Source organism: Pseudomonas sp. GW821-FHT05H12, assembly GCF_059419385.1.
Genome location: NZ_JBWKRS010000014.1, coordinates 8,238 through 123,230, shown reverse-complemented (window position 1 = coordinate 123,230; position 114,993 = coordinate 8,238). Strand labels below are relative to the sequence as shown.

Here is a 114,993-nt window from a genome sequence, read left to right as displayed (position 1 = left end):
GGTTGACGATGGGCCAGAGCAAGTCGTCGACCACCACCAGCGCCGCCGAATGCACCGGCCCCGCTTCACCGCCCCGCGCCTGCCCGGTGTGCAGGGCGGCCAGCAGGCGATCCGCGAGAGGGCCGGCAGCGTTTTCGAACGCGCGTACCATGGCGTCAATCACCTCAGGGCCCGCCAGCATGTTGCCCGCCGCCACACACTGCTCGCCGCTGACCGCGCCATGAATGCCAAGGGTCTGGGCGCCACTGAAATGCTCGGTGCGGCCCTGGCTGTCGATCACCGTCACCTGGCGGTATTCGCTGTGGGCCTGCTCGGCCATGGCCGCCAGCGCTTCACCAGGTGTTGCGCCCTGCTCCAGCAGGTCCAGCACCTGGGGCCCGAGGCTGGGCAACGTGATGTTCTGCGACGCCACTGCGCCCACGCCGGGCCGCAGCCACGGGCAACGGGCGCCCACGGCAATGCTCGACGAACTGATGGCAATGCCCAACTGGCCGGTTTCGGTGCAGCGGGCGACAACGGAAAACGTCATGGGGAGGCTCCTCAGTCGAGCACGGAAGGGTCAGCGTCGATCATCAACTGCTTCATTTCTTCAAAGTGCTGGCGCGAAAAATCCGCGATGCCTTCCCAGCCCCGTGCGGTTTTTTCTGCGACGTCATCCGACAGCACCCGCAGCGGTTGCCCGGTGGACCACGCCGTCACGAGGATCTGGCAGGCACGCTCCAGGGTCCAGATGTCGTCGAAGGCTTCGCCGATGGACGCCGCGGTCACCATCACGCCGTGGTTGCCCATCAGCAGGCGGCGCTTGCCGTCGAGCAGCCCGGCCAGGCGTGCGCCTTCGGCCTCGGTATCGGCCATGCCGCCGTACAGCTCGTCCACGGCCACGCGGTTGAAGTAACGCGCGGTGTTCTGGTCGATCGGCGGTACGTGGGGTTTGGCCAGGCACGCCACCGCCGTGGTGTAGACCGGGTGCAGGTGCAGCACCGCGCGGGTGTGCGGCAACAGGCGGTGGATCTGCCCGTGGATCGACCAGGCGGTGGCGTCCACGTTCGGGTTATCAGCGCAGGCGGCGTCATCGGCATTGAGCAACAACAGGTCGCTGGCACGGATGCGCGAGAAGTGCTTCCACTTGGGGTTGAGCAAAAACTCTTTGCCATCGGCCGACACGGCGGCGCTGAAGTGGTTGGCCACCGCTTCGTGCATGCCCAGGTGCGCGATGATGCGAAAGGTCGCAGCCAGGTCGATGCGCGTCTGTTCTTCGAGGGATAACGCCATGAATCGGACTCCGCAGGGCGCGGCCGCACACGAATGCGGCACGCGCGGGTAGTTTTACTGCGGCATCAGCGCCGCGATGTCGGCCTCGGTGGGTGCCTGGAAGTTGTACTTCTTCAGCAAGGCCGCGTATTCAGGCGTGGCGCGGTATTTTTCGAGGCCATCGAGCAGGGCTTTTTTCACCGTGTCATTGCCCTTCTTCACGCCGAAGCCGTTGAGCACCGGGTAGATCAGGGTGTCGGAAGAAATCAGCACACGGTTGCCCAGCTTGTCGATCACGCCACGGGCCACGGCGGCGTCGGTGATCTGGGCTTCAACCGCGTGAGCCAGCAAGGCCTGGGTGGTTTGCGGGTCGGTGCTGTATTCGCTGATCTGGATCGGCTTCAAGCCCTTGGCCACGCAATATTCCGCCGACAGTTTGTTCATCTGCGCCAGCCACGAGGTGGCGCCCATGGAGCCGATCTTGTGGCCGCAGAATTCTTCCGGGGTCTTGGGCTGGAAGGCGCTGTCCTTGAGGGTGAGGATCGACTCGCCGCTCTTGAGGTAAGGGATCATGTCGATGACCTTGACCCGCTCGGCCGTGATGTACATCGACGAGTTGGTCAAGTCGAAACGCCCGGCCTGCAGGCCGGTGATCAGGTTGGGAAAACGCGTGTCGAGGGTCTCGACCTTGCGCCCCATGACCTTGCCCAGGCCGTCCATGAACTCGATGTCAAAACCTGCCGGCTTGTTGTTATCCATGTACTCATAGGGGAAGAACGTCACATCGGAACCGGCGATGATCTTGCCGTCCTGCTGGAACGCTGAAGCCGCCAACGAAGTCATCGCAACCGCGGCGCCCAACAGGCATGCGGCAAGGGGACGAACACTCATACGAAACGCTGTCATGGTTTTTACCTGCAAGGGTTTGAGTTGGGTTAGGCAGTGGTTGAATCTTGTCCGGCCTGTTGCACGAAGAACGAGGCGCCACGGGGTTTCTGCGGCAAGCGCAGGTGGTTGTCCGTGGAACGCACCAAGCCGCTCTCTTCACCGGCCACCAGCAGGCCGGCGTGTGCACTGGGCAAGGGGTTTTCGCCGAATGGCAGCGCGTCTTCAGCGGCGTAGACGCTGATGAACAGGGTGCGCGGAAGTTCGGTCTCGTTAGGGCTGGAAGCATGCAAAAGCCGTGTGTGCATGAAGCACACGGAGCCGGCCGGGCCGTAGCAGGCCACCGGCTTTTGGCAGTGCTCCTCGACCACCGCGTCGTCCACCGAACCGGTGAAACGCTGGTGCTGCCAGTGCGACCACAGCGGGCCTTTATGGCTGCCGGGGATCACGTTCAGCGGGCCGTTTTGCGGGGTCACTTCGCTGACCATCAGCAAAGCGGTGACGATGTCATCGTTGCTGTGGGGTGTGAACAGAAAGTCCTGGTGCCACTTCACCTGAGTCGCGGTGTGGGGCAGTTTGGAGTTGATCTTGCTGTGGTGAAAACGCGTGCCCTGGGCGCCGATCAACTGCGCGGAAATCGCTGCCATGCGTGAGTGCAACGCCACACGCTCATAGGCCGGGGAGATCTCGGTGGGCGAGCTGACCCGGCGCAACGACGGGTGATCGGCGCGGTGATCGCCTTCCAGGTCAAAGCGTTCGCGGCCATCGACGGTCGCGCCCCAGCCTTTCTGGTGGCTTCGGCTTTCCTCTACCCATTGATCGAAGTCGTGTTGCAGTGCGGCCACTTCGTCCTGCGACAACACGTCTTCGACCACCAGGAAACCGTCACGCTGGAACTGTTCGATTTGCGCTTGCTCGATCATTGTATTTTTTCCTGAACGTTGAGGGGGTCACGCCAGCGAGACGTCCTTGAGGAACGCCTCCACGCGTGGGTTGTGGCCGCTGCGCAGGGCGCCCGGCGTGTCGTCACAGACCACGCGGCCCTTCTCCATGAACACGATGCGGTCGGACACCTTGAAGGCGAAGTTCATCTCGTGGGTGACGATCACCATGGTGATGCCCTCCTCGGCCAAGGCCTCGATGACCTGCAGCACTTCGTTGACTTTTTCCGGGTCGAGCGCCGAGGTGGGCTCGTCGAACAGCATGATCTGCGGGCGCATCATCAAGGCGCGGGCGATGGCTACCCGTTGTTGCTGGCCGCCCGACAGTTGATGCGGGAATTTCCAGGCGTGGTCGAGCATGCCCACCTTGTGCAGCAGCGCGTAGGCCTGTTGCTTGAGGTCGGCCAGGCGCCCCAGGCGGTGGTATTTGGGCGCCATCAGCAGGTTGTCGAGCACGCTCAAATGCGGGAACAGGTTGAAGCTCTGGAACACCATGCCGATGTTCAGGCGGTGCTCGGCGTGTTCGACAAATTGCGGCTTCTGCGCGCCGACCTTGTTGAGGTGAATGAAGGGCTGGCCGTTGATCCGGATCTCGCCGTTGTCCAGTTGTTCCAGGCCGTTGAGCAAACGAATCAGCGTGGTTTTACCGGAACCGGACGGGCCGATCACCGACACCACTTCGCCGGGCTGGATCTGCAAGTTCACCGAGCCGAGCACTTCAACGTTGTTGTAGGCCTTGTGCAGCCGCGCCGCCAGCAACGCCGGTTCGCCGTTGCTGGCTGGGCGCACCAACGCCGTGCGCTGCTGGGTGGCCAACGCCAGCACTTCAGCGTCCGGCACACGGGACACGTTGCGTTGGTTGACGTCGAGAAAGCGCTCCAGGCGTTTAAGCAGAAAGTCGAACACGGTGACGATGAACACGTAGAAAAACGCCACCGCCGCCATGGTTTCGATCACCAGGAAGTTCTGCGAATACAGGCGCTGGCCGACCATCAGGATCTCCGTGAGAGAGATCACCGACACCAGGGAAGTGAGCTTGACGATGGAGATGTATTCGTTGGCCAGCGAGGGCAGCGCCACCCGCAAGGCTTGGGGGATCACCACGCGCCACTGGGTACCCAGGAACCGCAGGCCCAACGCCCGTGCTGCTTCGCCCTGCCCCTTGTGAATCGAGAGCAAGCCGCCGCGATGGATCTCGGCAACGTAGGCGCTTTCACAGATCACCAGGGCCAGCAGGCCGGACCAGAACGGGTCCGCCAAAATCGCCGAGGTGCCGGGCAATGCCTGGGGCAGGTTGTAGATAAAGATCAGCAGTACCAGCAGCGGCAGACTGCGGAACAACCAGATATAACCACGGGCCGGCACGCTGAGCAGGCCGTGCCTGGATTGCTTGGCCAGCGCCAGCACAAACCCGAAGACGATGCTTAACAACCAGGTCAGGGTGCTGAGCTTGATCACCGTCCACGTCGCGCGCCAGAACTCGGCGTCGCCGAGCAAACCAAACATGTAGTGCCAGTCGAATGTCATCGTCGTGGTGCCCTGAATAAGTTGATCTACATCGATGGGTTGAGAGTCGTGGCGGGAGGTGGTCAGGGTCAATTCGTAAAAGCCGGGGCACTGGGTAGGCAGAACCTATGCAGCCATTTGAGAGCACTGATAACTCATGTGGGAGCTGGCTTGCCTGCGATGGCGGTGGCTCAGTCGACCCCTCATTTCCAGATAGACCGCTATCGCTGGCAAGCCAGCGCCTACCGGGGAGCTGTGTTGCGCCTGGCCAGAATGGTGCACGGGCAAAACCGCATGACCGCCCACGCCACCTATTGGTGCAAAATCAGCTCACGCCACTCATCACCCGCACCGCATGCGGGTCGAAAAAGCTCGGCGGTGCCATGCCGGGGATGTATTGGTCGGAGACAAACATGCGGCAACGCTCGGCAAACGCCGACACCACCCGCGACAACTGGGTGTTGCTGGCCGTGGCGTAGCCCAGGCGCATCGGGCGATGGGAGCCGGCCAGGCGCAGGCGGATCACGCGCTTGCCGTCCTGGGACACATTGGATTTGGGCCGCGCATTCGCGAAGGAATAGCCGATGCCGTTGCCGACCATGGCACGCACCGTTTCGAGGTTGGTGGAACGCATGATGATGTTTGGCGTGGTGCCCGCCTGGATGAACAGGCTGAGGAAATAGTCGCGGCTCCAGGGCGTGTCGAGCAGCACCACCGGGTAGGCTTCGAGGTCTTGCATGCTCACCGCCGGCAAGTTCGCCAACGGGTGGTATTCGCCTACCATCACATAGGGCGGCAGTTGGGCCAGGGGCTGGAAGTCGATGTCCGGGCTGGTCACCAGGTCGTAGGTCAGGGCGATGTCTAGCTCGCCGCTGCGCAGTTTCTCCAGCAGTTCCTCATGGTTGCCTTCGGCCTGGGTCAGCCGCACGCCGGGGAACGCACGGCCAAAACCGAACACCAGTTCCGGCGTGATCATCGGCGCCAGCGATTCCAGGCAGCCCACTCGCAACGGCCCGCGCACGGTGTTCAACGACTCCGAGGCGATGGTGTAGAGGTTGGTCATCTGCTCCAGGATCAGCTTGGCCTCCTGCATCACCTGGCGCCCGACGGCCGTGAGGGAAATGCCCTGGGCGTGGTGCCGCACAAACAGCTGGATGCCCAGCTCTGCTTCCATATGGGTGATCGCCGCCGAGATCGACGGCGACGACACATGGATGCGTTCAGCCGCAGCACTGATGCTGCCCGCCTCGCCGGACGCGACAAAATATTCCAGTTGGCGCTGAGTAATTCGACTGAGCATCACGCCTCCACAACAACAATGGGTGTACGTGATCGATAGTGCAGGGTTCGTGCCGGGTCACCGCGCCAGCCGATGAGGGGCATGGGCTTCGGTTTTTCCTAAGCACTACCGCGCACAAATGCTGGTTTCGCCGGAACCTTGGCGATGTGAAGCTGCGGTCATCCCGTTTCCAACGAGCTAACCGCGATGCCCACCCACACTCGAATTCGTATGTTCAACACCCGGGAAACCTACCCCAACCAAAGCCTGGACAACGACCTGTCCCAGGCCGTGCGCGCCGGCAACACCATTTATGTGCGCGGCCAGATCGGCACCGATTTCGACGGCAACCTGGTGGGTCTCGGCGACCCGCGTGCCCAGGCCGAACAGGCGATGAAAAACGTCAAGCAACTGCTGGAAGAGGCGGGCTCCGACCTGTCGCACATCGTCAAGACCACCACCTACCTGATCGACCCACGCTACCGCGAGCCGGTGTACCAGGAGGTGGGCAAATGGCTCAAGGGGGTGTTCCCGATTTCCACCGGGCTGGTGATCTCAGGCCTGGGCCAGCCGGAATGGTTGATGGAAATCGATGTGATCGCCGTGGTGCCGGATGGCTGGCAGCCTGAATGAATTGGAGTACGCCATGAGCCACCGTGTGATGTTCCTCAACGGGCCGAACGCCAACCTGTATGGGCTGGATAAAAACGGCACCTACGGCAGCGAGAGCTTTGCCAGCATCGAAGCGCGCTGCCAACGCCACGCCGCTGAATTGGGCCTGACCCTGGACTTTCGCCAGAGCAACCACGAGGGCGTGCTGGTGGACTGGGTTCAGGAAGCGCGGTTGAACAGCGACGCCATCGTGATCAATGCGGCCGGGCTGACCTACAGCTCGGTGCCGATTCTCGATGCGCTGCTGGCGTTCGACGGGCCGATCATCGAAGCGCACATGAGCAATATCTGGAAGCGTGAGAGCTTCCGGCACCACTCCTTTATATCCAAGGCCGCCACCGGCGTGATCGCCGGGTTGGGGGCGCTGGGTTACGAACTGGCCCTCAGCGCTGTGGCCCAGCTGCTCCACGAACGCCAAACCACCACCGAGCCCCTGTAGGAGCCGGCTTGCCGGCGATGGCGTTGGGTCAGCCAGCCCATCCATTAACTGGGAGACCGCTATCGCCGGCAAGCCGGCTCCTACAGTGACATTCGGGGCTGCAGACAAACCTTTACCTTTCGGGAAACGCCTATGTCCGTCGAAACAATCAACACCCTGGTGGTCGGCGCAGGCCAGGCCGGGGTTGCCATGAGTGAGCACCTGTCCCTGATGGGCGTGCCGCACATCGTGCTGGAACGCCACCGCATCGCCGAACGCTGGCGCTCGGAGCGCTGGGACTCGTTGGTCGCCAACGGCCCGGCCTGGCACGACCGCTTTCCCGGGTTGACATTCGAGGGCATTTCCCCCGAAGCCTTTCCCCCCAAAGAGCGCATGGCCGACTACTTCGAAGCCTACGTCGACAAACTGCAGGCGCCGGTGCGCACCGGTGTCGAGGTGCAGCAAGTGGAGCGTCATGTGGGTCGCCCTGGCTTCAAGGTCACGACCTCGGCCGGTGTCATCGAAGCCACCAACGTAGTCGCGGCCACTGGCCCGTTTCAGCGCCCGTCTATCCCCGCCCTCGTCCCGGCGTCGGCACCGCTGTATCAATTGCACTCCTCTTCCTACAAGAACCCTGCACAATTGCCCGAGGGCGCGGTGCTTGTGGTGGGGGCCGGCGCCTCCGGCTCACAGATCGCCGAAGAACTGCAAAAAGCCGGCAAGACCGTGTACCTCTCGGTGGGCGAACATTACCGCCCTCCCCGCGCCTACCGTGGCCGAGACTACTGCTGGTGGCTGGGTGCGCTGGGCTTGTGGGACGAGGTCAAGATCCAGCCGAAAAAGAAGCACGTCGCTTTTGCCGTCAGCGGCTATGAAGGTGGCAAGACCGTGGACTTCCGTCGGCTGGCCCATCAAGGCATTCACTTGGTCGGCGTCACCCAAGGCTGGGACGCAGGCGTGATGACCTTTGCCCCAGGCCTGGCCGATAACGTGGCCGAAGGGGACCGTGCGTATTTCGAAGTGCTGCGCGACGCTGACGCGTACATCGAGGCCAACGGCTTGCCCTTTCCCCTGGAGCCCGAAGCCTGGGACCTGCTGCCCGATCCGCCATGCCTGCTCAATCCGATCCTGAGCCTGGATTTGGCCGAGGCCGGCGTGACCACGATCCTGTGGGCCACCGGCTTCACGTTCGATTTCGGCTGGTTGAAAGTCGATGCCTTCGACGAAAAAGGCGAGCCGTTCCATAAGCGCGGGATCTCGGCCCAGAGCGGGATTTATTTCCTGGGCCTGCCGAACCTGGTGAACCGTGCCTCATCATTTATCTATGGGGTGTGGCACGACGCGAAGTACGTGGCCGACCATATCGTCTTGCAGAATGAATACAGGGCATACCGCCAGTCCTGAACGGGACTGGCGGTCTACCGCACCGACTCAAGCACGCTTAGGCAGTTTCCAGTTCGGACGTATGAAGTGGCAGGTATAGCCGTTGGGGATGCGTTCCAGGTAATCCTGGTGCTCCGGCTCCGCTTCCCAGAACGGCCCGGCCGGTTCAATTTCAGTGACCACGCGGCCTGGCCACAGTTTGGAGGCATCGACGTCTGCCGCAGTGTCTTCGGCGATGTCGCGCTGCTGTTCGCTGAGGTAATAAATCGCGGAGCGGTAGCTGGGCCCCAGGTCATTGCCCTGGCGGTTCGGCGTGCTGGGGTCGTGTATCTGGAAGAAGAATTCCAGGATCTGCCGGTAGGTAATAACGGCCGGGTCAAACACGATCTCGATCGCTTCCGCATGGTTGCCATGGTTGCGGTAGGTGGCATTTGCCACATCGCCGCCGGTGTAGCCGACACGTGTGTGCAGCACGCCGGGGTAGCGCCGCAACAGGTCCTGCATGCCCCAGAAGCAGCCGCCGGCAAGAATGGCGGTTTCGGTTGTGTTGGTCATGGTCTGTCACCTCGATGGATACAGGTGTAGTTATGGGGCTGTGTGGGCCAAACCCAAGCCCCGGGCGTCGGTTTCACGCAGACCGGCCGGCCTTGATAGCTACTACATTCTTTCGCGGCGGGGCGCCGAACAGCCGTTTGTATTCGCGACCAAACTGGTTGGCACTTTCATAACCGACCGTTAAAGCGGCCTGGATCACATCATAGTGTTCCACCAGCATCAGGCGCTGGGCTTCATCCAGGCGTAGACGTTTTTGATATTGCAGCGGGCTGAGGGTCGTGACTTCTTTGAAATGCTTATAAAGCGTTGAAGGCGCCATATTCAACCGCGCAGCCAACTGATCCACCTGCAGTGTTTCCCGATAATGTTCACGCAGCCAGATAACCGCCTGATCAATCTTATTGCTTTGAGAACCCAGCGTATTAAGAAGGCGAAGTTGATGACCAAAGGGGGTCATCAGCAGTCGGTAGTGAATTTCTCGATGGATCAATTCGCCCAGCGCCTTCGCCTGATCGGGTTTATCCAGCAATTCAAGCAACCGCAAAAAAGCATCGAGCAACTCCGGGTTGAGCCCTTGCACCGCTGCGCCGACAGCGCTGTCGGCGCCGTACTCCAGGGGCGGTGGAAGTTTGGCAGCCAACTCAGCCATCAAGCCTCGATCAAGCGCCAGCGACATCGACAGGTAGGGTTGCTGTGGGGTCGCCTCCACCAGGCAGCTGGTGACGGGCATGTTCACCCCGGCGATGAAGCAGGTGTGCTCACCGAAAGAAAGGTCCTGGATGCCGATACGCACCCACTTCTTCCCTTGTACCGCGACGATGAGGATCGGGTCGTAGAAATGCGGTGTGGCCGTATCGGAGTGGTCATAGCGGTGGAGGGTAAATCCGTCTATCGACGTTGGGAAACGGCCTGCCTCCGGGAGCAGTTCGAGCAGCGTTTCCCTGAGCGCTCTGCAGCCCTCTCCAAATGTATAACGAGCGTACTTCACCAACGATGACCTCCGACGCAGGAATGCGGGAATCATGCGCCGTCGTTATAGGGCACTCAATGTTTTTAGGGTGTATAGAGAATCAGGCAGCAACCCTGGAGAAACGTGACTATTGCAACGCTCCAGCTCATGGAAACATAGGCAATTGCAACGACACTCCCTACTCAAGCCCTCCCCCACTTCGGTAATTATCATGCCAAGCAATGTCATTGAACGTAAAACCTACGCAGCCCTTCCGCCCGCTGTCGGGCCTTATTCCCACGCAGTGAAACATGGCAACACGCTCTACCTGTCCGGCTTCACCGCCTTCGGCACCGAAGCCCAAGGCCAGAGCCTGGAAAAACAGGCCAACGCCATCCTGGAACAGATCAAAGCGGTGGCCGCCGACGAAGGCACCGACATGTCCTCACTGCTGAAGGTCACCCTGTTCATCACCGACTTCAGCCAGGTGGGCGACCTGCGCAAGGTGCTGGCACATCACTACGCAGGAAACCTGCCGGCCAGTTCCTTGGTTGAGGTCTCCAAGCTGTTTTCCCCAGAGTTGAACATCGAGATCGAGGCCATTTTCGGGGTGTAAGGGCCACGAGACTCGCGTGCCAAACTCACGCGGGTCCTCTACCCAAGCAGATCGCTTCCCTGCATGATGCGCCAACAAAAAATCAAGGATGATTAACAACAATGAAAAACCCCCTTATCGCCCTGCTTCTGCTGTGCGTGACCGCCCCCGCACTTGCGCAGGAAAGCCCCATCGGTTTTCGCACCGCCACCCTGCCTGACGCGCAACACAACCGCCCCGTCGACATGGTGGTCTGGTACCCCGCCGCGACCCAAAGCCAGCCCGAGCCGATCGCCGATGACGCAGTCTTTATCGGTGCCCTTGCCGTACCCGACGCACCACCGGCCAGCGGTAAACATCCTCTGGTGGTGCTCTCTCACGGTTACGGCGGCAATTGGCGCAACCAGCTGTGGCTGGCCAGCGCCCTGGCGCATCAAGGTTATATCGTGGCGGCGGTCAACCACCCCGGCACTACCAGCAAAGACCGCAGCCCCGCTGCCGCCGCGCAGTTGTGGCAGCGGCCTGCCGACCTGAGCCGCGCCATCGACGCGGTGCTGGCCCAACCCAAGCAATTTGGCGAGGTCAAAAAACAGCAGATTGCCGTGGTAGGCCATTCCCTCGGCGGCTGGACTGCACTGGAAATTGCCGGCGCCCGTTTCGACCCGGACCTCTTCACCCGCGATTGCAGCGTCCACACGAAACTAAGCCCTTGCACGGTCTACACACAGATGAACCCTGCCGGCACGCCAGAGGGCAAGGCCAAACTGGCGGCAGACTTGAGCGACAAGCGTGTGACCGCCATTGTGTCCCTGGACCTGGGCCTGTCTCGCGGCATGACCGACGCAAGCCTGGCGGCGCTGCACGTGCCGGTATTGGTGCTGGCCGCAGGCGTGCCATCAGACGAACTTCCCGCCCAGTTGGAATCGGCCAACCTGGCCAAACGCCTGCCCAAGGCCTCGACCCAGTACGTCGAAATCAGTGATGCCACCCACTTCAGCTTCATGGCGATATGCAAGCCGACGGCCGTGGCGTTGATCGAGGAAAGCTCGCCAGGCGACGGCATCATTTGCGGCGATGGCGAAGGCGCTCGCCCACGGGCAGTGATCCAGCAACAAGTCACTACCCTGATCAGCGGGTTTCTCACGCAGTCTTTTCGCCATTAACCGCCCGTTCAGGCGTATTGCTTTAAGCCTCGGCGTAGGGATTACTGTAGGTCGACTCTACTGCCGAGGTGACATGCGATGTTCGAACTGGCCCCCATGCTCACGTATATAGCCGTAGTCATCGGCCTGTTCCTGATCCCGGGCCCTGCGGTGCTGCTGGTCATCACCCGCACGCTGCAGGGCGGGCGCAAGGCCGGTATCGCCACCGGGCTTGGCATTGCCACCGGCGACCTGATCCATACGCTGTGTGCTGCCCTGGGCCTCTCGGCGATCCTGATGACCTCGGCCACGGCGTTCAACGTGGTCAAAACGGTGGGCGCCTGCTACCTGATTTACCTGGGCGTGCGGGCGTTCCTCGCCCGGCCCGGCGCAACCTCACAGAAGCACCTGCCCAGCGTGACCTCTGGCCAGGCGTTCTTGCAGGCCGTGGGCGCAGAAGTCCTGAACCCGAAAACCGCCCTCTTCTTCCTGGCCTTCCTGCCGCAGTTCGTTCACCCGGAATCAGGCTCCTCCCTGACGCAGTTCGCCGTGCTGGGCCTGATTTTTTCGGCGCTCAGCGCGGTGTACACCAGCCTGATTTCCATCGCCATCCGCCCACTGAGCCAATGCTTTGCCAGCCTGTCCAAACTGCGTCGGTGGGAAGGCAAGATCATCGGTACGCTGTTCATGGGGCTGGGGTTGAAGATTGCTTTTCAGCAACGCTAGACCTATGGCTTCCACCCCAAAGAAACGCCTATGCAAAGAGAAACGCATCACATACGATGCATTTAGAGATATTCTCATTAAATGCATTGCATAGGATGCATATTTAAATGGATGACTTAGGTCCCTTGATCAAACGCCTGCGCCAAGCCGCCGGGCTCACGCAAAGCCAACTCGCGGAGCGACACGGTATGAGCCGCGCGACCATTTCCGGGATCGAGAACAATACGGTCCCTGAAATCGGGATTCGCAAGGTCGCCGCCATCCTGGAAGGCTTGGGGTACGAATTGACCGCTGTGCCAAATCGTCGACGCAAAACGCTCGATGAACTCAAGGCAGGAAACGTGCATGAGTAAGCCACGTGATCGGCTGTACATCGGCGCAGGGGAAGCAGCGGCGGGAATACTGGGGCGCAGTGCGCAAAACAGCCGCGACGCTGTGTTCTCGTATAACCCGGGCGTTGCCGAAAAAGACGCGGTGTCCCTGACCATGCCGGTGCGCCTGGAGAGCTACAACTGGGAATACGGCATCCATCCGCTGTTTGAAATGCACATCCCCGAGGGGCATCTCAAAGAAGCGCTCGTGCGACGGTTCAGCAAGTCTGTGCGCGGTTTTGACGACTTTGCGCTACTGGGAATTGTCGGGCCGCACCAGTTAGGTCGCATCAGCGTGACCCACGCCAGCGGCGACGAATCACTGCCCCAGATCGTGCTCTCCGACTTGCTGATCCATGACGGCGCGAAAGATCTGTTCGACGAGCTGGTAAACACGTATGCCGCCTACTCTGGGGTTTCCGGCGTTCAACCGAAGGTCCTTGTACGCAGCGCTGAAGCACTGGGCAACGATGTTGAGCGATTCACCCACCGGGGCGCCACGCACCTGGTGAAAGCGTTCAACGAAACCGACTTTCCGCAGTTGGCGGCCAATGAGTTCTTCTGCATGCGCGCGGCCTTTCACACGGGCCTTGAAGTACCGGAGTGCCAACTAAGCCAGCACGGTAAATTGCTGGCGGTGAAACGCTTCGACATTGGCGAAAACGCTTACCTCGGGTTTGAAGACATGTGCGTGCTTTCCGGTTGGGGCACCATCAAGAAGTACGACGGCACTTACCAAGGGTGCGCGAAGCTGATCAAGTCTTACGTCTCCCCCCACCGCGTCACTCAGGCACTGGAAGATTTCTTCATGATGGTGGCGCTGTCGGCCGGCATCCAGAACGGTGACGGCCACCTGAAGAATTTCGGCCTGCTCTACGAGGATTGTGCCGAAGAGGCCGATATCTGGCTCGCCCCCGCTTACGACCTGGTGACCACCACTGTGTATCAGACCAACGACATCATGGGACTGCTGCTGGGCGGGTCAAAAGCCTGGCCGAAACGCAAGATGCTGGTCCAGTTCGGGCGCAGCTCGTGCAACCTGACCGAAGCGCGCTGCAACGCGTTGCTGGGCAGGGTGAGCCACGGCATGCATCGCGCGCTGGCTGAGCTTTCCGAGTATCGAATCTCTCATCCTGAATTCGATGACGTAGGGGAAAAGATGACCGCTGCCTGGACGGCAGGGCTGGAGAAAAGTATTGAGCCCCCTGATGTTCAAGGGTAGCGGGAGACCCGGCCACCTTTCGGCGCCGGGTCTTCCCACTGACGATCAGAACGGCTTGGTCGGCAGGTACTTGCCATCCAGGGTGATCACTGCACGGGAACCGCCTTCCGGGTCATCGACTTTCTTGATGTCGAGCTTGAAGTTGATCGCGCTGATGATGCCGTCGCCAAACTTCTCGTGCACCAGGGCCTTCAGCGTAGTGCCGTAGACCTGCAGCATTTCGTAGAAGCGGTAGAGGATCGGGTCGGTCGGCACGCCGTTGCCGAGGCTGCCGCGCAATGGGATGGTTTGCAACAGGGCCACCGCGTCGGCGTCCAGGCCCAGGATGTCGGCGACGGCCTGAGCAGCATCGGCCGGCAGCGGGTGCTGGCCCAGCAAGGCGGCGGTGACGAAGGCTTCGGACAGGCCGGTGCCCTCGGCGATCTGGGCGAACGACAGGTCTTTGCGGGCCTTGGCCAACAGGATCACGTCGGTCAGGGCAAGGCGGCTGTTCTGGCTGATTTGTGACTGGATCATGGCGTTATCTCCTGGGGTAAAAATCGTCTTGGGGTTAATGCGAAACGGCGCGTACATCCGGGTTTTCGGCCAGGGACACAAACGTGCCGGTGCTGCCGTCAAAGGCCTGGATGCAGCCGCTTTCGATGTCGTAGACCCAGCCGTGCAGCGCCACACGCTTCTCTTCAAGGGCAAGGCGCACCGAAGGGTGGGTCTGGAGATTGGCCAGCTGCGCGATCACGTTCTCACGCACCATTGAAGCCACTTTGGCCTGCGGGTCTTGATGCTTGCGCGCTTCGTTCACCACCCGGCCCGAGTCGGCATAGCGTAGCCAACTGGCCACGGCGGGCATGTGATCCAGGCACGTGCAGCTGGCGATGGCGGTCATGGCGCCGCAATCGGAATGCCCGCAGATCACAATGTCGCGCACTTGCAGGGCCGCCACGGCGTACTCCACCGAGGCCGACACACCGCCTGGCTCCGGGCCGTAGGACGGCACGATATTGCCGGCATTGCGGATGACAAACAGGTCGCCTGGCTCGCGTTGCGTGACCAGCTCCGGCACCAGCCGGCTGTCCGAGCAGGAGATGAACAGCGCACGCGGGCTCTGTTGCGTGGCCAGGTCCTTGAACAGCGTGGCGCGCTCGGGGAACGCGTCACGCTGGAACCTGAGAAAACCGTCGATGATGTCTTTCATGGGGTAACTCCCTTGGATCGCGATGCGATGAAGCAGAGGTTACGCAGCCCATGAAATAAGGTAAAAGTCTGATATATGATCAACCGCATCAGATAATCTTATGAGTTGAAACATGCTGGCACGACACATTCACTACTTCCTCGCCGTGGCCCAGTACGAAGGTTTCACCAAAGCGGCGGCGGCCCTGCATGTGTCGCAGCCTGCGCTGTCGCAGCAAGTGCGGCAGCTGGAAGAAAGCCTGGGCGCGCAGTTGTTCGACCGTTCAGGGCGCAAGACACGCCTGACCGACGCCGGCGAGGTTTACCTGCGCTATGCGCTGCGGGCCGCGCAGAAACTGCAGGAGGGCCAGCGCGCGATCCATGACGTGGGCGACCTCAGCCGAGGGGCGCTGCGGGTGGCGGTCACGCCCACCTTCACCAGCTACCTGGTGGGGCCGCTGGTGGAAGCGTTTCACCGGCGCTATCCGAACATCACGTTGAACGTGCGTGAAGTGGCCCAGGACGCCATGGAACAGCAACTGCTGGCCGATGAACTGGACGTGGGCATCGCCTTCGATGAAGCACACGCCCCGGATATCGACGCCGCGCCCCTGCTGGTGGAAACCCTCGCCCTGGTGGTCGGCCGCCAACACCCCCTGGCCACCGAGCGCGCCATCGGGCTGGACGCGCTGAATGCCGAATCACTGATCCTGCTCAGCGCCGAGTTCGCCACACGCGAACAGATCGACCGCTATTGTCGCCAGCACGGCATTCGCCCGCGCGTGGTGATGGAGGCCAATGTCATTGGCGCGCTGATCGAGGTGGTGCGCAGGACCACGTTGTCGACCGTACTGCCGGCCACGATTGCGCGGGCGCACCCGGACCTGGTCGCGATAGAGCTGGGGCCGCAGCAACTGCAGCGCACGGCGGTGCTGATGCAGCGCAGAGGGGGGTATCAGTCGGCGGCAGCGCGGGCGTTTATGGCGGTCGCGAATGAAGTAGCGACGGGGCTGGAAGCGTAAACCGTACCTGTCAGGGCTGGCGATCGCTTGCAGCCTGGGCCAGCAGCCACTCCCGAAACGCCTTCACCTTGGCAAGGTCAGCCACTTCGGGCCGGTGCACAATGTAGTAAGCGAACGCCAGCGGCCGGCTGGCCTCACCAAAAGGCCGGACCAACCGCCCCGCTCGCAGGTCATCGCGCAGCATCACGCTGCGCCCCAGCGCCAGCCCCTGGCCGTCAATCGCCGCTTGAAGCACCGCCGCCGAGTTGTTGATGCGCAGGCCGTGCTCGGCATTGACCCCGGGGAACCCCGAGGCGTCGAGCCAGGTGCGCCACGTCGGGTATTGGGGGTCGCCTGCCATCGACAGGTCGTGGATCAACGTTGCCTCGGCGAGTCTTTCCAGTGGTAAACGGCCCTGCTCCAGCAGCGGATAGGTGGGCGCACACACCGGGTACAGGTCCTCGTCCATCAATGGGGTGGCGACCAGCCCAGGCCAGTGGCCGGCGCCATAGCGCACACCGATGTCCATGCCTTCGGCGATGAAATCCACCGGTCGCAGGTTGGTGTCCAGCAGCACATCGGTCTGCGGATGGGCACGCTGGAAATGTTCGATACGCGGCAACAACCACTTGGCCGCGAACGCCGGGCTGACCGTTACCGTAAGCCCTGTGCCGAGAGCGCCCTCCTTCAACCGCGCCACCCCCAGGCGCAAGCGATCAAACCCCTCGCGGATATCCGGCAATGCCTGGCGCGCCACCTCGGTGAGCACCAGGCGCGCAGCGCCGCTGGACGCACGCGTGAACAACGGCACGCCAAGCCAGGATTCCAGGGTTCGTACCTGCTGCCCCACCGCCGCCGAGGTCACGTGCAATTCTGCTGCGGCCGCTGAAAAGCTCAAGTGCCGGGCAGCCGCTTCAAAGGCTCTGAGTGCATTGAGGTAGGCAGGCGTATTCATCGTTAAAGTTTTTCTTTAGTAGGCGGCAATGAATTCTGGTTTGTGAGCAGTGTTGCCCGGGGCGAAGAATAGCAGCCATGGACACAGTAGATCAGCTTCGAAAGCGATGAACCGTTCAGGCACTTTTTCTTTGACACCCCACAGGACACTCTCAACATGAAAAGATTTTCTTCCAAGGTTGCCATTATCACCGGCGGCGGTTCGGGTATCGGCAAAGAAGTCGCACAACGCCTGGTCGCCGAAGGCGCCAGCGTGGTGATCAGCGGCCGCGATGGGGACAAACTTGAAAAAGCCGCCGCGCAGATCGACCCCAGCGGCCAGTACGTTCGTACCCTGGCGGCAGACATCGCCAAGCCCGCGACCGCCAAAGCGCTGGTGGAACTGGCCACCAGCGCGTTCGGCGGCGTGGACATCCTGATCAACAACGCGGGCGTCTTTAACCCAAAACCCTTCCTGGAGCTGGACGAACACGCGTACGACGGCTTCGTCGATATCATCCTCAAGGGCAAATTCTTCATGGCCCAGGCGGCGGCCCAAGCCATGTTGAAACGCGGCGGTGGCGCCATCGTGCAAACCGGCTCGCTCTGGGCGTTGCAAGCCATTGGCGCCACACCGTCGGCGGCCTATTCAGCAGCCAACGCGGGTGTGCACGCCCTGACCCGTAACCTGGCGATTGAACTTTCGTCCTCGAACATTCGCATCAACACCGTGGCGCCGGCTGTGGTGGAAACGCCGGTGTACAACACGTTCATGGACAGCGAGCAGGTCAAGGCCGTGCTGCCCACCTTCAATGCCTTCCACCCGCTGGGGCGCAATGGCCAGCCAGCCGACGTTGCCGAAGCCATCCTGTTTTTGGCCTCGGAACAAGCGGCGTGGATCACCGGCACCGTGCTGCCAGTGGACGGCGGCGTCACAGCGGGCCGCATCTGATCATCGCTCCCCCGGGAACACCCGCCACCGCCAAACAGGTGCGTTCGGCGATGCCTTGCGCGATACTCGCCCGCCCCCACACCGAGGCGGCGCGAGTGATCATGGACAGGCCCTCAACTACCCCTTTCGCCTACCAGGCGGTGTACCGCTACCTCGTCGAGTTGATCGCGGCCAGCCCGTCACACTCTGAACATAAGCTGCCATCGCTGCGCCAACTGGCCCAGCGCCTGGGCGTGTCGGTCTCGACTACCAAATACGCGTACGCCTTGCTCGAAGACGAAGGGCGGATCATCGCCCGGCCCAAGTTCGGTTACTTCATCAAGGCAGCACCCTCCCCGCTCCCGCAAGACGATACCCCCAGCCTGCTCGACCAGGCATTCGCCCAGGCGCGCATGCCTGGGATGATGGCCTTGAGCAGCGATGCACCGGCAATGCTGTTGTCACTGGACAACCCCTTGCTGATGATCGAGCGCGAGCTGGCGCGGCAATACACGCGGGCGCCCTCGCCGCCTTACCTGCCGTTCGGCGAGCCCGAATTACGCGGGGCATTGGCCGAGCGCTACACCCAGTCGGCCGAGCGTTATTGGCAGGCCGACCAGGTGTATATCGGCTCGGACCTGCACAGTGTGCTGAACCTGGCACTCAACGCCCTCGAGCTGGCCGGCACGGTGGCGCTGGTGGAGTCGCCCTGTTCGTGGGCAGTGCTGCGGCAGTTGGAGGCGGCGGATATCCGTGTGATCGAAATGCCGTTGGGCGCTGATGGGCGCTTCGATTTAGTCGCCTTCAATGAACGGGTCAAGGATGAGCCGATTCGCCTGGCCGTGCTGTCATCCACGGTGAACATGCCCCACGGCAGCCGGATGCCCGGCGAGGACAAGCAGCAGATCTGCCACTGGCTGGCGGAACGCTCAATCTGGCTGTTTGAAAACGACACCTACGGCGAGCTGTATTTCGACGCCCCCCCACCCCGTTATCGCGACTTCGCCGACCCGCAGAGGCTGTTGGTGTTCTCAACCTTTGAGAAGGTGATCGGCGCAGAAGCGCCCTTCGGTTACCTGTTATGCCGCGAACACGGCGCACGGTTGCGCGAGTTATTCCTGGCGCGGGGGTTTCGCCTCTCGCCGATTCGCCAAAAGGCTATCGCCCGGCTGTTCACCACCCAGCGCATCGACGCGCATCTGAAAGCACTGCGGGCCCAGTTGATTGCACGCATGAATGAGATGAACACCTTGCTGCACGCGCAGGGCAAAGGCCTATGGGAGGTGATGGCACCACAGGGCGGCGCGACCTTCTGGCTCAAGGCAACACGCCCGGTGGACATGCGCCGGGTATTCGACCAACTGTTGGCCCGGCACATCGTCATCGCCCCCGGCGAACTCTTCAGCCGGCAAGGGCATTGGCCGTACCACCTGCGCCTGAGCTACACCCTCGACTGGAGCAAGGATGTCGCCCAGGCCATCAGGCAACTGGCCGACGCGATCCGTCACAGCCCGTAGCAATGCCGCGCTTCAGGAAAACGACCTTGGCGCACCTCGTCGGCAAACCGCTCACAGGCGTCACGAATCACCGCACCGACGTCGGCGTACTGTTTGACGAAACGCGGCACGTGATCGCCGCCCAGGCCCAGTACATCCTCAGTCACCAGCACCTGACCGTCGCAGGCCGGTGACGCCCCAATGCCAATGGTGGGCATGGCCGAATCCAGGGTGATCTGCCGGGCCAGGCCTTCCGCCACGCCTTCGAGTACCACGCTGAAGGCGCCCGCCGCCAGGTTGGCCCGCACGTCTTCGGCAATCACCGCGCCGGTGTGTGCCGTGAGGCCCTGGGCCTTGAAACCGCCCATCACGTTGACGAACTGCGGCATCAGCCCCACATGGGCCATCACCGGAATACCCCGTGCCACCAAAAACTCGACGGCGCCTGCCAACGCCTGGTTGACCTCCAGCTTCACCGCATCACAACCGGTGCGTGCCAACACCTGGGCACAGTTGCGAAAGGCTTGCTCACAGGACTCCTGATAACTGCCAAACGGCATGTCGGCCACCACACACGCCAGGCGCGTGCTGTCGACCACCGCCCGAGTGTGGCCGATGATTTCTTCCAGTTGCATGCTCAAGGTCGACGCCCGGCCGTAGCCGACCATGGCCGTGGAATCGCCCACCAGGATGAAATCCACCAGCGGGTCGATCAGCCTGGCAATCGGGCTGGAATACGCGGTGAGGGAGACGATTTTCTGCTGGCCCTTCATGGCGACCAATTGAGGGACGGTCATGCGTTTGGTGCGGGTATGGGTGCTCATTGAAGTCTTCCGTTTACGCGGGTTGATCAAGGCTTACCCGGCCTGATTATTGGCCAAACGCAGCGTGATTCAATGCACAGATCGGCGCTAAAAAGCGACCCAGGCAGATAGGCCCCGGTGCGGGGCGCCAACTGATATCATCGCGCCCATTACCCGCCGGATAGATCACCATGAACCGCCAGAAAAAACTCCAGCAGCTCTTCAAGGCCAAGGCCAAGAAGGCCAGCGCCAAATTGGCGCCGAAAAGCAAGGACCGCTACATCAGCAAGGCCGACCGCGCGAAGCTGGCGGCCGAAGCCGATCAAGCACCCACGACCGCCTCTGACGCGAACGACTGAACGGCACGCAGGATTCGCCCCCGCTCGCGTGCCCCCTCCCCTTACTTCGCGAACAGCTGGCTCATGTCCTTGAACGCCTTGAACTCCAGGGCGTTGCCACAGGGGTCGAACAGGAACATGGTGGCCTGCTCGCCGACCTGGCCCTTGAACCGCACGTAGGGTTCGATGACGAATTGAGTCTCACGTGCCCGCAACCGATCGGCCAGCGCTTCCCATTGTTCCCAGTGCAGGATGATGCCGAAATGCGGGACCGGCACATCGTGGCCATCCACCGGGTTGGAGTGCACCGACTCCTGGGAGTGGGTCTTGGGGTGTTCGTGGATCACCAATTGATGGCCGTAGAAATCGAAGTCGACCCATTGCGCGCTGGAGCGGCCTTCGGAGAGGCCGAAGACGTCGCCGTAGAAGTGACGCGCGGCGGCCAGGTCATACACGGGAATCGCTAGGTGGAAAGGAGAAAGGCTCACGGTTGCTACCTGCTGGTTCGGTTATTCAGAACTCGATTCTTCACCAGAAAGACCGGGGGATAAAGCGCATATCCTTGGTCCTGAGCCTCAAGAATTTTGATGCTCGCCCCCTATTGGGGCGCCTCCAGCACACTGATGACGCACGAACGGAATAAGTCGAAGAGTGGCAGTTGGCGCTGGGTGTACTTGGTCAGCAACACGATTTCGCGGAAAAACGTCAGTTTGTCCAATCGCAAAACCCGCACGTCGCTGCCATGTTCCAGCCACAACCCGGCCATGGGCACCAGGGACACGCCGAGGCCGCTGCGCACCATCTTGACGATGGCGTCCAGCTCATCCAGTTCCAGCGCCAGTTGGGTCTGGATCTTTTGCTCCTTGAGGAACTGCGTCACCTGGCGCCCGCCGAACGAGCCCCGGTCGTAGCGCACAAAGGGTTGCTCGCGCAGGATCTGCAACGGGTCATCGCCCGGCACGTCGTTGGCGGTAATCAGCACAAACGGCTCGCGGGCGATGACTTCAATGTTGAGGTCTTTGGGCAGGTTAAACGGCGGGTTGATCATGATCGCCAGGTCCAGGTCACCGGCATCGACCTGGCTGAGCAGGTTCAACGAAACGCCGGGCACCAGGCTGACTTCGATAAACGGCGCACGCTGCTTCAGGGCTACCAGCGCCTCTGGCAAGAGGCCGGTCTGCACGCTGCCGATGGCGCCGATGCGCAACGAACCCTGGAAGTTGTTGGCACTGTCGGGGGTGCCCATGCGCGAGAAGATATCGAGGATCTCTTCCGCCAGTAGCACCGCCCGCTGCCCCGCCGCGTTGAGGGTGGCGGAGCGTCCGGTGCGGTCGAACAGCTTGACCCCCAGGGCGTCTTCAAGGTGCTTGATCTGCGCGCTGACCGCCGATTGCGTCAGCCCCACTTGCTGGCCAGCGGCCGCAAAGGTGCCTTTGCGCGCCGCGCATACGAAGGTCCGCAGTTCTCGAATCATCCAGGCACCCTGTGGTTGAAGGTTCAGCAGCCGCTTAAGGCGACCTGCGGCCGCTCGCCGGCAAAAAAGAACGGGCGCAGGCGCACGCCCACGCTGTTGCCGATGAACGCGGCCACCAGCCACACCCAGCCATGCAGGCTGCCCGAGGCGATGCCGCTGAAGTACGCGCCGATGTTGCAACCATACGCCAGGCGCGAGCCATAGCCGAGCAGCAGGCCACCGATCACCGCCGCCACCAGCGAGCGTGCGGGGATTTTCAGGCTCGGCGCAAAACGCCCGGCCAGGCCCGCCGCCAGCAGCGCGCCGAGCACGATGCCGATGTCCATGACGCTGGTGATGTCTTCCCACACCGGCGCGGCCAGGGCCTTGGCATTGCCCGGCATTTGCCAGAACGCCCAACTGGCCACGTCGACGCCCAGGCCACTCGCCACCTTGGCGCCCCACAGCGCGAACGCCGAGGTGATGCCCCATGGGCGACCGGCCAGGGCCAGGGTCGCGTAGTTGAGCAGTGCCAGGCCAATGGCGCCCCACACCAACGGCCACGGGCCGCGCAGGAAGCGGCGCAGACCGATGTGTTCACTGGTGACGCCTGCTTCCAGTTGGCCGTGACGGGCTTTTTCCAGACGTACCGTGATCACCGCGATCAGGGCAAACACGGTGAGGCTCAGGCCCATGGCCGGCGCCACGCCGAAGCTCTTGACGATGGAAATCGCCGGGAACGCCGGCAACGAGAACCACCAGTCCACGTGGTGGGTGGCGATCAACGAACCGCAAATAAAGAACAACAGCGTCACCAGCATGCGCGCATTGCCGCCGCCCACCGTAAACAGGGTGCCCGACGCGCAACCGCCGCCCAACTGCATGCCGATGCCGAAGATAAACGCGCCAAACACCACCGACACCCCGGCCGGTGCCACCAACCCGACCACCGGCTGGCCGAACAAAGTGCCGGCGCCCAGTGCCGGGAAGAACAGCAGCACCGCCACCGCCAGCATCACCATTTGGGCGCGCAAGCCGGCGCCGCGCCGATCATTGATGAACACCCGCCACGCCGAGGTGAAGCCGAAGGCCGCGTGGTAAAGGGTCAAGCCCAGCGCCGCACCGACCACCAGCAACAACACCTGGTGCGCGCCAACGCTGGTTTGCAGGAACACGGCGCCAAGCACCAGGAAGATAAAGGCCACCAACGGCGCGACGGGCTTGCGCGCGGGGGCGATGGGAAGAGAGGTGCTCATGGGGTTCTCGGTTCGTGTGAATGGGTGGGTTGCGAGGGGGCAAGTATAAACCGCGAGGTGGCGCCAGCCTTGGTTTATTGGCCCCGGATGACGTGCCAGGGTTTATGAAGAAAATTTAATACAGCCAAACTGTACAGTTTTCCTGCGCGGGTGCTACGGTTCAGGCATGACCGACTCTTCTGTAACCTCCGCCCCCGACTCTGCCGCCCTGGCCGCAGCACTGCGCATTTCCCTGGGCAAACTCAGCCGCCGCCTGCGCGAACAGACCCATCCCAACGATTTCACGTCGGCGCAAAAGTCCGTGTTGCTGCGCCTGGACCGCGACGGCCCGGCCACTGTGTCCGCCCTCGCCCGCGCCGAAAGCGTGCGCCCGCAATCGATGCGCATCACCGTGGCGGGGCTTGAGGCCATGCAGGCCGTCAGCGGCCAGCCAGACCCCAGCGATGGCCGACAAACCCTGATCACCCTGACGCCCGCCTTGCGCAAACACCTGACCGAAAGCCGCGCCGCCAAAGACGACTGGCTGCTGCGCGCCCTGCACGAACAACTGTCGCCCCAGGAACAAGATGAACTCGCCGCTGCGGTGAAACTGCTGGAGCGTCTCGCCGATTTTTGACCGACCTGCTTTAAGAGGTGCCTGACCATGCAATGGCTTGACCTGCTGTCCTACTTTTTTGGTGGCGTGTTCCTGGCGAATGCCGTGCCGCATTGCGTCAGTGGCGTGAGGGGCGAAGCGTTCCAGACGCCCTTTGCGCAGCCCCGTGGTGAAGGCTTGTCGTCGTCGACGGTGAATGTGCTGTGGGGCTTTTTCAACCTGCTGGTCGCCTACCTGTTGCTTAGCCGCGTCGGTGAGTTCGACCTCAAGCACACCAGCCACCTGCTCGCGCTCGGGCTCGGCGCGCTGTTGATGAGCCTGTTCATGGCGCGGCACTTTGGCCGTTTCCACGGTGGCAACACGCCGCAGCCGTCATGAGTTTCCTTGGTACCTTCCGCTCCCTGCGCAGCGTCAACTACCGCATCTGGGCCGCTGGCGCGCTGGTGTCGAATATCGGCACCTGGATGCAGCGCACGGCCCAGGACTGGCTGGTCCTCACCCAACTGACGCCGCACAACGCATCGGCCGTGGGCATCGTCATGGCCTTGCAGTTCGGGCCGCAACTGCTGTTGCTGCCCTGGACCGGTTTTGCCGCGGACCACTACGACCAGCGCAAAATGCTGATCGTGACCCAGGCGGTCATGGGCCTGCTGGCACTGACGTTGGGCGTGCTGACTGTCACCGGCCTGGTGCAGTTGTGGCAGGTGTATGTGTTCGCGTTTTTGTCCGGCTGCGCGTCGGCATTCGATGCGCCGGTGCGGCAGATCTTCGTCGCCGAACTGGTGGCCGAGAAGGATTTGTCCAACGCCATCGCGCTCAACTCCACCTCGTTCAACATGGCGCGCATGATCGGCCCGGCCGTGGCCGGCGTGACGATTGCGTCGGTGGGCACCGGCTGGGCATTCCTGCTCAATGGTTCGAGTTTCTTTGCGGTGCTGGTGTCGCTGTTTTTCCTGCGGGTCTCGGGCCAGGCCACTAAAGTGCGGGCGCTGCGCACCAAGGGCAGCCTCACCGAAGGCATTCGCTACGTGTGGGCACGGCCGGACCTGAAGGCGATCCTGTTGATGCTGTTCCTGATCGGCACCTTCGGCATGAACTTCCCAATCTTCATCTCGACCATGGCCGTCAGCGTGTTCCACGCCGATGCACGCGGCTATGGCTTGCTCACCTCGACCTTGGCCATCGGTACCATCGCCGGCGCCCTGCTCGCTGCCGGGCGCGAGCGGCCGCAGTTCAAATCGCTGCTCAGTGGCGCGGCCGTGTTCGGCGTCGGCTGCACCCTGGCGGCACTGGCGCCCAACTACTGGACCTTCGCAATTGCGCTGGTGATCATCGGCGTCGGTGCGATGACCTTCAGCAACACCACCAACAGCTTGATGCAGCTCACCACCGAACCGCACATGCGCGGCCGGGTGATCGCCTTGCGGGTCGCCGTCGCCCTCGGCGGCACCCCCATCGGCGCGCCCATCGTCGGCTGGGTCGCCGACCACCTGGGCCCGCGATGGGCGCTGGCCGTCGGCGCGGTGTCAGGTATCCTTGCGGCGGCGGTGGCGATCTATACCTTAAGACGCCAGTTGGACCGGCCAGCTTCTGCGATCGAAGCAGTCACAAAATGAGAGGCGCAGTAACCCCTTGGCCAAAGACATCGAAAACCCGTGCATTTCCATCTGCCAGCTCAGCGGCGACCTCTGCGTCAGTTGCGGGCGCAGCAAGGACGACATCCGCAAATGGAAACGCATGAAACGCCCCGAGAAGATGGCCGCCGTACAACGGGCGACCCAACGTCTGAAGGCGTTGAAAAAGTCCAAATAACGGTCAGGTACGCCCGACCGATCCCGACACCGGAAGGTTGCCGAGCAACTTGAGCCCGGTGCTCTTCACAAACGTCTCGTAATCCATCGGCTTTTGAATGCGCGTCTCGGCGTTGGGCAACACATAGGCCCAGGCGCGTTTGCTTGAAGCGTCATACACCAGCTTGAACAGGCGCGTCGGCACCCAGACCTGATTGTCGCCGATGGTGCCGTAGCCGGCATCGAACAGTGGCCCGGTAAACACATACACGTCGCCGCCGGCACGCACGGCGAACTTGCGCACGTCGGCCTCGACCTTGCTCCAGATCTTGCGGTTGTTGGTCGGGTCCTGGGGCACCATGTTCGACAGCGCAAAGGACTGGGCCATGGCGTTGGCATTCGGTGCATCAGCGGCCGGGGACTGGTGGCCACGGTCCATGTGCTGGGCGCGGTAGTCGCTCAACTCGGCGCGGCCGCCCTTGGGGATACGCGGGTCGGCATAAAACTGGTTGGTGCGCTCTTCGCCCTTGGCGTCTTTCAACTTGGCGGCGTTCAGGCGTTCGACCACCACCAGCGGTGTCTTGCTGGTTTGCGAATAGAGCACGGCGAAGTGATCGGAACACAACGCCAGCGGTTTCATGCTGGCCGGTACGGTGGCGGTGTTGATGGGGTTGGCGGCGGGAAATAGGTCGGCGCAAGCGTCGAACGACAGGCGTTTTTCCTGCGGGGAATACAGGTCGGGCAGGCTGCGGGCGCTGACCCCGGTGGAGAGCAAAACAAGGGCGGACAGCCCAACGGCAATTTTGCGGAGGTGCATGCATTAATTCTTCGAAGGGGAATGAAGCGGCAGGCTCCGCGGTGCGGAGCCAAGTGGATGATATTGCGGGAATTATTGACAAGGCATTGTACGATTAGTGCCCGAGAGCTGTAGGTTTTCCTACCGCTCGCGCACCCGGCTTGAACCCATGGCTGCGCGCGCCCCAGGCAATCGCAAACGACACACCGATCAACAGCAGCATCGCCCACGGAAACGACGCGACGCCCCAGGTATCCAGCAACACCCCGCCCACCACACCGCTGCCAGCGATGGCGCTGTTCCACGCCACCACGTTCAACGACAACGCCACATCCGCGCCGTCGCCCGCCGCGTCGGCCAGGGCGGTTTGCAGCAGGGTCGCGGCACCGCCGAAGCTCAGGCCCCACACGGCGATCCCGAGGTAAATCACCTGGGGCACGTTGCCCAGCAAGCCGAACAACACACTCACCGCCGCAAAGGTCGCCAGGCTCACCAGCACGGTGTTACGCAGCAACGGTTCGACCAGCCTGGCGGTCAGCCAGATCCCGGCCAGCGCGGCGATACCGAACACCAGCAGCACCAGGTCGACCCGCTCCGCCAACCCTGCAGGCGCCACGAACGGCGCGATGTAGGTGTACAGAATGTTGTGCGCCAGCATCCAACTGATCACCACCGCCAGCACCGGCCGCACGCCAGGCGTGGTCAGTACTTTGCCCAGGGACAAGCGCTGGTGCGCAGCCTGTGGCGGATAGTCCGGCACCTTCACCAGCACCCAGAAGATCAGCCCCAACGTCAGCGCCGACATCAGGCCAAAGGTGGTGCGCCAGCCCACCAGACCACCGAGCCAGGTGCCCAACGGCACGCCCAGCGACAGCGCTATCGGCGTGCCGACCATCGCCAGCGCCAACGCCTTGCCCTGTTGATGGGGCGCGACCATGCGCCGGGCATAACCGGCCAGCAGGCTCCACGCCAGCCCCGCCGCTACACCGGCAAAGAACCGCGCCACCAGCGTCACGCCGTAATGGGACGACAGCGCCGTGATGGAGTTGAACAGCAGAAACCCGACGATGGTCAGCAGCAACACATTGCGCCGGCGCCAGCCACGGGTGGCGATGGTCATGGGGATCACCGCCAGCACCGAGCCCAGGGCGTAGGCGGTGACCATCTGCCCGGCCATGGACGGCGAAATCGCCAGGCCATCGCTGATCAACGGCAACAGGCCCGCAGGCAGGGTTTCGGTGACGATGCAGATGAAACCGGTCATCGCCAGGGCAAGCAAGGCGCCAATGGGCAAGCGATCGGACGAAGCCGACAAGGTGATTGAGGGGGTCACGGTAAGCTCCTAAGGCAGACTTAAATACTGATCGATACAAATGTTGCAGGCGCACACGGCGCGTTGTCAACGACTTATGTATCGACTAGTATTTATCTCGTTTTCCACCGGAGATCGGTAATGGCAACCATGGGCCGCCCCCGCAATTTCGACCGTGACCAGGCCGTCGACCAGGCCTTGCACCTGTTCTGGCAACACGGATACGACGCCACGTCCCTCGCTCAACTCAAGGCCGGCCTGGGTGGCGGCATTTCCGCGCCAAGCTTTTACGCCGCGTTCGGCTCCAAGGAGGCGCTGTTCGATGAATGCGTGCAGCGCTACCTGGCGACCTACGCCCAAGTCACCGAATGCCTGTGGGACGAAACCCTGGCACCGCGCCAGGCCGTTGAAACCGCGCTGCGCCAGTCGGCCCGCATGCAGTGTGAAGATGGGCACCCAAAAGGCTGCATGGTGGCCTTGGGTGTGATGAGCGCCCCGAGCCCGGAGAATGCTCGGGTGGCCGATGCGTTGACCCAATCACGGGCACGAACGCGTGCGGGCATCGTGGCGTGCATCGAACGGGCAGTGAACGCGGGGCAATTGCCGGACACGCTCAACGTAGCGGCGATGGCGACGGTGTTTGACAGCTTTTTGCAGGGCGTTTCGATTCTGGCGCGGGACAACGTGCCACACGCAACCATCAATGCGGCGATCAGTCAGCTCCTGCTGACATGGGACATTGCCGCCTCTACGGCGCCGCCCACTCGTCACGACACGCCATCAGAAAATCCACAAACGCCCGCACCCGATGGGGCACATAGCGCCCATGGGGATACAGCAAGGTAAACGGTCGCGAGCGGCCGCCAAAGGGTTTCAACACCTCCACCAGGCTGCCGTCCGCCAGTTCCTGCTCGACGATGAACTTGTAGGTCTGAAACAACCCGGCGCCATGCTTGGCCAGGGTTACGCCGCCCAGCACATCGTCGGAGCAACTGTAGCCCGCCTCCCCCGCGTACTCCCGATCCTTGCCGTCCACCTGGAACAGCCACGGAATGCGCCGGCCATTGCTCGGCAATTCGTATTGGATGCATTCGAACCCTGGCAGATCCTCCAGCGTCTGCGGGACGCCGGCGCGTTGCAGGTACGCCGGTGCAGCGACCACCACCAGCTCGGCGTCTTCCAGCAGGCGCGCAATCAACGATGAATCCGGCTGGGCCCGCACGCGCACCGCCAGGTCATAGCCCTCGGCGACAAAGTCGATGTTGCGGTTGCTGATGTGGATGTCCACGCTGACGTGCGGGTACAGCGCGCGGAATGTTGGCAGCAAAGGCAGCAAGCGGTGGTGCGCATAGGTGGTGGGAATGCTGATGCGCAACAGGCCGGACGGCACGGACTGCGCGCCCATCACTTCCTGTTGTGCCTCCACCAGTTGGCCCAGGGCCTGGCGGCATTGTTCGAAGAACGTACGGCCGCTGTCGGTGAGACGGATGCTGCGCGTGGTGCGCACAAACAGGCGCGAGCCCAGGCGCTCTTCCAATCGCGAGACGCTGCGGCTCACTGCTGCCGGCGTGACACCCGCCACCTGCGCGGCGGCGGTGAAACTGCTGGCTTCGGCGGCGAGGCAGAACAACTCGATGCTGCCCAGCTGCAAGTCTTCGAAATGGCGCTTCATGAGTGACACCGGCTACACGACGATTGAGGCGCTGATGATCCTGCCCAACGGCCCTTCACCACAAGGGCCTGAATCAGTTTGTAGTGAGCGGGCTTGCCCCGCGCTGCGGTGTGTCAGGTACCTCATGTGTATCTGACACACCGCGGCGCGGGGCAAGCCCGCTCACTACAGCCGTCAATAGCGCGGCGCTCAGGGCGTGGGGGTCACCGTTGAACAGCACGCCCAGTGGATCACTGCTTTCCAGGTGTCGATACAGGGCGCTGCGTTCGGTAAAGCTGCCCGCCATCCGCGCCGCCGCCTCCACATAGTCTTCATGGGTGCGGGCAATGCTCCACTGCGGCAACCCCACCCGGCGAAACAGGCCTTCGTCGATATGTTCGAACACCTGCGGCCCGGTCTTGCACACGCCCGGCAGGCCCACGGTGAAGGCGTCGATGATGCCGTTGGTGTTGCCGAACGGGAACGGGCTGAGAAACATATCGCAGCCATTGAGCGTGGCCATGTAGTCGGCGTAAGGCTGGTGCGGGTACACCGTGGCGTCGCCGACGTAGCGCTCGATCAACCGCACCAGTTGCGGGAACAGCAAGCCCTGGGCCTGCCCCACCAAAAAATGAAAACGCACGCGCTTGCCGCTGCTGTGCAAGGTGCGCACGGCAATCGCCTGGCAGGCGCGCAGGAAGGTCGGGTTGAGTTTCATGGTGGTGGCGGCGACGGCGATGTTGACCCAGGGCGTGTCTTCGCGCACGGCAGCCGGCAAGTCGACCGCGATGGCGGAGGGCCGATAGGGCTGCCCATTGGCGGGCAGTTGCAGCAGGCGCTCGGTGAAGCACGCCGGGTCGCCGACAAAATCCGACTCGACGCTGATGCAGTCGATGTGCCGTGACGCGGTCGTGGCCGGATGCCCCAGCGCCGCCACCTGCAAAGGCGCAAAGCGCAGGTTGCTGGCAAACATCGTGATCTGGAACATGCCGACGCTGGGCATGTAGAACACGTCGGGCTGGCGTGCGGCAGCGAGGCTGGTGAGTTGCCGCAGGCAGGCAAACAGGTCGTCGGGCTCGCGCAATTCGATGAATTCATCAAACACGGCGCGGCCCAGGGCATCCACATTGGCAGCGTACCCCACCGCCACCACGTGAAAATCTCGCCGTGCCGCTTCCAGCGTCAACGAGTGGGTGCGATAGATCGAATGCCCACCGGAGAACCATTCCAGCAACACCAGCATCAACGGTTTTTCACGTGCTGGCGCAACGCCCATAGGCACGCTGCGAATGCCCACGCTGTCGAGCTTGCGTTCGATCAGCGTGTTGATCGACGCCTTGATGCGGTGGCGTTGTGGCAAGTCGGCGTAGCTGCAATGCATGTACACGTCGTGCAGCACGTTCAGCGGCAAGGTATCCAGGCTATCCAGTTGCTCCAGGCGCCCAGGCAACCAGGCCAGCAGCGCCTCGCGCTTGGAATGCGCAGCCGGTGTGCCGAGAAAACGCGGCGACATCAACGCCATGAACAGCGCGGCTGCGAGCGTTGGGTTTTGTGCCCACAGCAGTTCCACATCCAGCGGCAATTGCGACTCCGGCGAATACAGCAGACAGAACTTCACCAGGTCCTGTTCGGCGATGCGGTAGCCGTTGCCCCCTGGCCCGAGCAAATTCAGCGAGCGCAGGATGTGGTCGGCGTTGATAAAGGCGCTGGCGGCAAACAACGAAGACAGCCAGCGCTGCAGGTTGATCAACTGGCCGAACCCACCCGGGCTGATGCTGAAGCCCGGGTCGGAAAACAATGCGGTAATCGCGCAAGTCAGCCGCGTGAGCACATGGCTTTCCAGCTCGCCGGGCGTGAGCGCGGGCGACACGCTGAGGGAGAATTGCTCCGACAGCTTGCCGTAGTTGCGGTCGATCAATTGCAGCAGGCGCACCAGTTCACGGGCGCCGCCCTCGTGGTCGCGGCTGTAGCACAGGTACTCGAAGGCTTCGAGGGAAAACACCGGTTCGTTCATGGTGCGGTGCCCTGGGCCACGTCGATGTTCACCTGGTCCGCAGCGCTGCCCAGCGGCGTGAGGTGATAGTCGCCGGTCAGCGGTTGGCGCCAGGTGTCGCCGACCATCTGGCTCTGGTGATACTGGCGCGTCGGTTCGGAGGAGGTGTCCAGCAGGCTGTTGTGGATCAGCCCGCCACGGCTGATCAGCACCGCGCCACTGCCGGTGGCCAGGATCGAGGACGTGCCGTTGCCCTGATTGAGGTAATTGCCCGACGGCGTGTCGAGGTCCAGGCGCAGGGTACCGTCCACCACTTGCAGGGTGTTGGTGCCATTGTCGAAGCTCAACGCCGCACCGCTGGCACTGCGCGCGGTGACGGTGAGGTCGCCGCCGCCAGCGGTCATTACGTTGTTAAAGCCGCGGGCGTTGGTGGCGGTGAATTGCAGCCCCGCCCCCGAGCCCAGCGCAGTGCCTTGCAGGCGGATATCGCCACTGCCCGACAGGATATTCACCCCATTGCCCGCCCCCGACGCGCCGCTGCGAATACTCAAGCCCGGCGCAGCAGAAGCCGCGCCTGCCGTTCCGCTCAACGACAGGTTGCCGTCCAGGGTCGTCAGGTTGATCACCGAGCCGGTGCCCGTGGAATTGACCACGGTGCCGGAGTCGCCGGCGCTGCGGCCATCAACCACAATATCGCCCCCCACACCCGCGCTGAGTGTCACCGCGCCGGTGGTGGAGGCCGCCAGGAATACGCCACGGCCCGACGCCGCAGCGCCCTGGACCGTCAAGGTGCCGCTGCCCACGCTCAGGGTTTGGGTCGATGACGCCGCCGTCGAACACACCAGCACACCACTGCCCGACACCGCACTGCCACGCAGGGTGACATTGCCACTGCCGGTGGCCGCGATGGTGTTGCTGGTGCTGAAGATCCGCGTGCCGTTGCCGCTGCCCAGGTTGGTGCTGTCCACCGTGATGGAGCCCACACCCGAGGTCACGATAGTGCTGCCACCGGTCAGCACAAAGGCATCGCCGCTGCCCGTGCTGCTGGCCTGCACGGCGGTGATGCTGATGTTACCGCCACCCGCGTCCAGGGCGCTTCGGCTGATGTTAATCGCCGTGGCGGTAGAACCGGCAGCCAGGCTGGCGGACGTGGCGCCGCGCAAGGTGATGTCGCCGCCGCTGGTGCTGATGCGCGTGCCGTTGGTCAACGAAATGCCCACGCCATTGCTGACGTTGGTGCTGGCCCAGGACGTCGCCGGGTCTACCGCGCCGCTGATGGTGAGGTTACCGCCGTTGGTGCTGATGCTCGCGTTGCTCAGGGCCACCGAGCCGTTGCCGCTGTTGTTGAAGTTGGAGACCAATGACACGTTAAGCGTCTTGCCGGCGCCATTGCTGATGCTGGTGTTGGTCATCACGATATTGCGGTGCGCCTGCAGGGTCAGGGTCGCGTTGCCCACGCCCTTGACGTTGTCCAGCACGTTGATATCGCCGGACGTGCCCGCCCCTGAAGAGGTGGTCACGAGGATGTTCGCGCCTTCCGACAACGAAGCATTCAGGGTCGCCGAACTCAGGTTGGAGCTGGCCCCCGCGTTCGGCGTGAAAGGCGTGCTGCTGGACGTGCCGGTGCTGGCGGTGCGGGTGATGTTGATGTTGAACGGGTCGATCAGCCACGTGCCGCCCTGCCCCGACACCGCGCTGAGATCGACCACGCCCATCACATCCAGCGCGTGCCCGGAGGTTTCCACCAGCCCGCCACGCCCCTGGCTGCCGGCACCGCGCACGCTGATGCCGCCATAAAATTGCGTGCTGTCCCTGGACCAGAGGATCACTTTGCCGCCGTCACCCTGGCTCAACGCATTGGCGCTGATGCGTGCATCGCTGCCCATGAAGGTGCTGTCAGCCTGGTGCAGGTTACCGCTGCCCTGGTAGTCGCCGCCCATCAACACCGTGCCGCCGCCGATGTCGCCATCGGCATCGATACGGCCGCTGTCGAACAGGCCCACGTATTGGCCGGTCATGGTCACATTGCCGCCGCGCTCGCCGGCGTTTTTGCCCGACACATCGAGCACGCCGCTGTTGACCACCACGCCGCTGTCACCGCCATCGAGAATGATGCGGCCATTGCGCTGTTGCAGGCTGCGGGCTTCGATCACGCCTTCGTTGTTCACCACATTGCTGAGCATGGCCTGGGAGTCGCGGGCGGTCATGGCCACGGCGCCGCCGTTGGCACTGAGCAGCCCGCGGTTGATCACGCTGGCGCCGATGGCCGGGTCGTTGACCTCGACGTTGATCAGGCCGTCACCGGTGAAGTCCAGGGTGATCTTTTCCCCGCCGCCCAACACCACCGAACCGAGCTTGGCGACCACCGTGCCTTCGTTGCGCACCTGGCTGCCCAGCAGCGCGACGCTGCCGCCATCCCGCGCACTGATCGTGCCCTGGTTGATCACCGCGCCACCGCTGGGCCCGGAAAACACGTACTTGCCGGCCATGAAGTCGCTGTTGGAAATGTTCAGCGAACTGGCCACCAGCCCGCCCACATCCACCATCGACCCCGCGCCAAACAGCACGCCCTGGGGGTTGATGAGGAACACCTGGCCATTGGCATTCAGGTGCCCAAGGATTTGCGAACCGTCGCTGCCGGTGACCCGGTTGAGCGCTACCGACGACGCCCCCGGCTGCAGGAAATTCACCTGGGCGGCGCTGCCGATATTGAACGTGTCCCAGGTGGTGATCAGGCGGTCGCTGCCCTGGTGCACGGTCATTACATTGCCGTTGCTGCTGATGGTGCCGCTGCCAGCGACCACTTGGCCATTGGTGGGCAACGCGTTGCTGTCCAGCGCCAGCGCGGGCAGTGGCGTCAAACTGTAGAGCGCGCAGAGCACGGCAAAACTCAGGGGTTTGAGAACAGGCAGCGCGGTTTGGGATTGTGGTTTGCTCACAGCCTTCTCCTCAGAACGAATAGTTGATGCCAGTGCCGACGGCGCTGATGGTGGTGCCCGCGCCGGGCGAATAACCGCTGGCCGCCGTGACGCCGGTAAGGGCGAAGTTGTAGTTGGCCAGGGAGTTGTTCTTCAGCAGCACGTACTGGGTGAACAGGTCGATGCGCTTGGTCAGCTTGTAGTTGGCGCCGATGGCGTACTGGGTGGCGCCCATGCCGTGGGTGTCGCACTCCACCGGGGTGGCGCGGATCATCTCGCATTTGCCGGGCAAGGCCTTGCCGTAGCTGGCCTTCAGGGTCCAGGGGCCGATCTTGTGGGATGCGCCCAGCAGGTAGGCCCGACGGCGATACTTGGAAAGGTCGCTGGTGGTGGTGCTGGTGTTGATCACGCCGTCTTCGGAATAGGACAGGTCATCGGCGATCAGCGACAGCTTGGTCGCGCCAAAGTCGTAGGCCAGCCCGTAGCGGAAACTGAAATCATCCGACGAGGTGCCATCGGTGACGTGGGTACTGCTGCCAAGCCCGCGCGCGTTGCGCCCAAGATCCGCAATGCCGAAGTAGTTGATGTGCCGTTCGGTGGCGAACACCGCCGTGAAGCCGCCGTTGTTGTAGGTCAGGCTGCTGCCGTAGACATAGCCTTTGTCCACATCACTGGCGGCGCTCATGCCGTTGTTCGAATAGGCCAGTTTGAGTTGCAGGCCGTTCCACTCCGGCGTCCAGTATTCCACCACGCCGGCCTGGCGGCGGTTGAACGCCGCGTCGCCATTCACCGCTGTGTCGTTGTAGCTCTGCGGGCCGTTGACGTTGGTCGACAGGCCGGCGCTGAAGCCCGGCGAGCCGATGATGTTGAAGTACGCCGCACTGGTCTTGCCGTTGAACGGGTCCAGGGTGGTGGTGGACTCCTTCATCGGCATGTCCCACACGCCATACAGCAACGTGCCGTAGTCGGTGTTATTGAACGCCGCACCGGTGTTGCGCAGTTTGGTGCTCGGCGACGCCGACGGGTTCACCGACTTGTCGTTGCTCGCGGTGTAGTTCATCGAGATGCCGTATTCCAGTTGCCACAGCAGCTTCCAGTCATCGGTGAGGCCATAACCACCGTGCACGCCGAGGGCGGACACGTTGTCGCGGGCGCGCCAGAAGCTCGCCATGTTGCGCCCGTTCGGCGTGGCCAGGCGGCTCTGGTCAGCCGGTGCTGCCGGGGTGGAGCCGTGGCGATCGACGTATTCTGGGACGATGCCGAAGTTGCCGTAGATGACGGTGTCGGTCTCGGCCACTTCGAAGTCTTCACCCTTGGAGCCGATGTCGCTGGCCAGCCCGGCGAACGCCTGGGGCGAACCGGAAATCGAGAACCACAAGCGCTTGGCCGCACGGTCATCGCTGGTGGGGTCGGCTCCCGGGGAGAACGCCAGGCTGGTGTTCATCACCAGGTCGCGGTGATAGAGGTTCAGGCCCACGCCGTAGCCGTAGCGCGTGAGGGTGTTTTCACTGGCGTCCCACGGGTTCTTGTTGACCGTGACCTTGCCCGCATCGGCAAACAACGTGCCCTCGGCGATGGCGCCGTTGAAGCGCCCGAGGTATTTGCGCAGTTCCAGGCGGCCGAGCACGCCTTCATCGCCGGCCACTTCACCGACAGGATAGGCGCGCACACCGTTCGGCCCGCCGAGGCTGAGTTTTTCCGAGGAGTCGAGGTTCTTGTCGGCCCACTGCCCGGTCACCGAGCCAAACAGCGAGTAGCCATTGCCCAGGTATTGCAGGCGGCTGAAGCTCAGGTTGGCCTTCTTGTAGTGCCCGGCAGCGTTGGCGGTGAGCGCATCCAACGCGGCGTCGGCAGGCGTTTTCTTGTCCAGGTCACCAATGCCGTAGGCCAGGCTCCAGGTGTTGCTGCCTTGCCAGTCATCGCGCCAGTTGCCGTACAGCGTGGCGCTGCGAAACACCGCCGACTTGTTCACGGTAAAACCACCGGCGGAGTCTTCGAAGCGCCGGTGATCTTCGGCCAGGTTGAAGCTGATATTGCTGTCACGCGAACGCAGCAGCGAGCTGTTGATGAACACCGAAGACACCTGCGCGGTGCCGTCGGCATCCAGGCCCTTGAGGTTCTTGCCGATGCTGTATTCCAGCTCGGCGTAGTTGGCGCCCACCGAGATCCCGGTGGCGCCCAGCGGTTGCTGGTAACCGATGCCCTTGATGTTCAGGCCTTCGAAGGAGTTCTGCGAAGTGGCGGTAAAACTGTCGCCAAGGCCCAGGGCGTCGTTGAGGCTGACGCTGGAAGTCAGGCGGTTGCTGCCGGTGTAGTAGTTGCCGTAGTTATCGATGGCGGCGCGGGCGGTCCAGGCGGTCATTTCGCTGAGCTTGAGCACGATGTCGGCGGCGCCGGGCTGCTGCGACGGCCGCAGGATCGCGTGCACGGCCACGCCGGTGATGTCCGACAGGCGCAGCAGCACGCGCTCCAGGTCCTGCTCACGGATGATGGTGCCGGAGGGCAGCGCATGGATGAACTGCTGCTGCACTTCGGGGCGCAGACGCACATTGGCGTCCGGCAATGCGCTGACCTGGCCGATCACGCCCTCGGAGACACCGATGGTTACCTGGCCATGTTGAATGTCCTGGGCTGGCAGATAGGCCCGCGCCACCAGGTACCCCCGCGCCCGGTACAGCGCGGTGACCTGCGCGGCGGCGTCACGCAGGCCATCCAGGTTGAGGGTCTTGCCGGCGTAGGGCAGCAGCACCGGTTGCAACTGGGCATCGCTGAGTTCGCGGTTGCCGGTGACCACGAAGCGCTTGACCTGCACTTGCACCGTCGAGTTGCCCGCTTTGGGCACTGGCGTGTCGTCCTGGCTTTCGATGCGCACACTGCCGGGAGCGGCCGGCTGGGCATTGTCGGTGGGGCGCAGCACCGAGCGGCTGTTATCGAACAGAGTGCCCGACGACGGCAGCGTGTCAGCCTGGGCCTGGGCAGCGATCAGGGCGGCGGCCAGCAGCGACAATGCGCCAGGCCCCCAGGCGCGTGGCACCCGGGCAGTGGGGAGAGTTGGGCTCATACAGTTCTCTTATTGTTTTTATCGAGACGCAGCGTTGGGCAAACAGCGTGGAGCTCAGGGAAACAGCATTCGCGCCACCGCCTTGTCACCCAAGAGGCGCGCCGCGTTGTGGCCGATACCGGGAATCGTGTGCTGGGGATGGCGCAAGGGGATCTGCCATTGGTTCGACAAGAACTGCTCGTAGCTGACGAAATTCAATTGCCGATCAAGCCGGGTGTCGCCCTGGTAATTGGCCCCGCAGGAGCTGTCGAGCACACGGCTGGTGGGGTTGTTGTCCTGGGCACCGACCAGGTAGGTGATATCGCGCGCGGCATAGCGGGCAAACACTTGGCGGTTCGTCAGGTGCTGGTTCTGCAGGTAGGCGGGCGCATTGTCGAGGCCATAGCGATAGCGGCTGTAGCTGGGGCACATGATGCTCACCACCGGCTTGAACACGCCGTCCTGCAAACGGTTTTCGTCGAAGTACACGTAGCTCGAGGGGCTGGCGACCACGTAGCGGATCGTCAGGCCGTGGGCCTTGAGGCTGGCGTCGAGGTCATTCATCACCGCGTAGCGTTGCATCAGTTGCGCGCCGGCCGAATGGCTGACCATCACGATTTCCTTGAGCGCCGGGTATCGCTGGCGATCGGACAGGTAGCCGACCACATCGTCGAGCACCTGGAAGGCTGGAATGCCTTTGCGCCCGAACTGCGATTCGATGCCGTGCATCCACTTGTCCCGTGGCCACAGCGGCATGTCATTGCTCACGCCTGAATCGGTGGGGGTGAGGAAATTCGGCGCCAGCAACAAGGTGGTGGTGCTCGGCAGACGGGCGTTGCCCAGCAGCTTGCGACCGGTGTTGAAGTACTGGTCGGCGTCACGCTGCACGCCGTGCAAAATCACCACCGCACGCTCCAGGGTCTTGGGCGGGTTGTAGAGGTCGGCGTTGGCGTAGATCGGGAACGGGTAGGCGCTGTCATCGTGGCCCAGGCGCAGGACCTGGCGGGCATCGGCTTCAGGCTTGTCGACGCCTTCGCTGTGCACGTCGACCTTGGCGCAACTGCTCAGGGTGCCCATCAGGGCGAGGGACGCCAAAACGGCGGTGAAGGGTTTCAGGGCGGTGGGCAGGCTTATGAACATGACCGGGCACTTCTCTTGTTTTTTTAAGAGCCTATCAGTGCTGTCCACCTATTAAAAATATCTAAATAACGGGGTTTGGATACTTAAAAAATATGCCTATCAGGCGCCCAGCACACGCCCTACCCGCTCGCGGATCAGCCCCCAGGCTTCGGGGTTCAGCAGATGGGGCGGGCGCTCGCCACGCAGCAACGCCGCGATCTGCGCCGCCGATGAACGCGCCACATTGCGCCGCCCACCGTGGGTGACGCCTGCCGTGTGAAACGTCGCGACCACATTGGGCAAGGTCATCAGCGGTGCATCCCGGGGCGGGGGTTCGCAGGCCCACACATCCAGCCCGGCGCCGCTCAAATGGCCGTTCTTGAGGGCCACGTACAACGCCGCTTCATCATGGATGCCACCCCGGGCAGTCGAGAGGAATACCGCCCCCCGCTTCATCGCGGCGAACTGCTCGGCGCCCATCAAGTGGCGAGTGCTGGCATCCAGCGGGCAATGCAGGGACACAACATCACTGCGCCGCAACAGCTCGGCCAAGGTCACCGGCTGCGCGCCATGGGCCTGCATCTGCTCATCGCGCAGGTGGGGGTCGTAGGCCAGCACTTCCAGGCCAAAACCGCGAGCGATGGTCGCCACGCGCCGACCGATTTCCCCCAAGCCGATCAGGCCGAGGGTGCGCCCATGGATCTCTTCGCCCATCAGGTCTTCGCGACTGAAACCCGTGGCGTGGCGCAGGGTGTTGTGGGACTCGACGATGCGCTTGACCACCGCCAGCAGCAGGCCAAAGGTGTGCTCGGCCACCGAGTGGGCATTGGCACCCGCCTGGTTCATCACGGCAATGCCCGCACGGCTGCAGGCGGCCACATCCACTGTGTCGAACCCCGCGCCGCCCGACGACACGCAGAGCAGTGCCGGGCACTGCTCGATCAACGCCGGGCCGGCAAACCAGTGCCTGGGCAACTCGTCCTTGGCGGCCGAGACATGGTAGGCGTGGGCCTGGCGCAAGGCGGCCAGGGTGCGTTCATCGTCGCCCTGGCGCGGCAGCACCTGCAGCGCCAGTTGGGGGGTGGCCTGGATCATTTCGTCAAAGACGGGGTTGATCCAGAAATCTAGGCGACACACCTGCATCACTCGGTTCATCCGGGCTCCTAGGATTGTGGGTTGGCAGCAGTTGAAGGGCGTGGTTCGACCATGGTGAGCACGATGGCGAAGGTGATCAGCGAGCTCACGCCGAGAAAACCAAACACGTAGTCCCAATTGAAATGATCGAGCAACAAGCCGACCACGAACGGCGTGAAGGCACCGCCCAGGGAACCGCCGGTATTGACGATGGACGCGGCAAACGGCACACGCTCCTTGGTGGCCAGGCCCATGGGGTACACCAGGAACGTGGAGTAGCCGATGTTGAGCAGGATGCCCGCCAGCAGGAACACCGCCGACAACAGCACGGGGTCGCTGGGCGCGTTGAGCAGCACGACCATCATCAGCACCGTGGCCAGCGAACCGATCAGCATCGCCGGTTTGCGCCGACGGTCGAACACCCGGTCCGAGAGCCAGCCGCCCAGCAGGTTGCCGATGATCGCGCCAACCCACGGCGCGGAGGCCACCATGCCCATCTTCAGCACCGAGTACTGTTTGACGGTGATCAGGTAAGTGGGCACCCAGGTCATGATCGAATAGGTAATGCCCACCATCAGGAAGTAGCCCATGGCACAGGCCCACACGTTCCATGAGGCGAGGATGCTTTTGTTGTCGGCCAGCAGCGGCACCTGGCGGGTGCGGATCAGCCGGTCGAACCACGCCGGGATACGCACCATCGGCTGGACCGAGGCCGCGCCCTGGGCTTGGCTGCCCTGGATATGCTGCAACTCGCTGGCCGAACAGTGCGGGCTGTCGGCCGGATCGTCCTTGACCAGCCACCACCACAACAGGGCCACGAAGAACCCCGGGATAGCGAAGAAAAAGAACACTTCGCGCCAGCCGTACAGGTGCACGATGTAGGCACACAGCGGCGGCACGATGGCCGGCGCCACCTTGATCGACGACATGAAGATGCCCGTGGCCAGGCCCTTTTCGCTCGGCGGAAACCAGCGGTTGATGATCGACACGATGCCGATGTTGATCGGCCCTTCCGCCGCCCCCAGCAACGCCCGCGCCAGCTTGAGCTGCAGCACGCTGGAGGTGAAGCCGATGAGCAAGGTGGCCAGGGAGGTCAGGACCAGCGAACCGGTCAGCAGCTGGCGGATGCCGTAGCGGCCGAACAGGTAGCCGGCGGGGATCTGCACGATGGCGTAGGTCAGGTAGAACAGGCTCGCCAGGGCGCCGATGTCGGTGTTGCTCAGGTGGTATTCCTGCTTGATGAAGGGCACCACCACGCCGATGTTGGCACGGTCGGCACCGGCCACCATGTAGGCCAGGAAAAACAGCGCCGCCACGACCCAGCGGAAACGGCTGGTGGATTTGGAGTCAGCTTTCATTTCTTCACCGATCTTTCTTGGAGTTATGGTCGGTACGCCGTGAAGAAACCCTCACGCCAGTAGGCCGTGAGCGGGATAGTGCCGAGGAAATTTAAGTAGACATAGAGATATTCCGTGAACTAAAAACATTCCAAAACCAGATGGAATTCATCCTGTGCCTACCTTCAAACAGCTGGAAGCGCTGATTGCCGTGGTCGACCACGGCACCTTCGACGGTGCGGCCAATCGCCTGGGCCAGGTGCAGTCGGCCATTTCCCGGCAGATCCAGGAACTGGAGCACTGGCTGGGGTTTGCGCTGTTCGACCGCAGCGGCCGTGGCGCCCGGCTCACCGCGCTGGCCGCACCGGTGGTGGCCCAGGCCCGCGACGTGCTGTTGCAGCGCGACATCGTCAACAGTTGCCTGATCAGCCCGCAGGTGCTCAGCCGTAGGTTGCGCATCGGCATCACCGAACTCAGCGCCCTGACCTGGCTGCCGCGCTTGATCAAGGCGGTTTCCAGCCATTACCCCAAGGTGCGCATCGAGCCGGAGGTCGACCTCAGCGTGCGCCTGCATGGGTTGCTGATGGCCGGCCAGGTCGATGTGATCGTGGTGCCGGATGCGTTCAGCAGCAATGGCCTGATCAAGGTGGCACTCGATGAGGTGCGCAACAACTGGTTCTGCGCGCCGGGCGTACTCGATCACCAGCAGCCCCTGAGCCTGGAAGATTTGAGCCATTGCACCCTGCTCGCCCAGGGCCGGCTGTCGGGCTCCGGCCTGCTGGTGGACAGCTGGCTCGCCACGCACCAGGCCAGCCCCAGCGCGCACATCCCGTGCAGCAGCCTGGCGGCCCTGATCGGCCTGACCGTGTCCGGCCTGGGCGTGACCTACCTGCCCGACATCACCGCCGCGCCCTACTTGCTCAATGGGCAGTTGGTGAAGCTCGACGTGAGGCCGCCGCTGCCCACCACACCCTATGTGGCGCTGGCGCGGGCCGACAGCTACAGCCCGTTTCACCGGCATGTGATGGAACTGCTCGGCGAGCACTGCGACCTGCAACAAGCTTATGGGCGCCCGGCATGATCAACATCAAGCAGATCGAAACCTTTTACTGGACCCTCAAGCTCGGCACCTTGCAGCGGGCCGCCACGCGCCTGTTCATCACCCAGTCTGCCGCCACCAAGCGCCTGCAGGAACTGGAAAAACAAGCTTGCCTGCCGCTGTTCGAACTCGGCAGCCACAAGGTGCAACTGAGCCCCAAGGGTGCCGAATTGCTGGAGGCCAGCGAAGGCCTGATCGCCAGCCTGGCCCAGCTGGACGCCTTGCGCGGCGCCGCCCACCAGGTACCGCGCGCCGTGCGCATGGGGTTGACGGAGCTGGTAACCATCACCTGGTTCACCGACTTCGTTGCGCGCACCAAGGCCCAGCTGCCGGACATCACCCTGCACCCGGACGTGGACCTGTCCGCACGCCTGCAACGCAAGCTGCTCGACGGTGACCTGGACCTGGTCGTGATCCCGCAGGACTACGTCACCGCCGCCATGGCCTCAATCCCGCTGCAATCGATCACCTTCACCTGGCTGGCACCGCCGCACCTGTTCCCCGAAGGCACCACGCTGTCCCTCAAACAACTGGCGCTGTGGCCGATCATCGTGCAAGGCCCGGACTCGGGGATCACCCAGCGCTGCGAGCAGCTGTTTGCCCAGGAGGGTATCGAGTTCAACCACGTGTACGGCAGCAACAGCCTGTTCGCGCTGCTGGCGTTGATCCGTGCGGGGGTAGGCATCAGCTGTTTGCCCAGGGGTTTGTTTGTGGAAGAGATCGAACGCGGGGAATTTCAGGAAGTGACGCTTGAGGTGCCACCGGCGGCGGTGAACTATCACCTGGCGTTTCTCAAACATGGGCGCACTGCGCTGATTGACACCCTGGCCGACCTGGCGCGCCAGTCGACCCAGGGCGATGCCAGCCGTTAGAGCAACAACCGCGAGAAATCGCAGCAGGCCTGGGCCATCTGCGCCACGTCCTGGTTCAAGCCGAACTGGCGATCGACCCGGTGCAACGCCACATAACGCACGCTCGGCAATTCCGGTTCGGTGACCAACGCCCGCAGTGAACCTTGTTCGATCAGATGGGACAGGCACGCCTTGGGCAGGTAGCTCACGCCAATCCCCGACAGCGCCAAGCCCACCTGCACCAACAGGTTGTGGCTGGTGAGCGTGCGCGGCATCTGCACGTTATGGGTGGCCATCCAGCGCTCATAGATCAAGCCGGTGCCCGACTGCGAGCCCTGGGTGAGCACGGTGTAGCTGGCCAGGGTTTCCAGGCTGACCGGGTCGGCGTCAGGGATCAGCCCGGGCGAGCAGATCCAGGCGTTGTCCACGCTTTGCAGCGGGGTGCTGTGAAAGCGTGAGTCGCTGTAGGCGTCGGGCACGATCACCAGGTCCAGTTGATCGCTTTCCAGTTTGCGGAACAGTTCGCTGCTGAGTTCCACCGACGGTTCGATCTGCACCTTCGGGTACGCCTGACGCAGCGCCTCCACCAGGGCCGGCAGCCAGGTCAGCGCAGTCAGCTCGGTGACCCCGAGGCGAAACCGGCGCACCAGCACGTTGCGCGCGCTGACCCGTTCGAGCAACTGGTCGCGGCTGTTGAGCAGGTCGCGGGCGTAGTCGAGCAGTTCGCCGCCCTTTTCGGTCAGCCGCGCATTGCGCTTGCTGCGGTCGAAAATCTCCACATCGAAGGTTTCTTCCAGCTCCTGGATGCGCTTGGAGATTGCCGACTGCGACATGTTCAGCTTGTTCGCCGCCGCTTCGAAGCTGCCCAGTTCGGCAATCCAGTAGAGCGCGTCGATTTGCTTGAAGGTGATCATGCCGGCCAACTCATGATAAAAAGCGATGCTAACACATCATAAAATATCGCTAAAACTGTCCGTTCATCGCTCCTAAGATTTGGCCATAGCCCGTCGCTATCCAACGATTCTGGAGATTTGCCATGTCCTTGCCCGGTTCCCGCATCCTTCCCAACGCACCGATGGCCCCGGCCGAACTGGTGGAGGCGTTCGCCCACGTGGTCACGCCGCACATCAGCGACAACCTGGGCCGGCACATCGGCGCCCGTGGCCTGACGCGCTACAACCGCACCGGCAAGCTGGTGGGCACGGCGATCACCGTAAAGACCCGCCCCGGCGACAACCTGCTGATCTACAAAGCCATGAGCATGATGCAACCCGGCCACGTGCTGGTGGTGGACGGCCAGGGCGACACCAACAACGCGGTGATCGGCGAACTGGTCAAGCTCTACGCCCAGCAACGCGGCTGCGTCGGGTTTGTGATCGACGGTGCGATCCGCGACGTCGCCAGCTTCGACGACACGCCCTGCTACGCCCGTGCGGTGGTGCACACCGGCCCTTACAAGACTGGCCCCGGCGAGGTGAACGTGCCGGTGTCCATCGGCGGCATGCTGATCAACCCGGGCGACCTGCTTGTGGGCGATGAAGATGGCCTGGTGGCGTTCTCCCAGGCCGATGCCGCCGAAGTGCTGCGCCGCGCCGGGCAACACGCCGAGCATGAAGAAGCGGTGAAAGCCGAAATCGCCACCGGCGCGGTGCGCCAGAGTTGGATCGACAAGGTGCTGGCCAACGCCGGCCTGGCGGACTGAAGGACACCCTGATGAGCACTGCATTTCTTTCCGACCGCGTTTTGGGCATTGCGCCCTCCCCCAGCGTTGCCGCCAATGCCCTGGTGAGCGAGCTGCGCGCCGAGGGCCGTGACATCGTCAACTTCACCGTGGGCGAGCCGGACTTCGACACCCCGCCGCACATCCTGCAAGCGGCCAGCCTGGCGATGCACAGTGGCGACACCCACTACACGCCGACCACCGGCACCCTGGCCCTGCGCCGGGCCATCTGCCTGAAGCTCGCCCGGGACAATGGCCTGGTCTACGGCTTGGACGAAGTCGTGGCCGGCTGCGGCGGCAAGCACATCATCTATCACGCGCTGGCCGCCACCCTGAACCGTGGCGACGAAGTGATCGTGCACACGCCGTATTGGGTGTCCTACCCGGACATCGCGCGCCTCAACGATGCCACGCCGGTGATCATCCCCGGCGATGAAAGCCTGAGCTTCAAACTCGCGCCCGACACCCTGGAGCAGGCGATCACCCCACGCACCAAATGGGTGATCCTCAATAGCCCCAACAACCCCAGCGGCGCGGTGTACAGCGAGGCCGAACTGAAGGCGCTGGCCGACGTGCTGCGGCGCCATCCCCATGTGCTGGTCATGGCCGATGAGATCTACGAGCACTTTGTCTACGGCGACGCCCGGCATGTACCGTTGACGCGCCTGGCGCCCGACCTCAAGCCGCGCACGCTGATCGTCAACGGCGCGTCCAAGGGCTACGCCATGACCGGTTGGCGCCTGGGGTTTGGGGCCGGCCCGGCGTGGTTGATCTCGGCCATCGCCAAGCTGCTGTCGCAAACCACCACCTGCCCCAGCTCCCTGAGCCAGGCCGCCGCTGTGGCCGCCTTTGCCGGCGAGCAGGCCCCCATCGCCGACATGCGTGCGCAGTACCAGCAACGCCGTGCGCACATGCTGGGCTTGCTGGCGGACATTCCCGGGGTGAGCTGCACCCCACCGGACGGTGCGTTCTACGTGTTCGTCAATGTGAGCGCGTTGATGGGCAAGCTCACCCCGGCGGGCGACCGCCTGGAGGACGACACGCAACTGGTGGATTACCTGCTGCGTGACTACGGCCTGGCCACGGTCAGCGGCGCGGCCTACGGCATGTCGCCGTATGTACGCTTGTCGTTTGCCAGCGCCCTGGACGTGATCGAAGAAGGATGCCGTCGTCTCAAAGACGCATGCCACGACCTGCGCTGACGGCTTCCCGCTGCACCCGGCGGCCGACCGCGGCCGCCTTTCGACTGCCTAGAACAACAACTTAAAAAATCATTGATCGCAAATGAGGCATTCCTATGCACACGCCCCGCATCGCGCTGGTCTGGCAAATCGTTATCGGCTTGCTCACCGGCATCGCCATCGGCGCCCTGTTGCACCGCTTTCCCGAGTCCCGCCCATGGCTGGTGGACAACGTGCTGCAACCGGCGGGCGACATTTTTATCAAGCTGATGAAGATGATCGTCGTGCCGATCGTGTTTTCCTGCATGGTGGTGGGCATTGCCGGGCACGGTGACGGCAAATCCCTGGGCCGCATCGGGGTCAGGTCCCTGGGCTATTTCTTCTGCATCACCACCCTGGCGATCATCGTCGGGCTGGTGCTGGGCAACCTGCTCAAGCCCGGCGCCGGCACCGAGCTTTCCAGCCTGCACGCCGCCACTATCAGCCTGCCCACCAGCAGCGGCGCCGGGCATAGCCTGGGCCAGATCATCGTCGGGATCATCCCCGACAACGTGATCAGCGCCATGGCCCAGGGCAGCCTGTTGTCGGTGCTGTTCTTTGCGGTGATGTTCGGCCTGGGCGTGTCGCGTTTGCCCGCCGAACGCAAAGACCCGGTGATCGCGCTGTTGCGTGGGGTCAGCGATGCAATGTTCAAGGTCACCTCGATGATCATGGCCTACTCACCGATTGGCGTGTTCGGCATGATCGCGGTGACCGTGGCCAACTTCGGGTTTGGCTCGTTGCTGCCGTTGGCCAAGCTGATCCTTGTGAGCTACGTGTCCATCGTGTTTTTTGTGCTGGTGGTGCTGAACCTGATTGCACGGATGTTCGGGATCAACCTGTTTGCCTTGATGCGCCATATCAAGGACGAACTGGCCCTGGCCTTCTCCACCGCCAGCTCGGCCGCGGTGATGCCACAGCTGATGAAAAAGCTCGAAACCTACGGCGTGCCACCCTCGCTGGTGAGTTTTGTAGTGCCGGTGGGTTACTCGTTCAACCTGGACGGCGCCTCGTTGTTCCTGGGCATCGGCACGTTGTTTGTCGCGCAGCTCTACGGTATCGACCTGAGCCTGGGCGACCAGGCCTTGCTGGTGGTGACCATGGTGCTCACCTCCAAAGGTGCAGCCGGGGTGCCGGGCTTCATGTTCGTGATTCTTTCGGCCACCCTGGCCAGCGCCGGCCTGCCGTTGGAAGGCATTGCGTTTATCGCCGGTGTGTACCGCTTGATGGAAATGCCCACCACGGCGTTGAACGTGCTGGGCAATGCGTTGGCGCCGTTGGTGATTGCCAAGTGGGAGGGGCATGAACGTCAACCGGTCATAGAGGCAGCGCCTGTACGACGGGGATAAGGACGCAACGCCTATCGAGCAACGCTCACCTGTGACAGCCGGATGCACTGGCGCGCGAGGATCGTGGTGGGGTCCACCAGCGCCACGCGGTGACCGTTGATCTCGAAAGCCTCGCTGTGGGCCAGTACCAACGGCAACTCGGTGCAGCCAAGGATCAACACCTTCGCCCCCTGCTCACACAAGTGCTCGGCCGCCAGCAGCAATTGCTCGCGGCAGATGCCGTCGGTAAACCCCGCCTTGATGCCCCGCTCACCGTAGATCGCCTCCATGACGAGTGCCTGGTAATCAAAACCCGGCGTGATCAACTGCAACCCCGAACGCCGTGCCGCGTGGTGATAGACCTGGCTTTGCACCGTGCCGGAGGTGGCCAGCAGCCCGACCGCCTGGCCACTGCCGTAGTGCTGCGCGATCCACTCCACGGTCTCGCTGAGCATGTTGACGATGGGCACGCGCAGGTGCGGCTGGAGGCGCTCGACAAACGCATGGGCGGTGTTGCACGGAATAGCAATGGCCTGGGCGCCGGCGCTTTCCAAGCGTTTGCAGGTGGCGTACAGAGCCAGGGTCGGGTCGGTTTCATCACGTAGCAGGTTGGCGGTGCGATCGGGAATCTGCGGGTTTTGCTCGACCACCATCTTGATATGGTCCTGGTCTTTGCCGGCCGGCGTGTGGGCGACCACCTTGCCCATGAAGTCCACGGTGGCGGCCGGGCCCACGCCGCCGACGATGCCCAGCTTGAACGGTGGTTGGCGGGCCGGGCCATCGGCCTGGGTGGCGAAGTCGGCGTAGAGCCCGTTGATGTCGAGCGCGCTGATGCCGCGCCGCTGCAAGTCGCCGCAGACCAGTGACAGTTCGGTCATGCCCGGCACGATCAGCGTGGCGCCCTGTTCTTGCAAGGACAGGCAGGCCTGGTACACGCCCTCCAGCGGCACGCCTTCCAGGTGGCCGTCCTTGATGCCGTTGACGCCGTACATCGCCTCCATCAAGGCCGTCTGTGCCTCGGCGTCGGGGTACAGCAGGTTGAAGTGCTGGCCGAGGTGTCTTTCAAACAGGCCGCAGTGGCGCACGAAGTCCGACGCAATCACGCCCAGGCGCGTGCCAGGTGTAACGCTGCGGGTGATGTGCTGGGCGAGTGCTTGCATCATGTCCAGCACGGGGATGCCCAGCTCCTGCTGGATCTCCTCGCGAAAGGTCTGGCTGGCGAAACACGGCAGCAGCACCGCGTCCACGCTGCTGTTTTCAAAGGTCTTGCACACCTGGAACACGTAGAACTTGCGCGACGTCATGCTGGCGTGGCGGTCCAGCGGCAGCAGCACGTCCTTGAACGGATGCTGCTCGAACAGGAAGTGATAGCGGCCCTGGTCCTCCAGCACTGCCCGGGACTTGACCAGCTTGTAGAACAGGTCGGCCCCGGCCAGCGAACCCAGCCCGCCGACGATGCCCAGCCGTCGCGTACTGCTCATGTGCGCACCGCCTGTGGCGCTTCGGCGGGCTCTTCTTCGGCCTCTGATTGCGCCACCACTGCCGTGGCGATGCTGTTTCCGACCACGTTGGTGGCGGTGCGGGCCATGTCGAGGAACTGGTCGATACCAATGATCAGCAGCAAGCCGGCTTCGGGCAGGTTGAACATCGGTAGGGTCGCCGCCACCACCACAACCGACGCCCGGGCGACGCCGGCCATGCCTTTGCTGGTGATCATCAGCGTGAGCAAAATCAGCAGTTGCTGGGTGAAGCTCAGGTCGATGTTGTAGGCCTGGGCGATGAACATGATCGCGAAGGCCTGGTACATCATCGAGCCGTCGAGGTTGAACGAATAGCCCAGCGGCAGCACGAAGCTGGACACGCGCTTGGGGGCGCCGAATTTCTCCAGTGCTTCCATGGTTTTGGGGTAGGCCGACTCGCTGCTGGCGGTGGAAAACGCCAAGAGGATGGGCTCGCGGATCAGCTTGCCGAGAGTGAACACCGAGCGCCCGAGGAACAAATAGCCGGCCGTGAACAGCAGCCCCCACAACAGGACGATCCCCAAGTAGAACTCAGCGATAAGCTTGGCGTAATCGGCGAGCAAGCCCAGGCCGTTGGTGGTGATCGCCGACGCAATCGCCGCGAACACACCGATCGGCGCGAAGGCCATCACGTAGTCGGTGATCTTGAACATCACCTTGGCCAGTTCATCCACGGTGTCGGTAATGCGCGTGTAACCGGCGCGCTTCACACCCGCCAGGGCAAAGCCGAAGAACAGCGAAAACACCACGATCTGCAGGATCTCGTTGTTGGCCATGGCTTCGGCGATGCTGCGCGGGAACACGTGGCTGATGAACGCCTTGAGGCTGAAGTCACCGGTATTGACCGGCACCGCCGCCGCTGCGTTTTGCACCACCTGCAGGTTCATCCCCGCACCAGGCTGGAACAGGTTGACCAGGGCCATGCCCAACAGCAACGAGACCAGCGACGCCGTCACAAACCAAAGCATCGCACGCAGGCCGATACGCCCCACCGAACGCGAACTGCCCAGGCTGGCGATGCCGCCCACCAGCGTGGCGAAGACCAGTGGCGCGATGATCATCTTGATCATGCGCAGGAAGATGTCGGTGACCATCGAGAAATACCCGGCCAGCTCCTTAGCGCCCTGCTCGCTCCCTGCAAAGTGATGACACGCCCAACCCACCAGCACGCCCAAGGCGATGCCGGCTGCAATTCGACGGGGAAGTTTGTTGTGCTTCACAGTGCTGCCCTCATGTGGTTTTTGTTGTGTGGGTGATGGGCAGAAATTCTAGGGACAGCGCCCGGGCGTCATGATGAGTAATCCGGCTAACCCCATGCGCTTTTGGAATAGTTAGCGAAAAGCCGCGCCTGGCCTGGGTGCGGCGGCATACACTCACGGCTCACACCCTGGAGACCGGGCATGCAGATCAAATGGTTGGACGACCTCTTAGCCATCGCCGAGTGGAAGAATTTCTCCCGCGCCGCCGAAGTGCGGTGCGTGACCCAATCGGCGTTGTCGCGGCGCATCCGCTCACTGGAAGAATGGGTGGGCGCCGAACTGGTCGACCGTGGCACCTACCCGGTGCAACTCACCGCCGCCGGCCAAGCCTTCTGCACCGAAAGCCGCGACGCCCTCGCCGGCTTGATGCGCCTGCGCGCCAGCCTGCGCGAAGTGGAACGCATGCCCGGGCGCTCGATCCAGGTGACGGCGGGGCACAGCCTGTCGATGACCTTCCTGCCCAAATGGCTGGCGCAGTTCCAGCGCCAGACGGAGCAGTTCAATGCGCGCGTGGTGGCCGCCAATATTCATGACGCGGTGATCGCGCTGGAGGAAGGCAGCTGCGACCTGATGATCGTCTACCACCACCCGCTGGCGCCGATCCTGCTCGACCCGCAACGCTTCGGCAGCCTGGCTTTGGGGCACGATGCTTTTATTCCGCTGTGCGCCCCGGATAAACGCGGTCGACCGCTGTACCGCTTGCCCGGAACGGCCGGCAAACCGGTGCCGCATTTGGCGTACACCGCGACGACTTTTTTGGGGCGTGTGGCTGAAATCGTGATCAAGAACGGGCCGTCACCCGTTGTGCTGGAACGCTGTTATGAGGCGGATATGGCGATGTTGTTGATGCGCATGGCCATCGAGGGCTATGGCGTGGCGTGGCTGCCGCAGAGTGCGGTGGTGGATGAATTGGAGCGTGGGGTGTTGGTAAGGGCCGGTGGGGAGGAATGGAGTACGCGGTTGGAGATTCGCTCGTATTGCGCGGTGGAGAATCAGAACCCGACGATGAGGAAGTTGTGGCGGGCGTTGGAGGGGCTCTGAATAGAGTGCGGCTGAAATCTCGTTGAAACCTCTGGTGATACGTCTTCTGGGACGCAGGTGCTTAAAAAGTACTGAGGCGCTCTAACCCGAACTTGCTAATTGCTAGCGCACTTGGAACACGAAAGTTAGTCGCGCCGGACAACTATCATGACCCATTACTATTGAAAACCAGGCTCAACTATTTCTCCATTCGAAAAGACAGAGACTATAGATCCTTCCCAGCCATAGACAATCATACCTTTATCAACATGCTCCACCTCGAATCCCGTTTCAAAACACCCTCCTTGCCCAACAATGTCAACTGACGCTCCAGGCTTAATCAGGTATTCTTCAGCCCAGGGCTCGATAATAAGCAGCATCACTGCTTCACTTCCATTGATGCAATTAATTCTCTGCATAGACTTCGCTCCCAACTGCTAACATTTCCCTGGCCAACGCAATACAATGCCGCCACCTTGAAAGATAGATTTTCTTTCAAAATCAATCATATCTAAAACTTTTTGTAATTTTTCTGGATCAGCAGCAGCACCGAAATGATAAGCCAACTTCGTAGGGGTTTCTTCAGACTTTTTCTTAACGACCCAATAAGGAATATAAAATCGTCCCTGAAGGATAACCTCTAACCAAAGCGGCTCAGCGTCTGCCACCATTTCAAAATAAGGTCCATATGTCAGATCTACACATACAAGAACCCGATTACCAGACACACTGTGAATCATACGCCCCCCTATTTTAGTTCGCGATAATCCGAATCGATCAAGTCAAGTATTGCTTGCAGCTTTTCCACATCTACCACCGGGCCAAAATAGTACTCAGCCCCTCCGAGAAACTGTAAGTCTTTGGGCTTGCCGATCCAGTAAGGTACGTAATACTTGTCATCTAGCAAGTCTTCAAGACCCATACTGTCTTCGTAGCTCGACACGCGAACATAGGGACCATACGTAGGGTGTTCGATCAGTAATATTTTTTGGCCGGTTATCGAATCAATCATGCTGCCCCCTTTCTAGCGCGTTGAGTTGGAGTATAAAACACTGTCACATATCTCTCGCACCTTCTAAAAAACACAAGTATTTTTAGTGCTACGACCCTTCAACCAAACAAATTCAAATGGATAATCTTACCCTTTGATGCCACTAATATATTCATAAGCCTGTCAAACGCTTCAGAAACAAAACCTACCTCCTCTGGGGACAGTAGCACATTCATTATCTGCTGCTCACTCGGGCAGTCATAAACATCGATAGCAATCCACCCCTTAGACCAAAAATCGACGGTTACGAGTTTGTTCAGACCTTCCAACTCAACTCTTTCAAGGTCCCCAAACTCTCCATTGGCAAACGACGAGCGCTCCAACATAAAATCATCCAACAATGACTTAATTTCATCACAAAACTGGTCAACTTGCATAAAATTCCTTATTTTTTGCTCAGGCCAACTATAAACTCGATGTTAAATTCGGGCAGACTGAATCGTAGAGTTTTATCATACTCAAGCCAGAAGCCGCCTCATTCAAAATTGTAGCGCATCCTTAAGACCGTAATGAGCGGCCGAGCCCCGGGTGCGAAGTTCAAGGCAAACAAAGCATGCATCTTCTGTAGGACTTTCTCTGTCTGGCTTCCCGACGTGGACTCGAACCAGGGACCCAATGATTAACAGTCATTTGCTGGCTGTTAGACGCACCGGGGCCACGACGAAATGTGGCGCAGAAATAGGATTGCTGCATAGCGTGGGTCGCATGAATGCGTCACGCCAGGAAAGTTAGTCGGGTTGGGCTGGCTTGTCAAAGCAGGGGGAATCAATGATCCGTAGGAAAAGGAGACAGAAATAGTCAGCTCTAGGTGCTTTGAAGTCACCGTACATTTAACGCTTAGAATCCGCAGCATACGAGCGATTTTTAGAAAGCGTCATCCATACTTGATCGTTACCTAGAGCCAGGCAACCAAACTGGTTCCATAATCACTTCGGTACAATAGTTACGTTAGCGCTACTCGATATTAAAGAGACAGGAAACTCGATGCTTTCACCTTCTACGTAGCGCCAGGTTAGTAGAGATAGTTTTTTTGATACAGCACGATCAACCGGCATAAAATCCATTAAAAAACTTTCCAGCTTGTCGCCATATTCGATGCCTTTGATATCACCATTCTTTCGCAGCTTCCCTTCAAAACTGATATCAACGCCATCAACTTCAAATACGTAGACAATTTCACATGTATCTCCGCAGTAAAAAATTGACTTAACATCAAGACTACTGCTTGTAGACAGAATGCCCATTCCAGACCTCCTTGAACTTGTCAACATCCATTTTATACTGAGTCCCATTGAAAGGATCCCTGACAATTACACGCCCTGCATCATCAACACCATTAACAACAACCCAGTGTCCTACTCTGCTCCCTGAATCCCACATCATAGCGCTCCAAGAGCCCGTTTTATTAAGCGCGTAAAAGCTGGATGTATCCACTGCGTTTCCGACCCATCCAGAGCTAACTCCGTTCAGCTTGTTTGCCAACGAATTCATTGAGGTTAGTTCCGTCCCCAGATCAATCTGAGAAGCCAAAACTCCCCGATCTTTCAGAAGCATTTCCCCACAAGCAGCTCCACAAGCAGTAGGTGTCGTCTGTTTCACAACATTAGGGCTAAAAGCCTCATCTAAAACGTTCCAGTTACCACCCGCCCCGGCGAGTGTATCTTTTACCCCCGCACTACCAACCGCTGCTTTCAGCCCTACTATATTCAGCAACGCTTGCGCAAAAAAAGCAATTCGCTCGCCAGTGGTCGCCTTCGTGTCTGTAATCGGGTTGGTGGTACCAAACCCCATCGAAAGCTGGCATCCAATCCCAATTAGCCCCATCCCACCACAGCCTTCACTGAAGGAATCAGCAGCGACCTTCTGAAGCGATGCTTTCATATCAGCTGTCAGCTTTTCCTGATTCGCCCTACCCTCTAATGCCTGATCGACAGTTGCCGGCTTCAGATACCACTCAACACCGTCAGCGGTTTTGACAAATTGGTCTGTGACGACACAGAACGAGGTAAAAGATGTCTTGCACATGACGATGTCGCCAGGCTTGTGCTCCTGCTTGGAGTCCCATGTCGCATCACTTGCCAAGCTGAGGGGCTCTTCTTTAAGTATGCTTTGGGCCTTCTTGAACAGAGCCTCAATATCGGCCCCGAGTTGTGCGCATTCTGTTGACGTAACCCCCACGCATGACGCGTTGTACTCCAGTCGCATTTTTTCAAGAGAGAGGCCGTCGATCACGCTCAGCTGATTGTTCTCTACCGCATTTTTCGCGGTGCCAGCGGCAGCAATTGCATTGTCCAAGCCACCAGCAGCCAATCCACCAGCCAACCCACCGGCCAATGTAGAGAGTGCCGATATCGTTTGTTTTTCCGACTCGGTCAATTGATCACGAGGCGTATTCGGGTACAGTTGCTTGGCAATGTATTCACCAATACCTGCTCCCGCAGCGCCGGCCAACGCAGAGTTACCTTGAGCTTTAGCAAGTACCGCTCCCCAAACGGCATGCGCCATCAGGTTCGCAGCATCGTCATCCCCGGTGGCCTGCTTGATTTTTTCAGCCACATACGGTGCAGCAGCGCCCGCCAACGCTCCAGCAATATTTCCGCCCAACACTCCCTGTACAACAGCACTCACCGCCTGAGCCGCTTTCTTGAAGCTGCTACCTACGCCATAGTTCTGACTGACCTGCTGGGCGATCTGATCGGGAGTAGGATTGGCATTGCCCTTCTCCAGCAGTTGCTGACGTGCTGCCTTCGATTCATCACTGTTCGAATCTTGAGCGGCCTTCATCTTAGCCGTGGCAATTGCGTCCGAGATGCCGTTGACCAACGCCACAGAACTGCGAATCAGCTCCATGCGCTCTTCCATCGCCTTTTTGTCCGGCCGATCAAGCTTTTCGTTGGCGTTGGCGGTGTCACGATTCAGACCAATCAGGTCATTGGCCCCTTCAGCGTTACGCACGATAATCGTGCCTTCGCTGACCGCGCTTCGAGTCTTGCTACTGTCGGACTCATTGAGCGACATGCCGAACAGCCCGCCCAAGGCAGCAGCCGACCCACCCGAACCGCCATAGCTCGCGGAACCGCTCACACTGGCAGAGGTACTCTTGATTTCGCTCTTGTTCTTGATGTCGCTGGTGATCAATCGGTCAGTGCTGAGCAGGTTTTTGTCGGCCGTCGCATCACTGGCAATCACTGCCCCTTTTAGCGTGGTGTTGGCGCCAACAACGATGTTGTAACCACCATTGCCCGCAAACAGACCGCTCTGTTCTGTGACAGCCTGGTAGTTACTTTTCATGTTGCCGGCGGAAAGGCTTGCCGATGCCGTCACCGGGGCGCCATAACAGATCGGCGGAATGCAGATACTGGCGCCCACGCCCGCACTGCCTTGCTTTGTCTTCTCGGTTTCAGAGTCCTGGCGCGAAGTGATATTCAGGTTGCCTTCAACCAGCGCATCAATCTTTTTGGCTCGCACCTGCGCGCCGTCAAGGGTGGTGTCTTTACCGCTATGCAAAGTCAACACACCACTATCCAGCGTGGTATTGACCTGGGTGACCGAACTACCGGTCCCCATGCCCTTGGCGATCTGGGCGCCAAGGTCGATGGTAAAACCGTTCTGCTGACCAATATTGAAGCTGGCGCCTATGGCCGTTCTGTTATTGGAGTTGTTGTTTGCCCAACCGGCGGTGTTCTGCGCGCTTTCCAGAATGATGTTGTTCTTGGCGGTCAACGCGGTATCGGCCGCCTTCAGGCTGCTACCGATGACGTGAATGTCACCCAGCGTGCCCGGTGCCTTTCCCGTGGCCTCGATCGAAAGAGCCTGCCCCACATTGAGCGAACTCTGCTTGGCCGTCTGGCTTGCATAGTCGCTAGTGCTTTTGCTGTGAGTCAGCGCCGTTTCAGTACCGATTTTTATCAGTGAGCCATTGCTGGACGAACTGCCTTTGTTATTGGCGTAATCCTTGATACTCCCGGAAACCGAATCCCCCATGCCGTTCAGGTTATAGGCAGCCAGCGCTGCTTGCGCCATCTTCACTGCCTTGAGCTTGGGATCGTCGGCATTGTTTGCCGCCTGGATGGCGCCACGAATGGAATTGAAGGTATCCACTACAGCGCCGCCTACCACTCGGCCCACTGCCAGGCTGCTGGACTTATCGGTACTGCTCTGGCTGGCGCTTTCCATACCAGCCGCAATATTGACGTTGGCCCCCGTCAGGCTCATGTTCTTGGTACTGACCAGATCACTGGCAATGACGCTCAACTCACGACCGGCAGTGAGCGCCACATTGCCCTGGCTTGAACCAATAGTGCTGCCGGTCAATGTCGTCTGGGTCGACCGGCCAGTATGGTTCTGGCTGCTGATGGACAGATGTTGGTTGCCAGTGATGTCGTCAACGCCCAGGTTATTGGCCGTCAACACACCGGTCAGGTCACGATTTTTTTGCTTGTGCATTTCGTCGTGTGTGAATGTGTTTTGAGCCGCATCAATCACCAGGTCACGACCGGCCCGCACATTCAGGTCCTGAGTGCTGACCAATCCGGAACCTCTCACCGTGACATCGTGCAGAGCAGCTACATCCACGGTATTACCCGAGATAATGCTGCCCCTTGCTACGGTCTGCGTCTCGGCAACCGCGTCCTGAACCTTGCTCGACTTCAGCCCACCCCAGCTGCTTTTACTCTTGCTGCTTTCATGCCGAGCACTGTTGGAGTCAGTGACCGCAACAACCTGCACATCATTACCCGCAACCAACTTTGCGGCCCCTTTGTCAGCGGCGACCTCGCTGCCCTTGATAAGGAGATCCTTACCAGCGACCAGCGTGCTGTTCGTCCCGCTGGTGACCGAGCTGGCCATGTTGGTGGTACTGGCAACCTCATCCAGTCGACTCTTTTTACCCGACGAGCTTTTTTTGACTTTGCTGTAGAAGCTGTAGTCTTCATTGGCCGCAGTCTGCAGTGTCAAATTAGCGCCAGCACTCAGGTACGCCTCATTTCCCGCACTGACGTTACTGGCGGTCAAACCCAAGTCGTTGCCCGCCGTCAACACAACGTTCCCGCCAGCGGAAACACGGGTCGCCACCTGCTGGGTATGATCCTCCTGGCTAGTGACCTTCTTGGTCTTGCCATACGAATGCTGCTCATCTGCCGCCGAGGACAGCGTCAAATCGTTCACCGCAGACAGCGTCGCATCACGCTTGGCCTCGATCTGACTGGCCACCGCAGTCAAGTCACGCCCGGCGCCGATCACAAGGTCCCGTCCAGCAGTAACGCTAGAGCCGTTCTGTGTGACCGTCCTGTCGTTGTGGCTGCCGCCCCGCGTATTGCTCTCCACTTGCTCGGCAGAGGTGATATTCACATCGCGTGAAGCCTTGAGCGTGGTGTCTTGCGCGCTTTTGAGCACACCGCCACGGTTGCTGATATCGCGCCCGGCACTGACCTCCAGGTTGTTGCTCGCTTCAATCCGCGCTGCATTGTCAGCAAACTCACGCTGCTCGCTCTTGTAGCCCGTGCTGCTCTCATGAGTCGTGATCGTGCGCTCGTTGATCACATCACCCGTGGCTGTGATGCTCACATCACGCCCAGCGATGATCCCGCCCGCCTTGTTGGTGAGGTTGTTGCCCGCAAGGGCCGTCAGGCGGTTGTTGGCTTCAAGCAAACCGCTGTTGACCAAGTCGCTTCCAGCCGTGGTCGACAAGTTGTTGCTGGCACGCAGGGTGCCGGCATTGTTTAACTCCTTGCCGGCAATCAAGGTTACGTCACTGCCCTGAATCAATGCGCCGTTGGCGGCCAGGCGGTTATTCGCGTTGGCCATGTACAGCACCGGCACCAGGACCTGCTCACCGTTTACCGTCGCGTTTTCCATCCAGACAATGTCATGGGTCAGGGCCGCAACCTGCTCTGAAGTCAGGGACACCCCCAACTGCAGATTCAACGCGTCTTTGCTCGCAACGGCGTTGTTCATCAGGAACTTGAACATGCCATCATCGGAAGTCTGGCCGTCGATGAAACGCTGGCCCGTGCGGGCGGTCACGGCCTGCTGGATCAGTTTTTGCTCATAGAAACCATCCCCCAGCCGCTTGGCGCTTTCGTCCGGGTTGTAGCCGAGTTTCGACAACAGATAATCCGAGCTCATGAACTGCTTGAGGTCGGTCAGTGCCGGGTTGGTTTCGATCAGGTATTTCTGTGGGTTGGACCGTACGGAGGTATCGGGCAGACCCGGCACATGTACCGAGGATTGATGGGACGTACTGGTCTGTCCACTCAAGCGGAACAGGCCGTTCTCGCCGACAGGCAGTGAGAAGCCCGGTAGGCTGACAGGGTTTACCTGTTGATGTGCCAGGTCGGGGGGCAACTGCTGGTTGACCGTGATACGCGTCGAGAATGTGTTGGCTGGGGCAAGGTTGTCGGTGCGGGGGCCGGCGCCGACATAGGTATAGCTCGGGCGTACGACACTGCTGGTAATACCGTTCTGGGTATTGACGCTGACCGCTCCACCCGCCTGGATGACTGCGGCATAAGTCTGATCGCTAGCGGCAATTTTACGAGTGGTCCGGAATTGGCCCAGCTCAATCTCGGTGAGCCCGATAAAACCACTCATCGCGCCCAGCAAACCACCCAGATTATTGGGGTTGTAGCCTGCACCTTGAACCGAATAATAGTTATTGAAAGACGCAGCCGATGCGTACAGGCCACCCGCGTTTTTGGTACGTTCCGACATGAACGTACGCGACGTTTCTGTTTCACCGGTCTCAATGCCACTGTTGACCAGATTGGTAACAGTCGCGCTCAAAGCGCCGCCTGCTGCGATAGTACTGCTACTGTTGAGCAAGTCGCCGCCCCGGATCGCCAGGTTTGTGCCTGCCGTGATACTCGATGCAGCACTGGCCTGTGTCACTTCGAACTTGTCGCGCTGGATGATTTGCCAGACGTGATTGCGCTTACCGCTGCAGTCCCCGGCGTTGTATCCCTCGATGCATTGGATTTCGCCAATCGATGCGGTGTAAATCCCCTGGTTGTTGGTGGTCAATACCGTTCGCACGTTTTGGATCGTGCTCGCAGCCAGGCTCATGCTGCCGTCGCTCTGAATCGAGCCAGAGCTGTTGACGATGCTGCTGGCCAGCGCGCCTTGACCGTCGCGATCAATACTCAAATTGCCCAGGCTGTAGACACTGGCACCCAGGTTATTTAAGGAGTCAACCCGCAAGCCCATATCGGCGCCACTGAAGATCAAGCCATGGTCGTTGACCAACGCAGCGGTAGTGACAGTGAGCTTTTGCGCGCTACCCAGGGTGCCGTAGTTATTGATGCCCGCCGCATTCACGGTCATGTCGGCAGCCGACGTTACCCGGCCGTAGTTGTTCAGCAAGCCATCCACCCTGACGGTGCTGGCCCCGCCCCCGGCGATACTGCCGGCAGCGTCCAGATTGATCAGCGCAGCATGCAGATCGAGAGCACCTGCACTGCTCAGGCGACCTTTGCCGCCGTAACTGCCGCTCAGGTCGAGCGTTGCGCTGCCGTCTGTGCCGATCTGACCGTCGTTGGTCCAATTGATACCCCGGCCATCCAAGCCTCCTGTGGACAACAGTTGCCCGGTTGCCGTCTGGGTCAGGTGGTTGACATTGACAGTCAGGTGATTGGCTTGCAATGAACTGCTGTTAGTCCAACTGTCGCCATCCAGGGTCAGGTTGCCGTGCGTGACCAACTGGCCGCCAACATCGTTGAGGTTGGCCATGGAGATGCCGAAGATCCCTGTGCCCACGTGCAGCACATTGCCGCCTTGGTTCTGGAAACTACCGGCATTGAGCCCCAGATCAGTATTGGCTGTTTCCAGAGTGCCATTGCTGTTATCAAGCAGACCGCCAATGGCGAAGACGGTTTTTGAGCTCTTGCCCAGCGCGCGCAGCTGGCCATTCTGGTTATCCAGACTCGCCGCTGCGGTTGACAGGGTGCTGCCGCTTTCGATGATGCCTTCGCGGTTGTTCAGCTTGCCCTGGAGATCGAAGCTGATCTGGTTGCCACTGATTTTTCCACCCTGGTCACCACTGTTATCAAGATGATTACCGGTGACCTGCAACAGGTTGCCGGCAGCGATCCCACCATTGCGGTTATCGATGTTGCCCAGGGGGCCGACATCAAGCACCGCGTCGCCGGCCAGGGCAGCGATGCGGCCACCGTTGTTGTTGATGCCCGCGAGCGCGTTGAGCATCAGGCGTTGGGCCTGGAGCGTGCCACCCTGGCTGTTAGTGCTCAGGTCGTAGCCGTTTTTCAGAACACCGGCGAGGTGAGTTTCCAGCGCACCTTTAACGCTGGACAGCGTGCCGCCACGGTTGTCGAGATCGGCAGCTTTCACAGTCAGATCGCCTTCCTGCGCGATCACCGTACCGCTTTGGTTATCGATATCGCCGGTAACCGTCAGGTTCACCGCCCCCTTGCCCTGCAGCGACCCTTTGCCATTGCTCAGGCGAGCAGCATCGATGCGCAAGTCGCCAGCGCGACTTCCAATCAGGCCGCCCACGCTGTTGTCCAGTGCTCCGCTGGCATTGACCAGCAACATGTCATCAGCACCAATGGTGCCTTTCTGGCTATTGTCCAAACCACCGGTCAGCAAGCTCAACAAACCCTGGCTGTTGATTTCGCCGTTCTGGTTGTTGATTTGCGCACTGCGCTGAACCCGCAGCGGCCCGACGCTGGACAGCTTGCCACTGGTATTTGTCAGGGTACCGAGCAGATCAAGGGTAATGCCGGATTTGCCACTGAAGGTACCGTGGCTGTTGTCGAGGTCGGTGCCGGTAAACGTCAGTCCATCAGCGGCATTGACCGTCCCACTGTTGTTCAGTGCCATCGCTTGCAGCGTCAATTCGGCGCCGCTGGTGATCGAGCCGTCCAGTGTGTTACTCAGCAAGCCATTGACGGTCAAACGCTGCCCGGCCGCGCTGGACAGCACGCCTTGGTCGCTATTGTCGAGGCTATCGGCCTGGACAGTCAGAGCCTTCTGGCTGACCACCGCGCCGGCATGGTTATTGAGCAACGCACCGCTGAGCGTGACACTCACATCGCCCTGTCGACTGGAGACGGTACCGTTGTTGCGGTTATCAAGGCTTGAGCCATTGACCGTAAGCCCCTGCCAACCAGAGATCAGGCCAGTCTGGTTGTTCAGCGCGCCTGTGGCCGTCACGATCAAGGCGTTTTCAGCCATCACCACACCGGTGAGGTTGTCCATCGTGCCCAGAGTCAAAGTGGTGTCACCCTTGCTGGACACCTCGCCACCGGTGTTATTCAAATGACCGATGGTCGCCGTGAGCGGGCCGACGCTGTTGATCAGGCCGCCCTGCCCATTGAGTACCGTGCCAGCGGCCAGCTTGAGTTGCGCTGCGCTGAATACCCGTCCCTTGTTTTGGTTATCCAAGGTGCCAGCCGTGACCGTCGTTTGCCGTTGGCCGGTTAGCGTCCCGCCCTGATTGTTCAGGGTTTGTGTCGCAGTGATATCGAGGTCACGGCTGGCAATGATGTGCTTGCCAGCATTGTTGAGGCTCTGTGCGCTTAGGCTGATATCGGCGTTAGTGTTGCGGGTGTTATCGGGATTGACCCCGGCCTCGATAATGCCGTTGTTGGTCAATTGGCCGCCGGCAGCGAGCGTGATGCGATCTTGGGCGACCAGGTTATTCTGACTGGTCAGGTCACCTTGGGTTTTTACATCAAGGGTGGTGCCAGCGTAGACCGGCCCTTTGGCTTCCATGCTTGCTGCCTTGACGTTGACGGCACCGGTCGCCGAGGTTTCCACCAGGCTCAGGTGACCATTGGCATCCAGTTGCATGTCGCCGCCACTGGCGAGCATCTTGCCGTCGAGCTTTACCCCCACGCCAGCTTCGCTGCTGACCAGCTTGATTGCGCCGGCGTACATACCGCCCAACGCCGAAGAGTCGATGGCCAGTTGAGGGGCGGTCGCCGGGTCAGCGGCACGCGCCGTAGTCTCGAGGGTCTTGGCTTCGACGTCGTTGGCGCCGGCGATGATCGTCAGGTTCTTGGCCTGGATCTCGGCATTCAACTTCGCCGAGCGGGTAATGATTTCGAAGCGGTCTATATTGTTGGCGTTAAGCCCGGCGCCTTCGATGGAAACACTGCCTTGATCGACCTGATAGCGACCGACCTGGCCGTTCTCGATAACCGCCTTACCCGTGGTCAGCGTCGCCTGTGGGGTGTTGATAAAGCCGCAACCGTTGCAAGTGATGCCGTAGGGGTTGGCAACGATCACATGAGCCGACTGCCCCGCCACTTCGGTGTAGCCGCGTAGCTGGCTCGGACTGCCGCCGTTGACTTCATTGAGGATGGTGCTGGCGGCGCGACCGTTAAGGTTCGAGTTGCCAAGGATGATCCCGCCCAACTGCGTGGACTCGGTGCGATTCGTCGCGTTGTTGAGAATGAGCCCGTTGGCGCCGACGTTGTAGTCCTTGAACTGGTTGTGCGACAGCCCGCTGGCATTGGGCGCGGCGATATTGACGATGGGCACGCCATTCGCCGCCTGGCCCAGGCTGGTGCCGGGTGCGCTGACCACAATGCCGTCCGCCTGCGCCAACAACGGTTGCCAGAACATGGCGTTGGCCAGCACCAATGCCAACCCGCGTTTAGGCAGCCCGAGGAAGCTGGAGCGGTTTTTCAGGGCCGCAGAAGGTTGGCGCGCAAGGAAGGCGAACTGGCGAACGTCCATGTGATGTCTCGATGCCCAGAAGGCGGTAAAAATTTAAAGGAAGAAATCCATACGGAAATAGATCGGCGCTTCACGCTCGGTGATCGGCCCCGGTCGTTCCAAAGAGTGTGCAAAGGTCACCGTGGCGGCGACGTTCTGGCCGCGGGCAAACAGGTCGACCGAGTTGCTGCTCATGCGCCCATGCTGCTCGGCGTTGTAACGGCCGTGGCTGATCACGCCCTGGTCGTAGCCGAGGCTGGTGCCGTATTCGCTGAACACCGGTTGCAGCCAGGCCCAGGTCACCGGGCGGCTCCAACGCAGGTCGTTGCGCCAGTAGCCGCCGCTGTCGCCGCTGAGGGTCTGGTCCTTGTAGCCACGAATCGATGATTGCCCGCCCAGGCTCATGCGTTGTGGGCTGAACAGTACGTCTTCGCTGCGCTGGCCGGTCATCAGGCTGCTGAAACTGAACGACTCGCCCCACAGTTTGAACGGGTACAAGTAGCTGACCGTTGCAGTGTATTTGCGGTAGCGCGCATCCGGCTGGCCCGGGCGCGGGTTGTGATTGGCCTGGGCGTCGAAGGCGCCGATGCCGTCCTGCATGCCCAGGTCGATGTTGAGAAATGAGCCGCCAATGCGCCGGCCGTGGTTGATGCCGAATTGCGCTTCGCTGAGACGGTTGCTGCTCAGGGCCAGCTTGCTGTCTTCAATGAAGTTGTTGGTGCGCAGGTAGGCCACGCCGGTGCTGAGGGAGGTCTTGCTCAGCGAGTCGCGGTGGATCACCCGTTCCAGGCGCAACTGGTGGTTCTGGCTGTCGCCGGACTGCTTGAAGTTGAAGTTGCTGGCCTGGGCCAGGGAGCGGTACTCGGACTCGCTGTAGCTGTAATTGAGGTTCCACCAGCCGAAAGGCAGGTTGTAATTGAGCATCGAGTTGCGCGAGGTTTTTTGGTGATCGCTGACTGCATCATGGCCGCCGCGCAGGGAGAGTTGGTCGGCCAGGCCGAGCGGGTTGTCCCAGTCCAGGCTGGCGCCCCACTGCTGTTCGCCGGTGCTGCGCTGACCACCGTTGTGGCGTGACAGGCCGACGCGCCAGGGTTTCTGCGGAGCGTTCTTCACCAGCACGTCGCTGCCGCCGACGGCCTTGCCGGGGGCCAACTCCATCTGCGCCTGGTTCGACGGCAGGCGGTTCAACTGGTCAACCATCTGCTCGATTTCACGCAGGTTGAGCAGGTCGCCGGGTTTGCCGGGGAAGGTCATGGCGAGTTGGCGATCGCTGATGCCGCTGCCCTGCTCGCCCTTCATTCCTTCCAGGCGACCTTCGATCACCTGCACCTTGAGGTTGCCGCTGGAGAGGTCCTGTTGCGGCAGGTAGGCGCGGCTGGTGACCAGGCCTTTGCCCAGGTAATGGTCGGTGATGACCTTGAGCAACTCGTTGAGCTGCGGCACGCCGAGGCATTGGCCGATGTAGGGTTTGAGCAGGCTGTTGCGCTCGCTTTCAGACAGGGCGTCGGCGCCGCTGAGTTCGATGGTGTTGATGGGGAAGCAGCGGGTGTCGGCAGGTGCTGATGGTTTGGCTGGGGCGGTGGTTTTGCCGGGCAGGTCTTTGAGTTCGTCGAGGCGGCGTTGCTGCTCTTCGAGCAGGCGGTCCTGGCGATCGCGGATCAGGTCGGTGACGCCTGGCGTGTTCGGCGGCGTTGCGCCCTGAGCCAAGCTGGCTGTGCCCAGGCAAAAAAAAGCGGACAGCAGGCTGAGCCTGGTCCGACGTACCGAACGCCACATGTTTAGATCCCTCTACATAGCGTTGTGCCATTGGTGAGCGGCGATCTTATGGTGGCGTTTTGATGGCGTCAACAAAATGTACAAATTTGTTTCGGCCTTGGTACTTAATCTGGACTGATAAAACCCAAGGCAAAAAAAACCTGCATTTCTGCAGGCTTTGATCTTTTTGGTTCGACGTCTTGGATGTACACATTACTAACTGTAGTGAGCGGGCTTGCCCCGCGCCGCGTTGCCTGAGACGCCACATGTCTACCTGACACAACGCAGCGCGGGGCAAGCCCGCTCACTACAAGCACGGAATTTTAGGCAAAAAAAAGCCTGCATCTCTGCAGGCTTCTCTTTATGTCGCTATCTGGCTCCACGACCTGGACTCGAACCAGGGACCCAATGATTAACAGTCATTTGCTCTACCAACTGAGCTATCGCGGAATGCGCCGTATGTTACTGATTAAAAAGGGGAAGTCAAGCTTTCTCTGGCAACTCGGTCGATTAATCCGGATGGCCGGTTGAAAGCGGGTGTTCCCTGGCCAACTCCAGCCAGGCCAGCGCAGCCGGTGGCAGGTGGGCGCTGGCACGCCAGGCCAGGGCGATGTGCCAGTCGGTGTGGGGTTCATCCAAGGGGATCAGGGCGATGCCCGGGTGCTGATGTTTGTGGGCGAGCATGCGCGGCAGGAAGGCGACGCCCAGCCCGGCGGACACCAGGTCGACGATGAAGTCGATCTGCCCGCTGCGGGCGGTCACCCGGGGCGTGACACCTTTGCGCTCACAGGCGGCGAGGATCTTGGCGTTCAGGGCAAAACCGGCTTCGAACAGGATAAACGGTGAGTCTGCGAGGTCGGTGAAGTCGATACGTGTGCGCTGCGCCAGTGGGTGGCTCACGGGCAGCACGGCCATCAACGGTTCATTGCGCACTGGCTGATAGTCGAAGCCTTCATCTATAGGCAACAACAGCGCCGCCAGGTCGATCTCCCCCGCTTCCAGGCATTCGCGCAGTTTTTTGCTGCCGTATTCGGTGAGTTCGATTTCGATGTCCGGGTAGCGGCTGCGGTAGGTGGCGAACATCGCCGCAAACAATACGCCGCAGCCCACGGGTGGCAAGCCGATGCGCAGCAGGCCGCGCTTGAGGTCGCGCAGGTCGTTGATTTCAGCGACCAGGTCGTTGCGCTCGGCGAGCAGCACCAGGGCGCGGCGGTAGGCAATTTCACCGGCAGCGGTGAGTTCGTTGCGGTGGCCCAGGCGATTGAGCAGCGGCACGCCCAGTTCGTCTTCCAGGGTCTTGACCGCCTTGCTCACCGTCGACTGAGTCAACGACACCACTTCAGCCGCCTGGGAGAAGCCGCCTTGGCGCACCACCTCGACAAAGGCGCGTAATGTTCTGAGGTTCATCGGTATTCCTTTCGCGACTGACTACTAGCGATAAAAGTTGTTTTTATCATGCCAGAAGTTTGCCTATCCTGAGCCACCTTGCCTTGTGGAGCCACCGTTCATGATCATCTCGTCCGCCTCCGACTACCGCGCAGCCGCCCAGCGCAAGCTGCCGCGCTTTCTGTTCGACTACATCGACGGCGGCGCCTACGCCGAACACACGCTGCGTGCGAACAGTTCGGACCTGGCCGAGATCAGCCTGCGCCAGCGCATCCTGCGCAATGTCGACAACCTGAGCCTCAAGACCACGCTGTTCGGCCAGGAACTGGACATGCCGGTGATACTCAGCCCCGTGGGCCTGACCGGCATGTACGCACGACGCGGTGAAGTGCAGGCAGCGAAGGCGGCGGCGAACAAGGGCATTCCGTTCTGCCTGTCGACCGTGTCGGTGTGCCCGATTGAAGAGGTGGCGTCACAAAGTGCCCGGGCGATCTGGTTCCAGCTCTATGTGCTCAAGGACCGCGGCTTCATGCGCAATGCCCTGGAGCGTGCGCAAGCGGCGGGCGTCACCACCCTGGTGTTTACCGTCGACATGCCCACACCCGGCGCACGCTACCGGGACGCCCATTCAGGCATGTCCGGGCCGTTCGCGGCTTCGCGGCGCATGTTGCAGGCCGTCACCAAGCCGCAATGGGCCTTCGATGTGGGCGTGATGGGCCGCCCTCACGACCTGGGCAACATCTCCAAGTACCTGGGCAAACCTACGCACCTGGAAGACTACATCGGCTGGCTGGCGAACAATTTCGACGCGTCCATCAGCTGGAAAGACCTGGAGTGGATCCGTGATTTCTGGAAGGGCCCGATGATCATCAAGGGCATCCTCGATCCACAGGACGCCAAGGACGCGGTGAGTTTCGGCGCCGACGGCATTGTGGTGTCCAACCATGGCGGACGCCAGCTGGACGGCGTGCTCTCCACCGCCAAGGCCTTGCCGCCGATTGCCGACGTGGTCGGCGACGACCTCACGGTGCTGGTGGATTCGGGCATCCGCTCCGGGCTCGATGTGGTGCGCATGCTCGCCCTGGGTGCCAAGGCGTGCTTGCTGGGCCGTGCTACCGCCTACGCGCTGGCTGCCGATGGCCAGAGCGGCGTGGAAAACCTGCTGGACATCTTCGCCAAGGAGATGCGCGTTGCGATGACCCTTACCGGGGTCACCTCCATCGCACAGATCGACCGCTCGACGCTGGTCTAACCCTGCTGCTCGACGATCCCACGGGCCTTGAGCTGGGCCAGTTGCTCGGCTGACAGGCCCAACCGCTGCCCGAGGATGTCGTCGGTGTGTTGCCCCAGCCTCGGCGCCGGCCGCAGGTATTCCACCGGGGTGCCGGACATCTTGATCGGGCTGCCGACCATGGCGAAGTCCGGGTTCTGCGGGTGGGGGATCTTCACCATCAAATTGCGCGCAATCACCTGGGGCTCTTCCAGGGATTGCGCGATGGAGTTGATCGCCCCCACCGGCACTTTTGAAGCGTGAATGCAGGCCACCCATTCATCGGCGCTGCGCCCGAGGAAATGCGCCGAGAGCAACGCCACGATCTCTTCACGGTGAGCCACGCGGTCGGCATTGCGGCGAAAGCGCGGGTCATCCGGCAAATGCGGCAAACCGATGCTCTGGCACAGGGCGATAAACTGGCTGTCGTTGCCGCAGGCAATAATGAAGTCGCGGTCGGCGGCGCGGAACACCTGGTACGGCACGATATTGGCGTGGGCGTTGCCGTAACGCTGCGGCACCTTGCCCGAGGCCAGGTAGTTCATGCTTTGGTTGGCCAAGGTGGCGACCTGCACATCCAGCAACGCCATATCAATGTATTGGCCGACGCCGGTGCGCTCGCGGCTGAGCAACGCGGCCTGGATCGCCACGGTGGAATACAGTCCGGTCATCAGGTCGGAAAATGCCACGCCGACTTTTTGCGGACCGCCGCCCGGCAAGTCATCACGCTCGCCAGTGATGCTCATCAAGCCGCCAATGCCCTGGATAATGAAGTCATAACCCGGCTCTTCGGCACGCGGGCCGGTCTGACCAAAACCGGTGATGGAGCAGTACACCAGGCGCGGGTTGATCTCGGCCAGGGTCGCGTAGTCCAGGCCGTAGCGCGCCAGGGAGCCGGCCTTGTAGTTCTCGATCAATACATCGGAACTGGCCGCCAACGCCCGCACCAGCTCCTGGCCTTCAGGGGTGGCCAGGTCGATGGCCACCGACAACTTGCCGCGATTGGTCGACTGATAATACGACGCCTCGCCGGACGACTCGCCGCTGCCGGTCTTCATCCAGGGCGGGCCCCAGCCACGGGTGTCGTCACCACTTTGGGGGCGCTCGATCTTCACCACTTCCGCACCGAGGTCCGCCAACACTTGCCCACACCAGGGGCCGGCCAACACACGGCTTAAATCCAATACTCGCAAACCTGTCAAAGCACCCATTGTTCTTATCCTGTGAGGTTGGCAAATCAGCCGGCAGTCGGCTCTTCATGGCGCAGGGAAACGCCCAGCATCGCCCGCCGCCGCAGCCAGAGGCTGGGGCGGTAGCGCGGGTCGTGGGTGAGTTCGCTCATGCGCTGCAAAATCGTGAGGAGGCGCCGCGGCCCGAGGGCATCGCCCCAGGCCAGCGGCCCCTGTGGATAGCCCAGGCCCAGGTGCACCGCCTGGTCGATATCGTCGACGCTGGCGATGCGCTGCTGGGCGATATCGCAGGCCAGGTTGACCACCATCGCCAGGGTGCGCTGGGCGACAAATCCCACGCTGTCACCGATCACCGTCACCCCTACGCCGTCTGCTGCCAGTAAGGCATGGGCAGCGTCGCGCATGGCAGGTGAGGTGAGCGGGTTTTGCATCAGGGTGCGATGGCGCGACAGGTCCGTCAGCAGGTCGATGCACAGGGTGCGCGCCGGATCGGTATCAAAACGCACGCAGGCGCTGGTGGCGTCACGGCCGTACGGCGCCAGCAGGCACAGTGCCTGGGGCGAAGGCTGCGCGGCGTGTTCCAGATGGGCGCCAAGGTCGATCACCAGGGCGCTCAGGCGCTCATAGTCTTCGCTGTTTTCGGTGGCGATCCACACCGGGGGTGGCTGCTGCACCGTGGGCACCGGCTGAGGCAGCGGGCCATTGATGAGCTGGCCGTTCTCATAGTGATAGAAGCCCTGCCCCGTCTTGCGCCCCAGGCGGCCGCCCACCAGCATCTGCCGAGTCAGGGCCGATGGCCGGTAGCGCGGCTCCTGGTAGAACTGGTTGTAGATCGACTCCATCACCGGGTGGGACACGTCCAGCCCGGTCAGGTCCAGCAACTCCAGCGGCCCCATGCGAAACCCGGCGCCGTCGCGCAGGATGCGGTCGATATCACCGCGCTCGGCAATGCCCTCGTCGAGCATCTTCAAGGCTTCGGTGCCGTAGGCGCGGCCGGCGTGGTTGACGATGAAACCGGGGGTGTCCTTGGCACGCACGCCGCGATGGCCGGTGCGTGCGACCAGCGCCAGCAGCGCATCGCCGACGGCGGGCGCGGTGGCCAGGCCGTCGATCACCTCCACGACGCGCATCAACGGCACCGGGTTGAAGAAGTGCAGCCCGGCCACACGCTCGGGGTGCTGGCAACCGGCGGCAATGGCCGTGACCGACAGTGAAGAGGTGTTGGTGGCCAGGATGCAGGTCGGGCGGACGATGCCTTCCAGCTGTTGCAGCAGGCCGCGTTTGGCGTCGGGGTTTTCCACGATGGCTTCGACGATGAGGTCGCAATCCTTCAGGTCGTCGATCACGCCAGCGACCTGCAGGTTGGCGAGTGCCGCGTCCATCGCCGCCTGGCTGATCTTGCCCTTGCCCACCAGCTTGGCGAAGGTCGCGCCGAGGTTATCCCGCGCCGATTGCGCAGCGCCTTCACGCGCGTCGAACAACCGCACCGTCACGCCCGCCTGGGCGGCGATTTGCGCGATGCCCGCGCCCATGACGCCAGTGCCCACCAAACCCAAGGTATTGATCGTGTGGCTCATGCTTATTCCCCCCGATAGTGCGGCGTGCGCTTCTCGAAGAACGCGGCGGCGCCCTCCTTCTGGTCCTTGGAGTCGAACAGCAATTGGAACGCCTTGCGCTCCAGCACCAGGGCGCTTTCCAGCGGCAAGTCGGCGCCGGCCAACATCACCTCCTTGATCTGCTCCACCGCCAAAGGCGGCAACGCGGCGATCTGCGCGGCCAGTTCCAGGGCGCGAGGTAATGTTTGATCGTCAGGGACCATCTCGCTGAGCATGCCCATGGCCAGGGCTTCCGGCGCAGAGACCATGCAACCGGTGAGCGCAATGCGCATCGCCTGGAATTTGCCCACTGCACGAATCAAACGTTGGGTCCCGCCCGCCCCTGGCATCAAGCCGAGCTTCACTTCCGGCTGGGCAAACCGCGCCGACTCGCCGGCCACGATCAGGTCGCAGTGCATCGCCAATTCGCACCCACCGCCCAGGGCAAACCCGTTGACCGCCGCAATCACCGGTTTGGGGCAGCGGCTGATGGCTTCCCACAGGTACTCGGTGTGGCGGCGGTACATATCGATTGCGCCTGCATTGGCGAACTCCTTGATGTCCGCGCCAGCGACGAAGAATTGCTCGCCACCGGTGAGCACGATGGCACGCACATCGCGGCGCTTGGCCAAGTCACGAAAGTGCTCGGCCAGTGCTTCGCGCACCTGGGCATTGAGGGCGTTCTTCACGTCGGGGCGGTGGATACGCACCACGGCCACGCCGTTATCCTGGACGTCGAGGGTCACCACGGATGGGTTTGCGCTGGTCACATTCACTCCTGCTGCAACGTTCTTGTTAGTTGGACTGCTATTAGTTTCGCTATGCGAAATAACATTCCGTATTTAGCGATAATCATAGGTATCGGCTCTGCGGGTGTAAACGTAAAAACCCGAACGCATTTGTAAATGGCCTGTAAGCCTTTGTTTTTAAGGTTTTTATCAGTCACTGGAGCCGCACTTTAAAAATTTGCTTAGTTTCGCTGTGCGGAATACTATTTTGTTTTGTTGATTTTATAAAAAAATGAGGCTTACCATGCGCCGTCGAAACCTGGATGCGGACAGCACCGAAGTGCCTGCAGGCAACACCGCCTTCGAGCATGTGCTGATTGACCCCATGAACAGCGATGAGGAGGAAGACAAGGACCGCCAGTTCGTCACCGCCCTGGCGCGCGGCCTGGAACTGCTGCGCTGCTTCACGCCGAGCGAGAGTGTGCTGGGCAACCAGGAACTGGCGCGCAAGACCGGGCTGCCAAAGCCGACGATCACGCGGATGACCCACACCCTGATGCGCTTGGGTTACCTCAAGCAAATGCCGCAGTCGGGTCGGTATCAGCTGGACGTGGGCGTGATGGCCTTCGGTTACGCCATGTTGTCGAACCTGTCGGTACGGGCCGTGGCCCACCCGTTGATGGAGACCATGGCCAAGTACGCCCAGGCCGCCGTCGCGATGGCCACTCGGGACCGCCTCGATGCGGTGTACCTGGACGTGGTCCAGGGCGAAGCGAACATGACCATGCGCCGCCAGGTCGGTACGCGGTTGCCGTTGCACTTGAGTTCAGCAGGCCGCGCCTGCCTGGCAGCGATGCCGGAAAACGAGCGGGAGTTCATTCTCGACCACATCCGCCAGCGTCATCTGGAGGAGTGGCCAACCATCCGCAAGGGGCTGGAACGCGCCTTCCGGGACTACACCGACTTCGGCTATTGCATGTCGATCGGTGAGTGGCACCGCGATGTCAACGCCATCGCGGTACCGCTGCGACACGCACAACACGGCTTGCTGGCGTTCAACTGTGGCGGACCGAGTTTCCACCTCTCGCGGGAGAAACTCGAAGACGACATCGGCCCACGCCTCAAGCACATGGTGAACAACATCGAGGCCGCCACCCGCTAGCTGGACCGGTGCATGGCCTCGGCAGATCGACGATAACAGGCCCGCCAAACGGGCCGCTGAGGAATGCACATGATCCGAGACGCACAAACGCTTCATATCCTGGTGGACGCCATCGCGCAGTTCGTCGACGAAGCGCTGATCCCACGGGAAAACGAAGTCGCCGAGACCGATGAAATCCCGGCGGACATCGTCAGCCAGTTCCAGGACATGGGCCTGTTCGGCCTGACCATTCCCGAAGCCTACGGCGGCCTGGGCCTGACCATGGAAGAAGAGGTGACCATCGCCTTTGAACTGGGGCGCACCTCGCCGGCGTTCCGTTCCTACTTCGGCACCAACAATGGCATTGGCTCCATCGGCATCCTGCTAGACGGCACCGACGCACAAAAAGAGCACTACCTGCCGTTGCTGGCCAGCGGCGATCTGCTCAGCTCGTTCTGCCTGACCGAACCCGATTCCGGCTCCGACGCCGCCTCGCTGAAAACCACCGCCGTGCGCGATGGCGACCACTACGTGATCAACGGCACCAAGCGCTTTATCACCAACGCACCCCACGCCGGCATTTTCACGGTGATGGCACGCACAGACTCGACGATCAAAGGCTCGGGTGGCATCAGCGCATTCATCGTTGAGCGTGACACCCCCGGCCTGTCCCTGGGCAAGCGCGACCACAAGATGGGCCAGCAAGGTGCCCACACCAGCGACGTGATTTTCGACAATGTGCGCGTACCCGCCAGCCAGTTGATCGGCGGCGTTGAAGGCGTGGGCTTCAAGACCGCCATGAAGGTGCTCGACAAGGGTCGCCTGCACATCGCCGCCGTCAGTGTCGGTGCTGCGGAACGCATGTTGAATGACGCCCTGCACTACGCCATCGAGCGCAAGCAGTTCGGCCAACCGATCGCCGAGTTCCAGTTAATCCAGGCGATGCTCGCCGACAGCAAGGCTGAGATCTACGCCGCCCGCTGCATGGTGCTGGACGCCGCGCGCAAGCGCGATGAAGGCCAGGACATCGGCACCGAAGCCTCGTGCTCGAAGATGTTCGCCACCGAAATGTGCGGCCGCGTCGCCGACCGCTGTGTGCAAATCCATGGCGGCGCCGGCTACATCAGCGAATACGCCATCGAACGGTTCTACCGGGATGTGCGCTTGTTCCGCCTGTATGAGGGCACGACGCAGATCCAGCAGTTGGTGATTGCCCGCAACATGATTCGCGCGGCGCAACGCTAGGTTTCACCGCTTCACCCATACCCAATGCCCTAACAACTACAAACAAGGTATCGCTATGGAAGTCGCCGCATCGGCGGGCGCGTTGTCGCCTGCAAAAAGCAAACTGTGGATTGTTGTGTTCGCCTTCTGCTTCCTCGGCCTGTTGATCGATGGTGCAGACCTGATGTTGCTGTCTTACAGCCTCAGCAGCCTCAAGGCTGAGTTTGGCCTGACCAGCGTCGAGGCTGGCAGCCTGGGCAGCTTCACCCTGGCCGGCATGGCCATCGGCGGCATCTACGGCGGCTGGGCCTGCGACCGTTTCGGCCGGGTGAAAACCGTGGTGTGGAGCATCGTGCTGTTCTCTGTCGGCACGGCGGTGCTGGGCATGACCCACAGTTATTGGCAGTTCGCGAGCACACGTTTTTTCGCCTCCCTGGGCCTGGGCGCCCTCTACGTGGCGTGCAATACCCTGATGGCCGAATACGTCCCGACACGCTATCGCACCACCGTACTCGGCACCCTGCAGGCCGGTTGGTCGGTGGGTTACATCGTCGCCACCCTGCTGGCAGGCTGGATCCTGCCTGAGCACGGCTGGCGCTGGTTGTTCTACGTGGCGATCATCCCGGTGATCCTGGCGGTGCTGATGCAACGCCTGGTACCAGAACCCCAGGCCTGGATCACCGCCCAGGCCGAGCGTGCCAAAGAGAAAGCCAACGGCAAGCGCCAGGCCACACAGAAAAAGCCCGACGGCATGTTCAAGCTGATCTTCAGCGACCCGAAAGCCAGCCGCATGTTTCTGCTGTGGGCGCTCACCGCAGGCTTCCTGCAGTTCGGCTACTACGGCGTGAACAACTGGATGCCGTCCTACCTGGAAAGCGAATTGGGGATGAACTTCAAATCGATGACCAGCTACATGGTCGGCACTTATGCCGCGATGATTTTCGGCAAGATCCTCGCCGGCCTTGCGGCAGATCGTTTAGGCCGCCGCACCGTGTTCGCCTTCGGCGCCCTGGGCACGGCGATCTTCCTGCCGGTGATCGTGTTGTACCAGAGCCCCGAGAACATCCTGTGGATGCTGGTGGTGTTCGGCTTCCTGTACGGGATTCCCTACGGTGTGAACGCTACCTACATGACAGAAAGCTTCGAGGCGAAATTTCGCGGTTCGGCAGTGGGCGGCGCCTACAACATCGGGCGTATTGGCGCAGCAGTGGCGCCGGCGGCCATCGGTTTCCTGGCGTCCCACGGCTCCATCGGCATGGGCTTCCTGGTGATGGGCGGTGCGTACTTTATTTGTGGTGTGATCCCCGCATTGTTTATTCGCGATAAACAGTTCGATCCCCAAAAACAGTAAGGCCGCCCGCTTAGTTGCCAAATAACTGGCGTCACCTTTCAGCGACTGTCTTCGAGATTGAAAACAGTCGCTTGATTTATAAGGCGTTTTATTCCAGAGAAACGATTTGGCATGAATCTCGCTCTAACCTTTTCCAAGCAGGTTAAGCGATGACAAGACGTGCGGCAGTACCCAGGGGTTATAACCCTTGGCAAAGCGGTTTAAACTGTTTCCAATGTTTTACGGAACTGAAGGAACAGTAAGACGCTTGGCACTCGCCACTCTCATCGAGCCTGTAAGACAGTAAGTGCTTAGAGGCCGATCGCTTATGAAAACACCGACCCAGACCCACGCAATTGACTTCGACAGTGCCAAATTGCAACGCCTGGGCTTTGGTCAGCCTTCCCTCCTCCCCATTCGCCGCCCTGCGTCGATCGCTCAACTGCGCCAGCAATTGGGCCTGCACTTGCAAACCAGCCTGGAGCCGGAGCGCATCCTCGGCCTGTTTTTCCGCGAGATCCAACGCCTTGTCCCTTTGGACGCCCTGCATTATCGCCACGAAGCCAGCGACCTGCGCCTGGAGTTCGGCCATCGCGGCCATCACTCGGTGAGCTACACCTTGAGCCATGAAGGCGAGCACCTGGGCGAGCTGATCTTCCGTCGCAACCAGCGCCTGGTCGAAGAAGAACTCGGGCAGCTCGAATCGTTGTTGGCCACCTTGCTGTACCCCATGCGCAACGCCCTGCTCTACCGCGCCGCCACCCGCAGCGCCCTGCGCGACCCCTTGACCGAAACCGGCAACCGCATCGCCATGGACCAGACCCTGCAACGGGAAATCGACATGGCACGTCGGCATCTGAGCCCGCTGTCCTTGCTGATGCTGGACATCGACCACTTCAAGACAATCAACGACACCCACGGCCATGCCGCCGGCGACAACGTGCTGCGCGCCGTGGCTGGCGCGATCAAAAGCCAGTTGCGCAATGTGGACATGGTGTTTCGGTTTGGCGGGGAAGAGTTTCTGATCCTGCTGTCGAACACCGGCCGGGAAGCGGCGGCGATGGTCGGTGAGCGCCTGCGCCAGGCGGCACAAGCCCAGGATTATTGGGCGGACGGTACACGGATCGAATTGACGGTGAGCCTGGGTTGCTCGACCTTGTTGGCGGCAGAGACCGCTGACAGCTTGTTGCGCCGCGCCGACAACGCGCTGTACGTGGCCAAGCGCGAAGGCCGCAACCGCTTGGCAATGGCGGGGTAAGCACCCCGCCATCACGCTTACATCACGCTTCGCTGGCCACGCGCGCCTGGCGCTCGCGAACGGCTACGGGCGTCTTTTCCTTTTCTTTCTCCAGGCGCATGCAGCTCTCCAGGAAGAGGTACATGTAGTCGTAGCTCTTGCACACCGCCTGGCGCAACTCCACCTGCAGGGCCTTGCTCGGGTTCATTCCGGCCAGGGTGCAGATGATTTCCAGCGCTTCCCACGGGTGGGCATCGTCGTACTGGGCGTGCATCTTCAGCCACTTCATTGCACGCTTGCGGTCTTCCTCAGGGAAGGCTGCCGCGTACACACCGGTGGAACACACCACGGCGGACCACTCCCCAGTGGCCCCCTCAATGGCGTAGTTGGTCGCGGCAATCGCCACGATCAACGCATCGGCCGAGCTGGTGTGCCAGCACCAATGGCTCAGTGCGTGCAACTCAGGCGGTACATTCTGCGCCTGCAGTTCTTCGAGGCTGACACCATGTGCCCGCGCCCAATGCACCCAATAATCAGCGTGGTTCAGTTCCACGCGAATATTGCGCATCAGCCACCGGCGCGCCATATCCTCCCCAGGATGGCGGGCAAACTTGGTCTTGGTGAGGTTCTGTGCCATGTACAAGGCAAACTGTTCCACCACGGGCCAGCCACCGATCAGGTAGTGGCGCATGGTCTTGGCGCTGAGCGTGTTGTCGCGCATGCGCTGGTACAGTTCGTGCTCGACAACTCGGCGCTTGCTCTCGCTACAGTCCTGGATCAATTGCTGCGCCCAGGCGGGGTAACTCGAGGCTTCCATAAGCGGGCCGGTTCTGTTGAATGTGTCGATCACTGTAGGGCTCCTTTTTAAGTGTGATAGTACAGACCAGCAAAGTTTTCAGCGGAATGTGCCGGGCGCCTTGAACAGCAGAGGCTGCGGCCGCACAGGTCGACACTGCAAGCTATCAAAGGTAAACAATTGCGGTCGTTCAATCAGGTAACCCTGAGCGTAATCCACACCTATCTCAAGTAAAGCCTGTTCGATTTGCGGTGTTTCAACAAACTCGGCAATTGTGCGCTTACCCATGACATGGCCAATGTGATTGATCACTTCGACCATCGCGCGGTTAATCGGGTCGTCCAGCATATCCTTTACGAAACTTCCATCGATCTTCAGGAAGTCTACAGGTAAATGTTTGAGATAAGCGAATGAGGACATACCGGCACAAAAGTCATCAAGGGAGAAATGACAACCTAACGCCTTGAGTTCATTGATAAAACGTATCGCGCTACCTAAATTCGCTATAGCGCTGGTTTCTGTTATTTCAAAACAGATCATCGTCGGTGGAATGTTATAAGCCTGAAACTTCTCATGCAGAAAACCGAGAAAATCATCATCGCCAATAGTAATACCTGACAGATTAATCGCACACATCGCCATGGGTCGGCCTGGGCGCTCACGCATACAGTTGGCGATGATCTTGAAGACGTTCTCAACCACCCAGCGATCCAACGAGGTCATCAAGCCGTAACGTTCGGCCGCTGGAATAAAACTGTCGGGCAGGATGATCCGGCCGGCCTCGTCATGCAGGCGCAGCAGGATCTCTATGTGGCCGTCGCCCCCATCGGTGTGGCCCAGCGCAGAGATTTCCTGTGCATACAGGCAAAACCGGTTCTCCTCCAACGCCATGTGCAGGCGCTGTACCCAGGCCATTTCACCAAAACGCAACGACAGCTCCGAGTCATCGGCGTGGTAGACCTGCACGCGGTTGCGGCCTTTTTCCTTGGCCATGTAGCAGGCCATGTCGGCGGCGCGCAACGAGGTTTCCAGGGTGGTGGGCGCTTGCGAGATATGCACCAGCCCGATACTGACCGTGGTCATGAACGGCCGGCCCTTCCACACGAAATGCAGGCTCTGCACGGTATGGCGCAGGCTCTCGGCGATCTTTTCCGCGACCGGCGCCGGGCAGTTCTCTAGCAGGATGCCGAACTCATCGCCCCCCAGCCGCGCCAGGGTGTCACCCTCGCGCAGGTCCGATTGCAGCAGCGCACAGATATGCCGCAGCAGCTCATCACCGGCCGCATGGCCACAGGTGTCGTTGACCAGCTTGAACTGGTCCAGGTCCAGGAACATCAACGCATGCCGACCGCCCGGCTGACGCCCCACCTGCTGCAGCACCTGCTCCAGGCGGAACTCGAACTCGCGGCGGTTGGCCAGGCCGGTCAACGCGTCGTGGGTCGCTTGCCAGGACAGGTTGGCGATGTATTGGCGTTCCTGGGTCATGTCATGCAGCACCAGCACCGCCCCGCTGACTTTGCCGGCGCTGCGGATCGGCGCGCCCACCAGGGTCACCGAGACTGTGCTGCCGTCCAGGCGCTGGATCAGTTTGGAATGCTCGCTGCCACCACTGAGCTGGCCCTTGATGATGTGCTCGATCAAGGTGAAGCCGTCAGGCTCGGCGTTCTCATCCAGCAGGTTGAACAACGCCGCCAGCGGCAGGCCCTGGGCCTGGGCCGACTTCCAGTGGGTGAGCGCCTCGGCGGCCGGGTTCATGTAGGCGATGGCGCCATCGACGTCGGTGGTGATCACCCCGTCGCCAATCGATTCGAGGGTGATCTGCGCCCGCTCCTTTTCCACCTGCAGGGCGTCGGCGAACGCATGGCGCTGGGTCAGCAATTTGTGGGTGCGCAACAATGCCAGGGCGATCAAGCCCAAGGCGGTGGCCAGGTTGGTGATCAACAGCAACCTCAGGATGACTCGCGAGCCTTCGCCCAATGCATCACTGAACGCCTTGGCGGCCGGGGTGACCCCATCGTTGATGCCAATAATGCGCGCCTTCCACTCTCGCACATCGCCGCTGCTGACTTGATTGGCCGTGATCGCCCGGTGCATGGTCTGCGCCAGGTCATCCAATTGCACGAGGTAGCCGTCGCCCACGGTCCACAGCTCAATGGCTTTTTCCAGGTAACTGAAATGGCGGAAGTTGAGGTACAGCCAGATCAGGCTGGAGACGTCGTCCGGGTGGTTGCCGCCCTTGAGAATGCCCAGGCGCGCTGCGGCCAGGTCGGGCGTGGAATGGTCCAGGGCGATGCGCAGCTCATGCCCGCCCTGGGGCACGGCGATGGCCTGCTGATACTTGATGTAGGTGGCTTCGTCGCGGTTGTCGGCGTACAGCGTCAGGTAGTAGATGGCGTCTTTCTGGCCCTTGGACCACAGGCTTTCGCCCGCCACATAACCGCGCACGGCCGAGAGCACGTAGAGGCTGACGCAGCCCAATAATGCCTGGAACAGCACCACCGCGATAAAGGGCCAGACGATACCCAATAGTCGAGGCGTGCTTAACGTCGTTCCGAGAGTCCGCTTTTGCTTCATGAGGTCCCTTGCACAAGCACTACCAAAAAACGGCGAGTGGTTAACGCTCCTGACAGCACAGCCTTGGCGGAATTCGCCCGGCCCGACCAAACGGACCGCGTCGATTCAAGCACCCGCGCCGTATTAAAGGAGCAGGTAGGCCGCTATTTCCTGGGGAGACTCTCGTACTAATCACACAAAACCATTGCAAACTCAGCATCAACGCACTTGCTGCAAATGCCCGTATAGCTTGGCGTACAGGCCACCGTCGGCAATCAGCTGCTGATGGTCGCCATCCTCGGCAATATGCCCACCATCAAACACCAACACCCGGTCAGCCTGTTTCACCGCTGAAAGCCGGTGGGCGATGATCAGTGTAGTACGCCCACTGAGAAACCGCGCCAGCGCCTGGTGCAGGTTGTACTCGGTGGCAGCGTCCAGGGCAGAGGTGGCTTCGTCGAGGATCACTACCTTGGGCTCGGCCAGGACCATGCGCGCAATGGCCAGGCGTTGGCGCTGGCCGCCGGAAAAACGTACACCCGAGCGCCCCACCTCACTGTCCAGGCCCAGGGGCAATGCCTTGACGGTAGCATCCAGCTGGGCGATTTCCAGTGCCTGCCAGCACGCCTGGTCCGAGCGTTCGCGGCCCATGGTCAAGTTGGCGCGCACCGTATCGTTGAACAGCGCCGGGTGTTGCAGCACCACGGCGACGTTCTCGCGAATGGTCTCCAGGCCGATTGCCTGCTGGGTCGCCCCGCCAAAACGAATGCTGCCCGCCTGCGGCGTGTAGAGCCCCAGCAGCAGTTGCACCAGGGTACTTTTGCCACCGCCGCTGGCACCGACAATCGCCACCTTCTCGCCCGGCGCAATGGCCAGGTTCAGCTGGTCGAGCACCAGGTCTTCGCCGTAGCCAAAATTGAGGCCACGCACCTCGATACCGACGGTTTCGCGCCCGATGAACGGGTCTTCACCGCCGGCATATTGCGGCTCGTCGGCACGCGCCAGCAGCTCGTTGATCCGCGTCAGCGCCCCACCTGCCGCGTAGTAGGCATATTGCAGGTTCAACAGTTGCTCCACCGGGCCGATCATGAACCACAGGTAGCTGAACACCGCGAGCATCTGGCCGATGGACAGGTCGGAAAACAACACGGTGAGCATCGCTGCCGCGCGGAAGATGTCGATGCCGAACTGAAACAGCAGCCCGCTGGCGCGACTCGATGCGTCGCTCTTCCATTGGGAGTTGATCGCGTAGTCACGCACCTCCTGGGCACGCTGGCCGAGGCGGCCGAGGAAGAAGCCCTGGCGGTTGCCGGCGCGCACTTCCTGGATCGCGTCGAGGGTTTCCGTCAGGGCCTGGGTGAAGCGCGATGTGCTGTCGTTCTCCAGTTTCTTCAGGTGTTTGACGCGTTTGCCCAACTGCACGGTGGCGTAGATCACCAGCGGGTTGAACAGCAGGATCAGCAACGCCAGTTGCCAATGCATCCACACCAGGATCGCCGAAGTGCCCACCAGCGTGAGCATCGCCACCAGGAAGCGGCTGAGGGTTTCGCCGACAAACTTGTCCAGCGTGTCCAGGTCGGTGACCAGGTGCGTAGTCACCGTGCCACTGCCCAAGCTTTCGTATTCCCCCAGGGAAATGCGCTTGAGTCGTTCGATCAAACGCACGCGGATACGGTAGACGATGTCCTTGGCCAACCGCGCGAACAACCGCGCCTGCACCACGTTGAACACCAGCGCGCCGCAGCGCAGCAGCAGGGTCACCAGCAGCATCAGGCCGATATAGCCCGCCGCTTTTTGCCAGCCCAGGGGCAGCGCGTGGTTCATGACTTTCAGGGCGGCATCACCGTGGCCGAGTAGCACTTCGTCTACCAGCAACGGCAATAGCAGGGGGATGGGCACGCTGCACAGGGTCGCCAGCACGGCGACGCCATTGGCGATCCACAGGGATTTCTTGTGACGCAGGGCCAGGCGGCGAATTTCCGCCCAGGTCAGGCGATCAGTGCGTTTGGGCTGCTCAGTGAGGTCAGGCTGGTCATGCACAGGCTGCTCGCTCCAGCCATCGGCCCAGCAGCGGCGACAGCTCGGACAACGGTTGGTAGCCGTTGGTCAGCAAGGCCAACTGGCCATTGCGTTCGGCCAGCAGCGTCGGGAAACCGGCAATGCCCAGGTCCTGCACCCAGGTGAAGTCGGCGGCCGTGGCGGCATGCTGCTCGGCGCGGTCGAAGGCGCCGGCAAATTCGATACGCGGAATGCCCGCCTCTTCGGCCAACTCCACCAGCACGCTGGCGAGGGTCACGTCACGGCCCTCGACATAAAACGCCCGCTGGATCAGCCCCAGCAGCTTCCATGCACAATCCGGCGCGAGGCTGCGTGCGGTGACGATCGCGCGGCAGGCAGGCTCGGTGTCGTACACAAAACCGTCAGGCAGCGCGCCTTCGCGTTTGAACGGCTGGCCGGTGGCCTCGGTGACCGCCTGCCAGTGTTCGAGGATGTAGCGCCGAGTGGTCGGCTCCAGCGCCGCACCACTGCCGGTGCGCAAGCCGCCCACCACCAGGTGCAGCTCAACGCCGGCCGCCTGGGCCTGCTCCACCAACGCCTCGGCCACCGGGGCAAAACCCCAGCACCAGGAACACATCGGGTCCATCACATAGAGCAGGCGCGCGGGCATGGGTCAGGCCTCGGAAGATGATTGCTTATAGTTGAAGCCAATCGGGTGCGGCATATTGCGGGCCTTGGCCAGCTCAATCTGCTTTTGCCGGTCAATCGCGCTGCGACGGGTCTTCTCCGGCAGCTTATCCCAGCAATGCGGGCAACTGATGCCCGCCACATAGTGCTCGGACGCACGGTCTTCGACGCTCACCGGTGTGCGGCAGGCATGACATTGATCGTAGTCGCCTTCGCTCAAGTCGTGGCGCACGGTCACACGGTTGTCGAACACAAAGCAGTCGCCCTGCCATTTGGTTTCTTCCTGCGGCACCTCTTCCAGGTACTTCAGGATGCCACCCTTGAGGTGGTAGACCTCATCGAAGCCTTCGCTGAGCATGTAGCTCGATGCCTTTTCGCAACGGATGCCACCGGTGCAGAACATGGCGACCTTCTTGTGCTTGGCCGGGTCGAAGTTGGCTTTGATATAGTCGGGAAATTCGCGAAAACTGGTGGTTTTCGGGTCGATTGCACCTTCAAAGGTGCCGATGGACACTTCGTAGTCGTTACGGGTGTCGATCAGCAGCACTTCCGGGTCGCTGATCAGCGCGTTCCAGTCCTGCGGGTCGACGTAGGTGCCGACCTTTTTGTTCGGGTCCACGCCTTCGACGCCCAGGGTCACGATCTCTTTCTTGAGCTTGACCTTGGTGCGGTAGAACGGCTGCTCGTCGCAGTAGGATTCCTTGTGGTCGATGTCGACCATGCGCGGGTCGGTCTTGAGCCACGCGATCAGGCCATCAATGCCTTCGCGGCTGCCGGAAACGGTACCATTGATGCCTTCTTCGGCGATCAGCAAGGTGCCTTTGATGCCGTTATCGACCATCGCCTGCAACAGTGGCTCGCGCAGGGCAACGTAATCTTCGAGGGTGACGAACTTATACAGTGCCGCCACGACAATCGGTTGAGTCATGGGTGTTCTCTCCAGGTGGCTACCCTCGTAAGGGGTGAACCGGATGCAAAAAAAACGCGCCGGCTAAGCGGCGCGTTGCGGATTCTAACAAAACATCGCTCTCTGTAGGAGCTGGCTTGCCAGCGTTTGCGGTGAACCTGACACACCGAGGTGTGAGGATCGCCCGCAAGCGGGCGCCTACAGATCAGTGCTTGCTACCGCCGGCGCAGGTCGGCGAGGCCGGGGCTGCGTCGATTTTCGCCCATTCTTCAGGCGTGTAGGTATGCAGCGCCAGCGCATGAAACTCGCTCATCAGGTCACCCAGGGTGGCGTAGACCTTCTGGTGGCGCTTGACGCGGTTGAGCCCCTCGAACTGCGAGCTGACCAGCACGGCCTTGAAGTGGGTCTGCAACCCACGGCTGTGCATGTGGCTTTCGTCCAGCACGCTCAAGTGGTCGGTGCCCAGGGCGGCAAGCGCCGTTTCGATACGCTGTTGCATGGTCATTCCTGCTTACTTCTTCTTGGCCGGAGCGGCGGCTTTAGGCGTCAGCTCGTTGGTCATGTCTTCCAGCAGTTTGTTCACCACCGGCACGGCGCTTTCCAGCTTGGCCTGGGTCATCTGGGCCGACTGTTGAGTCAGCTGCGGCATTTTTTCCAGGACTTTCTTGCCCAGTGGCGACTGGTAGAAGGCAACCAGGTCCTTGAGCTCGGATTCGCTGAAGTTGCTGGTGTAGAGCTTGACCATGTCCGGCTTCAGCTTCGGCCAGCCAATGGCCTGGTCCAGCGCGGCGTTGGCCTTGGCCTGGTAGCTGTCCAGCACGGACTGCTTGGCGGCAGGCGCCTTGGTTTGTTCGAAACGCTGGGCGAACATTTGCTGCACTTGCATGTACACCGGGGTACCCAGCTTGTCGGCATGGGCCAGGGTAAGGAAGGCTTCGGCACTGGCGTTGTGGCTGGCAGTATCGGCAAAAACCTGGCCGCTGGCGCAAACCAGAGCAACCGCGGTACAGATGGCACGAAGACGAGTCATCGAGTTTCCTTTTCTAGCAGGCGAGGTAAGACCCCAAGGGCGCCCATTCTGCGCCTAAAAAACCTTATGGCTCAACCCCGAGCCTTGTCGGGCCTGGATTGCCCGATGAAAAGTCTTTTAGGGAACCCACCCGGTCGATCACGGCCTAAACTGCGCAAACAGACCTGAAGGAGTGTGCCCGATGAGCCGTATCGAAACCGACAGCCTGGGAGAAGTCCATGTCCCGGATGACGCTTACTGGGGCGCCCAGACCCAACGTTCGCTGGTGAATTTCGCCATCGGCGAACAGCGCATGCCCCTGGCGGTATTGCACGCCCTGGCCCTGATCAAGAAAGCCGCCGCACGGGTCAACGACCGCAACGGCGACCTGCCCGCCGACATCGCCCGCCTGATCGAACAGGCCGCCGATGAAGTGCTCGCAGGCCAGCATGACGACCAGTTCCCCCTGGTGGTGTGGCAGACCGGCAGCGGCACCCAGAGCAACATGAACGCCAACGAAGTAATCGCCGGCCGCGCCAACGAGCTGTCGGGCAAGACCCGTGGCGGCAAGAGCCCGGTGCACCCTAACGATCATGTGAACCGCTCGCAAAGCTCCAACGACTGCTTCCCGACGGCCATGAGCATTGCCGCCGTGCAGGCCGTGCATCAGCGCTTGCTGCCGGCCATCGCCACGCTTTCCGGTGGCCTGGCCGAGCTGGCCGCGCGCCATATGACCCTGGTGAAAACCGGCCGCACCCACATGATGGACGCCACGCCCATCACCTTCGGCCAGGAACTCTCAGCCTTTATTGCCCAACTTGATTACGCCGAACGCGCGATCCGCAGCGCCCTGCCCGCCGTGTGCGAACTGGCCCAGGGTGGCACCGCCGTGGGCACCGGGCTCAATGCGCCCCACGGGTTTGGCGAGGCCATTGCCTCCGAATTGGCTGCGTTGTCAGGCTTTCCGTTCGTCACGGCGCCGAACAAGTTCGCCGCCCTCTCCGGCCACGAACCCCTGGTGACCCTGCACGGCGCGCTGAAAACCCTGGCGGTGGCCCTGATGAAAATCGCCAATGACCTGCGCCTGCTGGGCTCCGGGCCACGCGCGGGGCTGGCCGAAGTGAAATTGCCGGCCAACGAACCGGGCAGCTCGATCATGCCGGGCAAGGTCAACCCTACCCAATGCGAAGCACTGTCGATGCTGGCCTGCCAAGTGCTGGGTAACGACGTGACCATCGGCATGGCCGCCAGCCAGGGGCATTTGCAGCTGAACGTGTACAAGCCGGTGATCATCCACAACCTGCTGGAATCGATCCGCCTGCTGGCGGACGGTTGCAATAACTTCCAGGAGCATTGCGTGGCCGGGCTTGAGCCCGACGCTGGGCAGATGGCCGAACACCTGGAGCGCGGGCTGATGCTTGTGACTGCGCTCAACCCGCATATCGGCTATGACAAGTCGGCAGAGATTGCCAAGAAAGCCTATGCCGAGGGCCTGACGCTGCGCGAAGCCGCCCTGGAGCTGGGCTACCTCACGGACGAAGAGTTCGACCAGTGGGTACGCCCGGAAAACATGCTGGGCAATTAAGACGCCATGCGCACACGCCGGGCCTTGAGCCCGGCAATCAGCGACGGTGCCAGCGCCACGGTCGCTGACCCCAGCATCACCACCAACGCCCCGGCATAGCCCAGGGCGTTGATCTCTTCGGCCTGCACAAAGTCCGGCCACAGCCAGGCGGCCAGCGCCACGGCGACAAAGGTCACCAACGGCGTAAGGGCCAGGGTGGCGCTCACCCGCGAGGCTTCCCAGTGGGCCAGCGCTTCGGCGAATGCGCCATAGGCCACCAGGGTATTCATGCAACACGCCAGCAACAGCCAGCCTTGCAGCGGGCTGAGGTCCAGGGCTTCCAGAGGGTGGGCCCAGGGCGTGAGCAACACGGCGCACGACAGGTAGATCACCATCATCACCTGCAGCGAATTCCACACCGTCAGCAATTGCTTCTGGCCCAGGGCGTAGAACACCCAGATGGTGGTGGCGAGCAGGATGGTCAACACACCGGCAGTGTAGGTGCCCAGCGACGTCAGCATTTCCTCCAAGCGCTGGTTGAAGAACAGGCCGAAGCCCACGACCAGCACTACCAGACCCGCCACTTGCCCCAGGCTGAAACGCTCCTTGAACACAAAGACACTGGCGATCATCAGGAAGATCGGCCCCATCTGCACCACCAGCTGCGCCGTGCCAGGGCTGAGCATTTTCAGGCCTACCAGGTACAGCACGTAGTTGCCCACCAGGCCGCACACCGCCATGCCCACCAGCCAACCGCCTCTGGGCCCGAGCACCTTGCGGCTGGGCAGGCGTTTGGTGAGCGCCAGGTAGATGAACAGGCAACTGCCAGCGACGATCAGGCGAAACCAGGTCACGGTGATCGGGTCCATCACCTGCAGGACCTGTTTGAGTTTCACCGGGAGGATGCCCCAGAGCAGTGCGGTCAGCAGGGTCAAGCAAAAGCCGTAGACCCAGCGGCCGGAAGAGATGTGCATGAATGCCCCAGATGCCAGAGGAAGTGGAAGGGGCATTCTAGGGGGACTAAGGGGGGCGCTGGCGAGCGTTTTTTTCAGCATTACGCAAATCAAATGTGGGAGCTGGCTTGCCTGCGATAGCGGTTTGAAGCCAACGTATTCTGGTCTGACACTCCGCTATCGCAGGCAAGCCAGCTCCCACAATTTGATCCGGTTTCGTCAGGAACGGATCAACGCACCGCTTCGAACAATCCGGTCGCGCCCATGCCGCCGCCCACGCACATGGTGACGATGCCGTAGCGCAGGTTACGTCGCTGCAGCTCACGCACCAGGTGCCCCACCTGCCGCGAACCGGTCATGCCGAACGGGTGGCCGATGGAGATCGAGCCGCCGTTGACGTTGTACTTGGCGTTGTCGATCTCCAGGCGGTTACGCGCATACAGGCACTGGGACGCAAACGCTTCGTTGAGTTCCCACAGGTCGATGTCCGCCACCTGCAAGCCCTTGGCCTTGAGCAGCTTGGGCACCGAAAACACCGGACCGATACCCATCTCGTCCGGCTCACAGCCGGCCACGGTAAAGCCGCGGAAAAACGCCTTGGGCTTGAGCCCCAGGGCCAGGGCTTTCTCCAGGCTCATCACCAGCGTCATGGACGCACCGTCGGAGAGCTGCGACGAGTTGCCCGCCGTCACCGAGCCATCTTCGGCAAACACCGGCTTCAGGCTTTGCAGATTGGCCAGGGTGGTGTCGGGGCGGTTGCAGTCATCGCGATCCACCACGCCGTCGAGCACTTGCACGGCGCCGGTGTTCTTGTCCTCGACCTTGTACTTGACGGCCATGGGCACGATTTCATCGTTGAACAAGCCATCGGCCTGGGCCTGGGCCGTGCGCTGCTGGCTTTGCAGGGCGTACAGGTCCTGCTCTTCGCGGCTGACGTTGTAGCGGCGCGCGACAATCTCGGCGGTCTGGCCCATGGGGAAGTAGATACCCGGCACCTGCTCTTTAAGCAGCGGGTTGATCAGGTTATCGGTGTTGACGCTTTTCATGGTCAGGCTGATGGATTCCACACCGCCGGCAACGATGATATCGCTGCACCCCGAGGCAATCTGGTTGGCCGCAATGGCAATCGCTTGCAGCCCCGAAGAGCAGAAACGATTGAGGGTCATCCCGGCCGTACCGGTGCCCAATTGCGAGAGCACCGCCACGTTGCGCCCGATGTTGTAGCCCTGGGCGCCTTCGTTGGAGCCGGCACCCACGATGCAGTCCTCCACCGTCGCCGGGTCAATGCCGTTGCGGGTGAGCAACGCGTTGACGCAATGGGCCGCCATGTCATCCGGGCGTGTCTGGTTGAACTTGCCGCGAAAGGACTTGGCCAGGCCGGTTCGCACGCTGTCGACGATCACTACTTCACGCATGGGCTACCTCGATCTTGTGGTTGTCAGGAGATGGATCGAGGATAGATCCCGCTCCCGGCAACCGCGACGATCATTCACCCCGGATATGCAAACCCATGATGACGGGCCACGGGTTATTTCTTTTTCTTCTTGTCGTGCTTGTCGGATTTGGCGAACGCCTCTTCCAGCGCCAGGTTGATGGTGCGCAAGACCTTGACCCGCGCCCAGCGCTTATCGTTGGCCTCCACCAGGGTCCAGGGCGCCACTTCGGTGCTGGTGCGGTCGACCATGTCGCCGACGGCCGCGCGGTAGTCGTCCCATTTGTCGCGGTTGCGCCAGTCGTCTTCGGTGATCTTGAAGCGCTTGAACGGAATCTCCTCGCGAGCCTGGAAACGTTCCAGTTGGGTGTCCTTGTCGATGGCCAGCCAGAACTTGACCACGATCACCCCGGCATCGCGTAGTTGCTCCTCGAAGTCGTTGATCTCGCCATAGGCGCGCATCCAGTCGGCCGGGGTGCAGAAGCCTTCGATGCGCTCCACCAGCACGCGGCCGTACCAGGAGCGGTCGAACACAGTAAACATGCCCCGCGCCGGAATTTTCTGCCAGAACCGCCACAAGTAAGGCTGGGCACGCTCGTCTTCACTCGGCGCAGCAATCGGCACGATGTGGTACTGGCGCGGGTCCAGCGCCGCCGCCACTCGGCGAATCGCCCCGCCCTTGCCCGCCGCGTCGTTGCCTTCGAACACGGTGACCAAAGCGTGCTTGCGCATGCGCTTGTCGCGCATCAGGCCAGAGAAGCGCGCCTGCTCGGTGATCAGCTGTTCTTCGTAGTCGTCCTTCTCCAGGCGCAGGGTCATGTCCAGGCTGTCGAGCAGGCTCTTTTTGTCCACCGACGCAATCAGCGGCGCCGGGTTCATGCCGCTGGCCTTGCCCTTGGGCAGCTTGAGGGCATTCTGCAGGCCCTCCAGCAGCAGCTTGCCCACGGTGAGCCCGCGGTAATGGGCGTCCACCCCTTCGATGACATGCCAGGGCGCGTAGTCGCGGCTGGTGCGGCGCAGGATGCGCTCACCGAAGTGCACGAACTTGTCGTAGGTTTCTGATTGCTGCCAATCCAGCGGGCTGATGCGCCAGCTGTGCAGCGGGTCGTCGGCCAGGGCCTTGAGCCGTGCCTTCATCTGTTTCTTGGACAGGTGGAACCAGAACTTGAAGATCAGCGCGCCTTCATCGCAGAGCATTTTTTCCAGGCGTTCGGCGCCGGCAATGGCCTGGTCCAGGCGTGCGTCCTTGATCTGCCCGTGCACCCGGCCTTGCAGCATCTGGCTGTACCAATTGCCGAAAAAGATGCCCATGCGCCCTTTCGCCGGCAGCTGTCGCCAATAGCGCCACGCCGGTGGGCGGGCCAATTCTTCGTCGGTCTGCTGGTCGAAGGTGCGCACCTCGATCAGGCGCGGGTCCATCCATTCATTGAGCAGCTTGACGGTCTCGCCCTTGCCGGCGCCTTCGATGCCGTTGATCAGGATGATCACCGGGAAGCGCTTCTGCTGTTGCAGCTCGTACTGCACTTCCAGCAGGGCTTCGCGCAGCGCCGGCACTTCGGCGTCGTAGGTGTCTTTGTCGATGGCGTGACCGATTTCGGCGGATTCGAACATGGGCAGCTCCGTGTGAAGATGGATCAAGACTAGCGGATTGGGCAACAACACGCGGGAGGAAATTCCACCCTCGCTTGCCGTGGGTCAATTCAAAGCCCATTGATCAGCTAGAATGGCCGCCTTGATTTTGCCGAGCCGCCCATGAACCCCATCAACCACGCCCAGCTCGACTGGGACGAACAAGGCCGCCCGCACTCGCGGGTGTTTGACGACGTGTACTTCTCCGACCAGTCGGGCCTTGAAGAAACCCGCTATGTGTTCCTTGAACAGAACCGCTTGCAGGAGCGCTTTGCCGCCTTGCCGGTGGGCGGGAGGCTGGTGATTGGTGAAACGGGGTTCGGCACCGGGTTGAATTTCCTGTGTGCCTGGCAGTTGTTTGAGCAACACGCGGTGGCCGGCGCGCGCCTGCATTTTGTCAGCGTTGAAAAATACCCGCTGAGCCATTCCGACCTGCAACGCGCCCTCGCCCTCTGGCCCGAGCTGCAACCCTTCGCCGAGCAATTGCTGGCGCAGTACATTGCCATTCACCAAGGCTTCCAACGCCTGGTGCTGGATAACGGCCGCGTGACCCTGACCCTGTTGATCGGCGACGTGCTGGAGCAATTGCCGCAACTGGACGCGCACATCGACGCTTGGTTTCTCGATGGTTTCGCCCCAGCCAAAAACCCCGAGATGTGGACCGCCGAGCTGTTTGCCGAACTGGCGCGCCTCGCAGCCCCCGGCTCGACCATCAGCACCTTCACCAGCACCGGCTGGGTTCGCCGCTTGATCAACGCTGCCGGTTTCAAAATGAAGCGCACGCCGGGCATCGGCCACAAGTGGGAGATCCTGCGCGGCGAATTCCTCGGCTGGCCGGCCGATACTCCAGCGCCTGCGCAGGCCAAGCCGTGGTTCGCACGACCGCCTGCGCCCCAAGGCGAACGCCATGCGATGGTCATCGGCGGGGGCCTGGCCGGTTGCGCCAGTGCCGCCAGCCTGGCAGCACGTGGTTGGCGGGTAAGCATTTTGGAGCGCCACCCGGCATTGGCCCAGGAAGCGTCGGGCAACCCGCAGGGCGTGCTGTACCTCAAGCTGTCAGCCCACGGCACGGCGCTGTCGCAGCTGATCGTCGCGGGCTTCGGCTATACCCGTCGCCTGCTGGAACACCTGCACCGCGGTGTGGACTGGGATGGCTGCGGCGTGCTGCAACTGGCGTTCGATGCCAAGGAAGGCCAGCGCCAGGCCCAACTTGCCGAGGCATTCGCACCCGACCTGTTGCACCTGCTCGACCGCGAGCAGGCCCAGGCCAAAGCCGGTATCGTCCTGGCGCACGGCGGCCTGTTCTTCCCCGAAGGCGGTTGGGTGCACCCGCCCGCGCTGTGTGAATGGCAAGCCGGTCAGCCCGGTATCAGCGTGCTGCCGCACCATGAGGTACTCGACCTGCGCAAAGTCGATGACCACTGGCAAGCCTGGGACGGTGATCGCCTGTTGGCCAGCGCCGCCGTGGTGGTACTGGCCGGCGCCGCCGAGGTCCAGCGATTTGCCGACCTGCCCCTCAAGCGCATTCGTGGGCAGATCACCCGCCTGCCGCAAACCGCTGACAGCGCAGCGCTCACCACGGTGGTGTGTGCCGAGGGTTATGTGGCACCGCCGCGCCTGGGCGAGCACACGCTGGGCGCCAGCTTCGACTTCAAGAGCGATGACCTCACGCCCACGGCCGCCGAGCACGCCGGCAACCTGGCGTTGCTCCAGGACATCTCGGCAGACTTGGCCGAGCGCCTGCAGGCCGAAACGCTGGACCCGACGATCCTGCAGGGCCGTGCCGCCTTTCGCTGCACCAGCCCGGACTACTTGCCCATCGTCGGCCCGCTGGCGGATCGCGAGGCGTTTGACCAGGCCTACGGCGTGCTGCGCAAGGACGCCCGGCAAGTACCGGACACGCCCTGCCCCTGGCTCGACGGGCTGTATGTCAACAGCGGTCACGGCTCACGCGGCCTGATCACCGCGCCGTTGTGCGGCGAGTTGCTGGCAGCCTGGATCAATGACGAACCGCTGCCCGTGGCCGCCAGTGTCGCCGAGGCCTGTCATCCGAACCGCTTTGCCGTGCGTGCGTTGATCCGTGGGAAGACGGGCTGATTGTCTTCAGGCCAGCGGACAGATACCCAGCTCATCAAAGCGCAAGGCATCCTCGCTCAGGCGCCGGATTTCCGCCGCTTGCGCCTGTTCCTGCTCGCCCAGGATCAGGTTCATCTGGTCACGATAATCGACGTCACTCAACGTCAGGCTTTGGTCGAACACGGTGTTCACGCGCTGGCTATAGGGCTCATTCAAACGCTCGAATCGGCTGTTGAAGGTACGCTTGAGGTAGTCATTCCAGAATGGCAATTCCACCAGGTAATTCAACAGGCTGGGTGACAGCTCCGCCGCCTTGACCTGTGCCTCGGCAGCGTCCAGCGCGCTAGGCGTCACACCGCCCAGGCGTGCAAAGCGCATGTGCAAGGGTTGGCCGGGCAGGTGGAAGCGATCAACCAGCCCGGTACGGTACGCGAGGCTGACTTCCAGTGGGTCCACCGCGGGGTTACTGTCGCTGTGACGCCGTGCGATGTTTTCCAACTGGTCCAGTCGAAACAAGCCCCGGGCAAGCTTCAATAGCGGTTTGGCGGTCAGCACCCGCCCTTCGATCAAGCGCGTGGCGTCGCTGATCTCCGTGAGGACCTCCAGGGCGCTGAAACTGCTGGCCGCCGCGTCATCACAACGCAGCGGTGTCGCGGCACGCTGGAACACCTCCTCGCGTAAATCCTCGTCGTTGGCGGCCGCCATCAAGACACGCCACACGCGCCGATCGAGGTCTTCACGCACAAAGCGCGCATCGGCGGTGCCGCCCAATTCCGCGAGCAACTTGAACAAACCGTCGGAACCCGGCTCGTCCACAAGCCCTCGCCACACTCGGTCCTTTTCAGCGTGATCGCTCACGCCCCTCTCACACAGCCATAGCTCGCGGGCTTTCTGCTCACTCAGGCGTGCAAGGTCGTCCTCTAGAAACCCCATGCCCGTGCCAATAGAACGTCGATAATTCTTGAGCGCCCGCTGGCTGGCGAATGACAACGGGTTGAGGCGCAAATTGAACACGCTGGTAAACCGTCGGGGCATGTTGAACAGCCAGTCAGGCAATACCTTGATTTCGTTCTGGCGCAAATCCACCTGTTCAAGCCACGGTAACCGAGCGCATTCCTCAGGAAAGTCACTGAGCTTGCAGTTGCGCAACAGCAGCTCGCGCAGATCAAGCATTTTGCCCACGTGCGGTACATCCAGCAGCGGGTTGTCACTCAGGTTCAGCGAGCGCAGGTTGCGCAATTCAGCCAGCTTGCGAAGGCTGTGTTCGGTCAATTGCAGCTGGTTGTTTGCCATGTGCAGGCGCGTGAGCTGCGGCATATGACCGAGTACCTCGGGCAGTCGGGTGATGTGATTCTGCGTCAGGTCGAGGGTGTGCAAGCCATTGAAGTGCTTGAGAAAATAAGCAACGCCATCGTCCAGGCGCATGTTTCGCAGGGATAAGCGCTGAACATGATCGAATTGAATGTTCGACGGCAACGTGGGCAAGCCTCCCAACAGCATGCCGTCGAGTTCCAGGCTCGGCACGCGCAGGCCGCGCTCGTCACGCGCCACGATCATGTGCCGCCAGCATTGCTCGATCAATTTCGTGGCCTGCCGCCGGCTGAGATGGTGGTCCCACGGCGCAATGGCCTCGGCGTTACCCGCTGGCTTCTGATGACTCCAGGTTTTCAGCGCACGGCGTAGTGACGAAAAATCATGTTCAAGGGCTTCCACCTTCGTCGCCCTGGACAAGTGATCGTGGCCCGCGCCTTCGATAAGCCGGGAGATCTCCAGGTCGCTCAACAGCGGGTACAGCTTTTTCAGCTTGTGCACCAGCGCCGGCGGATGCGTTGCAGGTGGGCCTACCTGCGCCTGGACACACGATGACGGCGCCGCTTCAGGCATGCCCCGCTCGGGCCACAGGTAGCCCTTCACGCGGTACCTTTCATCCTGGGACTTGAACCTCAACTGGCCGCGTAAACGGCTGCCAGTCTGGGTGCCCACCAGCCGCAAGGTGGCGCGCTGGGAACGCGACAGGCAGTCCACGATTGCCTGGTACAACCCATCCGGGCCGCTGGCCAACGCGTCCAAGTCGTGCCCCTGATCGTCAAAAGCCTGGAACCCTTCGGCAGACTGGACAATGGTGCGTCGCACGGACGCGTCGGCAGGCCCCACCTGGTCAAGCAAGCGCCCGTCCAAGCGCCCCTCACGCACCTGGAACGCCAAGTCCTGCGGCCAGCCCTGCAAACGCTCAAGGGTACCCAGCGCAATACGGCGCGTCCCCTCGTTGGCCAGCGATGGCCAATACAACCCCATCAGCGCCTGGTCCTCGTGTAACTGGTCCAGGGCAAGCTGGGTCTTGCGGGCCAGGTGCAACGGCACGCGCCCACTCTCGCGCAGGATCTTGCGATCCACCGTGCGGGCGTTGGTGGCCAGCTCCCAGGCCACTCGACGTGGCAACTGGGGAAACCGCGCGACCAAGGGCACCAGTTCACCGCGGGCAATGCCTTCGTAATCCTCATACAGGCGACGGTGCACCGCCGCATGCCGGGTGTCGACCGTCTCCAGCAGCCGTTTGCGAAGCAGCGCAGGTGCCTGCTCCAGCTCAACCGTTTCCCCCAGCAAGTGAGTACGCTCTTCAGCGCTGAGGGCTTGCAACAACACCTCCATCACCTGGCCATCCCTGACCTGTTGCTCGGTGATATGAATGCTCATGTCCTCATAGTCCAGAGGGGCAAGGTGCGACAGGCTTTCGAGCAAGTTGTTCTGCTCGTCGAGCACTTCAAAAAAACGCCCCTGAGGCCATCCTGGCATCAAAGGCAAAGCAAGCATTTGCGCGCGAGCGGTCGAAGCGTCGGGGTGCACGTTATGCTCTAGACCGTAGCGCAACTCGCCGATTTTATGGTGCAGGCGCAAGCGCGCCACGGCGTTTTGAACCCGCTCGGGCAACGCTTCATGCTCCGTGGCAAGATGTTGCACATCGGCCAGTTCCAGCTCGGTGATGGTCGCGAGGTTGTTCAATTGATCTGTCGGCATCGCGATCAGCGCCGGGTCGATTCGCCCCAGGTTGTACAGGGGCGAATGCCAATTTCGCGGGCGCTCGAATACGTGCTGCCAGCCACCCTGCCCGTTATGCTCCAACGGCGGGCGCCAGGCGGTGGGCCGTCGCGGGTGCAGCGCACGCCACTTGCCCATGGTTGGGTCGAAGCTGATCGCATAAAGCGCCCCGTCGATATTGACGTAAGCATTCCCGTTGACCTGATAAATGCCCCTTGCGTCGGCCCGCCAGCCCCGCTGGAAAATCTCCGAAGGCTGGCTGTAGGGCGCCAGCCGTGAGCGCCACAGCCTCTGGCGCTGATCCTGCAGAGCGATGGGCTCGACTTTTTCAAAAAACTGCGAAGAGCCCGTGAGCTGGCGCTTGAGGGTGCCGACCACTTTTCCGCCGGCAGCAAACAGCAGCATGCCTGCGATATTTTCCACCACGTTGAACAGGTGTCCGAGCGCTTCGTCCTTGTCACTGTGGGCCCAATCCTCAACCCCTTCAAACACCTCGCCTAGCAGTTGACCGATCGCCACGCCCATCATCAACTGGCCGAGTACCGGGACCACGAACCCGGCGACGTTGAGCAGGTTCAGCCCGATGTCCAGATACGCTTGCAAGCGTCGCTGCCAGGCGTCTTCGTCCACTTGTGCCTTGGGCACAGCCAGCACCTGCGCGTCGAGCTGGAGCTTGCCGAGACAGGCCTGAAACTGAAACTCCGATACGCGTACCTGCACCGGAATCACCCGCAAAGGGCCAACCTGATGCTTCTCCTCGTAGCGCTGGAAAAACGCCAGGCGCTCAGACTCGTCCAGATAAGCACCCAATGCCTTTCGATAAGACTGCGCCCGTAACATCAGGCTCAGATAGGACGTGAAGTCCTCCAGACGCGCGTATTCGTACCACGGTCGCAGCGGCTCGTTGGGCATGTAGACCACAAACCCCTTGACGGGTAACTGGCCGTAAGGCTCTGCGCTGAACAGCATGACACTCCAGAGGCAGGCACCATCAATATTCAGGCCTTGCCAGACCCACGACTCACCCTCCGGCATCGCATGCAGCGACTCATCTGCCGGCTGGTCAGCCTTGATCACGTTGAGCAACCAGGCGTAAGTCGGCTCGCTGAGATACCCCTTGGCATAGGCGATGTGCAGGTCAATCTGCAGATCAAGGCATTTAGACTCGCCAAGGTCCAAGGCAACCGGGTTGAAACCCGGGGTGATGGCGCCCGGATCGCGCAGGTTAAAAACGCTGCGTATATGGGCCTGGTACGCACAGCCAAGATCCAGCTCACGGCAATACCCGACAAACTCGTTCACCGTCATACCGACGATCGCCTGCCCGGTAGCCGCACTGCGCAACAGCGCCGAAGCCGACAGGCCGCCAGGTTGAGCCTGGTCCTCGGAAAAATTGCGCATGGCCGCCTGCACCAGGCTCAGTGTTTCAAGGGTAACAGTGGTTTGCAGGGCGCCACCCAGGTCTGCGCCAACGCCCGACAAGCTGCGTTTGGGCAGCTCCAGCTTGTCACGTTCTACATCCACGCCAGTCACACCCTTGCTCACCAAAAAGGCTTGCAGCTGCTTGATGCAAAAACTATCGAGCGGCTGCAGGCGTTCAAACACGTTCTGCGCCCGCTGGTACGTCTCCCGCCCGTCCCGATGGGTGCGTTTGATCGCCTGCAACGTCGTGGGTCTGGCCCCCAGCAGCCATTGTGGGAGGGTGGCTTGCAGCACTCGTGCCTTGCCCAGGTCACCGGTCATCTCCAACAGGGCGGCTTCCATTTCAGCCGGGCTCACGGTGTTTTCGGCATCCCGTGATTCGCGTTTATGCGCCATCAGCAACGTCTTCCTTTGCGTTGAATAATGGTGGATCAAGATAAGCGCGAAGTGCCGGAAAACAGATTCGAATAACCCCGCATTGAGCCAGCCGATCAACCCGGATTTTCCATGCTAACTGGCGTTATTTACCGCCATGTCGCCGCAGCCCCCGCCAGACAAAGACCGACCAACAGGAGGTTACGGCTATTTGCCTTATAACTTATCGGTCTAAAACTCCACGGATAGCACTGGGTCAGTTTCTGGGTACGCGCCCTTCGGGGCGTATTGAGTGTTGACCCCTCCCCAACGGAAAAACCGGTAAGGAATTTATGTGCGGATTAGCTGGAGAATTACGTTTCGATGCCCAACCGGCCGACCTGGCTGCGATTGAGCGCATCACCCATCATTTGGCCCCCCGTGGCCCCGACGCCTGGGGCTTCCACGCCCAAGGGCCGATTGCCCTGGGCCACCGACGCCTGAAAATCATGGACCTGTCGGACGGCTCGGCCCAACCGATGGTCGACGCCCACCTGGGCCTGTCCCTGGCCTTCAACGGCGCCATCTACAACTTCCCGGAATTGAGAGAAGAGCTGGAAGCCCTGGGCTACGCCTTCTATTCCGGTGGCGACACCGAGGTGCTGCTCAAGGGGTATCACGCCTGGGGCGAAGCCCTGCTGCCCAAGCTCAACGGCATGTTTGCCTTTGCCATCTGGGAGCGTGACACCCAGCGCCTGTTCATCGCCCGTGACCGTCTCGGCGTGAAGCCGCTGTACCTGTCGCGCACCGGCCAGCGCCTGCGTTTTGCCTCGGCGTTGCCGGCATTGCTCAAGGGCGGCGACATCAACCCGATCCTCGACCCCGTGGCGCTGAACCATTACCTGAACTTCCACGCCGTGGTGCCGGCCCCGCGCACCCTGCTGGCGGGCATTGAAAAACTGCCACCGGCCAGCTGGATGCGCATCGACGCCAGCGGCAAGACCGAGCAGAAAACCTGGTGGACCCTGCCTTACGGCCCGCGTGAGGACGAAAAACACCTGACGCTGGAAGACTGGACCGACCGCGTGCTGGACAGTACCCGCGAAGCTGTGGCCATCCGCCAACGTGCGGCGGTGGATGTCGGCGTGCTGCTGTCCGGTGGTGTGGACTCGAGCATGCTCGTCGGCCTGTTGCGCGAAGTCGGCGTGGAAGACCTGTCGACCTTCTCCATCGGCTTTGAAGACGCCGGTGGCGAACGCGGCGACGAGTTCCAGTATTCAGACCTGATCGCCAAGCACTACGGCACGCGCCATCATCAGTTGCGGATTGCCGAAAGCGAGATCATCGAGCAACTGCCAGCTGCCTTCCGCGCCATGAGCGAGCCGATGGTCAGTCATGACTGTATCGCGTTCTACCTGCTGTCGCGGGAAGTGGCCAAGCACTGCAAGGTGGTGCAGAGCGGCCAGGGCGCCGATGAGCTGTTCGCCGGTTACCACTGGTACCCGCAGGTGGACGGTGCCAGCGACCCCTACGCCGCTTATCGCGATGCATTCTTTGATCGCAGCTACGACGACTACGCCGCCACCGTCGCGCCTAAATGGCTGACCGCCAATGACGCCGCTGGCGACTTCGTACTTGAACATTTTGCGATGCCCGGCGCGGACGCTGCGGTCGACAAGGCGTTGCGCCTGGACAGCACGGTGATGCTGGTGGACGACCCGGTCAAACGCGTCGACAACATGACCATGGCCTGGGGCCTGGAAGCGCGAACGCCCTTCCTGGACTACCGCCTGGTGGAGCTGTCGGCCCGCGTACCCGGTAAATTCAAACTGCCTGACGGCGGCAAGCAGGTCTTGAAAGAAGCGGCGCGCCGGGTCATTCCCAGTGAAGTCATCGACCGCAAAAAGGGTTACTTCCCGGTGCCGGGCCTCAAGCATTTGCAGGGCGACACCCTGAACTGGGTACGCGAACTGCTGCTGGACCCGAGCCAGGATCGTGGCCTGTTCAACCCTGCGATGCTCGACCGTCTGCTCACCGACCCGCAAGGCCAACTGACTCCGCTGCGCGGCTCCAAGCTGTGGCAACTGGCGGCGCTGAACCTGTGGCTCAGTGAACAAGGAATCTGATCGATGAAACCCCATGCAGCGGCTTACAGCCAACGCCTGCTCAAGGGCCAGGCGCCGTCTTATGAGCGCCTGCAAGCCCGGCTCGCCGAAGATGGCAGCCCTTCAAGTGACCAACCGATTGCCGTGCATTGCGGCTGGGGCCGGTTGCTGATCGGGCACACCTTCCCCGACCCCGCGAGCCTGGCCCAGGAGCTGCTCAACGAGCAGCCCGGGGAGCGGGATATCGCGTTGTACGTGGCCGCGCCCCAGCAGATCCTGGGGATCGACCCTCAGCAACTGTTTCTCGACCCCTCCGATACCTTGCGCCTGTGGTTCACCGACTACCGCCCGGCCACCCGGGTGTTCCGCGGCTTCCGTATTCGCCGGGTGCAGACCGAGGCGGATTGGGCAGCGGTCAACCAGCTGTACCAGGGGCGCGGCATGTTGCCGGTGGACGCCGAGCGCCTCACGCCGCGCCATCAAGGTGGCCCGGTGTACTGGCTGGCCGAAGACGAAGACAGCGGCACGGTGATCGGCAGCGTGATGGGCCTCAATCACCAGAAAGCCTTCCATGACCCGGAGAACGGTTGCAGCCTGTGGTGCCTGGCGGTCGACCCGCAATGCACGCGCCCAGGCGTCGGTGAAGTGCTGGTGCGTCACTTGGTAGAGCACTTCATGAGCCGGGGCCTGAGCTACCTGGACCTGTCGGTGTTGCACGATAACCGCCAGGCCAAGAGCCTTTACGCCAAGCTCGGTTTTCGTGCGCTGACCACCTTTGCGATCAAGCGCAAGAACGGCATCAACCAGCCGTTGTTTCTCGGCCCCGGCCCCCAGGCGGGGTTCAACCCCTATGCGCGGATCATCGTCGAGGAAGCCCATCGACGTGGCATCGATGTGCAAGTGGATGACGCCGACGCTGGCCTGTTCACCCTGAGTCACGGCGGGCGCCGTGTGCGCTGCCGTGAGTCGTTGAGCGACCTGACCAGCGCCATCAGCATGACCCTGTGCCAGGACAAAAGCCTGACCCACAAGGTGCTCAAGGCCGCCGGTTTGAAACTGCCGTCGCAGCAGTTGGCGGGCAGTGCCGATGACAACCTGGAATTTCTCGATGAGCACCAGCGCATCGTGGTCAAGCCGCTGGACGGCGAACAGGGCCAAGGCGTTGCGGTGGACCTGCAAAGTATCGAAGAGGTGCAGAAGGCCATCGAGGCAGCGCGGCAGTTCGACAGCCGGGTGCTGCTGGAAAGCTTCCACGAAGGCCTGGACCTGCGCATCCTGGTGATCGGTTTTGAAGTGGTCGCCGCCGCCATCCGCCGCCCAGCCGAGGTGACCGGTGACGGCCACCACTCCATCGGCGCGTTGATCGAGGCCCAGAGCCGGCGCCGCCAGGCGGCCACCGATGGCGAGAGCAAGATCCCCCTCGACGCCGAAACCCAGCGCACGCTCCACGCGGCGGGTTACGACTACAACAGCATCCTGCCCCGTGGCCAGACCCTGGCCGTGCGCCGCACCGCCAACCTGCACACCGGCGGCTGCCTGGAGGACGTCACCGCGATCCTGCACCCCACGCTGGTGGACGCCGCCGTGCGCGCCGCCCGTGCGCTGGATATCCCCATGGTGGGCCTGGACCTGATGGTGCCGGCCGCCGATCAACCCGAGTACGTGTTTATTGAAGCCAACGAGCGGGCCGGACTGGCCAACCATGAGCCGCAGCCTACGGCTGAGCGGTTTGTGGACCTGCTGTTTCCCCACAGTTAGCTGACTGCTTGAGAGGTGGGGTGCCTGCACTGGCCCCATCGCAGGCAAGCCAGCTCCCACATTGGAATGCGATCACCTGTGGGAGCCGGGCTTGCCCGCGATGAGGCCTTTACAGGCACTGCATCCTGACAAGCCAACAGGAGTCTTTATGAGCCGAACCATCCCAGAACCCGACCTCACCTACCTGCAGAAAGTCCTGCTGGAAATGCTCGCCATCCCCAGCCCCACCGGGTTCACCGATACCATCGTGCGCTACGTCGCCGAACGCCTGGAAGAACTGGGCATCCCTTTTGAAATGACCCGGCGCGGCACCATTCGCGCCACCCTCAAGGGCCAGAAAAACAGCCCCGACCGCGCCGTGTCGGCACACTTGGACACCATCGGCGCCGCCGTGCGCGCCATCAAGGACAACGGGCGCCTGAGCCTGGCGCCGGTGGGCTGCTGGTCAAGCCGCTTTGCCGAGGGCAGCCGCGTCAGCCTGTTTACCGATAACGGCGTGATCCGTGGCAGCGTGCTGCCGTTGATGGCCTCCGGGCATGCATTCAACACCGCCGTGGATGAAATGCCGGTGAGCTGGGACCACGTGGAATTGCGCCTCGACGCCTACTGCGCCACCCGCGCCGACTGTGATTCCCTAGGCATCAGCGTCGGCGACTATGTGGCGTTCGACCCCCTGCCCGAATTCACCGAGAGCGGGCATATCAGCGCCCGTCACCTGGATGACAAAGCCGGTGTGGCCGCCCTGCTCGCGGCGCTCAAGGCGATCGTCGACAGCGGCGAACCCTTGCTGATCGACTGCCACCCGCTGTTCACCATCACCGAGGAAACCGGCAGCGGTGCAGCGGCCGCCTTGCCGTGGGACGTGAGTGAGTTCGTCGGCATCGACATCGCCCCGGTCGCCCCCGGCCAGCACTCCAGTGAACATGCGGTCAGCGTGGCGATGCAGGATTCTGGTGGGCCTTACGACTATCACCTGTCCCGCCACCTGCTGCGCCTGGCCTCGGATAACGAACTGCCGGTACGCCGTGACCTGTTCCGTTATTACTTCAGCGATGCGCACTCGGCGGTCACGGCCGGCCACGATATCCGCACCGCCTTGCTGGCGTTCGGTTGCGATGCCACCCATGGTTACGAGCGCACGCACATCGACAGCCTGGCGGCATTGAGCCGCTTGCTGGGTGCCTACATCCTCAGCCCGCCCGTGTTCGCCAGCGATGCGCAGCCCGCCCAGGGCTCCCTGGACCGGTTCAGCCATCAGCTGGAACATGAGACACAAATGGAGAGCGATACACGGGTGCCTTCGGTGGACAGCCTGGTCGGGCAGAAGTCCTGACGCGGGCAACGGCTGGTCACAAGAGCCCCGGCGCAGTAGGATCGCCGGGACTCTATCCACGAGGCTTGTATGCTGATTCCCCACGATGCACTTGAAGTCGACACCCTGACGCGCCTCATCGAAGACTTCGTCACCCGCGACGGCACTGACAATGGCGACGAAACGCCTCTGGAAACTCGCGTATTACGCGTGCGCCAGGCGTTGACCAAAGGCCAGGCACTGATCGTATTCGACCCTGAAAGCGAGCAGTGCCAATTGATGCTCAAGCACGATGTGCCCAAGCATCTGTTCGACTGACAACGGTTTCAGGGGTTGGGCACCGCCGCTGGATGGCTGGCGGCGCGTTGGCGCTCAAGGATTTTCTGATACACCTCGGCACGGTGCACGTGCACCCCGGTCGGTGCTTCCACACCAAACTTCACCTGGGGCCCGTTCAACTCGAGAATGTGAAGCGTGATGTCATCGCCGATGGAGATGACTTCGCCTACGGCACGGCTTAAAACCAGCATGGCGGTTGTCCTTTTTCAATGACAGGACCTTGACCATGCGCGCTCAGGTAGGGGTCATCAATGCCTTGCGACAAAAACAGCCCCCGCCTACACCGCCAGGTAATTTACCTGACAGACCGCACCTCAATCAGGCTTTAGCAGCCTGCGCCTTGGCGCGCATCTTGTCCGCCATGGTTGTCATCTCGTCGTACAGCAACTGCGGGTTTTTCTGCTTCAGCGCCCAGGCCATGCGGCCCTGCTCGTGGGGCAGGATCATGAACTCGCCCTGTGCCACCTGCTGATAAATGTAGTCGGCGATATCGGCTGCCGAGATCGGCGAGCTTTCCAGCAACTTGCCCACCTGGGCTTTCATTGCAGGGGTTGGCCCACGGAAGGAGTCCAGCAGGTTGGTCTGGAAGAACGAGGGGCAGACCACGTGCACACCCACCTCCTGTTGCTTGAGCTCCACCAGCAGGCTTTCCGACAACGCCACCACACCCGCCTTGGCCACGTTGTAGTTGCTCATGGCCGGGCCCTGCATCAGGGCCGCCATCGACGCGATGTTGATAATGCGCCCCTTGCTCTTTTCCAGCAGCGGCAGGAAGGCCTTGCAGCCCTTGACCACGCCCATCAGGTTGATTGCGATCTGCCAGTCCCAGTCTTCCAGGGACAACTCGGCGAAAAAGCCGCCCGAGGCTACACCGGCATTGTTGACGATCACATCGATGCCGCCGAGCTTGACCTCACAGGCCTGGGCAAACGCCGTGAGCTGGCTGTAGTCGCGCACGTCGCAACGCTGCACAAAGCCATCTCCACCGGCCTCGCGGACCAGCTTCAGGGTTTCCTGCAGGCCGGGCTCGCTGACGTCCGACAAGGCCAACTGCCAACCCTCGCGGGCCCAGCGCAGAGCGATTTCGCGACCCAGGCCGGATCCGGCGCCAGTGATCATCATGCGATTTTGCATAGGAAGTTGCCTTGTGGTTCACAGAAGAAGTGATCGGCAGTGTAGCGAAGGTTTTTCCTGCACCCACGCACCATCCAATTGATGAATGCCTCAGGCAAACCGGCGCCCGGGTGCGAGGACGCTCTATAGCCTAAGTTCAATCTTTTTCAACTAGGCAGCTGAAGTTGGGAACGCACTAAAAGAAATAAGCATGTTTGCGAAATGCTTTAAAAAAATAGTGAATTTTCTGCGAATGGCCAGAGTCCGAGTTGTTAAGGCGTCCGTAAATAAAACGGACCTTACTTTAAATAACCGGTCTTTGCAGAAGGCCTATAAGGAAGATAAACCATGAGCCTCATTCTGATCATTATCCTGATCCTCCTGCTGGTCGGTGGCCTGCCGGTATTCCCACACTCCCGTAACTGGGGTTATGGCCCGTCGGGTATCCTCGGTGTCGTACTGGTGGTTCTGTTGGTGCTGTTGTTGCTTGGCCGGATATAAACGCCAGTTCGTCCATTAAAAAATGAGCAAAAAAAAAGAGGCCTCCAAGAGGCCTCTTTTTTATTGCCGGTTAGTTAGTCCGGCTTGCCATCAACCACACCTGCGGTGTTATCCAACAGGCTCTTGGTGGCAGTCTGCAGGAACGACTCGAGTTTCTGCTTGAGGGCAGCCTCGTCCGGCGATTCAGGAATCACTTTGCCGGTAGGGTTTTCACCCAGTTCGTATTCCCACAGCTTGGGCGGCATTTCCTTAGGCAGTACCAGCACACGGTCACCGGTGAGCAAGGCCACGGTCTGGTCGCTGCCCGACGGTTTGATCACACCGAAGCCCTTGTCGCCTTCCGGCAGGTTCAGCAGGTCGCGGCCCCAGCACTGTTGCAGGGTTTCGCCACCGAGGCGGCCCATGATGGTCGGCACGATGTCGATCTGGGTGCCCACGGTGTGGTCACGCTGGCCGAATTTTTCCTGGATGCCCGGTGCGATCATCAGCATCGGCACGTTGAAGCGGCCCAGGTCCATCTCGGTAATCTGCTGCTCGTTACCAAAACCGTGGTCACCCACCACCACGAACAGGGTTTCCTTGAAGTACGGCTCTTTGCGCGCCTTTTCAAAGAACTGGCCCAGGGCCCAGTCGGAGTAGCGCATGGCGGTCAAGTGCTCGTCCAGGCTGCCACGGCCAGTGACCTTGTCGACCGGCAAAGGCGTCGGCAAGGCATACGGGGTGTGGTTGGACAGGGTCTGCAACAGCGCATAGAACGGCTTGCCACTTTCGCCACGGGTCTTCAGCTCTTCCAGGCCACGGTTGAACATGTCCTGGTCGGACACGCCCCACGTCGGGTCGGAGAACACCGGGTTGACGAAGTCATTGCGGCCGATGAAGTTGGTCATGCCCTGGTTGCTGAAGAAGCCCGACTGGTTGTCCCAGGCGAAATCGCCGTTGTAGACATACACGTCGTCAAACTTGCGCGCGCTGAGCAGCTGCGGCAGGCCCGACAGCTTGTGGCTGCCTTCCGGCGTCTGCATCAGGTATTCGAAACCCGGCAGGTTTGGGAAGCACGCCATGGTGGCAAACATACCCTGGTGGGTGTGGGTGCCGTTGGAGAAGAAGCGATCGAACAGCAGGCCTTCCTTGGACAGTTTGTCGAAGTACGGCGTGATGTTGCCCGGACGGCCCAAGGCGCCCACCGAGTGACCGGCGAAGCTTTCCATCAGGATGACCACGACGTTCTTGATCGGCAGGGTCTTCTCGGCCGGTGGCGTGAAGTCACGGCGAACGGCAGCGGTGTCGGTATCCACCAGCTTCTCGAACGTCGGCAACAGCAACATGTCGCGCACGGTCTGGGTGGCCAGCGGCTGCTCCAGGGTGGCCTTCCAGATGTTGGAACGTTCTTCGGAGAAGCGCGACTTGGCCGCAGCAATCAACGACAGGGTGCCATTGAGGCCCAGTTGGTTGGCGAAGTTCGAGTCGGTGGTGTAGACGTCACCCCAACGCAGCGGCGGACCCTGACGCAAGGTGCCACGGATGGCGACCACGGCGATCAACAGGCAGACCACAAACACCGCGATACGGGTGTACCAAGGGGCCACCTGGCGCGTGCCGATGCTGCCGCCGCTGAACGGGCCACGGGGGCGCGTTGCGCGGTCGGCGCCTTTGAAGGCGATGCTCAGGATCAGCGTACCCAAGGCCCACGCCAGCAGGTAGCGCACCACCGGGAAACCGTACCAGAGCATGCTCATCACGGTTTTCGGGTCTTCCTTCACGTACTGGAAGACCAGGCCATTGAGGCGCTGGTGGAACTCACGGTAGAAGTCCATTTCCATCAGGCCCAGGAACAGGCAAATGCTGGACGCGACGGTCAGCCACAAACGGAAGAACCCACGTGCCGCCATGGCCCGCACGCTGAACAAGGCCAGCAGCAGCGGCACCAGCACGTACATCACCAGGCGGATATCCAGGCGCAGGCCGTTGGCGAATGCTTCCAGGAATGTCGAGGCCGGTGTGTCGAGGATCATCTCGCGGTTGTAGACCAGCAGCGCCAGGCGCAGCAGGGAGAACATCACCATCATGACCAGTGCGCAGAGCAGCGTGTAAGCCAGATGGGATTTGACGGTCGGTTGCAGCAGGCGATTTGAAGCTCGCTGCTGACTCAGGGCGTCCGGGTTTGCCATGTCGTTTCAGGACCCATTGGAAGTTTAAGTTGCGAAATAATGCAGTGGCGTCCGTCCCTCGCCCAGGCTGGCTGGGGTAGGCGGTTAACGCGGTGGCGCAAATGGTGCCCGATCAATGGCATCAACGCTATTAATTACTGAACGGACGCCGCTGCCCGGGCTTTAATAGCCCGCAAGCTAAAGCCTTGGCTGGGTGATCGAGCCGCAGAATTGTCTTGGATAAGATGTGAAAATTCTGTGCAGCGAATATTTCGACACACAAAATCCACATATAAGAAGGGATGTAGCAACTATTTGCATAGTTGCTACAAGGGCACGATCAGATCCGAACGTTACCGCGCGGCCCGGCAATGGCCCAGATGATCAGGCCCAATACCGGCAACAACAGGATCAGCAGGATCCACAGCACTTTGGCGCCCGTGCTCGCGCCGCTTTTGAACACGTTGATGATCGCCCAGATATCCAGCGCGAGGATGATCAGCCCGATCAGACCATTAAAAGTGGAACCCATGGTGTCGCTCCTAAGTGGGTGCTTGTTTGCTTAGGATGTTCAGCGTTGGCCAGGGTTCCGTTTTATTTCAGACGTGCAGGGCAATGCGCAACGCTTCCAAAGACGGCTCGCCCTTGATACCCACTTCGGCACACAGTTCCAGCACGCGCGGCAGGTCGTTGCCGTACACCAGCACGGCCTGGATCTCGTCATCCAGCAACTGGCTGAAGTTGAGCAGCACGTAGCCACCGTCTTCAGGGCTGAGGGCGCTCATCTGGATCTGGATACGGTTGAGGGCCGTGAGGTCTTCGGTCTTGGCCAGTTGCTTGGGCTTGAGGTTGAAGGCGACACCAGGGCCGAACGAGGCGACGATCTGGGCGAACAGGTCGCTATAGGTATCGGCCTGGAACAGCACGGTGTCGGGCAGGCTGCCGACCACCACCCACTCCCCCAACGGAATCGGGAAGGTGTCGTCGTAGTTGATATCCGGGTTGGCCGCCAGAAACGCCGCAGGGTCTGCGTAGGCCTGCGCCGCTTCATCGGCGATGCGCGCCACTTCCTCCGCCCCCATGACGCCAGCGCTGATTTTGCTGATGAGTTCGACGAGGGCGGTTTTCATGATGGCGATCCTGTGACGGGCTGGTTTTCGAGGGCGCGTAGCCTACACCAGTTTCTGCAGCTGCGCCGCCGTATCCACTGCACCCATGGTCTGGGCCGCAGCCAGCGCAGTGGCACCCTGGGCATCGGCAGCCTTGGGGTTGGCGCCCTGGGCGAGCAGATATTCGACCATTTCAACTCGGTTGAACATCGCCGCCATCATCAATGCGGTGCGCCCGTCGGAAGACGCCGCGTCCACCGGTGCGCCGCCCTCGATCAGCGCCTTGACCACCGCCAGGTTGCCTTTGAACGCCGCACCGGCCATCGGCAATTGGTTTTTGTCGTTGGCGATCTGTGGGTCGGCCTTGAACTCCAGCAGCACTTTCACCGCATCGGCGTGGCCGTGATAGGCCGCGAGCATCAGCAACGTGTCGCCATTGTGGTTACGGAAGTTGGCGGGCAAGCCCTTGGCCAGCAACGCCGCGAGCATGGCTGCGTCGCCGCGGCGGGCCACGTCGAAGACCTGTTCGGCAAATTCGGCGGCTTCATCTTCAGTCATCTGTTTGGCTTGGTCTGACATGTGGGGGCTCCTTGTCTGGTGCTGTATATGGCGCCCAGTGTCGCGAGGGAGTTCCCACCTGTCATGGCTTTTTTGTCAAAAGCGGCCATAGGCAGAATCAATAAGGCTGCTTTCAGTAACGAAAGTGGCCAGCCTGGATCTGCGCCAACAGTTGACCGGTCACCGGTACGTAGCAGTCCGAACCCGGCAACCACGCGTAGACCGGGTCATTACCGGCCTTCTCCGGGTCGAACGCCTCTTCCTTGAGCTTGACCTTCTGGTACTTGAAGGTGCCGGTGGTTTCCATCTTCACCTTGATGCGCAGGAACAGCGGCACCGCATAGTGCGGCAACTGGCCGTGGGCGAACTGCAGCAACTCGCGCATATCCAGTGAAGCCAGGGACTCGCTGGGCGTGATGGCAACCATCCCGGCGCGGCCATTGGTGTTTTCGATCTCCACCCCATAGGCCACCACTTCGGCGATCTGCGGATGTTGCAGCAAGACGTTTTCCACTTCCGTGGTGGACACGTTTTCGCCCTTCCAGCGATAGGTATCCCCCAGCCGGTCGACAAATTGCGCGTGGCCGAAGCCGATGCTGCGCACCAGGTCGCCGGTATTGAAGTAGCGGTCACCCTTCTCGAACACGTCCGTGAGGATCACCTTGCGGTTCTTTTCCGGGTCGGTGTAGCCGTCATAGGGTGACTTTTCATCGATCCGGGCCAGCAGCAAGCCCTGCCCGCCTTTCTTCACTTTCTGCATGAAACCATCGCTGCCACGGATCGGCTCTCCCGTGTCGTGGGCGTAGTCCACCAGCGCCCAGTGTTGCAGGCAAAAGCCGACGGTGTTGTCGAAATTCAAAATATTGGTGAAGCCGATATTGCCGTCGCTGGCGGCATACAACTCGCAGACATGCTCGACGCCATGCCGCGCCTTGAACTGCGCCCACACCCCAGGGCGCAAGCCGTTGCCGACCATCTTGGTCACGCGGTGATGACGGTCTTTTTCGCTGGCGGGCTGGTCGAGCAAGTAGCGACACAATTCGCCGACATAACCGAGAGTCGTCGCCTTGAACCTGCGCGCGTCCTCCCAGAACTGGCTGGCGCTGAACTTGCGCCGGATGGCGAACCCCGAGGCGCCGACAATCGCCGAGCCCCAGCACACGCACAGGCCAGTAGCGTGGTACAGCGGCAGGGTGCAATAAAGGACGTCCTCTGGCCCCATGTCCAGGGCGATGCTGCCGAAACTGACCGCGGTCTTGGTCCAGCGGCCGTGCTTCATGATGCCGGCCTTGGGCAGGCCAGTGGTGCCGGAGGTGTAGATATAGAAGCAGGGGTCGTTGAAAAAGATCTGCGCGGTGCTGGAAGGATTATCCACCGGGCACTCGGCGCTGGCCGTCATCAGGTCGATGTAACCGTGGGGTAATGCGTTGTCCTGCTGCTCCGCGACAAACCAGGTGCGCTCGGCGGGAATCTGCACCTGTTCACGCACAGCTTCATAGGCCGCCACCAGTTCCGCGCCTACCACAATCGCCGCCGGGCTCACCAGGTTCAGGCTGTGCACCAGTGCCGCCTGGGTCTGCGCCGTGTTGAGCATCGCGCAAATGCCGCCCAACTTGGCCACCGCCAGCACGTTGAGCAGCAATTCGAGGCGGTTCTCGATGAACAACGCCACGACATCGCCCTTTTGCATGCCCTGGGCCTGCAAGTAATGGGCGATGCGATTGGCGCGTTGATTGGCTTCACGGTACGTGAGCTGGCGGTCGGCAGACAGCAACGCAATGCCATCCGGGTTGCGCAGGGTGGCCTGTTCAAACTGCCAGCCCAGGCCACAGGGTTGCGCGGGGTCGGTGACATTCGCCGCGCGCATGCCGCGCACCACCCGTGGCAGGGCGCGAACAATGGCGGGCACCTTACGCAGCATCATGCCCCACGTGATCATGTCGTTTTGCGGATGGCTCATGGTGGAACGTCCTTTTTCTTATTCTTCGTATGATCCAGAAACAGCGACCCATCTGTAGGCAGAAGGCCGGATGTCTTGAAGGAAAATACGCCAGCCATTCTTGGGCTGTACATGTGGGATTTGAAAAGTTTTGTATCCCGGTGCCACGCCTTCATTTAAATGGAATTTACCCTCGCAGCCGGCAGTCGATATCCATGAAGGACGTCGGCGCGTCATGGGATAAAGCGCGGCCCGGATAACGCAAAATGCAGGATGCACGATGGCCCTTCATGCAATTTGCACGAAAACGAAAATCATCTATTTTTATAAGTTACTGTTTTATAAGGTTTTTATAGAAAACCAAATACTGGCACAATCACTGCACCTATCTCTCCATGCTTGCCAACTTGAGCCAACGGAGCTGATAGACATGAGCCTGATCCAAGATAAATTCGCTTCTGTATTCTCCCAGTACGACGTCACCACCCAGCCACGTCCAGACGGTGGCATCCTGTTGACCCTGCGCAACAGCGAAGGCAAACAGGTCAAGCGTTCGATCTCGTACCAACAACTGCACACGGCCGATCAACTGACTTGGGTGATCAGCGCCATTCGCCGCGACCTGGCCGAGCAAGCCAGTGACCTGCCACAGATTTCCATGCTGCAAAGCCAGAACCGCTTTGCCCTGCCGACCTACCATTCGGCTTAAGCATCCGCCACAAAAAAGGGCCGCGACGCCGTTGAGCGTCGCGGCCCTTTTTCATGCCCTCAGCACAGGCCCAGGCGGGCCGCTTCGTTCATCGCCTGAACCCGGTTGGTGACTTCCAGCTTGCCGTAGATATTACGCAGGTGGAATTTCACGGTGGCTTCGGAGATCGCGCGAATCTGGCTGATTTCCCAGACGGTCTTCCCTTCCGAAGCCCAGCGCAGGATGACCAGTTCGGTCGGTGTAAGGGGTTTGCCAGACAAGCTCAGGCGTCTTCTGATCGCCATGGGTACAGCACCCAGTGCACGGCATGACTCCTCGGGGCCATTCATTACTCTCTCCTTATTATTAGCGGACGCCCCGCCCATCTTCGGATTACTCCGATTGACAGGCGCTATAAACATTGAGGCAAGAGAGAGTTACATAACCGATGGCGTGAAAACGTAGGACCTCGAATAAACAGCTGCACCTTACAGATAACTAGGCTTCTTCCCACAGCAACTTCCAACCTGCCGGGGTTGATCATTTTTACGCTTATGCTTAGTCGTCCAAACCAGGAAACGCTGAGGCAATGGCGTCACCGGTCAGGACGGGCACCCCACCCTGCGCGGAATCAAACAAGCGCAACGCCACAAAGTGCGGGTTTTCGCCCATGTCGAACCAGTGCGGCAGACCGGCCGGGACAACCAGCAAGTCGTTCTTTTCGCAGCGCACCGCGTAGACATAGTCACCTACATGCAGGCAAAACAGCCCCTGACCGGCAATGAAAAAACGCGCATCGTCTTCAGGGTAGCGACGCTCATCCAGGAACTGGGCACGCATTTCGGCCGCCTGCAGGTGGTCTCCCGTGACACTCAGCAACTCGACCGAGCGGTAGCCCAAGGCATCGATCTGCGGCTGGTAGGCCGCGATCATTTCAGCCGCGCTGGCGCCCTTTTCTATCGGGCTGGGTTGCCAGCGCTCGAACCGCACGCCGTGCTCGGCCAGGGTCGACACGATATCGTCGAAGTGGGTGAGCACCTTGTTCGGGGTATCAGGCGTGGCGATGTGATAAACGGCGACATAACTCATTGCACGGTTCCTCTATTCGGCTCTTGCAAGCGCAGGCCAATGATAACGGCGGCCGCCAGGGCCGCGACGCTGGCGATACTGAATGTCAGGGTCGGCCCCAGCAGGTTCCAGCTGTAACCGGCATACAGGGCGCCCAACGCGCCACCGGTGCCGGCCAGTGCGGCATACAGCGCCTGGCCCTGGCCTTGCTGGCGGTCGCCAAAGCTGCGTTGCACAAAGGCAATCGCCGCTGCATGAAAGCTGCCAAACGTCGCGGCGTGCATGACTTGCGCCAGCAGCAATACCCACAGGTATTCGGCGAACGAACCCAGCAACAGCCAACGCAGCGCGGCCAGCAGGAAGCTGGCCAGCAACACCCTGCGCACAGAGAAGCGATTGAGGATGCGGCTCATGGCCAGGAACATCAGCACTTCGGCCACCACCCCCAGCGCCCAGAGCATGCCGATCACGCCACGGCTGTAGCCCAGGTGTTCCAGGTGCAGGGTCAGGAAGGTGTAATACGGGCCGTGGCTCAGTTGCATCAGCGCCACGCAGGCGTAGAACGCCAGCACGCCAGGACTGCGCAATTGCTTGAGAAAACCGTCACCGGCCAGGCGGTTGCCGTGGGTGGCGGGCTGCGCGTTCGGCACCCACAGGCTGGCGCCGATGATGCCGGCCATGATCACCACGACCACCACCGGGTAAATGTCCAGGCTCAGCCAGTCGAACAGCCGGCCCATGATGACCACGGTGAGGATGAAACCGATGGAGCCCCACAGCCGGACCTGGCTGTAGCGCGAGGCCTGCTTGTGCAGATGGGCCAGGGTGATCACTTCAAACTGCGGCAGCACCGCGTGCCAGAAGAACGCATGCAGCGCCATCACCAGCGCCAGCCAGGCGTAGGTCTTGCTGACGAAGATCAGCGAGAAACTGGCCAGGGTACACACCGCGCCGAAGCGCACGATGGCCAGGCGCCGGCCGGTGTAATCCCCCAGCCAGCCCCACAGGTTCGGCGCCACGCAGCGCATCAGCATGGGGATGGCCACCAGCTCGCCAATGCGCGCGCTGGAGAACCCCAGGTGATCGAAGTACAGCGCCAGGAACGGCGCCGTCGCCCCCAGCAGGGCGAAGTAGAACAGGTAGAAGCTGGAGAGGCGCCAGTATGGAAGGGCTGTCACAGCCGAACCGTCACAGCTGGCCCAGCACCGGCGTACTCACGCGCACATCCGCATTCTGCCCACGATTGCGCAGCAGGTGATCCATCAGCACGATGGCCATCATCGCCTCGGCAATCGGCGTGGCACGGATGCCCACGCAGGGGTCGTGACGGCCCTTGGTGATCACGTCCACCGGGTTGCCGTGCACATCGATCGAACGGCCTGGCGTGGTGATGCTCGACGTGGCCTTGAGCGCCAGGTGCGCCACGATCGGCTGGCCGGACGAAATGCCACCGAGGATGCCGCCCGCGTTATTGCTGAGGAAACCTTCCGGGGTCAGCTCGTCACGGTGCTCGGTGCCACGCTGGGACACGCAGGCGAAACCGGCGCCGATTTCCACGCCCTTGACCGCGTTGATGCTCATCAGCGCGTGGGCCAGTTCGGCGTCCAGGCGGTCGAAGATCGGTTCACCCAGGCCGGGTTTGACGCCTTCGGCCACCACGGTGATCTTGGCACCGACGGAGTCCTGGTCGCGGCGCAGTTGGTCCATGTAGGCCTCCAGCTCCGGCACTTTGTCCGGGTCGGGGCTGAAGAAGGCGTTGTCTTCGACGCTGTCCCAGGTCTTGAACGGGATTTCGATCGGACCCAGCTGGCTCATGTAGCCACGGATCACGATGCCCTGGGTGGCCAGGTATTTCTTGGCAATCGCACCCGCAGCCACGCGCATCGCGGTTTCGCGCGCGGAACTGCGGCCACCGCCACGGTAATCGCGCTCGCCGTATTTGTGGTGGTAGGTGTAGTCGGCGTGGGCCGGGCGGAACAGGTCCTTGATGGCCGAGTAGTCCTTGGACTTCTGGTCGGTGTTGCGGATCAGCAGGCCGATGGCGCAACCGGTGGTGCGGCCTTCGAACACGCCGGAGAGTATCTCGACTTCGTCGGGCTCCTGGCGCTGGGTGGTGTGGCGGCTGGTACCGGGCTTGCGGCGGTCGAGGTCACGCTGCAGGTCGTCCAGGGACAGCTCCAGACCCGGCGGGCAGCCGTCGACAATGGCGACCAACGCCGGGCCATGGCTTTCGCCCGCGGTGGTGACAGTGAACAGTTTGCCGAAGGTATTGCCGGACATGCAGGGCGCTCCGTGAAATCAGTTGAATCAAGTCAACCGTAATAACTTAAGGCGGCCAGTATACGCAGGCTAACCGAGTAGTTCATCCTCGAAACCTTACCGGTAGACCTTTGTCCAACCGGCACCTTTCTCATAATGGCGCGATGATGCTGCGAGTTCTGCTGTTCACCCTCACCCTGTTTGCCGCCGTGGCCCAGGCCGCCTCCCCCGTTGTACTGCAACGCCCCATCAGCCTGGACACCGGCAGTGGCGAGCTGTTTGGTTCGTTGCTGCTGCCCCAGTCCGACAAGCCCGTGCCGGTGGTGCTGATCATCGCCGGTTCCGGCCCCACGGACCGCAATGGCAACAGCGCCGACGGCGCACGCAATGACAGCCTCAAACGCCTGGCCTGGGTACTGGCCCGGCATAACATCGCCAGCGTGCGCTACGACAAGCGCGGGGTGGCCGCCAGCCTGGCCGCCACCCCGGACGAACGCAACCTGACCCTCGACGCCTATGTGGCTGACGCCGTGGCCTGGGGCAAGCTGCTCAAGGCTGACAAACGCATGGGCCCGCTGATTGTGCTGGGCCACAGTGAAGGCGCGTTGGTGGCGGCCCTTGCCGCGCCGCAACTCGATCCGGCCGGGGTCATTTCGCTGTCAGGCAGCGCCCGCCCGGTCGACCAGGTGATCCGCCAGCAGTTGGCCGACCACCTGCCCCCTGCCCTGCTGCTGCGCAGCAATGAAATCCTCGACCACCTCAAGGCTGGCCAGGTGGACGCCGATGTCCCCGGCCCGCTGGAGGGGATATTCCGGCCGAGCGTACAGCCTTATCTGATCAGCCTGTTTCGCGCCGATCCCTCCGAGGCCTTTGCGAAGTTGAAGATGCCGGCACTGATCCTCCAGGGCACCAACGATATCCAGGTGGGCGTGGGCGATGCCCGGCAACTGAAAAAGGCCAAGCCCGATGCGCAGTTGGCGGTAATCGAAGGCATGAACCACGTGATGCGCATCGTGCCCAACGACGTGAAGCAACAACTGGCCTCCTACAACGACCCGCAATTACCTCTCGCCGCAGAGCTGGGTGAGCGGGTGGTGCGCTTTATCGGCGGACTTGGGCCCCGTTAAGCGACTATTTGCCTCCAGTCCTGGAGAAAGCGGCCGATAAGCCCAGTGTCGACAGTAAAAAGACTGCCGACTCGCTGGGCTTGGACAGGATCGCGCCGCATGACAACCACTGAAGCAACACCGGAACCGACCGCCGAAACCCCGGCTGAAAAAACCGAGGCCAACGACGCGGCCGCCTTGCCGTGGGCGGACGTGCAGGCCGAGCATTTCAAGATGCTGCGCCTGGCGCCCCTGGCCACTGACCGCGCCACCGGCGTGCGGCCGCTGCGCTTTGTGCAGTTCGGCTACGCCGAGCGCCACGATAAACGCCACAGCCTGTTGCGCATGGTGATTCAACTGCCAGGGCAACGGGTGCGCCGCGAGCAGAACCACTTGGACATCTGGGTCGACCACGACACCCATCGCGTGCATTTCGGCCCGGGCAACAGCCTGGAAATCGAACCCGCCAACCGTGGCATCGGCCGCTTCCTGGTCGCACAAGGTGCGGCGTGGGCGAAGAAGAAATGGTCCCACTACCGCGTCGACGGCGTGGACCTGGCCAATAAGGACGCGCTAAACGAAGCCACGCGCCTGCGCCGTGATCACTTCCTGCGTATCCAGGGGTTTGATGTGGCTTACGCCGATGTGCAGCACCTCAAGGGCAACGTACAGCCGGGCAAGGTCAGCGATGTGCTGGACAGCTGGAACACCGAGAAGCTGCAGTTCGTGGAGATCCTCGAAGCCGCGCAGATGTTGCAACAGGCCGAGCAGAACCTGGCAGAGCAGGAAGTGAAGCTGCGCAAGGAAGAGGAAAAGGTCACCAAGTTCAAGCGTGAAGACAGCGGTTTGCGCTTTACCATCACCTGCCTGGTGGCGTTTACCGTGTTTCAGGCGGGGCTGTTGATCTGGATTGCCACGCACCGCTGACAGCGGCTGAAATGCGGTCAACCATGTGGGAGCTGGCTTGCCTGCGATAGCGGCAGTGAATTCACCATCGCTATCGCAGGCAAGCC

98 protein-coding genes and 1 tRNA gene (1 of these 99 cut by a window edge) are annotated in these 114,993 nt (G+C 61.6%); 38 read left to right on the top strand and 61 right to left on the bottom strand.

The window, feature by feature from the left end; translation table 11 throughout:
- The 6 genes from AC07SU_RS14745 to AC07SU_RS14720 all read right to left on the bottom strand — a co-directional run.
- On the bottom strand, positions 1-529 hold the 5' portion of the coding sequence (locus AC07SU_RS14745) for a DUF1028 domain-containing protein (protein WP_494997438.1). It extends 146 nt beyond the left edge of the window; only the first 529 of its 675 coding nucleotides appear in the window; the start codon lies at positions 527-529; its stop codon lies beyond the left edge, outside the window.
- Between the two features lie 11 nt (positions 530-540).
- Positions 541-1,272 (bottom strand): class II aldolase and adducin N-terminal domain-containing protein, encoded by a 732-nt coding sequence (locus AC07SU_RS14740; protein WP_494997437.1) that lies wholly within the window; start codon positions 1,270-1,272, stop codon positions 541-543.
- Positions 1,273-1,326: 54 nt separating this feature from the next.
- Positions 1,327-2,157, bottom strand: coding sequence for an ABC transporter substrate-binding protein (locus tag AC07SU_RS14735; RefSeq protein WP_494997436.1), 831 nt, complete (start codon positions 2,155-2,157; stop codon positions 1,327-1,329).
- 29 nt (positions 2,158-2,186) lie between these two features.
- The gene (locus AC07SU_RS14730; RefSeq protein ID WP_494997435.1) at positions 2,187-3,059 is read right to left on the bottom strand and encodes a phytanoyl-CoA dioxygenase family protein; all 873 of its coding nucleotides are present in this window, start codon (positions 3,057-3,059) and stop codon (positions 2,187-2,189) included.
- A 27-nt stretch (positions 3,060-3,086) separates the two neighbouring features.
- Positions 3,087-4,604, bottom strand: coding sequence for an amino acid ABC transporter permease/ATP-binding protein (locus AC07SU_RS14725; RefSeq protein WP_494997434.1), 1,518 nt, complete (start codon positions 4,602-4,604; stop codon positions 3,087-3,089).
- Between the two features lie 304 nt (positions 4,605-4,908).
- Complete coding sequence (locus AC07SU_RS14720) at positions 4,909-5,883, bottom strand: LysR family transcriptional regulator (RefSeq protein WP_176998658.1); 975 nt, start codon at positions 5,881-5,883, stop codon at positions 4,909-4,911.
- A gap of 186 nt (positions 5,884-6,069) precedes the next feature.
- Between AC07SU_RS14720 and AC07SU_RS14715 the strand changes: the two genes are divergently transcribed.
- From AC07SU_RS14715 to AC07SU_RS14705, 3 genes are all read left to right on the top strand, one after another.
- Positions 6,070-6,495 carry a RidA family protein gene (locus AC07SU_RS14715; RefSeq protein WP_494997433.1) on the top strand — a complete coding sequence of 142 codons (426 nt, stop codon included), beginning with the start codon at positions 6,070-6,072 and terminating at the stop codon, positions 6,493-6,495.
- A gap of 13 nt (positions 6,496-6,508) precedes the next feature.
- A complete protein-coding gene (locus tag AC07SU_RS14710) occupies positions 6,509-6,973 on the top strand; it encodes a type II 3-dehydroquinate dehydratase (RefSeq protein ID WP_494997432.1) in 465 nt (154 codons plus the stop codon).
- A 132-nt stretch (positions 6,974-7,105) separates the two neighbouring features.
- Positions 7,106-8,356: a flavin-containing monooxygenase gene (locus AC07SU_RS14705; protein ID WP_494997431.1), complete on the top strand. Its 1,251-nt coding sequence runs from the start codon at positions 7,106-7,108 to the stop codon at positions 8,354-8,356.
- A 27-nt stretch (positions 8,357-8,383) separates the two neighbouring features.
- On the opposite strand, the gene msrA is transcribed toward AC07SU_RS14705, so the two are convergent.
- Both msrA and AC07SU_RS14695 read right to left on the bottom strand, forming a co-directional pair.
- Positions 8,384-8,890: a peptide-methionine (S)-S-oxide reductase MsrA gene (gene msrA, locus AC07SU_RS14700; protein WP_494997430.1), complete on the bottom strand. Its 507-nt coding sequence runs from the start codon at positions 8,888-8,890 to the stop codon at positions 8,384-8,386.
- 73 nt (positions 8,891-8,963) lie between these two features.
- A complete protein-coding gene (locus AC07SU_RS14695) occupies positions 8,964-9,914 on the bottom strand; it encodes an AraC family transcriptional regulator (protein ID WP_494997429.1) in 951 nt (316 codons plus the stop codon).
- Between the two features lie 157 nt (positions 9,915-10,071).
- Here AC07SU_RS14695 and AC07SU_RS14690 point away from each other — a divergent pair, with 157 nt between their 5' ends.
- The 5 genes from AC07SU_RS14690 (at position 10,072) to AC07SU_RS14670 (ending at position 13,895) form a co-directional block, all read left to right on the top strand.
- Positions 10,072-10,455, top strand: a complete 384-nt coding sequence (locus tag AC07SU_RS14690; RefSeq protein ID WP_176998652.1) for a RidA family protein — start codon at positions 10,072-10,074, stop codon at positions 10,453-10,455.
- Between the two features lie 101 nt (positions 10,456-10,556).
- Positions 10,557-11,597, top strand: a complete 1,041-nt coding sequence (locus tag AC07SU_RS14685; protein ID WP_494997428.1) for an alpha/beta hydrolase family protein — start codon at positions 10,557-10,559, stop codon at positions 11,595-11,597.
- A 78-nt stretch (positions 11,598-11,675) separates the two neighbouring features.
- Complete coding sequence (locus tag AC07SU_RS14680) at positions 11,676-12,302, top strand: LysE family translocator (protein WP_494997427.1); 627 nt, start codon at positions 11,676-11,678, stop codon at positions 12,300-12,302.
- A 107-nt stretch (positions 12,303-12,409) separates the two neighbouring features.
- Positions 12,410-12,655, top strand: coding sequence for a helix-turn-helix domain-containing protein (locus AC07SU_RS14675; protein WP_494997426.1), 246 nt, complete (start codon positions 12,410-12,412; stop codon positions 12,653-12,655).
- A complete protein-coding gene (locus tag AC07SU_RS14670; RefSeq protein WP_494997425.1) occupies positions 12,648-13,895 on the top strand; it encodes a type II toxin-antitoxin system HipA family toxin in 1,248 nt (415 codons plus the stop codon). Before AC07SU_RS14675 ends, AC07SU_RS14670 begins: the two co-directional genes overlap by 8 nt.
- 45 nt (positions 13,896-13,940) lie before the next feature.
- Here AC07SU_RS14670 and cynS read toward each other — a convergent pair whose 3' ends face one another.
- Complete coding sequence (gene cynS / locus AC07SU_RS14665; RefSeq protein ID WP_494997424.1) at positions 13,941-14,411, bottom strand: cyanase; 471 nt, start codon at positions 14,409-14,411, stop codon at positions 13,941-13,943.
- 34 nt (positions 14,412-14,445) lie between these two features.
- Positions 14,446-15,087: a carbonic anhydrase gene (locus AC07SU_RS14660; RefSeq protein ID WP_494997423.1), complete on the bottom strand. Its 642-nt coding sequence runs from the start codon at positions 15,085-15,087 to the stop codon at positions 14,446-14,448.
- A 112-nt stretch (positions 15,088-15,199) separates the two neighbouring features.
- On the opposite strand from AC07SU_RS14660, the gene cynR reads away from it, so the two are divergent.
- Entirely contained in the window at positions 15,200-16,087 is an 888-nt protein-coding gene (gene cynR / locus AC07SU_RS14655) for a transcriptional regulator CynR (protein ID WP_494997422.1), read from the top strand.
- A 10-nt stretch (positions 16,088-16,097) separates the two neighbouring features.
- Here the strand turns inward: cynR and gcvA are convergent, their stop codons facing one another.
- Entirely contained in the window at positions 16,098-17,021 is a 924-nt protein-coding gene (gene gcvA / locus AC07SU_RS14650; protein WP_494997421.1) for a transcriptional regulator GcvA, read from the bottom strand.
- Between the two features lie 156 nt (positions 17,022-17,177).
- Between gcvA and AC07SU_RS14645 the strand changes: the two genes are divergently transcribed.
- A complete protein-coding gene (locus AC07SU_RS14645) occupies positions 17,178-17,951 on the top strand; it encodes an SDR family NAD(P)-dependent oxidoreductase (RefSeq protein ID WP_494997420.1) in 774 nt (257 codons plus the stop codon).
- A 101-nt stretch (positions 17,952-18,052) separates the two neighbouring features.
- A complete protein-coding gene (locus tag AC07SU_RS14640; protein ID WP_494997419.1) occupies positions 18,053-19,447 on the top strand; it encodes an aminotransferase-like domain-containing protein in 1,395 nt (464 codons plus the stop codon).
- On the opposite strand, the gene panB is transcribed toward AC07SU_RS14640, so the two are convergent.
- Positions 19,435-20,250 (bottom strand): 3-methyl-2-oxobutanoate hydroxymethyltransferase, encoded by an 816-nt coding sequence (gene panB, locus AC07SU_RS14635; protein ID WP_494997418.1) that lies wholly within the window; start codon positions 20,248-20,250, stop codon positions 19,435-19,437. The two genes, AC07SU_RS14640 and panB, sit on opposite strands and share 13 nt — an antisense overlap.
- Before the next feature lie 170 nt (positions 20,251-20,420).
- On the opposite strand from panB, the gene AC07SU_RS14630 reads away from it, so the two are divergent.
- Complete coding sequence (locus AC07SU_RS14630; protein WP_259173868.1) at positions 20,421-20,588, top strand: DUF2986 domain-containing protein; 168 nt, start codon at positions 20,421-20,423, stop codon at positions 20,586-20,588.
- A 41-nt stretch (positions 20,589-20,629) separates the two neighbouring features.
- On the opposite strand, the gene AC07SU_RS14625 is transcribed toward AC07SU_RS14630, so the two are convergent.
- From AC07SU_RS14625 to AC07SU_RS14615, 3 genes are all read right to left on the bottom strand, one after another.
- Positions 20,630-21,055 carry a VOC family protein gene (locus AC07SU_RS14625; RefSeq protein WP_176998632.1) on the bottom strand — a complete coding sequence of 142 codons (426 nt, stop codon included), beginning with the start codon at positions 21,053-21,055 and terminating at the stop codon, positions 20,630-20,632.
- Between the two features lie 110 nt (positions 21,056-21,165).
- Positions 21,166-22,041: a LysR family transcriptional regulator gene (locus AC07SU_RS14620; protein ID WP_494997417.1), complete on the bottom strand. Its 876-nt coding sequence runs from the start codon at positions 22,039-22,041 to the stop codon at positions 21,166-21,168.
- A 23-nt stretch (positions 22,042-22,064) separates the two neighbouring features.
- Positions 22,065-23,276, bottom strand: coding sequence for a YeeE/YedE family protein (locus AC07SU_RS14615; RefSeq protein ID WP_494997416.1), 1,212 nt, complete (start codon positions 23,274-23,276; stop codon positions 22,065-22,067).
- A 166-nt stretch (positions 23,277-23,442) separates the two neighbouring features.
- Here AC07SU_RS14615 and AC07SU_RS14610 point away from each other — a divergent pair, with 166 nt between their 5' ends.
- The 4 genes from AC07SU_RS14610 to AC07SU_RS14595 are packed head-to-tail and all read left to right on the top strand — an operon-like array spanning position 23,443 to position 25,683.
- Positions 23,443-23,892 (top strand): MarR family winged helix-turn-helix transcriptional regulator, encoded by a 450-nt coding sequence (locus AC07SU_RS14610; RefSeq protein ID WP_494997415.1) that lies wholly within the window; start codon positions 23,443-23,445, stop codon positions 23,890-23,892.
- Positions 23,893-23,919: 27 nt separating this feature from the next.
- Positions 23,920-24,249, top strand: coding sequence for a hypothetical protein (locus AC07SU_RS14605; protein ID WP_494997414.1), 330 nt, complete (start codon positions 23,920-23,922; stop codon positions 24,247-24,249).
- Positions 24,246-25,487, top strand: a complete 1,242-nt coding sequence (locus AC07SU_RS14600; protein ID WP_494997413.1) for an MFS transporter — start codon at positions 24,246-24,248, stop codon at positions 25,485-25,487. The genes AC07SU_RS14605 and AC07SU_RS14600 overlap by 4 nt, the downstream gene beginning before the upstream one ends.
- 16 nt (positions 25,488-25,503) lie before the next feature.
- The gene (locus AC07SU_RS14595) at positions 25,504-25,683 is read left to right on the top strand and encodes a DUF1289 domain-containing protein (protein WP_105695008.1); all 180 of its coding nucleotides are present in this window, start codon (positions 25,504-25,506) and stop codon (positions 25,681-25,683) included.
- A 3-nt stretch (positions 25,684-25,686) separates the two neighbouring features.
- Here the strand turns inward: AC07SU_RS14595 and AC07SU_RS14590 are convergent, their stop codons facing one another.
- Positions 25,687-26,478 carry a DNA/RNA non-specific endonuclease gene (locus AC07SU_RS14590; protein ID WP_494997412.1) on the bottom strand — a complete coding sequence of 264 codons (792 nt, stop codon included), beginning with the start codon at positions 26,476-26,478 and terminating at the stop codon, positions 25,687-25,689.
- 94 nt (positions 26,479-26,572) lie between these two features.
- The gene (locus AC07SU_RS14585) at positions 26,573-27,790 is read right to left on the bottom strand and encodes an MFS transporter (RefSeq protein WP_494997411.1); all 1,218 of its coding nucleotides are present in this window, start codon (positions 27,788-27,790) and stop codon (positions 26,573-26,575) included.
- A 120-nt stretch (positions 27,791-27,910) separates the two neighbouring features.
- Between AC07SU_RS14585 and AC07SU_RS14580 the strand changes: the two genes are divergently transcribed.
- A complete protein-coding gene (locus AC07SU_RS14580; protein ID WP_494997410.1) occupies positions 27,911-28,615 on the top strand; it encodes a TetR/AcrR family transcriptional regulator in 705 nt (234 codons plus the stop codon).
- On the opposite strand, the gene AC07SU_RS14575 is transcribed toward AC07SU_RS14580, so the two are convergent.
- From AC07SU_RS14575 to AC07SU_RS14545, 7 genes are all read right to left on the bottom strand, one after another.
- Positions 28,518-29,441: a LysR family transcriptional regulator gene (locus tag AC07SU_RS14575; protein WP_176998623.1), complete on the bottom strand. Its 924-nt coding sequence runs from the start codon at positions 29,439-29,441 to the stop codon at positions 28,518-28,520. The two genes, AC07SU_RS14580 and AC07SU_RS14575, sit on opposite strands and share 98 nt — an antisense overlap.
- 73 nt (positions 29,442-29,514) lie before the next feature.
- On the bottom strand, positions 29,515-31,434 hold the full coding sequence (locus AC07SU_RS14570; RefSeq protein ID WP_494997409.1) for a peptide transporter: 1,920 nt from the start codon (positions 31,432-31,434) through the stop codon (positions 29,515-29,517).
- A complete protein-coding gene (locus AC07SU_RS14565; protein ID WP_494997408.1) occupies positions 31,431-34,352 on the bottom strand; it encodes a two-partner secretion domain-containing protein in 2,922 nt (973 codons plus the stop codon). The genes AC07SU_RS14570 and AC07SU_RS14565 overlap by 4 nt, the downstream gene beginning before the upstream one ends.
- Before the next feature lie 10 nt (positions 34,353-34,362).
- Positions 34,363-37,392: a porin gene (locus AC07SU_RS14560; protein ID WP_494997407.1), complete on the bottom strand. Its 3,030-nt coding sequence runs from the start codon at positions 37,390-37,392 to the stop codon at positions 34,363-34,365.
- 54 nt (positions 37,393-37,446) lie between these two features.
- The gene (locus AC07SU_RS14555) at positions 37,447-38,511 is read right to left on the bottom strand and encodes a hypothetical protein (RefSeq protein WP_494997406.1); all 1,065 of its coding nucleotides are present in this window, start codon (positions 38,509-38,511) and stop codon (positions 37,447-37,449) included.
- A gap of 99 nt (positions 38,512-38,610) precedes the next feature.
- Positions 38,611-39,645, bottom strand: coding sequence for a hydroxyacid dehydrogenase (locus tag AC07SU_RS14550; RefSeq protein ID WP_494997405.1), 1,035 nt, complete (start codon positions 39,643-39,645; stop codon positions 38,611-38,613).
- Between the two features lie 8 nt (positions 39,646-39,653).
- Entirely contained in the window at positions 39,654-40,982 is a 1,329-nt protein-coding gene (locus tag AC07SU_RS14545) for an MFS transporter (RefSeq protein WP_494997404.1), read from the bottom strand.
- A gap of 154 nt (positions 40,983-41,136) precedes the next feature.
- On the opposite strand from AC07SU_RS14545, the gene AC07SU_RS14540 reads away from it, so the two are divergent.
- Positions 41,137-42,042, top strand: a complete 906-nt coding sequence (locus AC07SU_RS14540) for a LysR family transcriptional regulator (protein ID WP_494997403.1) — start codon at positions 41,137-41,139, stop codon at positions 42,040-42,042.
- Entirely contained in the window at positions 42,039-42,932 is an 894-nt protein-coding gene (locus AC07SU_RS14535; RefSeq protein WP_494997402.1) for a LysR family transcriptional regulator, read from the top strand. Before AC07SU_RS14540 ends, AC07SU_RS14535 begins: the two co-directional genes overlap by 4 nt.
- Here the strand turns inward: AC07SU_RS14535 and AC07SU_RS14530 are convergent.
- Positions 42,929-43,825, bottom strand: a complete 897-nt coding sequence (locus AC07SU_RS14530; RefSeq protein WP_259173921.1) for a LysR family transcriptional regulator — start codon at positions 43,823-43,825, stop codon at positions 42,929-42,931. The genes AC07SU_RS14535 and AC07SU_RS14530 overlap by 4 nt on opposite strands.
- A gap of 122 nt (positions 43,826-43,947) precedes the next feature.
- Between AC07SU_RS14530 and AC07SU_RS14525 the strand changes: the two genes are divergently transcribed.
- The 3 genes from AC07SU_RS14525 (at position 43,948) to AC07SU_RS14515 (ending at position 47,200) form a co-directional block, all read left to right on the top strand.
- Positions 43,948-44,613, top strand: coding sequence for an RraA family protein (locus AC07SU_RS14525; RefSeq protein WP_176998606.1), 666 nt, complete (start codon positions 43,948-43,950; stop codon positions 44,611-44,613).
- An 11-nt stretch (positions 44,614-44,624) separates the two neighbouring features.
- On the top strand, positions 44,625-45,833 hold the full coding sequence (locus AC07SU_RS14520) for a pyridoxal phosphate-dependent aminotransferase (RefSeq protein ID WP_494997401.1): 1,209 nt from the start codon (positions 44,625-44,627) through the stop codon (positions 45,831-45,833).
- 95 nt (positions 45,834-45,928) lie between these two features.
- Positions 45,929-47,200, top strand: a complete 1,272-nt coding sequence (locus AC07SU_RS14515; protein ID WP_494997400.1) for a cation:dicarboxylate symporter family transporter — start codon at positions 45,929-45,931, stop codon at positions 47,198-47,200.
- An 11-nt stretch (positions 47,201-47,211) separates the two neighbouring features.
- On the opposite strand, the gene cuyB is transcribed toward AC07SU_RS14515, so the two are convergent.
- On the bottom strand, positions 47,212-48,660 hold the full coding sequence (gene cuyB / locus AC07SU_RS14510; RefSeq protein WP_494997399.1) for a cysteate racemase: 1,449 nt from the start codon (positions 48,658-48,660) through the stop codon (positions 47,212-47,214).
- Positions 48,657-49,919, bottom strand: coding sequence for a dicarboxylate/amino acid:cation symporter (locus AC07SU_RS14505; protein WP_494997398.1), 1,263 nt, complete (start codon positions 49,917-49,919; stop codon positions 48,657-48,659). The genes cuyB and AC07SU_RS14505 overlap by 4 nt, the downstream gene beginning before the upstream one ends.
- Before the next feature lie 180 nt (positions 49,920-50,099).
- Here AC07SU_RS14505 and AC07SU_RS14500 point away from each other — a divergent pair, with 180 nt between their 5' ends.
- On the top strand, positions 50,100-50,999 hold the full coding sequence (locus AC07SU_RS14500; protein ID WP_176998601.1) for a LysR substrate-binding domain-containing protein: 900 nt from the start codon (positions 50,100-50,102) through the stop codon (positions 50,997-50,999).
- 158 nt (positions 51,000-51,157) lie between these two features.
- Here the strand turns inward: AC07SU_RS14500 and AC07SU_RS14495 are convergent, their stop codons facing one another.
- From AC07SU_RS14495 to AC07SU_RS14455, 9 genes are all read right to left on the bottom strand, one after another.
- Complete coding sequence (locus tag AC07SU_RS14495; protein WP_494997397.1) at positions 51,158-51,397, bottom strand: hypothetical protein; 240 nt, start codon at positions 51,395-51,397, stop codon at positions 51,158-51,160.
- Positions 51,398-51,415: 18 nt separating this feature from the next.
- On the bottom strand, positions 51,416-51,718 hold the full coding sequence (locus tag AC07SU_RS14490; RefSeq protein ID WP_494997396.1) for a hypothetical protein: 303 nt from the start codon (positions 51,716-51,718) through the stop codon (positions 51,416-51,418).
- Positions 51,719-51,726: 8 nt separating this feature from the next.
- Complete coding sequence (locus AC07SU_RS14485) at positions 51,727-51,990, bottom strand: hypothetical protein (protein ID WP_494997395.1); 264 nt, start codon at positions 51,988-51,990, stop codon at positions 51,727-51,729.
- 98 nt (positions 51,991-52,088) lie between these two features.
- The gene (locus AC07SU_RS14480) at positions 52,089-52,406 is read right to left on the bottom strand and encodes a hypothetical protein (protein ID WP_176998597.1); all 318 of its coding nucleotides are present in this window, start codon (positions 52,404-52,406) and stop codon (positions 52,089-52,091) included.
- 549 nt (positions 52,407-52,955) lie between these two features.
- Positions 52,956-53,273 (bottom strand): hypothetical protein, encoded by a 318-nt coding sequence (locus tag AC07SU_RS14475; RefSeq protein ID WP_494997394.1) that lies wholly within the window; start codon positions 53,271-53,273, stop codon positions 52,956-52,958.
- Positions 53,248-62,727, bottom strand: coding sequence for a two-partner secretion domain-containing protein (locus AC07SU_RS14470; RefSeq protein ID WP_494997393.1), 9,480 nt, complete (start codon positions 62,725-62,727; stop codon positions 53,248-53,250). Before AC07SU_RS14470 ends, AC07SU_RS14475 begins: the two co-directional genes overlap by 26 nt.
- Positions 62,728-62,760: 33 nt before the next feature.
- Complete coding sequence (locus AC07SU_RS14465) at positions 62,761-64,482, bottom strand: ShlB/FhaC/HecB family hemolysin secretion/activation protein (protein ID WP_494997392.1); 1,722 nt, start codon at positions 64,480-64,482, stop codon at positions 62,761-62,763.
- A gap of 353 nt (positions 64,483-64,835) precedes the next feature.
- A tRNA-Asn gene (locus tag AC07SU_RS14460) sits at positions 64,836-64,911 on the bottom strand.
- A gap of 60 nt (positions 64,912-64,971) precedes the next feature.
- A complete protein-coding gene (locus AC07SU_RS14455; RefSeq protein WP_176998112.1) occupies positions 64,972-65,868 on the bottom strand; it encodes a LysR family transcriptional regulator in 897 nt (298 codons plus the stop codon).
- 100 nt (positions 65,869-65,968) lie between these two features.
- Between AC07SU_RS14455 and lldD the strand changes: the two genes are divergently transcribed.
- Entirely contained in the window at positions 65,969-67,099 is a 1,131-nt protein-coding gene (gene lldD / locus AC07SU_RS14450; RefSeq protein WP_176998111.1) for an FMN-dependent L-lactate dehydrogenase LldD, read from the top strand.
- Here lldD and AC07SU_RS14445 read toward each other — a convergent pair.
- The 3 genes from AC07SU_RS14445 to AC07SU_RS14435 are packed head-to-tail and all read right to left on the bottom strand — an operon-like array spanning position 67,096 to position 70,672.
- Complete coding sequence (locus tag AC07SU_RS14445) at positions 67,096-68,328, bottom strand: CaiB/BaiF CoA transferase family protein (RefSeq protein WP_494997391.1); 1,233 nt, start codon at positions 68,326-68,328, stop codon at positions 67,096-67,098. The genes lldD and AC07SU_RS14445 overlap by 4 nt on opposite strands.
- A 26-nt stretch (positions 68,329-68,354) precedes the next feature.
- Entirely contained in the window at positions 68,355-69,884 is a 1,530-nt protein-coding gene (locus AC07SU_RS14440; RefSeq protein ID WP_494997390.1) for a 3-hydroxyacyl-CoA dehydrogenase, read from the bottom strand.
- A 2-nt stretch (positions 69,885-69,886) separates the two neighbouring features.
- Positions 69,887-70,672 (bottom strand): enoyl-CoA hydratase, encoded by a 786-nt coding sequence (locus tag AC07SU_RS14435; RefSeq protein ID WP_494997389.1) that lies wholly within the window; start codon positions 70,670-70,672, stop codon positions 69,887-69,889.
- Between the two features lie 262 nt (positions 70,673-70,934).
- Here AC07SU_RS14435 and AC07SU_RS14430 point away from each other — a divergent pair, with 262 nt between their 5' ends.
- From AC07SU_RS14430 to AC07SU_RS14415, 4 genes are all read left to right on the top strand, one after another.
- Entirely contained in the window at positions 70,935-71,792 is an 858-nt protein-coding gene (locus AC07SU_RS14430; RefSeq protein ID WP_176998107.1) for an IclR family transcriptional regulator, read from the top strand.
- 69 nt (positions 71,793-71,861) lie between these two features.
- Positions 71,862-73,016, top strand: a complete 1,155-nt coding sequence (locus AC07SU_RS14425; protein ID WP_494997388.1) for an acyl-CoA dehydrogenase family protein — start codon at positions 71,862-71,864, stop codon at positions 73,014-73,016.
- A gap of 55 nt (positions 73,017-73,071) precedes the next feature.
- A complete protein-coding gene (locus AC07SU_RS14420) occupies positions 73,072-74,346 on the top strand; it encodes an MFS transporter (protein ID WP_176998105.1) in 1,275 nt (424 codons plus the stop codon).
- Between the two features lie 307 nt (positions 74,347-74,653).
- Positions 74,654-75,583 (top strand): GGDEF domain-containing protein, encoded by a 930-nt coding sequence (locus AC07SU_RS14415; protein ID WP_494997387.1) that lies wholly within the window; start codon positions 74,654-74,656, stop codon positions 75,581-75,583.
- A 22-nt stretch (positions 75,584-75,605) separates the two neighbouring features.
- Here AC07SU_RS14415 and AC07SU_RS14410 read toward each other — a convergent pair whose 3' ends face one another.
- From AC07SU_RS14410 to AC07SU_RS14380, 7 genes are all read right to left on the bottom strand, one after another.
- Entirely contained in the window at positions 75,606-76,379 is a 774-nt protein-coding gene (locus AC07SU_RS14410) for an iron-containing redox enzyme family protein (RefSeq protein WP_218172755.1), read from the bottom strand.
- Positions 76,380-76,457: 78 nt separating this feature from the next.
- A complete protein-coding gene (locus AC07SU_RS14405) occupies positions 76,458-78,932 on the bottom strand; it encodes an EAL domain-containing protein (RefSeq protein ID WP_176998102.1) in 2,475 nt (824 codons plus the stop codon).
- A 198-nt stretch (positions 78,933-79,130) separates the two neighbouring features.
- Entirely contained in the window at positions 79,131-80,951 is a 1,821-nt protein-coding gene (locus AC07SU_RS14400; RefSeq protein WP_494997386.1) for an ABC transporter ATP-binding protein, read from the bottom strand.
- A complete protein-coding gene (locus tag AC07SU_RS14395) occupies positions 80,944-81,546 on the bottom strand; it encodes a DsbA family protein (protein WP_176998115.1) in 603 nt (200 codons plus the stop codon). The genes AC07SU_RS14400 and AC07SU_RS14395 overlap by 8 nt, the downstream gene beginning before the upstream one ends.
- Positions 81,547-81,582: 36 nt before the next feature.
- Positions 81,583-82,524 (bottom strand): oxygen-dependent tRNA uridine(34) hydroxylase TrhO, encoded by a 942-nt coding sequence (gene trhO, locus AC07SU_RS14390; RefSeq protein WP_176998100.1) that lies wholly within the window; start codon positions 82,522-82,524, stop codon positions 81,583-81,585.
- A 184-nt stretch (positions 82,525-82,708) separates the two neighbouring features.
- Positions 82,709-83,008 carry a BolA family protein gene (locus AC07SU_RS14385; RefSeq protein ID WP_494997385.1) on the bottom strand — a complete coding sequence of 100 codons (300 nt, stop codon included), beginning with the start codon at positions 83,006-83,008 and terminating at the stop codon, positions 82,709-82,711.
- Between the two features lie 6 nt (positions 83,009-83,014).
- A complete protein-coding gene (locus AC07SU_RS14380; RefSeq protein ID WP_010567461.1) occupies positions 83,015-83,533 on the bottom strand; it encodes a DUF2059 domain-containing protein in 519 nt (172 codons plus the stop codon).
- A gap of 181 nt (positions 83,534-83,714) precedes the next feature.
- Between AC07SU_RS14380 and AC07SU_RS14375 the strand changes: the two genes are divergently transcribed.
- On the top strand, positions 83,715-85,097 hold the full coding sequence (locus AC07SU_RS14375) for a class II fumarate hydratase (RefSeq protein WP_176998099.1): 1,383 nt from the start codon (positions 83,715-83,717) through the stop codon (positions 85,095-85,097).
- On the opposite strand, the gene AC07SU_RS14370 is transcribed toward AC07SU_RS14375, so the two are convergent.
- The 3 genes from AC07SU_RS14370 to pap form a co-directional block, all read right to left on the bottom strand.
- Positions 85,094-86,050 (bottom strand): DMT family transporter, encoded by a 957-nt coding sequence (locus AC07SU_RS14370; RefSeq protein WP_176998098.1) that lies wholly within the window; start codon positions 86,048-86,050, stop codon positions 85,094-85,096. The two genes, AC07SU_RS14375 and AC07SU_RS14370, sit on opposite strands and share 4 nt — an antisense overlap.
- Positions 86,051-86,259: 209 nt before the next feature.
- The gene (locus tag AC07SU_RS14365) at positions 86,260-87,444 is read right to left on the bottom strand and encodes a thiolase family protein (RefSeq protein WP_494997384.1); all 1,185 of its coding nucleotides are present in this window, start codon (positions 87,442-87,444) and stop codon (positions 86,260-86,262) included.
- A gap of 113 nt (positions 87,445-87,557) precedes the next feature.
- On the bottom strand, positions 87,558-89,072 hold the full coding sequence (gene pap / locus AC07SU_RS14360) for a polyphosphate:AMP phosphotransferase (RefSeq protein WP_176998096.1): 1,515 nt from the start codon (positions 89,070-89,072) through the stop codon (positions 87,558-87,560).
- Between the two features lie 141 nt (positions 89,073-89,213).
- Here pap and mnmC point away from each other — a divergent pair, with 141 nt between their 5' ends.
- The gene (mnmC, locus tag AC07SU_RS14355; protein WP_494997383.1) at positions 89,214-91,187 is read left to right on the top strand and encodes a bifunctional tRNA (5-methylaminomethyl-2-thiouridine)(34)-methyltransferase MnmC2/FAD-dependent 5-carboxymethylaminomethyl-2-thiouridine(34) oxidoreductase MnmC1; all 1,974 of its coding nucleotides are present in this window, start codon (positions 89,214-89,216) and stop codon (positions 91,185-91,187) included.
- Between the two features lie 6 nt (positions 91,188-91,193).
- Here mnmC and AC07SU_RS14350 read toward each other — a convergent pair whose 3' ends face one another.
- Positions 91,194-96,020, bottom strand: coding sequence for an NEL-type E3 ubiquitin ligase domain-containing protein (locus AC07SU_RS14350; protein ID WP_494997382.1), 4,827 nt, complete (start codon positions 96,018-96,020; stop codon positions 91,194-91,196).
- Positions 96,021-96,331: 311 nt separating this feature from the next.
- Between AC07SU_RS14350 and AC07SU_RS14345 the strand changes: the two genes are divergently transcribed.
- From AC07SU_RS14345 to AC07SU_RS14330, 4 genes are all read left to right on the top strand, one after another.
- Entirely contained in the window at positions 96,332-98,104 is a 1,773-nt protein-coding gene (locus AC07SU_RS14345) for an N-acetylglutaminylglutamine amidotransferase (protein ID WP_494997381.1), read from the top strand.
- A 3-nt stretch (positions 98,105-98,107) separates the two neighbouring features.
- Positions 98,108-99,841, top strand: a complete 1,734-nt coding sequence (gene ngg / locus AC07SU_RS14340; protein WP_494997380.1) for an N-acetylglutaminylglutamine synthetase — start codon at positions 98,108-98,110, stop codon at positions 99,839-99,841.
- Between the two features lie 148 nt (positions 99,842-99,989).
- On the top strand, positions 99,990-101,174 hold the full coding sequence (locus AC07SU_RS14335) for an osmoprotectant NAGGN system M42 family peptidase (RefSeq protein ID WP_494997379.1): 1,185 nt from the start codon (positions 99,990-99,992) through the stop codon (positions 101,172-101,174).
- Between the two features lie 69 nt (positions 101,175-101,243).
- On the top strand, positions 101,244-101,471 hold the full coding sequence (locus AC07SU_RS14330) for a YheU family protein (protein ID WP_176998090.1): 228 nt from the start codon (positions 101,244-101,246) through the stop codon (positions 101,469-101,471).
- An 8-nt stretch (positions 101,472-101,479) separates the two neighbouring features.
- Here the strand turns inward: AC07SU_RS14330 and csrA are convergent, their stop codons facing one another.
- Together csrA and AC07SU_RS14320 are read right to left on the bottom strand one after the other, a co-directional pair.
- Positions 101,480-101,683: a carbon storage regulator CsrA gene (csrA, locus tag AC07SU_RS14325; RefSeq protein ID WP_494997378.1), complete on the bottom strand. Its 204-nt coding sequence runs from the start codon at positions 101,681-101,683 to the stop codon at positions 101,480-101,482.
- A gap of 127 nt (positions 101,684-101,810) precedes the next feature.
- A complete protein-coding gene (locus tag AC07SU_RS14320; RefSeq protein WP_494997377.1) occupies positions 101,811-102,626 on the bottom strand; it encodes an SDR family oxidoreductase in 816 nt (271 codons plus the stop codon).
- A 327-nt stretch (positions 102,627-102,953) separates the two neighbouring features.
- Between AC07SU_RS14320 and AC07SU_RS14315 the strand changes: the two genes are divergently transcribed.
- Entirely contained in the window at positions 102,954-103,106 is a 153-nt protein-coding gene (locus tag AC07SU_RS14315; protein WP_015885095.1) for a DUF3309 family protein, read from the top strand.
- Between the two features lie 74 nt (positions 103,107-103,180).
- Here the strand turns inward: AC07SU_RS14315 and AC07SU_RS14310 are convergent, their stop codons facing one another.
- From AC07SU_RS14310 to AC07SU_RS14290, 5 genes are all read right to left on the bottom strand, one after another.
- Positions 103,181-105,274: an LTA synthase family protein gene (locus AC07SU_RS14310; protein WP_494997376.1), complete on the bottom strand. Its 2,094-nt coding sequence runs from the start codon at positions 105,272-105,274 to the stop codon at positions 103,181-103,183.
- A gap of 319 nt (positions 105,275-105,593) precedes the next feature.
- The gene (locus AC07SU_RS14305; RefSeq protein WP_003172956.1) at positions 105,594-105,785 is read right to left on the bottom strand and encodes a PLDc N-terminal domain-containing protein; all 192 of its coding nucleotides are present in this window, start codon (positions 105,783-105,785) and stop codon (positions 105,594-105,596) included.
- Between the two features lie 67 nt (positions 105,786-105,852).
- The gene (locus AC07SU_RS14300; RefSeq protein WP_176998086.1) at positions 105,853-106,383 is read right to left on the bottom strand and encodes a hypothetical protein; all 531 of its coding nucleotides are present in this window, start codon (positions 106,381-106,383) and stop codon (positions 105,853-105,855) included.
- A 42-nt stretch (positions 106,384-106,425) separates the two neighbouring features.
- Positions 106,426-106,941, bottom strand: a complete 516-nt coding sequence (locus AC07SU_RS14295; RefSeq protein ID WP_176998085.1) for an ankyrin repeat domain-containing protein — start codon at positions 106,939-106,941, stop codon at positions 106,426-106,428.
- Positions 106,942-107,053: 112 nt separating this feature from the next.
- Positions 107,054-108,880, bottom strand: coding sequence for a long-chain-acyl-CoA synthetase (locus AC07SU_RS14290; RefSeq protein WP_494997375.1), 1,827 nt, complete (start codon positions 108,878-108,880; stop codon positions 107,054-107,056).
- Positions 108,881-109,289: 409 nt separating this feature from the next.
- Here AC07SU_RS14290 and AC07SU_RS14285 point away from each other — a divergent pair, with 409 nt between their 5' ends.
- A complete protein-coding gene (locus AC07SU_RS14285) occupies positions 109,290-109,568 on the top strand; it encodes a DUF3509 domain-containing protein (RefSeq protein ID WP_048721059.1) in 279 nt (92 codons plus the stop codon).
- A gap of 59 nt (positions 109,569-109,627) precedes the next feature.
- Here AC07SU_RS14285 and AC07SU_RS14280 read toward each other — a convergent pair whose 3' ends face one another.
- From AC07SU_RS14280 to aroC, 4 genes are all read right to left on the bottom strand, one after another.
- Positions 109,628-109,897 carry a response regulator transcription factor gene (locus AC07SU_RS14280; protein WP_176998083.1) on the bottom strand — a complete coding sequence of 90 codons (270 nt, stop codon included), beginning with the start codon at positions 109,895-109,897 and terminating at the stop codon, positions 109,628-109,630.
- 208 nt (positions 109,898-110,105) lie between these two features.
- Entirely contained in the window at positions 110,106-110,636 is a 531-nt protein-coding gene (locus AC07SU_RS14275; protein WP_176998082.1) for a 1,2-dihydroxy-3-keto-5-methylthiopentene dioxygenase, read from the bottom strand.
- The gene (locus AC07SU_RS14270) at positions 110,633-111,793 is read right to left on the bottom strand and encodes an MFS transporter (protein WP_494997374.1); all 1,161 of its coding nucleotides are present in this window, start codon (positions 111,791-111,793) and stop codon (positions 110,633-110,635) included. The genes AC07SU_RS14275 and AC07SU_RS14270 overlap by 4 nt, the downstream gene beginning before the upstream one ends.
- 10 nt (positions 111,794-111,803) lie before the next feature.
- Entirely contained in the window at positions 111,804-112,895 is a 1,092-nt protein-coding gene (gene aroC, locus AC07SU_RS14265) for a chorismate synthase (RefSeq protein ID WP_494997373.1), read from the bottom strand.
- 143 nt (positions 112,896-113,038) lie between these two features.
- Between aroC and AC07SU_RS14260 the strand changes: the two genes are divergently transcribed.
- Together AC07SU_RS14260 and AC07SU_RS14255 are read left to right on the top strand one after the other, a co-directional pair.
- Positions 113,039-114,001: an alpha/beta hydrolase gene (locus AC07SU_RS14260; protein WP_494997372.1), complete on the top strand. Its 963-nt coding sequence runs from the start codon at positions 113,039-113,041 to the stop codon at positions 113,999-114,001.
- A 99-nt stretch (positions 114,002-114,100) separates the two neighbouring features.
- Entirely contained in the window at positions 114,101-114,907 is an 807-nt protein-coding gene (locus AC07SU_RS14255; RefSeq protein ID WP_176998079.1) for a hypothetical protein, read from the top strand.
- Positions 114,908-114,993: the final 86 nt, after the last annotated feature.

Excerpts from the sequence above, each read along its gene's own strand:
- AC07SU_RS14740 (WP_494997437.1), bottom strand. The coding sequence starts at position 1,272 with ATGGCGTTATCCCTCGAAGAACAGACGCGCATCGACCTGGCTGCGACC.
- AC07SU_RS14735 (WP_494997436.1), bottom strand. The coding sequence starts at position 2,157 with ATGACAGCGTTTCGTATGAGTGTTCGTCCCCTTGCCGCATGCCTGTTG.
- AC07SU_RS14730 (WP_494997435.1), bottom strand. The coding sequence starts at position 3,059 with ATGATCGAGCAAGCGCAAATCGAACAGTTCCAGCGTGACGGTTTCCTG.
- AC07SU_RS14725 (WP_494997434.1), bottom strand. The coding sequence starts at position 4,604 with ATGACATTCGACTGGCACTACATGTTTGGTTTGCTCGGCGACGCCGAG.
- AC07SU_RS14720 (WP_176998658.1), bottom strand. The coding sequence starts at position 5,883 with ATGCTCAGTCGAATTACTCAGCGCCAACTGGAATATTTTGTCGCGTCC.
- AC07SU_RS14715 (WP_494997433.1), top strand. The coding sequence starts at position 6,070 with ATGCCCACCCACACTCGAATTCGTATGTTCAACACCCGGGAAACCTAC.
- AC07SU_RS14710 (WP_494997432.1), top strand. The coding sequence starts at position 6,509 with ATGAGCCACCGTGTGATGTTCCTCAACGGGCCGAACGCCAACCTGTAT.
- AC07SU_RS14705 (WP_494997431.1), top strand. The coding sequence starts at position 7,106 with ATGTCCGTCGAAACAATCAACACCCTGGTGGTCGGCGCAGGCCAGGCC.
- msrA (WP_494997430.1), bottom strand. The coding sequence starts at position 8,890 with ATGACCAACACAACCGAAACCGCCATTCTTGCCGGCGGCTGCTTCTGG.
- AC07SU_RS14695 (WP_494997429.1), bottom strand. The coding sequence starts at position 9,914 with ATGATTCCCGCATTCCTGCGTCGGAGGTCATCGTTGGTGAAGTACGCT.
- AC07SU_RS14690 (WP_176998652.1), top strand. The coding sequence starts at position 10,072 with ATGCCAAGCAATGTCATTGAACGTAAAACCTACGCAGCCCTTCCGCCC.
- AC07SU_RS14685 (WP_494997428.1), top strand. The coding sequence starts at position 10,557 with ATGAAAAACCCCCTTATCGCCCTGCTTCTGCTGTGCGTGACCGCCCCC.
- AC07SU_RS14680 (WP_494997427.1), top strand. The coding sequence starts at position 11,676 with ATGTTCGAACTGGCCCCCATGCTCACGTATATAGCCGTAGTCATCGGC.
- AC07SU_RS14675 (WP_494997426.1), top strand. The coding sequence starts at position 12,410 with ATGGATGACTTAGGTCCCTTGATCAAACGCCTGCGCCAAGCCGCCGGG.
- AC07SU_RS14670 (WP_494997425.1), top strand. The coding sequence starts at position 12,648 with ATGAGTAAGCCACGTGATCGGCTGTACATCGGCGCAGGGGAAGCAGCG.
- cynS (WP_494997424.1), bottom strand. The coding sequence starts at position 14,411 with ATGATCCAGTCACAAATCAGCCAGAACAGCCGCCTTGCCCTGACCGAC.
- AC07SU_RS14660 (WP_494997423.1), bottom strand. The coding sequence starts at position 15,087 with ATGAAAGACATCATCGACGGTTTTCTCAGGTTCCAGCGTGACGCGTTC.
- cynR (WP_494997422.1), top strand. The coding sequence starts at position 15,200 with ATGCTGGCACGACACATTCACTACTTCCTCGCCGTGGCCCAGTACGAA.
- gcvA (WP_494997421.1), bottom strand. The coding sequence starts at position 17,021 with ATGAATACGCCTGCCTACCTCAATGCACTCAGAGCCTTTGAAGCGGCT.
- AC07SU_RS14645 (WP_494997420.1), top strand. The coding sequence starts at position 17,178 with ATGAAAAGATTTTCTTCCAAGGTTGCCATTATCACCGGCGGCGGTTCG.
- AC07SU_RS14640 (WP_494997419.1), top strand. The coding sequence starts at position 18,053 with ATGGACAGGCCCTCAACTACCCCTTTCGCCTACCAGGCGGTGTACCGC.
- panB (WP_494997418.1), bottom strand. The coding sequence starts at position 20,250 with ATGAGCACCCATACCCGCACCAAACGCATGACCGTCCCTCAATTGGTC.
- AC07SU_RS14630 (WP_259173868.1), top strand. The coding sequence starts at position 20,421 with ATGAACCGCCAGAAAAAACTCCAGCAGCTCTTCAAGGCCAAGGCCAAG.
- AC07SU_RS14620 (WP_494997417.1), bottom strand. The coding sequence starts at position 22,041 with ATGATTCGAGAACTGCGGACCTTCGTATGCGCGGCGCGCAAAGGCACC.
- AC07SU_RS14615 (WP_494997416.1), bottom strand. The coding sequence starts at position 23,276 with ATGAGCACCTCTCTTCCCATCGCCCCCGCGCGCAAGCCCGTCGCGCCG.
- AC07SU_RS14610 (WP_494997415.1), top strand. The coding sequence starts at position 23,443 with ATGACCGACTCTTCTGTAACCTCCGCCCCCGACTCTGCCGCCCTGGCC.
- AC07SU_RS14605 (WP_494997414.1), top strand. The coding sequence starts at position 23,920 with ATGCAATGGCTTGACCTGCTGTCCTACTTTTTTGGTGGCGTGTTCCTG.
- AC07SU_RS14600 (WP_494997413.1), top strand. The coding sequence starts at position 24,246 with ATGAGTTTCCTTGGTACCTTCCGCTCCCTGCGCAGCGTCAACTACCGC.
- AC07SU_RS14590 (WP_494997412.1), bottom strand. The coding sequence starts at position 26,478 with ATGCACCTCCGCAAAATTGCCGTTGGGCTGTCCGCCCTTGTTTTGCTC.
- AC07SU_RS14580 (WP_494997410.1), top strand. The coding sequence starts at position 27,911 with ATGGCAACCATGGGCCGCCCCCGCAATTTCGACCGTGACCAGGCCGTC.
- AC07SU_RS14575 (WP_176998623.1), bottom strand. The coding sequence starts at position 29,441 with ATGAAGCGCCATTTCGAAGACTTGCAGCTGGGCAGCATCGAGTTGTTC.
- AC07SU_RS14570 (WP_494997409.1), bottom strand. The coding sequence starts at position 31,434 with ATGAACGAACCGGTGTTTTCCCTCGAAGCCTTCGAGTACCTGTGCTAC.
- AC07SU_RS14560 (WP_494997407.1), bottom strand. The coding sequence starts at position 37,392 with ATGAGCCCAACTCTCCCCACTGCCCGGGTGCCACGCGCCTGGGGGCCT.
- AC07SU_RS14555 (WP_494997406.1), bottom strand. The coding sequence starts at position 38,511 with ATGTTCATAAGCCTGCCCACCGCCCTGAAACCCTTCACCGCCGTTTTG.
- AC07SU_RS14550 (WP_494997405.1), bottom strand. The coding sequence starts at position 39,645 with ATGAACCGAGTGATGCAGGTGTGTCGCCTAGATTTCTGGATCAACCCC.
- AC07SU_RS14545 (WP_494997404.1), bottom strand. The coding sequence starts at position 40,982 with ATGAAAGCTGACTCCAAATCCACCAGCCGTTTCCGCTGGGTCGTGGCG.
- AC07SU_RS14535 (WP_494997402.1), top strand. The coding sequence starts at position 42,039 with ATGATCAACATCAAGCAGATCGAAACCTTTTACTGGACCCTCAAGCTC.
- AC07SU_RS14530 (WP_259173921.1), bottom strand. The coding sequence starts at position 43,825 with ATGATCACCTTCAAGCAAATCGACGCGCTCTACTGGATTGCCGAACTG.
- AC07SU_RS14525 (WP_176998606.1), top strand. The coding sequence starts at position 43,948 with ATGTCCTTGCCCGGTTCCCGCATCCTTCCCAACGCACCGATGGCCCCG.
- AC07SU_RS14520 (WP_494997401.1), top strand. The coding sequence starts at position 44,625 with ATGAGCACTGCATTTCTTTCCGACCGCGTTTTGGGCATTGCGCCCTCC.
- AC07SU_RS14515 (WP_494997400.1), top strand. The coding sequence starts at position 45,929 with ATGCACACGCCCCGCATCGCGCTGGTCTGGCAAATCGTTATCGGCTTG.
- cuyB (WP_494997399.1), bottom strand. The coding sequence starts at position 48,660 with ATGAGCAGTACGCGACGGCTGGGCATCGTCGGCGGGCTGGGTTCGCTG.
- AC07SU_RS14500 (WP_176998601.1), top strand. The coding sequence starts at position 50,100 with ATGCAGATCAAATGGTTGGACGACCTCTTAGCCATCGCCGAGTGGAAG.
- AC07SU_RS14495 (WP_494997397.1), bottom strand. The coding sequence starts at position 51,397 with ATGCAGAGAATTAATTGCATCAATGGAAGTGAAGCAGTGATGCTGCTT.
- AC07SU_RS14490 (WP_494997396.1), bottom strand. The coding sequence starts at position 51,718 with ATGATTCACAGTGTGTCTGGTAATCGGGTTCTTGTATGTGTAGATCTG.
- AC07SU_RS14485 (WP_494997395.1), bottom strand. The coding sequence starts at position 51,990 with ATGATTGATTCGATAACCGGCCAAAAAATATTACTGATCGAACACCCT.
- AC07SU_RS14480 (WP_176998597.1), bottom strand. The coding sequence starts at position 52,406 with ATGCAAGTTGACCAGTTTTGTGATGAAATTAAGTCATTGTTGGATGAT.
- AC07SU_RS14475 (WP_494997394.1), bottom strand. The coding sequence starts at position 53,273 with ATGGGCATTCTGTCTACAAGCAGTAGTCTTGATGTTAAGTCAATTTTT.
- AC07SU_RS14470 (WP_494997393.1), bottom strand. The coding sequence starts at position 62,727 with ATGGACGTTCGCCAGTTCGCCTTCCTTGCGCGCCAACCTTCTGCGGCC.
- AC07SU_RS14465 (WP_494997392.1), bottom strand. The coding sequence starts at position 64,482 with ATGTGGCGTTCGGTACGTCGGACCAGGCTCAGCCTGCTGTCCGCTTTT.
- AC07SU_RS14455 (WP_176998112.1), bottom strand. The coding sequence starts at position 65,868 with ATGAACCTCAGAACATTACGCGCCTTTGTCGAGGTGGTGCGCCAAGGC.
- lldD (WP_176998111.1), top strand. The coding sequence starts at position 65,969 with ATGATCATCTCGTCCGCCTCCGACTACCGCGCAGCCGCCCAGCGCAAG.
- AC07SU_RS14445 (WP_494997391.1), bottom strand. The coding sequence starts at position 68,328 with ATGGGTGCTTTGACAGGTTTGCGAGTATTGGATTTAAGCCGTGTGTTG.
- AC07SU_RS14440 (WP_494997390.1), bottom strand. The coding sequence starts at position 69,884 with ATGAGCCACACGATCAATACCTTGGGTTTGGTGGGCACTGGCGTCATG.
- AC07SU_RS14430 (WP_176998107.1), top strand. The coding sequence starts at position 70,935 with ATGCGCCGTCGAAACCTGGATGCGGACAGCACCGAAGTGCCTGCAGGC.
- AC07SU_RS14425 (WP_494997388.1), top strand. The coding sequence starts at position 71,862 with ATGATCCGAGACGCACAAACGCTTCATATCCTGGTGGACGCCATCGCG.
- AC07SU_RS14420 (WP_176998105.1), top strand. The coding sequence starts at position 73,072 with ATGGAAGTCGCCGCATCGGCGGGCGCGTTGTCGCCTGCAAAAAGCAAA.
- AC07SU_RS14415 (WP_494997387.1), top strand. The coding sequence starts at position 74,654 with ATGAAAACACCGACCCAGACCCACGCAATTGACTTCGACAGTGCCAAA.
- AC07SU_RS14410 (WP_218172755.1), bottom strand. The coding sequence starts at position 76,379 with ATGGAAGCCTCGAGTTACCCCGCCTGGGCGCAGCAATTGATCCAGGAC.
- AC07SU_RS14405 (WP_176998102.1), bottom strand. The coding sequence starts at position 78,932 with ATGAAGCAAAAGCGGACTCTCGGAACGACGTTAAGCACGCCTCGACTA.
- AC07SU_RS14395 (WP_176998115.1), bottom strand. The coding sequence starts at position 81,546 with ATGTGTTCCTGGTGCTGGGGTTTTGCCCCGGTGGCCGAGGCGTTGGTG.
- trhO (WP_176998100.1), bottom strand. The coding sequence starts at position 82,524 with ATGACTCAACCGATTGTCGTGGCGGCACTGTATAAGTTCGTCACCCTC.
- AC07SU_RS14385 (WP_494997385.1), bottom strand. The coding sequence starts at position 83,008 with ATGACCATGCAACAGCGTATCGAAACGGCGCTTGCCGCCCTGGGCACC.
- AC07SU_RS14380 (WP_010567461.1), bottom strand. The coding sequence starts at position 83,533 with ATGACTCGTCTTCGTGCCATCTGTACCGCGGTTGCTCTGGTTTGCGCC.
- AC07SU_RS14375 (WP_176998099.1), top strand. The coding sequence starts at position 83,715 with ATGAGCCGTATCGAAACCGACAGCCTGGGAGAAGTCCATGTCCCGGAT.
- AC07SU_RS14370 (WP_176998098.1), bottom strand. The coding sequence starts at position 86,050 with ATGCACATCTCTTCCGGCCGCTGGGTCTACGGCTTTTGCTTGACCCTG.
- AC07SU_RS14365 (WP_494997384.1), bottom strand. The coding sequence starts at position 87,444 with ATGCGTGAAGTAGTGATCGTCGACAGCGTGCGAACCGGCCTGGCCAAG.
- pap (WP_176998096.1), bottom strand. The coding sequence starts at position 89,072 with ATGTTCGAATCCGCCGAAATCGGTCACGCCATCGACAAAGACACCTAC.
- mnmC (WP_494997383.1), top strand. The coding sequence starts at position 89,214 with ATGAACCCCATCAACCACGCCCAGCTCGACTGGGACGAACAAGGCCGC.
- AC07SU_RS14350 (WP_494997382.1), bottom strand. The coding sequence starts at position 96,020 with ATGGCGCATAAACGCGAATCACGGGATGCCGAAAACACCGTGAGCCCG.
- AC07SU_RS14345 (WP_494997381.1), top strand. The coding sequence starts at position 96,332 with ATGTGCGGATTAGCTGGAGAATTACGTTTCGATGCCCAACCGGCCGAC.
- ngg (WP_494997380.1), top strand. The coding sequence starts at position 98,108 with ATGAAACCCCATGCAGCGGCTTACAGCCAACGCCTGCTCAAGGGCCAG.
- AC07SU_RS14335 (WP_494997379.1), top strand. The coding sequence starts at position 99,990 with ATGAGCCGAACCATCCCAGAACCCGACCTCACCTACCTGCAGAAAGTC.
- AC07SU_RS14330 (WP_176998090.1), top strand. The coding sequence starts at position 101,244 with ATGCTGATTCCCCACGATGCACTTGAAGTCGACACCCTGACGCGCCTC.
- csrA (WP_494997378.1), bottom strand. The coding sequence starts at position 101,683 with ATGCTGGTTTTAAGCCGTGCCGTAGGCGAAGTCATCTCCATCGGCGAT.
- AC07SU_RS14320 (WP_494997377.1), bottom strand. The coding sequence starts at position 102,626 with ATGCAAAATCGCATGATGATCACTGGCGCCGGATCCGGCCTGGGTCGC.
- AC07SU_RS14315 (WP_015885095.1), top strand. The coding sequence starts at position 102,954 with ATGAGCCTCATTCTGATCATTATCCTGATCCTCCTGCTGGTCGGTGGC.
- AC07SU_RS14310 (WP_494997376.1), bottom strand. The coding sequence starts at position 105,274 with ATGGCAAACCCGGACGCCCTGAGTCAGCAGCGAGCTTCAAATCGCCTG.
- AC07SU_RS14305 (WP_003172956.1), bottom strand. The coding sequence starts at position 105,785 with ATGGGTTCCACTTTTAATGGTCTGATCGGGCTGATCATCCTCGCGCTG.
- AC07SU_RS14300 (WP_176998086.1), bottom strand. The coding sequence starts at position 106,383 with ATGAAAACCGCCCTCGTCGAACTCATCAGCAAAATCAGCGCTGGCGTC.
- AC07SU_RS14295 (WP_176998085.1), bottom strand. The coding sequence starts at position 106,941 with ATGTCAGACCAAGCCAAACAGATGACTGAAGATGAAGCCGCCGAATTT.
- AC07SU_RS14290 (WP_494997375.1), bottom strand. The coding sequence starts at position 108,880 with ATGAGCCATCCGCAAAACGACATGATCACGTGGGGCATGATGCTGCGT.
- AC07SU_RS14285 (WP_048721059.1), top strand. The coding sequence starts at position 109,290 with ATGAGCCTGATCCAAGATAAATTCGCTTCTGTATTCTCCCAGTACGAC.
- AC07SU_RS14280 (WP_176998083.1), bottom strand. The coding sequence starts at position 109,897 with ATGAATGGCCCCGAGGAGTCATGCCGTGCACTGGGTGCTGTACCCATG.
- AC07SU_RS14275 (WP_176998082.1), bottom strand. The coding sequence starts at position 110,636 with ATGAGTTATGTCGCCGTTTATCACATCGCCACGCCTGATACCCCGAAC.
- aroC (WP_494997373.1), bottom strand. The coding sequence starts at position 112,895 with ATGTCCGGCAATACCTTCGGCAAACTGTTCACTGTCACCACCGCGGGC.
- AC07SU_RS14260 (WP_494997372.1), top strand. The coding sequence starts at position 113,039 with ATGATGCTGCGAGTTCTGCTGTTCACCCTCACCCTGTTTGCCGCCGTG.
- AC07SU_RS14255 (WP_176998079.1), top strand. The coding sequence starts at position 114,101 with ATGACAACCACTGAAGCAACACCGGAACCGACCGCCGAAACCCCGGCT.